Source organism: Haloarcula sp. H-hyl2 (assembly GCF_056934385.1).
Map to the genome: position 1 here is coordinate 339683 of NZ_JBRIIJ010000003.1, position 89853 is coordinate 429535.

The 89853-nt window shown below is 62.7% G+C and carries 78 protein-coding genes and 4 pseudogenes (1 of these 82 running past the window's edge); 51 read left to right on the top strand and 31 right to left on the bottom strand.

From position 1 onward, the window contains the following. Nucleotides 1-358: the 5' end (the start) of a YeiH family protein gene (locus Hhyl2_RS18890; RefSeq protein ID WP_483552349.1), read on the bottom strand. 620 nt of this gene lie to the left of the window's left edge; 358 of the gene's 978 nt are visible here — the first part of the coding sequence; the start codon lies at nt 356-358; the stop codon falls past the left edge of the window. Continuing rightward, nucleotides 358-495: a hypothetical protein gene (locus Hhyl2_RS18895; RefSeq protein WP_483552350.1), complete on the bottom strand. Its 138-nt coding sequence runs from the start codon at nt 493-495 to the stop codon at nt 358-360. Before Hhyl2_RS18895 ends, Hhyl2_RS18890 begins: the two co-directional genes overlap by 1 nt. A gap of 110 nt (nt 496-605) precedes the next feature. Between Hhyl2_RS18895 and Hhyl2_RS18900 the strand changes: the two genes are divergently transcribed. Further along, a complete protein-coding gene (locus Hhyl2_RS18900; protein WP_483552351.1) occupies nt 606-1589 on the top strand; it encodes a carbohydrate ABC transporter permease in 984 nt (327 codons plus the stop codon). A 1-nt stretch (nt 1590) separates the two neighbouring features. After that, nucleotides 1591-2451: a carbohydrate ABC transporter permease gene (locus tag Hhyl2_RS18905; protein ID WP_483552352.1), complete on the top strand. Its 861-nt coding sequence runs from the start codon at nt 1591-1593 to the stop codon at nt 2449-2451. A gap of 312 nt (nt 2452-2763) precedes the next feature. Here the strand turns inward: Hhyl2_RS18905 and Hhyl2_RS18910 are convergent, their stop codons facing one another. From Hhyl2_RS18910 to Hhyl2_RS18920, 3 genes are read right to left on the bottom strand one after another with little or no spacing between them, the layout of a single operon-like run. Then, nucleotides 2764-3726 carry a C-terminal binding protein gene (locus tag Hhyl2_RS18910; protein ID WP_483552353.1) on the bottom strand — a complete coding sequence of 321 codons (963 nt, stop codon included), beginning with the start codon at nt 3724-3726 and terminating at the stop codon, nt 2764-2766. A gap of 22 nt (nt 3727-3748) precedes the next feature. Next, a complete protein-coding gene (locus Hhyl2_RS18915) occupies nt 3749-5014 on the bottom strand; it encodes a mandelate racemase/muconate lactonizing enzyme family protein (RefSeq protein ID WP_483552354.1) in 1266 nt (421 codons plus the stop codon). Between the two features lie 42 nt (nt 5015-5056). Beyond that, complete coding sequence (locus Hhyl2_RS18920) at nt 5057-7285, bottom strand: glycoside hydrolase family 3 N-terminal domain-containing protein (RefSeq protein ID WP_483552355.1); 2229 nt, start codon at nt 7283-7285, stop codon at nt 5057-5059. A gap of 87 nt (nt 7286-7372) precedes the next feature. Between Hhyl2_RS18920 and yicI the strand changes: the two genes are divergently transcribed. From yicI to Hhyl2_RS18940, 4 genes are all read left to right on the top strand, one after another. Next, entirely contained in the window at nt 7373-9715 is a 2343-nt protein-coding gene (yicI, locus tag Hhyl2_RS18925) for an alpha-xylosidase (protein WP_483552356.1), read from the top strand. Nucleotides 9716-9783: 68 nt separating this feature from the next. Then, on the top strand, nt 9784-10911 hold the full coding sequence (locus tag Hhyl2_RS18930) for an ABC transporter ATP-binding protein (protein WP_483552357.1): 1128 nt from the start codon (nt 9784-9786) through the stop codon (nt 10909-10911). A gap of 55 nt (nt 10912-10966) precedes the next feature. Continuing rightward, nucleotides 10967-11746 carry an IclR family transcriptional regulator gene (locus Hhyl2_RS18935; RefSeq protein WP_483552358.1) on the top strand — a complete coding sequence of 260 codons (780 nt, stop codon included), beginning with the start codon at nt 10967-10969 and terminating at the stop codon, nt 11744-11746. A 1067-nt stretch (nt 11747-12813) separates the two neighbouring features. Next, nucleotides 12814-13347, top strand: a complete 534-nt coding sequence (locus Hhyl2_RS18940; RefSeq protein ID WP_483552359.1) for a hypothetical protein — start codon at nt 12814-12816, stop codon at nt 13345-13347. A 102-nt stretch (nt 13348-13449) separates the two neighbouring features. Here Hhyl2_RS18940 and Hhyl2_RS18945 read toward each other — a convergent pair whose 3' ends face one another. Further along, nucleotides 13450-13677: a DUF1059 domain-containing protein gene (locus Hhyl2_RS18945; RefSeq protein WP_483552360.1), complete on the bottom strand. Its 228-nt coding sequence runs from the start codon at nt 13675-13677 to the stop codon at nt 13450-13452. Between the two features lie 436 nt (nt 13678-14113). Here Hhyl2_RS18945 and Hhyl2_RS18950 point away from each other — a divergent pair, with 436 nt between their 5' ends. From Hhyl2_RS18950 to Hhyl2_RS18960, 3 genes are all read left to right on the top strand, one after another. Continuing rightward, on the top strand, nt 14114-14536 hold the full coding sequence (locus Hhyl2_RS18950; RefSeq protein WP_483552361.1) for a TRAM domain-containing protein: 423 nt from the start codon (nt 14114-14116) through the stop codon (nt 14534-14536). Nucleotides 14537-14730: 194 nt separating this feature from the next. Then, nucleotides 14731-15663 carry a nucleoside hydrolase gene (locus Hhyl2_RS18955; RefSeq protein WP_483552362.1) on the top strand — a complete coding sequence of 311 codons (933 nt, stop codon included), beginning with the start codon at nt 14731-14733 and terminating at the stop codon, nt 15661-15663. A gap of 139 nt (nt 15664-15802) precedes the next feature. Beyond that, the gene (locus Hhyl2_RS18960) at nt 15803-16180 is read left to right on the top strand and encodes a winged helix-turn-helix transcriptional regulator (protein WP_483552363.1); all 378 of its coding nucleotides are present in this window, start codon (nt 15803-15805) and stop codon (nt 16178-16180) included. Nucleotide 16181: 1 nt separating this feature from the next. Here the strand turns inward: Hhyl2_RS18960 and Hhyl2_RS18965 are convergent, their stop codons facing one another. The 4 genes from Hhyl2_RS18965 to Hhyl2_RS18980 form a co-directional block, all read right to left on the bottom strand. Then, nucleotides 16182-16577, bottom strand: coding sequence for a hypothetical protein (locus Hhyl2_RS18965; protein WP_483552364.1), 396 nt, complete (start codon nt 16575-16577; stop codon nt 16182-16184). Then, entirely contained in the window at nt 16574-18244 is a 1671-nt protein-coding gene (locus Hhyl2_RS18970) for a serine hydrolase domain-containing protein (RefSeq protein WP_483552365.1), read from the bottom strand. Before Hhyl2_RS18970 ends, Hhyl2_RS18965 begins: the two co-directional genes overlap by 4 nt. Beyond that, the gene (locus Hhyl2_RS18975; protein WP_483552366.1) at nt 18237-18953 is read right to left on the bottom strand and encodes a class I SAM-dependent methyltransferase; all 717 of its coding nucleotides are present in this window, start codon (nt 18951-18953) and stop codon (nt 18237-18239) included. Before Hhyl2_RS18975 ends, Hhyl2_RS18970 begins: the two co-directional genes overlap by 8 nt. A 207-nt stretch (nt 18954-19160) precedes the next feature. Then, nucleotides 19161-20063 carry a DUF7351 domain-containing protein gene (locus tag Hhyl2_RS18980; protein WP_483552367.1) on the bottom strand — a complete coding sequence of 301 codons (903 nt, stop codon included), beginning with the start codon at nt 20061-20063 and terminating at the stop codon, nt 19161-19163. A gap of 161 nt (nt 20064-20224) precedes the next feature. Here Hhyl2_RS18980 and Hhyl2_RS18985 point away from each other — a divergent pair, with 161 nt between their 5' ends. Next, nucleotides 20225-21025 (top strand): alpha/beta fold hydrolase, encoded by an 801-nt coding sequence (locus Hhyl2_RS18985; protein ID WP_483552368.1) that lies wholly within the window; start codon nt 20225-20227, stop codon nt 21023-21025. Between the two features lie 610 nt (nt 21026-21635). Here the strand turns inward: Hhyl2_RS18985 and Hhyl2_RS18990 are convergent. After that, on the bottom strand, nt 21636-21959 hold the full coding sequence (locus Hhyl2_RS18990) for a DUF6788 family protein (RefSeq protein WP_483552369.1): 324 nt from the start codon (nt 21957-21959) through the stop codon (nt 21636-21638). A gap of 366 nt (nt 21960-22325) precedes the next feature. Between Hhyl2_RS18990 and Hhyl2_RS18995 the strand changes: the two genes are divergently transcribed. Next, complete coding sequence (locus Hhyl2_RS18995; RefSeq protein WP_483552370.1) at nt 22326-22784, top strand: DUF7552 domain-containing protein; 459 nt, start codon at nt 22326-22328, stop codon at nt 22782-22784. A gap of 213 nt (nt 22785-22997) precedes the next feature. Next, nucleotides 22998-23324, top strand: a complete 327-nt coding sequence (locus tag Hhyl2_RS19000) for a NifU family protein (protein ID WP_483552371.1) — start codon at nt 22998-23000, stop codon at nt 23322-23324. A gap of 749 nt (nt 23325-24073) precedes the next feature. Here the strand turns inward: Hhyl2_RS19000 and Hhyl2_RS19005 are convergent. Further along, nucleotides 24074-25750 (bottom strand): transposase, encoded by a 1677-nt coding sequence (locus Hhyl2_RS19005; RefSeq protein ID WP_483552372.1) that lies wholly within the window; start codon nt 25748-25750, stop codon nt 24074-24076. A 111-nt stretch (nt 25751-25861) separates the two neighbouring features. Then, complete coding sequence (locus tag Hhyl2_RS19010) at nt 25862-25945, bottom strand: hypothetical protein (RefSeq protein ID WP_483552431.1); 84 nt, start codon at nt 25943-25945, stop codon at nt 25862-25864. Nucleotides 25946-25995: 50 nt separating this feature from the next. Between Hhyl2_RS19010 and Hhyl2_RS19015 the strand changes: the two genes are divergently transcribed. After that, a complete protein-coding gene (locus Hhyl2_RS19015) occupies nt 25996-26232 on the top strand; it encodes a hypothetical protein (RefSeq protein ID WP_483552433.1) in 237 nt (78 codons plus the stop codon). On the opposite strand, the gene Hhyl2_RS19020 is transcribed toward Hhyl2_RS19015, so the two are convergent. After that, nucleotides 26163-26591 (bottom strand): universal stress protein, encoded by a 429-nt coding sequence (locus Hhyl2_RS19020; protein ID WP_483552432.1) that lies wholly within the window; start codon nt 26589-26591, stop codon nt 26163-26165. The genes Hhyl2_RS19015 and Hhyl2_RS19020 overlap by 70 nt on opposite strands. Here Hhyl2_RS19020 and Hhyl2_RS19025 point away from each other — a divergent pair. The 12 genes from Hhyl2_RS19025 (at nt 26495) to Hhyl2_RS19080 (ending at nt 35565) form a co-directional block, all read left to right on the top strand. Continuing rightward, nucleotides 26495-27052, top strand: a complete 558-nt coding sequence (locus tag Hhyl2_RS19025; RefSeq protein WP_483552373.1) for an ABC transporter permease — start codon at nt 26495-26497, stop codon at nt 27050-27052. The genes Hhyl2_RS19020 and Hhyl2_RS19025 overlap by 97 nt on opposite strands. A gap of 76 nt (nt 27053-27128) precedes the next feature. Continuing rightward, entirely contained in the window at nt 27129-27599 is a 471-nt protein-coding gene (locus Hhyl2_RS19030) for a nitroreductase/quinone reductase family protein (RefSeq protein WP_483552374.1), read from the top strand. 113 nt (nt 27600-27712) lie between these two features. Further along, a complete protein-coding gene (locus tag Hhyl2_RS19035) occupies nt 27713-28078 on the top strand; it encodes a lamin tail domain-containing protein (RefSeq protein WP_483552375.1) in 366 nt (121 codons plus the stop codon). Between the two features lie 98 nt (nt 28079-28176). Beyond that, the gene (locus Hhyl2_RS19040; RefSeq protein WP_483552376.1) at nt 28177-28434 is read left to right on the top strand and encodes a bacteriophage holin; all 258 of its coding nucleotides are present in this window, start codon (nt 28177-28179) and stop codon (nt 28432-28434) included. Between the two features lie 315 nt (nt 28435-28749). Beyond that, nucleotides 28750-30273: a F0F1 ATP synthase subunit beta gene (gene atpD / locus Hhyl2_RS19045; RefSeq protein ID WP_483552377.1), complete on the top strand. Its 1524-nt coding sequence runs from the start codon at nt 28750-28752 to the stop codon at nt 30271-30273. Further along, entirely contained in the window at nt 30263-30655 is a 393-nt protein-coding gene (gene atpC / locus Hhyl2_RS19050; RefSeq protein WP_483552378.1) for an ATP synthase F1 subunit epsilon, read from the top strand. Before atpD ends, atpC begins: the two co-directional genes overlap by 11 nt. After that, complete coding sequence (locus Hhyl2_RS19055; RefSeq protein WP_483552379.1) at nt 30652-30981, top strand: AtpZ/AtpI family protein; 330 nt, start codon at nt 30652-30654, stop codon at nt 30979-30981. Before atpC ends, Hhyl2_RS19055 begins: the two co-directional genes overlap by 4 nt. After that, nucleotides 30981-31649: a F0F1 ATP synthase subunit A gene (atpB, locus tag Hhyl2_RS19060; RefSeq protein ID WP_483552380.1), complete on the top strand. Its 669-nt coding sequence runs from the start codon at nt 30981-30983 to the stop codon at nt 31647-31649. Before Hhyl2_RS19055 ends, atpB begins: the two co-directional genes overlap by 1 nt. Further along, the gene (gene atpE, locus Hhyl2_RS19065) at nt 31649-32197 is read left to right on the top strand and encodes an ATP synthase F0 subunit C (protein ID WP_483552381.1); all 549 of its coding nucleotides are present in this window, start codon (nt 31649-31651) and stop codon (nt 32195-32197) included. Before atpB ends, atpE begins: the two co-directional genes overlap by 1 nt. A gap of 1 nt (nt 32198) precedes the next feature. After that, nucleotides 32199-33086, top strand: coding sequence for a F0F1 ATP synthase subunit B (atpF, locus tag Hhyl2_RS19070; RefSeq protein WP_483552382.1), 888 nt, complete (start codon nt 32199-32201; stop codon nt 33084-33086). Then, nucleotides 33086-34681 carry a F0F1 ATP synthase subunit alpha gene (locus Hhyl2_RS19075; protein ID WP_483552383.1) on the top strand — a complete coding sequence of 532 codons (1596 nt, stop codon included), beginning with the start codon at nt 33086-33088 and terminating at the stop codon, nt 34679-34681. Before atpF ends, Hhyl2_RS19075 begins: the two co-directional genes overlap by 1 nt. Next, on the top strand, nt 34678-35565 hold the full coding sequence (locus Hhyl2_RS19080) for a F0F1 ATP synthase subunit gamma (RefSeq protein ID WP_483552384.1): 888 nt from the start codon (nt 34678-34680) through the stop codon (nt 35563-35565). Before Hhyl2_RS19075 ends, Hhyl2_RS19080 begins: the two co-directional genes overlap by 4 nt. 346 nt (nt 35566-35911) lie before the next feature. On the opposite strand, the pseudogene phaC reads toward Hhyl2_RS19080, so the two are convergent. Then, a pseudogene (gene phaC / locus Hhyl2_RS19085) lies at nt 35912-37000 on the bottom strand (class III poly(R)-hydroxyalkanoic acid synthase subunit PhaC); the annotation flags it as partial. Further along, a complete protein-coding gene (locus Hhyl2_RS19090) occupies nt 36997-37578 on the bottom strand; it encodes a hypothetical protein (protein ID WP_483552385.1) in 582 nt (193 codons plus the stop codon). The gene Hhyl2_RS19090 and the pseudogene phaC, both read right to left, overlap by 4 nt. 179 nt (nt 37579-37757) lie before the next feature. Between Hhyl2_RS19090 and Hhyl2_RS19095 the strand changes: the two are divergent. Beyond that, nucleotides 37758-39826: pseudogene (locus tag Hhyl2_RS19095) on the top strand (acetate--CoA ligase family protein). Nucleotides 39827-39852: 26 nt separating this feature from the next. Here the strand turns inward: Hhyl2_RS19095 and Hhyl2_RS19100 are convergent. The 4 genes and pseudogenes from Hhyl2_RS19100 to Hhyl2_RS19115 all read right to left on the bottom strand — a co-directional run bounded on the left by Hhyl2_RS19100 (nt 39853) and on the right by Hhyl2_RS19115 (nt 42880). Next, nucleotides 39853-40722 carry a MaoC/PaaZ C-terminal domain-containing protein gene (locus tag Hhyl2_RS19100; RefSeq protein ID WP_483552386.1) on the bottom strand — a complete coding sequence of 290 codons (870 nt, stop codon included), beginning with the start codon at nt 40720-40722 and terminating at the stop codon, nt 39853-39855. Nucleotides 40723-41003: 281 nt separating this feature from the next. Beyond that, nucleotides 41004-41246 (bottom strand): annotated as a pseudogene (locus Hhyl2_RS19105) (transposase); the annotation flags it as partial. A gap of 762 nt (nt 41247-42008) precedes the next feature. Then, nucleotides 42009-42515, bottom strand: a pseudogene (locus Hhyl2_RS19110) (PIN domain-containing protein). Then, a complete protein-coding gene (locus tag Hhyl2_RS19115) occupies nt 42512-42880 on the bottom strand; it encodes a UPF0175 family protein (protein ID WP_483552387.1) in 369 nt (122 codons plus the stop codon). The pseudogene Hhyl2_RS19110 and the gene Hhyl2_RS19115 overlap by 4 nt, the downstream one beginning before the upstream one ends. A 203-nt stretch (nt 42881-43083) precedes the next feature. Here Hhyl2_RS19115 and Hhyl2_RS19120 point away from each other — a divergent pair, with 203 nt between their 5' ends. Next, nucleotides 43084-44382 (top strand): DUF6498-containing protein, encoded by a 1299-nt coding sequence (locus Hhyl2_RS19120; RefSeq protein ID WP_483552388.1) that lies wholly within the window; start codon nt 43084-43086, stop codon nt 44380-44382. Nucleotides 44383-44463: 81 nt separating this feature from the next. On the opposite strand, the gene Hhyl2_RS19125 is transcribed toward Hhyl2_RS19120, so the two are convergent. Further along, nucleotides 44464-44763, bottom strand: a complete 300-nt coding sequence (locus Hhyl2_RS19125) for a DUF7562 family protein (protein WP_483552389.1) — start codon at nt 44761-44763, stop codon at nt 44464-44466. Between the two features lie 443 nt (nt 44764-45206). Here Hhyl2_RS19125 and Hhyl2_RS19130 point away from each other — a divergent pair, with 443 nt between their 5' ends. The 3 genes from Hhyl2_RS19130 (at nt 45207) to Hhyl2_RS19140 (ending at nt 47671) form a co-directional block, all read left to right on the top strand. After that, nucleotides 45207-45605 carry an ArsR/SmtB family transcription factor gene (locus Hhyl2_RS19130; RefSeq protein ID WP_483552390.1) on the top strand — a complete coding sequence of 133 codons (399 nt, stop codon included), beginning with the start codon at nt 45207-45209 and terminating at the stop codon, nt 45603-45605. 147 nt (nt 45606-45752) lie between these two features. Then, the gene (arsM, locus tag Hhyl2_RS19135; protein ID WP_483552391.1) at nt 45753-46616 is read left to right on the top strand and encodes an arsenite methyltransferase; all 864 of its coding nucleotides are present in this window, start codon (nt 45753-45755) and stop codon (nt 46614-46616) included. A gap of 2 nt (nt 46617-46618) precedes the next feature. Further along, nucleotides 46619-47671: a DUF7973 family transport facilitator gene (locus Hhyl2_RS19140; protein WP_483552392.1), complete on the top strand. Its 1053-nt coding sequence runs from the start codon at nt 46619-46621 to the stop codon at nt 47669-47671. 1040 nt (nt 47672-48711) lie between these two features. Here Hhyl2_RS19140 and Hhyl2_RS19145 read toward each other — a convergent pair. The 3 genes from Hhyl2_RS19145 to Hhyl2_RS19155 all read right to left on the bottom strand — a co-directional run bounded on the left by Hhyl2_RS19145 (nt 48712) and on the right by Hhyl2_RS19155 (nt 50333). After that, on the bottom strand, nt 48712-49083 hold the full coding sequence (locus Hhyl2_RS19145; protein ID WP_483552393.1) for a DUF7970 domain-containing protein: 372 nt from the start codon (nt 49081-49083) through the stop codon (nt 48712-48714). Continuing rightward, nucleotides 49080-49922: a ParA family protein gene (locus tag Hhyl2_RS19150; RefSeq protein WP_483552394.1), complete on the bottom strand. Its 843-nt coding sequence runs from the start codon at nt 49920-49922 to the stop codon at nt 49080-49082. Before Hhyl2_RS19150 ends, Hhyl2_RS19145 begins: the two co-directional genes overlap by 4 nt. Nucleotides 49923-50063: 141 nt before the next feature. Then, nucleotides 50064-50333 (bottom strand): hypothetical protein, encoded by a 270-nt coding sequence (locus Hhyl2_RS19155; protein ID WP_483552395.1) that lies wholly within the window; start codon nt 50331-50333, stop codon nt 50064-50066. Nucleotides 50334-50552: 219 nt separating this feature from the next. Here Hhyl2_RS19155 and Hhyl2_RS19160 point away from each other — a divergent pair, with 219 nt between their 5' ends. Then, a complete protein-coding gene (locus Hhyl2_RS19160; RefSeq protein ID WP_483552396.1) occupies nt 50553-51419 on the top strand; it encodes a hypothetical protein in 867 nt (288 codons plus the stop codon). Nucleotides 51420-51526: 107 nt separating this feature from the next. Here Hhyl2_RS19160 and Hhyl2_RS19165 read toward each other — a convergent pair whose 3' ends face one another. Continuing rightward, a complete protein-coding gene (locus Hhyl2_RS19165) occupies nt 51527-52273 on the bottom strand; it encodes a CPBP family glutamic-type intramembrane protease (RefSeq protein WP_483552397.1) in 747 nt (248 codons plus the stop codon). A 553-nt stretch (nt 52274-52826) separates the two neighbouring features. Here Hhyl2_RS19165 and Hhyl2_RS19170 point away from each other — a divergent pair. After that, entirely contained in the window at nt 52827-54725 is a 1899-nt protein-coding gene (locus tag Hhyl2_RS19170) for a HAMP domain-containing protein (protein ID WP_483552398.1), read from the top strand. 39 nt (nt 54726-54764) lie between these two features. Here Hhyl2_RS19170 and Hhyl2_RS19175 read toward each other — a convergent pair whose 3' ends face one another. Beyond that, nucleotides 54765-57029: an NADP-dependent malic enzyme gene (locus Hhyl2_RS19175; RefSeq protein ID WP_483552399.1), complete on the bottom strand. Its 2265-nt coding sequence runs from the start codon at nt 57027-57029 to the stop codon at nt 54765-54767. An 88-nt stretch (nt 57030-57117) separates the two neighbouring features. Further along, entirely contained in the window at nt 57118-60996 is a 3879-nt protein-coding gene (locus Hhyl2_RS19180) for a cyanophycinase (RefSeq protein WP_483552400.1), read from the bottom strand. Nucleotides 60997-61387: 391 nt separating this feature from the next. On the opposite strand from Hhyl2_RS19180, the gene Hhyl2_RS19185 reads away from it, so the two are divergent. The 14 genes from Hhyl2_RS19185 to Hhyl2_RS19250 all read left to right on the top strand — a co-directional run bounded on the left by Hhyl2_RS19185 (nt 61388) and on the right by Hhyl2_RS19250 (nt 80488). After that, the gene (locus Hhyl2_RS19185; RefSeq protein ID WP_483552401.1) at nt 61388-62857 is read left to right on the top strand and encodes a methyl-accepting chemotaxis protein; all 1470 of its coding nucleotides are present in this window, start codon (nt 61388-61390) and stop codon (nt 62855-62857) included. A 2-nt stretch (nt 62858-62859) separates the two neighbouring features. Then, nucleotides 62860-63837, top strand: a complete 978-nt coding sequence (locus tag Hhyl2_RS19190) for a calcium/sodium antiporter (RefSeq protein ID WP_483552402.1) — start codon at nt 62860-62862, stop codon at nt 63835-63837. Between the two features lie 1175 nt (nt 63838-65012). Further along, a complete protein-coding gene (locus tag Hhyl2_RS19195) occupies nt 65013-65819 on the top strand; it encodes an IclR family transcriptional regulator (RefSeq protein ID WP_483552403.1) in 807 nt (268 codons plus the stop codon). 169 nt (nt 65820-65988) lie between these two features. Continuing rightward, nucleotides 65989-67281 carry a glutamate dehydrogenase GdhB gene (gene gdhB, locus Hhyl2_RS19200; protein WP_483552404.1) on the top strand — a complete coding sequence of 431 codons (1293 nt, stop codon included), beginning with the start codon at nt 65989-65991 and terminating at the stop codon, nt 67279-67281. Beyond that, nucleotides 67278-68243: an arginase gene (gene rocF / locus Hhyl2_RS19205; protein ID WP_483552405.1), complete on the top strand. Its 966-nt coding sequence runs from the start codon at nt 67278-67280 to the stop codon at nt 68241-68243. The genes gdhB and rocF overlap by 4 nt, the downstream gene beginning before the upstream one ends. Nucleotides 68244-68336: 93 nt before the next feature. Further along, complete coding sequence (locus tag Hhyl2_RS19210; RefSeq protein WP_483552406.1) at nt 68337-69665, top strand: class-III pyridoxal-phosphate-dependent aminotransferase; 1329 nt, start codon at nt 68337-68339, stop codon at nt 69663-69665. Nucleotides 69666-69935: 270 nt separating this feature from the next. Then, complete coding sequence (locus Hhyl2_RS19215; RefSeq protein WP_483552407.1) at nt 69936-71270, top strand: hypothetical protein; 1335 nt, start codon at nt 69936-69938, stop codon at nt 71268-71270. A gap of 373 nt (nt 71271-71643) precedes the next feature. Further along, nucleotides 71644-73425, top strand: a complete 1782-nt coding sequence (locus Hhyl2_RS19220) for an ABC transporter substrate-binding protein (RefSeq protein WP_483552408.1) — start codon at nt 71644-71646, stop codon at nt 73423-73425. A gap of 173 nt (nt 73426-73598) precedes the next feature. After that, entirely contained in the window at nt 73599-74573 is a 975-nt protein-coding gene (locus Hhyl2_RS19225) for an ABC transporter permease (protein ID WP_483552409.1), read from the top strand. Then, nucleotides 74573-75577, top strand: a complete 1005-nt coding sequence (locus tag Hhyl2_RS19230; RefSeq protein ID WP_483552410.1) for an ABC transporter permease — start codon at nt 74573-74575, stop codon at nt 75575-75577. The genes Hhyl2_RS19225 and Hhyl2_RS19230 overlap by 1 nt, the downstream gene beginning before the upstream one ends. Then, nucleotides 75574-76617: an ABC transporter ATP-binding protein gene (locus Hhyl2_RS19235; protein WP_483552411.1), complete on the top strand. Its 1044-nt coding sequence runs from the start codon at nt 75574-75576 to the stop codon at nt 76615-76617. The genes Hhyl2_RS19230 and Hhyl2_RS19235 overlap by 4 nt, the downstream gene beginning before the upstream one ends. After that, nucleotides 76614-78017, top strand: coding sequence for an ABC transporter ATP-binding protein (locus tag Hhyl2_RS19240; protein ID WP_483552412.1), 1404 nt, complete (start codon nt 76614-76616; stop codon nt 78015-78017). Before Hhyl2_RS19235 ends, Hhyl2_RS19240 begins: the two co-directional genes overlap by 4 nt. Beyond that, nucleotides 78014-79036: a hypothetical protein gene (locus Hhyl2_RS19245; RefSeq protein WP_483552413.1), complete on the top strand. Its 1023-nt coding sequence runs from the start codon at nt 78014-78016 to the stop codon at nt 79034-79036. The genes Hhyl2_RS19240 and Hhyl2_RS19245 overlap by 4 nt, the downstream gene beginning before the upstream one ends. A 117-nt stretch (nt 79037-79153) precedes the next feature. Next, the gene (locus tag Hhyl2_RS19250; protein ID WP_483552414.1) at nt 79154-80488 is read left to right on the top strand and encodes a M28 family peptidase; all 1335 of its coding nucleotides are present in this window, start codon (nt 79154-79156) and stop codon (nt 80486-80488) included. On the opposite strand, the gene Hhyl2_RS19255 is transcribed toward Hhyl2_RS19250, so the two are convergent. Beyond that, on the bottom strand, nt 80485-80940 hold the full coding sequence (locus tag Hhyl2_RS19255) for a universal stress protein (RefSeq protein WP_483552415.1): 456 nt from the start codon (nt 80938-80940) through the stop codon (nt 80485-80487). The genes Hhyl2_RS19250 and Hhyl2_RS19255 overlap by 4 nt on opposite strands. A gap of 207 nt (nt 80941-81147) precedes the next feature. Between Hhyl2_RS19255 and Hhyl2_RS19260 the strand changes: the two genes are divergently transcribed. After that, a complete protein-coding gene (locus Hhyl2_RS19260; RefSeq protein ID WP_483552416.1) occupies nt 81148-81984 on the top strand; it encodes a proline dehydrogenase family protein in 837 nt (278 codons plus the stop codon). Nucleotides 81985-82006: 22 nt separating this feature from the next. On the opposite strand, the gene Hhyl2_RS19265 is transcribed toward Hhyl2_RS19260, so the two are convergent. Beyond that, nucleotides 82007-82729 carry a helix-turn-helix domain-containing protein gene (locus Hhyl2_RS19265; RefSeq protein WP_483552417.1) on the bottom strand — a complete coding sequence of 241 codons (723 nt, stop codon included), beginning with the start codon at nt 82727-82729 and terminating at the stop codon, nt 82007-82009. Between the two features lie 139 nt (nt 82730-82868). On the opposite strand from Hhyl2_RS19265, the gene Hhyl2_RS19270 reads away from it, so the two are divergent. Both Hhyl2_RS19270 and Hhyl2_RS19275 read left to right on the top strand, forming a co-directional pair. Next, nucleotides 82869-84395 carry an aldehyde dehydrogenase family protein gene (locus Hhyl2_RS19270; RefSeq protein WP_483552418.1) on the top strand — a complete coding sequence of 509 codons (1527 nt, stop codon included), beginning with the start codon at nt 82869-82871 and terminating at the stop codon, nt 84393-84395. 403 nt (nt 84396-84798) lie between these two features. Beyond that, nucleotides 84799-85920: a bactofilin family protein gene (locus tag Hhyl2_RS19275; RefSeq protein WP_483552419.1), complete on the top strand. Its 1122-nt coding sequence runs from the start codon at nt 84799-84801 to the stop codon at nt 85918-85920. 4 nt (nt 85921-85924) lie between these two features. Here the strand turns inward: Hhyl2_RS19275 and Hhyl2_RS19280 are convergent, their stop codons facing one another. Beyond that, nucleotides 85925-86500 (bottom strand): flavodoxin domain-containing protein, encoded by a 576-nt coding sequence (locus Hhyl2_RS19280; RefSeq protein ID WP_483552420.1) that lies wholly within the window; start codon nt 86498-86500, stop codon nt 85925-85927. A 219-nt stretch (nt 86501-86719) separates the two neighbouring features. Between Hhyl2_RS19280 and Hhyl2_RS19285 the strand changes: the two genes are divergently transcribed. Further along, nucleotides 86720-87562 carry a DUF6920 family protein gene (locus tag Hhyl2_RS19285; protein WP_483552421.1) on the top strand — a complete coding sequence of 281 codons (843 nt, stop codon included), beginning with the start codon at nt 86720-86722 and terminating at the stop codon, nt 87560-87562. Nucleotides 87563-87862: 300 nt separating this feature from the next. Then, nucleotides 87863-89326, top strand: coding sequence for a DUF8147 domain-containing protein (locus Hhyl2_RS19290; protein WP_483552422.1), 1464 nt, complete (start codon nt 87863-87865; stop codon nt 89324-89326). Nucleotides 89327-89335: 9 nt separating this feature from the next. Here Hhyl2_RS19290 and Hhyl2_RS19295 read toward each other — a convergent pair. Next, the coding region (locus tag Hhyl2_RS19295) for a metal ABC transporter permease (protein WP_483552423.1) at nt 89336-89853 on the bottom strand (518 nt) is incomplete at its 5' end.

An 89853-nucleotide genomic window follows, 5' to 3' on the forward strand; every position in this document is an offset into this window, starting at 1 on the left:
CCAGCAGTGACCGTGTCCGGGATTCGATCCCGGCCTGTTTACCGACGAACTCGACGAACAGGACACCGAGGACGACGACCGAGAGCGCGAGGCCGACGACCAGTGGCCCGGTGCCCACTAACTGTCCGAGCGTCAACTGTGCGCCGAGCAGGACGATGCCGGTCTCCAGCAGGAGCTTGTGGCGGTCGAGACCGGGTTCGGCCCACGCCGGGACGCCAAGGACTGCTGCGACTGCTGCCCCGCTGGCGATAGCGATCACCAGCGGACTCAACGGCGTAACGCCACCGAGCACTCTGGCCAGCGCGGCGAGCAACACCAGGACTAGCAACCCCGGCGCGAGACGACGGACCGCGTTCATCAGGGGACCAGCGTCGTTGCGAGGACGATCGTGATACCGAGCGCGGTGGCCTTCCACCCTCGGTCGGCAGCCGCGACCCTCCGACGACAGCGAGTCACGAGACTCTCGGTCCGAGTACTCGAACGCTTCACGTCCATATACCTCAATCCCTGTAGTGCTACTATAAAAAAGTACACTGTTGCGGTCGACGGCCTCGCGGGCGCGCCCCCGTAGTTTTATAACGAAAGACGACTGTGGTTGCAGACGAATGGCAGACACAGTCGAGAGTTCGTCCGGGTCGTACGATTCCGGGCGGCAGAACAGACTTCAACGGTATCGTGACCTCCGGTTCTCGGAGGAGGAACTGGCGGTAATACTGCTGACACCAGTCGTCTCGTTCCTCCTGGCGGTGTCGTTCTACCCGATTTTCGACACTGTCGTGGGGAGCCTCTATCAGGGCTACGTGCTGGAGATGAACCCCAGAGAGTTCGTCGGTCTTGAGAACTACGCGAGTCTCTACGGTGAGGGACCTCTCCTCGATCAGTTCCTCAGCGGTGACGGCTTCTGGAACGCGCTTCGTGTGTCGCTCATCTACACGTTCGTCAGCGTCCCCATCGAGCTGGTCCTCGGTCTGGGGCTGGCGCTCCTGCTCAACCGCGACTTCCGCGGGAAGTACTTCGCGCAGGCGGCGATCCTGTTCCCCTGGGCCATCCCGACGGTCATCAACGCCCGCATCTGGGCGTGGATGTTCAACGGCCAGTACGGGGTCATCAACGACCTGCTCATCCGGATCGGGATCCTCGAGACGCCGTTCCCGTTCCTGGCGAAACCGGATACGGCACTGTACTCGATGCTCTTTATCACCATCTGGAAGACGAGTTCGTTCATGGCGCTGATCCTGCTGGCCGGACTCCAGTCCATCCCGGACCACCTCTACGAGGCCGCGCGGATGGACGGCGCCAGCCGTATCCGGCAGTTCTGGGACATCACGCTCCCGCTGCTGAAACCGACGCTGCTCGTCGCACTCATCTTCCGGACGCTCCCCGCGTTCCAGGCGTTCGGGCTCCCGTACGGACTGACCGGCGGGGGACCGGCTTCGGCGACGACGACGCTCGTGCTGTTCGACCACCAGTTGACGTTCAATCGTCTCAACTTCGGCGAAGGGGCGGCCACCGCAACAATCATCACGCTGATCGCAACCGGCATCGCAATGCTATACGTCACTACCCTCTACGAACCGGAGGTGCGCTGAGATGAGCTACGACCCTGAGACCCTCGAGATTCGGAACTTCCAGTGGGTCGGCAAGAAGGTCGGCTTCTACGGGAGCATCTTCATCATCGCGCTGGTCTCGGTGTTCCCGATCCTCTGGATGCTCATCACCTCTCTCAAACAGCCCGGGAACGTCGTCACGTTCCCTGTCGAGTACATCCCACGCGATCCGACGCTGGCGAACTACCGGGCGGCCATCGAGGGCGCACCGTTCTTCCGGTACCTGCTCAACAGCGCCATCGTCGCGACGGGTACGGCCGTGCTGGACGTGCTGCTGGGCGCACTCGCCGGCTACGCACTCTCGCGGCTCCGCTTCCGGTTCAAACTTCCCGTCCTGTTGCTCATCCTCGGGACGGCGATGTTGCCGTTCATCGCCCGGCTGATCCCGCTCTTTAGCCTGGCGCGTTCGTGGGGGCTGCTCAACGACTACCTCGGCCTCATCATCCCGTACGCTGCCTTCCAGTTGCCCTTCGCCGTCTGGATCTTCCAGGCGTACTTCAAGGAACTGCCCGACTCCCTGGAGGAGGCGGGGCTGATGGACGGACTCTCGCGTATCGGGGTCCTCTTCCGGATCATCCTGCCCGTCTCCGCGCCGGCGATGGCGACCGCGGCGATCATCGTCTTCATCTACGCGTGGAACGAGTTCCTGTTCGCGCTGACGTTCATGACCGAAGACCAGATGCGGACTATCACGGTCGGGATCGCGCTCTACCAGGGTGAGTTCCAGTACCCCTGGGGGACCATCTCCGCGGCCGTGTTCATGTCCGTGATGCCGCTGATCCTGTTCATGCTGTTCTTCCAGCGGAAGGTCGTCGAGGGCCTGACTGCGACCGGCAAGGCCTGACCTAGCAGTACTCGGTTATTCTCACGGTTTCGGTTTTCGGACGCTCGACAGTCGGAGAGTGACTGCCGTTAGTATTGAGAGCCGGAAAGCCCCGACGTGCTGAACTCGGGGGACTCGCTGCGCGCTTCCTTCGCTCAGTCCAGTGCTTGCCTCGTCCGCCTTCGCTCAGCACGTCGCCCCTTTCGGTCCGCCCCATAGCCGGCCGCATATCCGGAATCGGCGGGACTGAAAGGGATGGCTGGGCCTTCTGGCTGTGGGAGATCTACCTGCTGTCAGGCAGGAAACCGAGGAAAAAAACACCTGAAACGGCGGTTAGTTGACGACGTTCCGGGCCTCGCCGCCTTCCAGCACCGTCCGGACGATGTCGGTCACCGTCCGCCGGCGCTGGTCGTTGGCCTCCTCGCTGTACCACGCGACGTGTGGCGTGGTGATGACCTTCGGGTGATCACGCAGCGGGTCGTCCTCGGCAGGGGGTTCCTCGGGGAAGACGTCGAGTCCGGCGCCGGCGATCTCACCGGCGTCCAGGGCGTCGACGAGGGCGTCGCCGTCGACGATCGGCCCGCGGGCGACGTTGACGAAGTAGGCGTCCTCGTCCATCCGCGCGAACGCGTCGGCGTCGAACATCTCGCGGGTCTCGGGGACGAGCGGCGAATGGACGGTGACGAAGTCCGATCGGTCGAGGACTTCCTCGAACTCGACCAGCGATGCGGGATCGTCCGCGACGTCCTCCTCGGTGAGGAACGGGTCGCTGGCGACGACATCGGCACCGAGCGCGTCCGCTCGTTCGCCGACTGCTCGGCCGATGGCGCCGTAGCCGACGACGCCGACTGTCTGGGTCGAGAGCCGGTGGATCGGCGTGGCGACGTCCCGGTCCCACCCGCCGTCGGCGACATCTGCGTCGTATCGTTTCAGGCCGCGCGCGAGCGCGAGGTACATCGTCAGCGCGTGGACGGAGACCTCCTCCAGACAGTAGTCGGGGACGTTCGTGACGGGAATCCCCCGATCAGCAGCGGCCTCGACGTCGATGTTGTCGACGCCGATACCGTATCGCGAGATGACACGGCAGTCGGTCAGTGCGTCGATCGCGTCGGCGTCGAGGTCGTAGCGGAGGTTGATGACCGCGTCCGCACGTGCGAGCGTCTCGGTGGCGTCGGCGACCTCCTCGCCGACGTCGCTGGTCAGTTCGATCACCTCGGCGATGTCTTCGAGGCCATCGCGCTCTATCGAGAGGTCCGCAAAGTCGTGGTCGGTAACGACGACAGTGTAGTCGGACATAGTGTGACAGTAGCGTACCGGCTCAGATGATCAGGTCGTAGCCGTCGAGGAGGTACTCCTCGCAGATGTCCCGGTCGAGTTCCACACCGAGGCCCGGCCCCTCGGGCACGTCGATGTAGCCGTCTTCGAGGATCGGCCCGGAGCCGTCGACGCGGTTGCACATGTCGTTCCACCACGGGACGTCCCGGGAGTGCCACTCCATGCAGAGGAAGTTCGGGATGGCCGCCGAGACGTGGGCCCCGGCGACGGTCCCCAGCGGACTGGAGATGTTGTGCGAGGCGATGGGGATGCCGTAGAGGTCACAGACGGTAGCGATATCGACGTACTCGCCGAGACCACCACACTTGTTGACGTCGGGCGCAGCGATGTCCATCATCCCCTCGCTGGCGGCATCGTTGAACTGCGAGACGGTCACGAGGTTCTCGCCGGTCAGGACCGGCATATCGAGCGCTTCGGTGACGCGCTTCTGGGATTCGGTCTTCTCCGGCGGCACCGGGTCCTCCAGCCACGCCAGGTCGAACTGTTCGAGTTTCTTCCCCAGTCGGATGGCCGTCTCCGTCGTGAAGTTCCAGTGGAGGTCCATCCCGAGGTCGATGTCGTAGCCGATCTCGTCACGGACCGCCTCGACGAGACTGACCTTGTGTTCGAGCGCCTCGTTGTCCATCCGCCGGTTGGCCTCGTCGTACTCGGCGTGGGTCGGGACGTCCAGATCGAACTTCAGCGCCTCGAACCCCTCGTCGACGACCTCACGGGCCGCCCGGGCGTACCCTTCGGGCGTGTAGACGTCCTTCGGGTCGTGGTCACGGGCTTCGCCCAGCGACTCGCCGCCGTGGGTGTCACAGTAGATTTTAATCTCGTCGCGGTACTTCCCGCCCAGCAGTTCGTAGACTGGGACGTCGAACAGTTTGCCCTTGATGTCGTAACAGGCAGTCTCGATAGCCGTGAACGCGGCCTGGCCGATCCGGCCGGTGCCTGTGTAGCGCTGTTCGAGCAGTTCGCGGATGCGGTGGGTGTCCAGCGGGTTCTCCCCTTCGAGGTCGACGTCCATGCGGCCGGCCATGTCGAGTGCGGCCTCCGCGCGGAAGGTCTCACCCAGGCCGTAGACGCCCGAATCGGTCTCGACCTTGACGATGCCCCAGGTGAAGTTGCCCGCGATGGCCATCGTCTTGATGTCGGTGATCTCGACGTCCCGCTCGGGCGGGCGGTGTGTCTCCTCCATTCCCATATCGCGCCAGGGCACGCCGCCGCCCTGTGGAATCCGGTAGTCCGGTTGGTCGTCTTGCGTCATCACCTTGGCAGTCGTGGATTGCCGGGTTAAAGATTGTGGTGGCTACGCCGACTCGACGGTGACGTCGGCCAGTGGCGGCCTGCGGTCGGGGACGGTCGCCTCGCCGGTGAGGGCGACGGTCTCGCGGCCTCGCGTGTCCGCCGCGTTCCGGCCGACGGCGAGCGTCACATCGCCTGGCTCGACGAGTAATCTGCCGTCGTCGTGGACAGCCAGTGTCGCCATCGAGAGGTCGAAGGTGACCAGCGCACGCTCGCCGGCGTCGAGGGCGAGCCGGGCGAACCCGATCAGTTCGCGTTCGGGCCTGACGACCCGGCCACCGCTGTGGCTGGCGTACAGTTGCACCACCTCGGTCCCGGCACGGTCGGCCGTGTTCGTCACCGTAACCGAGGCAGTGACCGCGCCGTCGGTCGGCACTGCATCCGGCACGACGGCGAACCCCCCGTACTCGAAGGTCGCGTAGCTCTCGCCGTGGCCGAAGGGGAACAGCGGCGAGCCGTCGGTGAACACGTACTCACCCTGCGAGACCGCGTCCTGTCGGTACTGGACCGGCAATTGCCCGACCGAGCGCGGGAGCGAGACCGGAAGACGGCCGCCAGGGTCGGTTCCCAGGAGGACGTCGGCGATGGCGGACCCGCCTTCCTGTCCGGGCAGCCAGGCTGCCACCGTCGCGTTCGCCTGGTCCACGACATTGGGGACCGCCAGCGGGCGACCGCTCACGAGGACGACGACCAGTGGCGTGCCGGTCGCCCCGACGCGGCGGACGAGTTCCTCCTGCCGACCTGGGAGGTCGAGGGTCGCACGGTCCAGCGCCTCGCCGGCGGTCCCCGGTGAGTCCCGCTCGACGTCGATCCCCGACTGCCCGCCGACGCAGGCCACCGTGACGTCGGCATCCTCGGCGACGGCGACTGCCGCTTCGATGTCGTCGTCGGCACTCTCACGAACCCCGCACCCGCGAGCGTACGAGAGGTCGCCGACGCGACCGTCGAGTGCATCGCGTGGGGTAACCACCTCGATACCGCCGTCGGCGTTCTCCGCGCCCGCGTAGGAGTAGTTCCCCAGGAGGTTCCGTCCGGCGTCGGCGTTCGGGCCGACCAGCGCCACGGATTCGCCACCGCTCAGGGGGAGAAGCCCGTCGTTCGAGAGGAGTATCTGCGAGCGACGGGCGGCACGGCGTGCGACCGTACGGATCCCGGCGGTCCCGAACGGGACCGACGCTGGCTCCGGAGGGTCGAAAGCCCAGTCCTCGTCGAGCAGACCCGCGCGCTCTTTCTGTCGGAGGTGTCGTCGGACCGCCCGGTCGACGGTCGCTTCTGGCAGGTGGCCCGCACGGACCGCGGCGACGAGGCGGTCGCCGAAACACTCGGTCTCGGGGAGTTCGACGTCGACACCGGCCTCGATGGCCGCCACACCGGCAGCCTGTCGGTCCGGGACGACGCCGTAGTCCTCGGCCAGCATCTCGATGCCCCGGCCGTCCGAGACGACCGTCCCGTCGAAGTCCCACTCCTCGCGGAGCAGGTCGGTCAGCAACGCACGGTTGGCGTGGCAGGGGACGCCGTCGACGCTGTTGTACGCGGCCATCACCGAGGGTGCGCCGGCGTCGATACCCGCACGGAACGGCACGAGGTCGGCGTCGCGCATCTCGTCCAGGCACGCGGTCGGCCGCGCGCGGTTCCGCCCGCCCGCAGGACGGCCGTGTCCGACGAAGTGTTTCAGCGTCGCGTCGACACCGCTGTCAGCCAGACCACCGACGACGCCCTCTGTCATCGCCGCTGCCAGACGGGGGTCCTCGCCGAAGGTCTCCTCGGTCCGCCCCCAGCGGGGTTCGACACCGAGATCCGCCACTGGCGAGAGTGTGAGGTTGCACCCCACCGCGCGCAACTCCGCTCCGACGAGTCCGGCCACCTCGCGCGCGAGGTCCGGGTCCCAACTGCTCGCGATGCCGATGGCATGCGGGACCGTCGTCCCCTGCCGGCCCGCGTAGCCACAGAGACTCTCCTCGCGGACGAAAGCCGGAATCCCGTGCGGGGTCTCGGAACGCAAGAAGGACTGTACGTCGGCGATCACACCGGCAAGATCTGGTGGCTCCAGCCCGCTCTCCCGGCCGACGCGTGTCACGCGGCCGATACCGTGCGGAATCTCCACACGTGCGCGCTCCGGGGAGAACGAGCCGTCCTCCAGCAACGCCCCGATGCGGACGGTACCGAGCTGTGCGACCTTCGATTCGAGGGACATCGTGTCGACGAGTTCGCCGATGGCTGGGCCAGCAGACATGGGGATACCTGCCCATTGCGCGAGACGGGTCAAAAAGCCCGCCCCGACGGGTAGTTTTATTAGCCAGAGACACCCCCTCCCGATAGGATGACGAGCGAACGCATTACCGTCGCCGCCGTGGCCGAGTACACGGTCGAAGGGACCAGCGTCCACTTCGACTGTGAGATAGCAGCTCCGGAGAGAGTGACAGAGCGGACCGTTCCCGTGACACTGACCGTCTACGACCCGCGGACCTTCCGGTTCGAACTCCAGGCCAACCCCGAGGTCCCGTCCGAGAGCGAGTACCCGCCGCTCGACACGGACGCCGTCGCGACCGACCTCGATCTCGACGTGTCAGAGGCGGACGGCACGCTGACCATCGAAACCGGCGCGCTGACTATCGCCGTGGGTCTCGACGAGTGGTCCTTCGCAGTCACCGACGCCGAGACCGGCGAGATCGTCTTCGAGGAGCAGCGGTCCGACCCCGACGTCTTCGCCCGCCAGCGCGTCGACGCACTGGGGTACAGCCAGGAGGAGATCAATCACAACCCCCGCCGGATCGCCGAGACCGGGACGGCGTTCCGCCTCTCGCCCGACGAGAAGATCTACGGCGCGGGCGAGCAGTTCGTCGAGTTCGACCGCCGCGGACGCGAACTGGATCTCTGGCACGAGGAACCGCTCGGGACCGAGACCGAACGGGCCTACAAGAACATCCCGTTCCACCTCTCGACGAACGGCTACGGCCTCCTGCTCGATACCACAGGGCGCGTCCACTACGACTTCGGGAAGACCTCGACGGCGTCGGGGACCATGTCCGTCGAGGACGACGAGTTCGCCTTCGTGTTCTTCTACGGGCCGGACTTCCGGGACATCATCCAGCGGTACACCGCCGTCACCGGACGGCCCTCGCGCCCGCCCAAGTGGTCGTTCGGGACGTGGATGTCGCGGCTCGGCTACGAGTCCCGCGAAGAACTGGAGGCCGTCGCCGAACGCCTCCGCGAGGAGGAGGTCCCCAGCGACGTCCTCCACCTCGATCCGTTCTGGATGCGCGAGAACAAGTCGACTGACCTGGAGTGGGACACCGACCAGTTCCCCGAGCCCGAGGAGATGATCGCCGAACTCCGCGACGACGACTTCCGGCTCTCGCTGTGGGAACATCCCCACGTCCCCGTCGGGACCGAAGCCTTCGAAACGGGCGTCGAGAACGGCTACTTCGTCACCGACGGGACGGGCGCGCCGTACGTCATGGACCGCACCTGCCAGGGCGACTACCGCGGCGCACTCGTGGACTTCACCGACCCCGACGCTGTCGAGTGGTGGAAGGACAAACACCGCCGACTGCTCGAACAGGGCGTCGCCGTCTTCAAGACCGACTACGGCGAGTACGTCCCGGAGGACGCCGTCTTCGCCAACGGCAAGAGCGGGAAGGCGATGCACAATCTCTACCCCTATCTCTACAACGAGGCCGTCTACGAGACGGTCGGCGAGGTCAACGGCCAAGAGGAGGCGGTCGTCTGGGGGCGGTCGGCCTGGACCGGCAGCCAGGCGTTCCCGATGCACTGGGGCGGCGACCCCCAGACCAGCTGGAACGGCATGAGCGCCGCGCTACGTGGCGGCCTCTCGGCCTCGCTGTCGGGTATCGCCTTCTGGAGCCACGACATCGGCGGGTTCCAGGGCACGCCCGACGACGACGTCTACACTCGCTGGGCACAGTTCGGTCTGCTCTCCTCGAACAGCCGCTGTCACGGCACCACACCGCGAGAACCCTGGGAGTTCGGCACCGAGGCACTGGATATCTTCCGCGAGTACGCGCGCCTCCGGTACCGCCTGCTCCCGTACATCTACACTTACGCCGAGGTAGCCGCTCGGACGGGCCTGCCGGTGGTCCGCCCGCTCGTGCTGGAGTATCAGGACGACCCGTCGGTCCACCAGCTCGACACCCAGTACCTGCTGGGCGAGGACGTGCTCGTCGCGCCGGTGTTCACCGATAGCGGGACACGCTCGGTGTATCTCCCCGAGGGCGAGTGGCGCGCGTACGGGACCGACGAACGGTTCGAGGGAGGGCGCACCGTCGACGTCGACGTCGACCTCGACGAGATGCCGATCTTCGTCCGCGCGGGCAGTGTCGTCCCCGAGCGTGAACCGACCCAGTCGGTCCAACCGGGCACGCCCGCCCAGCTCGAACTGAACGCGACCCTCACCGACGAGGGCGCCGCAGGACGGTTCTACGACGACGACAGTGACGAACTGCGGACGATCACGCTCGACGCCCAGGACGGAACGCTCTCGGTCTCGCTGGACGATGTCGCTTCGGACACGGTCCGCCTGCTGGTCCACGGCAGCGATCCCGAAGCCGTGGTCGTCGACGGTGAGACGCTGACGGCCGTCGACGGGACGCCCGAGGCCGGCGAGTGGACCCCGACCGATAGTGGCCTGAAGATCGTCGTCTGAACGCGGCACGGAGGGGTGGATTTATTAATCGAGATGTTGAAGGGTGCATAACGACCCTCGGTGACACAATGGGACGCCTACAACTGAACGATCTGACGAAGGTTTTCGAATCGGGCGGCAACGACATCGTCGCAGTAAACGAACTCAACATCGACATCCGGGACGGCGAGTTCCTGGTGCTGGTCGGTCCCTCGGGCTGTGGGAAGTCCACGACGCTCCGGTGTATCGCCGGCCTCGAACGGACCTCGTCCGGCCAGATCCTGCTCGACGACCGGGACATCACACACCGCAAACCCAAGGAGCGAGACATGGCGATGGTGTTCCAGAACTACGCGCTGTACCCCCACATGTCCGTCCGGAAGAACATCGGCTACGGGCTCAAGATCACCACCGACCTCTCGAAAGACGAGATCAACGAGCGCGTCGAACAGACCGCAGAGTTGCTGGAGATCGAGGAACTGCTGGAGAAAGAGCCCGGTGACCTCTCCGGTGGGCAACAACAGCGTGTCGCGCTGGGTCGTGCCATCATCCGGGAACCCGAGGTGTTCCTGATGGACGAACCGCTCTCGAACCTGGACGCGAAGCTGCGGACGACGATGCGCACGGAGATCCAGCAGCTCCAGCAGGACATGGACATCACGACCATCTACGTCACCCACGACCAGACGGAGGCGATGACGATGGGTGACCGGATCGCCATCCTCGACGACGGGGAACTCCAGCAGATCGGGGAACCCCTGGAGTGTTACCACCGGCCGAAGAACCAGTTCGTGGCCGGCTTCATCGGCTCGCCGTCGATGAACTTCCTCTCGGTCCGCCACGACGGGACCGTGCTGGAACACGATCAGTTCAGCTACAGTATCTCGGCGGAGACCGAGGAGGCACTGGAAGCGGCCAGCCAGAACCTGACGATGGGTATCCGCCCGGAGCACATCACGCTGGGCGACGAGTCCGAAGAGAACGCTATCGAGACCACCGTCGAGGTCGTCGAACCGATGGGAGAGGTCACGTACGCGTACTTCCAGATCGGCGGCGAGACTTACACCGCTAGCATCGACGGCGAGTATCGTATCGATGCCGGCCAGCAGGTCCACGTCGTCTTCCCCGAGGAGAAGATCCACATCTTCGACGGCCAGACCGGCAAGGCGGTCAAGAACAGCGAACTCGACGAGACCGCGGACGCCGTCCAGGCCTGAAACGGCCGTTTGTTTCTCGCGAACAGTTAAGTGGTTGCTCGCTCTACGGCGAGGTATGAGCGAACCACCGACCGATTCGGGCTCGGGCCGCCGCGTACAGGCCGTCCAGATATCCTGTGATATTCTCGAGGCACTCCGGGAGAAAGACGGGGCCGGTGTCTCCGAACTGGCAGACCACCTGGGGCGGTCGAAAGCGACCGTCCACAGCCACCTCGCGACGCTCGCGGACAACGAGTTCGTCGTCAAACACGACGGCATCTACGAGATCAGTCTCAGATTCGTCGATATCGGCGAGTACGCGAAGAACCAGGTCGATATCTACGAGGTCGCGAAAGAGGAGGTCGAACGGCTCGCGGAGGAGACTGGCGAAGTCGCCCAGTTCATGGTCGAGGAACACGGCCGCGGCGTCTATCTCCACAAGGCACGCGGAGAGAACGCCATCCAGACTGCGTCCTACACCGGCAATCGGAAAGATCTCCACTGTACCGCACTCGGCAAGGCGATCCTCTCCCAACTGTCGACCGAGGAGATCGATGCGATAATCGACAGACACGGGCTCCCACAGCGAACGGAGAATACGGTCTCGTCCCGCGCTGAACTGTTCGACGCGCTCGAGTCGATCCGGGAGGAAGGCGTCGCGTTCGACGACGAGGAGATCCTCCAGGGACTCCGGTGTATCGCGGCTCCGATAGAACACCCCAACGGAGATGTCTGTGGCGCGATCAGTATCTCCGGGCCGACGAGTCGGTTCAAAGGTGACCGGTTTCACGAGGAACTCCCGGAAGTCGTGCAGGGAGCGGCCAACGTGATCGAGGTGAACGCGACCCAGGTCTGAGCGTTCGCGATGTCCAAACGGGGCTGTGTGGACACGACAGCGAAGATTCCTCTCGAGATTCGATATGGGCGATGAACTTCCCGGAGACCGGAACGTGCTATCACGACACCGTGTTTGCGAGAAGCGAACTCCGGCAGAACATCCACGAAACGCTCCATCTATACCTTTCTACGCGGGGAGGTTCCGGATCGACTGTAGTTTTCTCCGGAACTCGCACCTGGAACCGAGTACCGACCACCGACCAGTATACCGAATTCGTCGGTCTTCGGAGTGCGTTCGTAAGGGCCAAACGGGACGCTATTCCGATCAATCCGACCCGACAGAGATGTCCTCACCGGTGGCGAACTGGCCGATTCTGGGAGCGAGAGTTCCACAGGATAGCCGTCTAGAACGGTGCATACAGGTGGCCACTACAGTACCGATTGAAACGATGGACACACCGATCGCACTGCCTCGTGCGATCGGGTGTGGAGTGCTTTTCAATGGCTACGGTAACAGACCGTTGTCCAGTGTCGGTAGCATCCGCATCCCATCCCTACAATCACAGGCGTACGTATGTTACGTATATTCTGCCGCCCCATTGCTGGTGCCGTTTGTTCTCACAGTCGTACACACGTTATCTACGACGATAAACGGTTGTGTCCAATTACAGTGTGTTGCCTGGGTACGAGTATTCTTGTAGCGTGTTTCAGCCGGCGTTCGCATCTAGCAAACGAGTCTGAGCGGGGCAGTTGTTCCCCTTTCTGCCATCATATTTGGACTGTTGTATTCACACTGAATGTCCCCGCCACAGATATTTTTGTATCCAGATATATAGCTCCATATTTCGTCGTATTTTCAGTATTTGTCCCCATATATCAGATATTCTGAGATATATCAAGCGATAGGCATAGATAAAGATAGATAATTCCGAGATATTGTTCTAGAATGGGCTGATTGATAGCCATAGTTAGATTATCTTTTGATGGAGCGACCTATCGACGACCTCTCGTGGAAAAGACTGGGACGTGACGCCGTACAATTATGGTCGGTCCGGGACTATGGAACGGTATGAAAGATGGAGACAGGTGTTCTCGAACGAATCCAGTTCCCGAATCAGCCCCGAGGACCCGACGCTATCGATACGGGGGCACGTCGGCGGAGACGTGACCGACGATTGGTCCCGGCGACGCGTCATCCAACTGGTGGGTGCAGTGCTAGCGCTGAGTGGCTGTACGCAGCGAGAGAGAGAGGCGCCGACAGTGACACCCGCTCCGATACCGACCACAGAGACCCCTGGAAGGGACTCGCCAGCCGATCTGGTCGTCCGCAACGAATCACCCTACAGGCGCTCGGTCGTCCTGACGACGCGTCGAGGTCAGACGGTCCTCTTCGAGAGGTCCGTTACTGTCCTTGGCGGCCGGGGAGAACGATTCACGGATGTGATAACCCGGGGTACGGATACGTCTGATACAGCCGACGACCTGCGTATCACGGTGTCGCGGACGACGGGTGAAAAGTTGGGGGCCACAGACGTCCAGACTACAGGGCTGGACACCGTGATTCTGACACTCCTCCCCGACGCCGTAGAATGGGCGATTGTCGGGACTGCTCACCAGTGAGAGGTGTCTCTCGTAGCCATCGAAAAGCACTGCACACCCGACCGAACGATGGCAGTGCGATCGATGTGTCCATCGTTTCAATTGGTACTATACCGAGACTGATCAGACAGTTTTCATGCCGTCTCTGACGTCACCCTCGGACGGGGACATGTCGTGATACTCTTGAGCATGATGTTGTACGAGTTCGATGAGCTCGTCGTCGTTCTCGGACCGTACCTGAAATTCACACGCACTGCAGGAGTATTGGTGTGCCATGTTGGCACCCTGCACCTTCGGGGGCGCGGGTATAGTTATCATCCTGCTACCCCCCGGTAGGGCAAAGTTCATCATACGCCGATCCTGTTTGGTGTCGGACTACTGTACCAGTCGTTTCCCTGATCAGACAGGCCCGGTCCTCGACCCACGTAGCTTCTCGCATCTCGGAAAAGTCCGTACTGGGTTCGAACGGGGCGATACTCGGCAGGGCCTACAACTCATGATGGCTCCGGAGACCGGGTGACTGTAGTGCCAATTGAAACGATGGACACACCGATCGGACTGCCATCGTGTGGTCGGGTGTGCAGTGCTTTTCGAAGGCTACGATAGATCAGTTGCTCTTCGACATCACATAGTCGATAGATACGTCGTCGGCCTGCGCCAGTTCGAAACAGGGAGATACAACAACTCCAGTCGGAATCCGGGAAGTACGCCGATGCCCACGGCGATAACGTATCACTGAACTGGTTCGACTGGCAGCCGTTATTTACCAGGAGTCATACAGTGTTGTATGGTCGAGATTCCCGAACAACTCGCGTCGCTGTTCAGTGGGACGGTCGAGAAACACGACGGTCGTTATATGATCGAAGTTCCGGCGGAGGAGATCGAATTGAACGCTGTCGATTCCGAAACCACCTACCGGATCGGTGTCCTTCCGCATCCGGACGCCGCGACTCCCGAGTCAGAGACAGACCCCGAATCGACCGAACTCGAAGCCGCAGATCGGGAGCCAGGACCTCCGACACCACCTGTCGACGAGGGCGAAGTCCGGACAGTTACGATCGAATCGATCGGTGACCAGGGTGACGGCATCGCCAAGGTCGAACGCGGATACGTGGTCATCGTCCCCGAGACGGAACCGGGGCAGGAACCCACGGTCGAGGTAGAACGGGTGAAACAGAACGTCGCCTTCGCCACCGTCGTCGAGTCGTGAGTGGGGGCGCTCACCGACCGGACGAGTGATCGAATCGAGACTCTAAAGGGCGGAGATATGTCCAGTAACCAATACCTACGCTCGCGTTCATGTCGGTACTGTTTCGCTGCTCCCGAACAGTTCGACTGGATTGCAGTCGGCAGGCGACCTGTATCACACCCTGTAGTTTAGTATCCGGCTCGTGAGTCACAACTGTGTCCAGGCCATTGCTCGTCGACGCCGACCCGGGGTGCGATGATGCCGTCGCGATCCTGCTGGCGATAACACATTCGGACCTCGAACTGACGGGGATCACGACCACGCACGGGAACAGTTCGGTCGAGAACACGACCAGGAACGCGCAGGCCATCCTGGAACTGTTCGACGTGACAGCGGTCCCTGTCGCGAGCGGCGCATCGAATCCACTCCTCGCAGACGTGAATACCGCAGAGCATATCCACGGCCCGGACGGCCTCTACGGCGATCTCCCGGACCCACCGTTCGATGGCACGGTCACCGATACCCATGCGGCGTCGTTCATCGTCGAGCAGGCCAGAGCACACGACGGTGACCTCACGCTCGCTGCCGTCGGGCCGCTGACGAACGTCGCCCTTGCCCTGGCACTCGAACCGGACCTCCCAGCACTTCTGGACGAACTGCTCGTGATGGGGGGGACCGTCGCAGCGCATGGTAACGTGACACCGCTCGCCGAAGCGAACTTCCACTCCGATCCGGAGGCAGCACACAAAGTCGTCGCCGAAGCCTCACCGACCGTCGTCGGGCTCGACGCAACGCTCGATGCCACACTCCCAGCGGAGTGGATCGATGCACTAGGCGAGGAGACGGCCAGGGAGCGCTCCGTCGCAGCCTGGGTATCCTACTACGACGACGAGTCGTTGGCCCGGTACGATCTCCAGACGACTCCGATCCACGACGCGTTGCCGATCGTGTACCTCCTGGACGACGACGTACTGGAGACGACGACGTGTCACATGACCGTCGGCACACAATCGACGGTCGATCGGGGAGCGCTCGCTGCCGACCTGCACAGGGTATCCGACGAGCCACCGAACGGCACAGTCGCACTGGGCGCGGACCGGGACCGGTTCCGCGATATCGTCACAGAGACGTTAGAGCAAGTAGTGTGACGGAGTCCGAGTGTGGTAAAATGGAGTCTGCTTGGGGACGTATGTTTCGCCGAACTGCGTGTGCCGGCCTTCCTTCCCACTCCGAACTATTACCACTTCGGAGAGCGAAGTATCGACCGTCACGTGGTGAGCTCAGCCGATGAATGAGGACACCGATACGGAAGCGAGGGCGCAAGAGCCCTCCGAACACGACTGTCTCTGCCCACTGGGTGGGCTGATGGACATCCTGAGCCGGCGGTACGCCATGCAACTCGTCTGTGTGGTGGGTGCGATCGGACCTGCCAGGTACGGTGACATCGAGGACGCCTTCGGTGAGGTGAGCAGTTCGACGCTCTCGACCCGACTAGACGAACTCGTCGAGGCCGGCCTTCTCGACAGGGAACAGAACGCCGAGATCCCCCCACGCGTCGAGTACGAACTCACCGAAACCAGAGAAGAACTGCAGGAGCACCTCCAGCCGCTCGTGGAATTCGCCGAGAGTGTCGGCGGGGATCGGCCTGCCAGGGAATCCGTATAATTCAGAGCAGGCCGAGGACGCGCAGTTGCCACAGGAACCCCAGGCCGAGCACGGCGACGAGGGTCTGTGTGAGCCGTCCGACGACGGACCAGTACCCTCGCCACCACGCGATCACTGCGCTCGCCGCGGTCGACAGTGCCAGGAGGGCGACGATCGGTGCCGACGCCAGGACGACCTGCAGCGCCGGCGGTCGCGTGATGAGAGCGAGTTCGCCGTGCCGAGCGACGGCGAGAGCGATTCCGGCGACGAAGGCGAGAGCGACGAGACAGAAGACGTGGCGAATCCCTCTGGCGACCCGTGGGCCGTCTCGGAGACGTTTCAGCAGGGGGTCGTCGGAACGGGCCGCCGTATCGGGACGGCGGTCGTACTCGGACGCTGCCCGATCGGCGTCGCTCACGACTGTTCACCACCAGTATCCTGTTTCGAGCGGCCGAGCCGCCGTCGGACGGTTCGGCCACCCTGGCCAGCGAGTGCGAGTGCGAACCCACCGAGCGAGCCACCGAGTACGGCTCCCGAGACGGCTTGCCGTTCGGACGCGGCGACCGGTTCGTAGACGCCCTGCTGTGTCCGACTCACGTTCAAGGTGTCCACCTCGTCACCGTCCATCTCGAACGCGAGGACGTCACGACCACCGACCGCCCGGAAGACGTAGGGTGCTGTCTCGACCCACTCTCGGGACTCACCGCCCGTAACCCGCGTTCTGAGACGGCCTTCGTCCGTCAGTTCGACGGTGAGGCGGCCGAGCACCTCCGCGATGGCCATCGGCCCACTATCAGGGAGCATCGTGGAACTGTACTCACCCGTGACGGCCTCGGCGCGTGCTCGACTACCCTGTGTCGCTGTCGGATCGGCTGGTTCGGGCTCCGGTCGGGCGCCGAGTTCGTCGAGGATAGCCTCGGCTGTCTCCCGCAGACGACGCGGCGGCACGCTCCGGTTGACGGACAGGAAGATCCCGGTGTCGTGTGCCGGCGCGAGGACGAGCAGACTCTCGAAGTTGATGGTGGCTCCACTGTGGGCCAGCAGCCCCGACCCCGGTGCGCCGTACTCGTAGAACCCGTACCGCCAGTTGTTGACGGCGGGGTGTCTGACGTGATGGACGCTGTGCATCCGTTCGACGGTCGATGTGTCGAGTATCCGTTCGTCGTCGACAGCCCCGCCACGCAGGTGTGCACACATGAATCGCGCCATGTCCGACGCCGTCGCGGAGAGCGAGCCAGCGGGGCGCATGTTGAGATAGACCGTTTCAGCCGGCGAGAAGGAGCCACCGTCGCGGACGTGGCCAACAGCTGCGGCCCCCGGATGACTCACTGGCCGAGGCTGTGCGAACGTGCTGTGGCGCATATCGAGCGGCTCGAACAGTTCTGACTGAACGTACTTCTCGAAGGTCGTATCCGCAGTTTCGGCGACGATATGGCCTGCGAGCGCTGCGCCGTAATTGGAGTAGCCGACGGCAGCGCCTGGCTGGCGAACCACGGGCGGCCGATGCTCGACCAGTACCGTCTCCAGCGGGTCGACCCCCTCGCTGTCCCTGACGATACCTGGATCGAGCGCCGACTCGAAGCCCGCGGTGTGGGTTCCGAGGTGCCGGAGGGTGATCGAGTCGGACCCTGTCTCCGGGAGATTGACCGCCGAAGAGCCGAGATAGCGGCCGGCATCCGTATCGAGGTCGAGTCGACCGGCTTCGACACCCTGCATGACCGCCGTCCACGTGAGCAGTTTCCCGACGGAGCCGACCCGGAAGGCTGTCTCGGTCCCGCTGACCGGCGTCGACGCCGCTGCATCGGCGTAGCCGTACCCCCTGGTGAGGACCGGCCGACCGTCGGCGACGACGGCCACTGTCGCACCGGGGGTGAGATCCCCGACCAGGTCCCCGAGTTGTTCGTCGACGACGGTCTCCAGGGAGCCGATTCCCCCGGGCTGTTCCGCTGGGGGCAGGTCCGTGGAAAGTTCCGCTCCGCGACTGGCCGGGGCACCGACGATCCCGGCGAGAGCGGCCCCGAGGCCGCCCAGGAACGAACGGCGGGAGAGTGCGCGTGACACGCCGCTATCGCCAGTCTCAGACATCCTTCCCTGTCGTCGACTCGTCCTCGGGTGACGCTTCGATACGCGTGACGATCCCTGCCATCGCGGTGTGGGTCGAGCGTATCGAGAGTCCCGCGCTTCTGACGTGTGAGACTGGGTCCTGATCCCAGCGGCACCCGCGTTTCTCGTACTGAGATTCGGCGCGCCAGTCCTGGAACCGACCGATCTGTTCGACGTCGCTGCGGCCGTGTTCGAGCAGCAGGATACGGCCCTCGGGTTTGCAGACGCGACTCATCTCCCGGAGCGCGGCGACCGGGTCCGGGAAGGTACAGGTCGAGAGCGCGGAGATCACCGTATCGAAGCTGTCGTCCTCGAAGGTCAACGCCTGTGCGTCCATCTGCGTGAGCGTCCCCGACCGCCCCAGAGTGTCGAGTTCCGACCTGGCCTGGGTGAGCATCGCATCGCTGATGTCGACCCCGACGAGGTCGACCGACTCCGGGAGGTACCTGAAATTCGTGCCGGTCCCGCAGGCGACGTCCAGTACCCGGCCCTCCGCGTCGCCGAACTGCCGGCGGCGGTAGCGGCCGGTGAGGAGTCTGTCGGCCCAACTCCACCGATGGAGCCTCCCAGCGACATCGGCGTAGATGTCAGCGATGTCTGCTGCAGTCTTGTCTCTCGTCGGTGGTGATCGCTGGCCGTCGGTCGACGTGTTCGCAGGAGCCTTCTTCCCAGAGGAATCGTGCTCTATCATATCTATCACAACTGACCGTCGTCGGTTCTTTCGGATATAATTATCGGACATTTGATAATTTGTCGTGTTCCTTTCAAAATCCTCGTTGACCCGAAACCGTGGTCTGACGAACGCAGTCCGGGCTACACCGTCGGTACCACGGGCTACCGGTAACAGCAGGTCAACGGAACTTTTGTTAGAATACTGTCCGTTATCGGCATTGACCTCTCACCGACGTCGCACGCGCTCGGTCCGGACCACGGAAACTTCGTCGTCGAGCCAGACCCGCAGGGATATATCGTCGTGGCGGAATCCGAGCCGATACTCGCCTGCTCCGCTCGGATCGCGTTCTGCGCTCCAGCGCCCCTCGACGAGGTACTCGTTGAACGCCCAGGGCGGTTCCCCCAGCACGTCGAACCCGCGCTCCCAGTGGAAGGCAATAGCGGCCGGGTGGTAGGCGACGCTGTAGGTCATCGGCGCGTTGTACTCCCTGAGACAGGCCTCGCACTGGCTGGTGACGATGAACGGGTCGGCGTCGGGGAGCGGGCTGTCGGGCATGTTCTGTACCGACACAGCCAGGTGTCCGCTGCACTCGGGACAGACTCGTCGGCGGATCTGCCGGTAGTCACGGCCGGCGGTCGTCCCCACGCTCTCGACGAGCGCTTCGACGTCCCGTGTCTCGGTCTGGGCGGGGGTGACCGGCTGGCCGGTCACCTGGCGGTCACACGCCGTGCAATCGATACGAAAGAACTGGTGGACGAGACTGGCCGCCAGTGACTCGGCACCACAGAACGGACAGACGCCGTCGACTGGATGGGCGTCGAAGTTTGTGGGTTGCTCGTAGTTACCCGCCAGAATGAACCGCGCCATCCGCTCGCCCGCGTGCGTGAGTTCGTACCCGTCGTCGCCTTTCCGGACGTAGGTTCCGTCGAGTTCGCCGAGATGGTACGAGAGCTTCGACGTGTTGTCGACCGCGACGCGGTCGTAGATATCCGAGAACGAGAGCGAGATCGGGCCGGCGCCGGGCGGGTCGAGTTCGGCCTCGGCGAGGGCGATCGAGCGGATGATATCGACGCGTGTCTCGTCGGACAGCAATCCGAACAGCTCGTCGACACGGTGGTCCGACGGCATACTGTCAGTCTCTCGACCCCGGATAATCAAGGTACTGTCTACCAGTGGGTGGAGAGAGTCCGCTCCCGATCGTCGTCCGCCGTGGCTCCTGGGGTGTACTTAAACAACCTGAGTGGTGAGAGTGAGAGCTTCCCGTCCGGCCCGACGATGATGGGGTGCTCATGCAGTCAGTAACGTCTGCCGACGGGACACGTATCGCCTACGAACGCCACGGGAGCGGCCCACCAGTCGTACTCGTTCACGGGGGCTCTGCTCCTCAGTACTGGAAGCCTGTCGTCCCTCAATTGGCCGACGACTACACCGTACTCGTCCCGCACCGCCGCGGTGTCGGCGCCAGTGACGACAGTGAGGACTATTCCCTGGAGCGTGGTGTCGAAGACATCCGTGCGGTCGTCGACGCCGTCGATGGTGACCCGATCCTGTTCGGTCACTCTTTTGGCGGCCTCCTGGCCCTCGAAGCAGCGAGGGACGCCGCCGTCGACAGCCTCGTCGTCTACGAACCGGCGGTCCTCGTCGGCGAGTACAGAGAGCAGGCCTCACTCGCGTCACAGATGGCGTCTGTCCTCGACGAAGGCGACGAGCGCCAGGCGATGAAGTACTACGTCCGCGAGGTGATGCACGGCGGGGAGATCGACGACCTCGACGGATGGCTCGACGCCTGGCCAGCCTGGCCCGACATCGTCTCGCTGGCCGAGAACATCGTCCGTATCAACTACGCGATCGAACAGTATCGGCTTCCGGCATCGCTCGACATCGAATCGCCGGCACTCCTGCTGGAGGGAGCCCACGGTCCGCAACACCTGAAAGAGGGTCTCGATGCCGTCGAGACGGCACTCTCGAAGAGTCGCCGCGTGGAATTCGACGGGATCGGTCACGGCGGGCCAGGAGAGGCCCCCGACCGCGTGACCACGGTCGTCCGCAGATTTATGGAGGAAGACCCAGTCGACGCGTCGCGACCGTAACACGGCCCTGTTGTACACAGGGGAGACACGCTGTGCCACCGTCATCCTCACCAGGTACTGCAGTCAGTAACCTGCGTCGGGGTAGCTGGGCGATAGGCGCCGGGTGGATGGCCGCTGGGGCCAAAGACGAGAGGCCGCCGGCGCCCACGTCGGGATGCGGACAGTGACTGTATCGGCGCTGCTATGAGTGGCCTGTACTGCTCCCAAGAACTCCCGAGACGGTCGAAACCCAGATTTCAGTACCGATGACAAGGGGTACTGCTGAATCAAAGCGGGTGTCCGACCGACGCGATTGTCAGAGGCGGGTGTCGATTGTCGTAACGGTCGGTCGGAACCCTACCGGAAATACAGCTGCCGTGTAGAAATACGTTTTCGCGGCAGACAGTCAAGTTACGTGTTCAATACGGTCGACCCCCCGGGGGGAGAGGGGGTCGGTATAGTGTGCCTCTGACAGTTGGCCGGAGCACAGTCACGGGGCTGGTCCGGCGATTCGACGTATGGCGCCGGTTACTATCCCTATTCCCCTTTCATATGAAGAACGTACTCGCGCCGGTGTTTACAACCCAGATACGGCAGGTCACAGAACCCGCTCAAGCTACCCGCTCTCGGCCTATTCCTTCGACGAGACTGGGCCCTTGTACTGGGACTTGATCTGGTCGCCCTCGCGCCACTGCCAGTAGTAGTATCGGTTGTCGTTGATCTCCTTGACGGTGATCGTGGCCTTCGATGGGACGTCGGCGGGCCGATCCGCTGGTTGGGCCCCACTGTCGTCGGACTCGTTGTCCAGATCGCGGCGCTGCTCCCGGTCCCTGTGCTCGGCGAGTGCGTCGGCGTACTGCGCGACCGTTCTGAGTTGTGACGGTGAACACGCCGCGAGCGCGTCCACCAAATCCGACGGAACATCTCGGGGTGGAGTCGGTGGGTCCTCTGGCATCGTGTGGCGCCCTCTGTTAACCTACAGATGGCGGGAACAATAGAACTGTTGGTTAAGCCAGGTAGGTCAGCTATTCCACCGATTGTACCCACTATCCCGGCATCTCTCAAGGGCGAAAGATTCGGCCAGCGTGAGCGACCAACACAGTCCGGTCCCGATCAACACGTTCGATGGTTTCGGCCCGCCTAAATTTCGAAGACGTTTTATTGTTTTAGGCTGGCCTAACCCATATGGATCTGTACGTACAGGCGACAGTCGGACACGCGAGGTCGAAACAGATCGGGGTGCAATCCACGGGAGGGTGTGACAGTGCCCTGTGATGGCGGTCCCGCTTCGAGCGCAGCAACCGCGTCGGATACGACTGCCATGACCGAGATCGTCGACCGCGTTCGCGACGAGATCTCGGCTCTGGAAGCGTCGGACGGTTCGTTCGTAGTCGCCTGTCGCGAGTCGGGATTCCGGCCGGAACCGGTCCGGGACGTCAGATTCGAGCGATACGACGATGCCGAGACGGCCTGCCGGCTCGCACGACGATACCGGGCAGCGATGCGACGAGTCGACCCGGCCCTCGAAGCGTACGATCTGGTGGTCTCGGAGGCGACCGACACGACCGTCGAGGTCGCCAGGGTACGTGAACAGACCGACCGCCTGCGCGAGAACGGCCTCCCACAGGCACGTCAGACGGTGACGCTTGCGGGGTCGGGAAGCGACGAGTGGCTCCGGGTCGAGAACGGCGCGGTCGTCCAGTTCACCGGTCCGGAGTCGCTGCTCGACGACGAGTTCGTGACCCGCCAACTGGACTCGAAGCTCACGGAAAACTCATGACCACACTGGACACTGGATCGACGGATAGGGACTACGAGGTCGCGGTGACGTCATCCCCCTCGACGAAGGTTTAGGCGGTGCGAAAAATAACAGGTTCGAAATATATTTCCAGAAATATTCTTCAGATAGTGGTTTCGGGATCTCTAAATCCGGTTATTTAGGGTTACAAAAACACCAGATTTAGGATACAAGGGAGGGGAGAAGGGTGAGTGTATGAGCGCAGAAGGACTCGAACGGCAGGCGCGTAACTATCTGAGCAACAACGTTCCGCAGATCCAGCAGCACGGCGGTAACTTCGAGATCCGTGACATCGACGAGGAAGCAGGGACGGCGACCGTCGCTATCGGTGGTGCCTGTTCGGGCTGTGGCATCGCTCCGATGACCATGAAGGCTATCGAACGCCGGCTTCCCGAGAGCATCGACGGACTCGACGACGTGGAGGTGGTCCGGTCCGGCGGTCCGCGAGCGGCAGTGATGCCCTCGAAGACCGACGAAATGGAAGATATGGACGAGTACGAGAACAACAGTCCCCCGTTCTGATAGCCTTGCAGGGCAGCCGCCCTCGACGACCTGCCCGACGGGCCCTCGCACTGAATTTTCGACCCCGACTGGATAGCGCCTCCCCTCGTGTCGACCCGAGCTGGGATATCGCTACGATGTTCGGCGTCACTCGGTCCAGGCAGACGGGGCTGCGATGCCGTCGTCGGCATCGGCCCCACCGGCCCGAGCCCGTCGGTGAGGTGGTCAGCGTAGCGTGCCATCGTCTGGACCTCGACGTTGTCGAGCGTGTGGAGGGACGCACAGCACATCAGTCGATCCATCTTCCGACGACGCGTTCGAAGTTGGCGGCGTAGTTCTGACTCTTCCCGTCGCCGAACACTTTGCGAACCTCCGACAGCCGTCGTGACCCAGGTTGCTATCTGACATCTGGTCTGCCGACCCGAGGGCGACCGTGGAGCCAAATCCACCGCACATTATTGGAGTAATACGTTGTGTTATGCAGGAGTGACCACCCCCCTTAGTATTCACCGATAGAGGGGTTCTCAGTCGGTTTCCCGGATGTGTATATCGAATATCGCTATATCAAATCGAGTGGTTTGGAAGTTGAGACTACAGTGAGTTTAGCGGGACTGTGATGCGTGAATTTGACCGATTCGAACTGTGGGAACTACCTCAGATCACTTTCCAAGCGGCCGTTCTTGTCACACTTCCAATCGTAAGGGCAAATTTTCGAGACGTCCAATAGTGTAGCCACTCAGACGGCGCACTAACCCAGACAGAGTGTCTCTCTATCCGATTCCTGTTTCCTTCCTTAGCAGCGTCAGCGTGTTGTCCGCAGTAATCACCGGTGAGTGCTCATACTCGCCGGTCAACTCGACCTGCACGAGGAGGTCGACTGCTCGCCAGATCGAGTACAGCAGACAGGCGAACGCGAAGTAGAAGAAGCGAAGCCCGAAATCCTTCGACGTCGTCGCAGCCATGAACCGCTTGATGGACCGGTACCCGCTCTCGATCTCCCACCTGTAGCCATACTCAGTGAGGTGTCCGCTCCCGCGATTCGACATGAAAACTGAGTACTGCCGGTGGTCGTCGTGCTCCGAGTCCTCTTTGCGCCGGTAAATCAGCGAAGTCTCATGCCACTCGTTCTTTCCGAGGTGGAGTTTTCGGTCGGTCTCGTAGCGGTCCTGACTCCGTTGGAGCAACCGTTTGGCTTGCGCTTTCTCGCTGGTCTGCATCCGTTTCGGGACAACGTAGGAGATCCCACGCTGGCTGATCATCTCCAGTACATGCTGACTGTCGAACTCCCGGTCCATCAGGACGTTATCGACGTGAACGAGATCCTCAGCAGAGTTGAGCAAGTCTTCGACGATTTCCAATCGAGTCTCTCCCTTTCGCACCGGACGTGCGTCCAGCACGATTGGGACGGCGTTGCCGACCAACTGGACCGTCGCCCACTGGTAGGCGTACTCGTCGGTCTGCTCCTTTGTCCCGATGATTTCGGCTTCGTGGCCGGTGCGATCACCTGTGAAGGGATCCGCTTCGGTGATGTCGATCGCGACGATTCCTGCGCGGAAGAACTCTTCCGTCTCTGCGACCTCGTCGATGAGTTGTCGAATTGCCTGTCGATACATCTCTCGAACTTCAGGTATCGAGAGGTCGCAAATGTGATCTCGATGAGCGTGCCCGAGTGGTGTCCGCTCCCGCGTTGACTCGTAGATGAAGCTCCGAGCACCCTCGTTGGCAGCCAAGTTCCCACGGAGCCCAAGATAGGTCTGCAACCCCCAGTAGGCGTTTTCGTGGATTTCACAGCCTTCTCCACGATCAAGCGAGAACGTCGGGAACACGATCCGGCTGACGTGGTCCGTAATCGCCTCTGCCTGCTTCAATACGGCCTGATCGTCTGGATCTCCCTCGCTAGCACCTTGGTCTTGGTATCGAAGTTTCCGTTCTGGCTCACGCGGGACTTCTACACCCGCGTTCTGGGCTTTGATGAGAATCGTTCTGGCGGCCGTCTCCGTGGTTTCACGAAGGTCCGCGGTAAAGCGTTCGTGCCAGCTACGCCACAGCGTTGACTGGTCTGGAATCGTCTCTAACCCCAGTTGATCGCAGAGCTCAGAGCGGGTGCTGAGGTATTCGACGAGTGCTGTTTCGTGCTCCCATCCGTGGAGTTCCTTCAGGACGAACACCCGAAAGAGTGTGTCCATCTGGTATCGTGTCGAGGTTTCGTAGCAGTCGTGCGCATTAAACCGAAAGTAGGCAAGCGGGAGTGAACAGACAAACTGTTCGACTGAATCGTGGCTCTGGTGGTTGAACCACGTCTCTGAGACCGTCCGAATATCCGATTCCAGTCCGGCAAACGACATCCGGTCGTATAGCGGTGTCGAGTTATACACCGGCCACTCTACGTGTGATCGTCGGGCAACCTGTCGAAACACCATTCGCCGAGATTCGCGGGTGGGAGGCACTAGTTCAGTCGGAACGCGTTCTGCTCAAAACACGTCTGAATATCTGTGAATGAACGACTGAAAGCTGCCACCGAGGAGAGGCTCCGGGTCACTCATCATAGCACGGTGAGTCTACTCCTCGAACACCCCTCGAACTGTCAACACCGGTTGGTCGGCTCGACGCACGACACTTGTCGCAACACTGCCCATCACCAACCGGCCGAGTCCCGTCTCCCCGTGCGTTCCGAGAACAATGAGGTCTATCCGTGACTGTTCACCTACTCGATGATCTCACGCTCGGGTTTCCCGTCCCGAGTAACTGGAACGAGATCGACATCCGTCTGCGCAGCCTGTACCCGGGCCCCCCGGAGCACCGGCTCACTCTCCCGCTCGAGGAGGTCACAAAGGGCCCCAGAACTCCCGATGCGACTCTCTACGACGTAGAGTGCGTGTACTTTGCATCGAAGGTGGTGGCGAGCGAGAACGAATACGCCCTCGCGTAACGGGCGCTTTCACTCCCATCTATCGCTACGAGAATATCTCGAATCTCGGGTGCAGAGTCCAGATCCCGTGCCCGGACCGTAGGGACGGGAACCGGCGCGGCTTGGGCCACTTGCTCGACAATCGACTCCCACAAGAATCGGGAGAGTCGCCCACGAGAATGCGCACCCAAGACAACGAGATCAATGTCATTCGCATCTGTAATTCGAGAATCGCGTCGGTCGGGTGGCCGGACCTCGTCGATATCCGCACGGCAATTTGACGATGCTCTTCGCCGCGTCGTTCGGCGGTATCTCGGTGCTGTTCGATCGGCAGTTCGGCTTTCTGAAAGAGATTCTCGTGACGCTCGTCGACCGGGTATCGATTGCGCTCGGCCGTGTCGCCGGGAGTACGACAACCGCAGTAATTCAGGGTGTCCTCTTGCTGGTTATCTCCGTCGTCATTGGGTTCCGACCGGCCTCCTGGCTCGGTCTCGTCCTCGCGCTCGGATTCATGATTCTGATCGGTGCGACCTTCATCGGCGTCGGTTTGATCTTCGCCTCCCGAATCAACGACTTCCACGCGTTCAAACTCATCTTCAACTTTGTCCTGTTCCCGTTGCTGTTCCTCTCGGGCGGGTTGTATCCTGGGACGAACTTCCCGCCAGTGATTCGGTACGTGACATACCTCAACCCGCTCACGTACGGCATCGACGGACTGCGCGGCGTACTGGTGGGGACATCGAGATCCCCGCCGCTCCTCGATTTCGTCGTGATACTCGGATTTGCTGTCCTCTTCGTGGTTCTAGGGGCCTACTCTTTCGAGAGAAGTGATGCGGTTTAGTCGGTCAGGGGAGAATGAATAGATCCCTATCGCCCACGATGTTATGATGATCCGAGTCGAATTTTGAATGATTCAGATGAAAGCCGCTAGCGAGGGTCGTCAGCCCTCAGTTCGAATCACTCCGTTACAACGGCTCCTCGAACAGCGGATTTCTAACCCGTTTCTCGGCTGGCTTCTCCGGTCTCGACTGCACTGGTTGGTCAGTCGGTGGGTGCTGCTCGTCACATACACGGGGCGGCAGTCCGGTCGGCGATATACATTTCCCGTCGTATACAAGCAGTGCAACGATCATCTCATCGTTGTGACTCCCAGACACGAGAGTTCGTGGTGGAAAAATTTCACGACGCCACTAGATTGCACTGTCTGGGTTCGCGGGGTCGAATGTCCCGCCACTGGAGCACTGGTCAGGGACAACGAGCGAGACGCGATGCTCTCGGCATATTTCGAGACGTACCGGGTTGTCGGTCAGATCCTTCGTCTCGACCCCGAATCTGGGTCAGCGACCGAGCAGTACAACGAACTCGCCGTCGTTAAATTCCAGCTATAACGGTCACTCGAACGAATTCGTTTGGTTTGGAAACCTCGTCTGAGTCGTGAAGACTGATTCCCACACACACACGCTTTACTCCCTCACCACGTAGGACAAATGAGGGTTTGACGATGTCCGACGACTCAAACAAGGTTCATCACAGCGACCTCGTAATCGACGAAATCAGAGAGAATCCCTCCGGGCGAGACGAACATCATCTCGAGCAGGAATACGTCACGTTCAAAAACAACGGAACGAGCACGCTGGATATCTCGGGGTGGTCAGTCGAAGATGAGGATGAAAACACGTTCCAGTTTCCTGAGGATACGATCCTAGACGAAGAAGATCGAGTAACTCTCCACAGCGGAGATGGGACGAATACTGACTCGGACTTCTATTGGGGGTCAGATAGGGCGATGTGGCGAAACGCTGGCGATACGATCTTCGTTCGGGATGCCGATGGTGTACTCCGAATTCGCGAATCATACAACGAATAAGGGACAGTGGAGACCCTCCTGGTACGAAGGCATTCAATGAGTAAGGTCGCCAGATCGAGGGAATCAAGATTATACTTCTGGCGATCGTATCGACCCATATGGCGACCGACACCACGGAACTCGACGTCCGAGCTTTCGGACTAGCGTGTGGACTTCTTTGGTCGGGCGCAGTCGTGATACTCGGAATCACTGCTCGCTTCGGGTGGGGAAAACGGTGGCAGCGGTTGCTCGCTGATATCTATCGGGGGTACGACGAAAGCACGTCGGGATTGATCGTTGGCGCCGTGTGGGCCTTCGTCGACGGACTATCCGGTGGGTACGCGTTCTCGTGGCTCTACAACCGACTTCGACAGTGATTGGCGATGGGTGTGGCTGATAGTCAGCGGGCACACCAGGAATGAACGGTTCTTGACCCACAGCTCTCCTGTGACTACTGGTCATCAATATTCACTGTCTCTGTGCTCACAGAGAGATTTCTCGACGATGTCGACAATGTGAATTCCCGGGAGAAGTCCCACAGTAAGCTAAATCACACCTGCACCGACGAGGACGGACCCCCTTGGAGTTAGTTCTCTGCCGGCTGATCCGGACGGCGCATTTTTGACTATCCATGACGAACGTTAACGTAGACATCCCAGCTCGGCCAGCGCAGGATCCCCGAGGTCGATTCTATGCAAACGAACGATAGCACGGGCGACGGACGGTCCGACTCAAGTCACGATCCGAGAGGTGAACTCGTGGCGATCCACGATGTTGTCCTCGAGATCGCGTTCCCGGAGGGGTCGCTGCCTTCGATCGGTGACGCCCTCACCATTCCTCATCCAGATGGCGAGACTGTCACAGCCGAGGTCCGAAGCCACAGCGAACCCGGTCGAGTACGCGCGCTTGCGCTCGACAACCCAGCCGGCTTGCACCGAGGCCTCGACGTAATCGCGACGGGTCAGCCGTTACCCATCCCCGTCGGCGACCCGATACTCGGCCGCGCCCTTGACGTGAAAGGCCATGCGGTGGACCACGGCAACCCGATCGACGCGGACCGCCACGTCGGAATTGAACAGGACCCGCCCGCCATGGTCGACCAGCGACCCTCGACCGAGCCGTACGAGACCGGGATCAAGGCCCTGGATCTCCTCGTCCCGATGCCCGAGGGCGGCAAGCTCGGGCTCTTCGGCGGGGCGGGCGTCGGCAAGACCGTGCTCGTGATGGAGTTGATGCAACGGACCATCACGCACGAGGGCGGCGTCCCGGTGTTCGCTGGCGTCGGCGAACGGACCCGGGAGGCGAACGAGGTCTACCTGCAGATGCAGGAGCAGGGCTTGCTTGAGGATTCGGTGCTCGTCTTCGGGCAGATGCACGAGACACCGGGTGCCCGGTTCCGGGTCGCCCACACGGCGCTGACGGTCGCCGAGCACTTCCGGGATCACGATCGTCGGGACGTGCTCCTCTTCGTCGACAACATCTACCGATTCGCCCAGGCGGGGATGGAGGTCTCCGCGCTCCTGGGCCGGATCCCCTCCGAGATAGGCTACCAGCCCACGCTGGACCTGGAGATGGGCAAGCTCCAGGAGCGCATCGCGAGCACCACGCAGGGATCGATCACGAGCGTGCAAGCGATCTACGTGCCTGCAGACGACCTCACCGACCCCGGCGTCGTGGCAGCCTTCGCGCACCTCGATGCCTCGGGGGTGCTTACGCGGGATCTGGCCAGTCGGAGCTTCTACCCCGCTCTTGACCCACTTCGGTCTAGCTCCTCGCTTCTGAATCCTCGCTTCGTGGGCGAGGAGCACGCCCGGGTCGCCCAGCGGGTCAAGACGACACTCGCCGAGTACGAGGACCTCAAGGATATTATCGAGATCCTCGGGATGGAGGAGCTCTCCGGCGAACAGCGCACGACCGCGCTCCGAGCCAGACGCCTGCAACGGTTTCTCACCCAGCCGCTGTTTACGACCGAGCGCTACACTGGACAGGAGGGAGTCTCTGTGCCCTTAGAGGAGACCCTCCGGGGAGTGCGCGAGATCCTGGACGGTCACCACGACGACATTCCCGAGCAAGCGTTCTACATGGTTGGAACGATCGACGACGTGCTCGAGAAAGCACAGGCCCTCGAAGACGAGGACGACGATCCAGAGGCGCCCTCGAACGAGCGCGGGAACCTCGCGGACGACCATGAGGGGGGTGGAGCCCATGCATCTTGAGGTTCGCACTCCAGAGCGGGTCGTCACCGACGTCGAGGTGGAGGCCGTGAACGCGCCCTTGCCCGATGGGTGGATCGGGATCCTCTCCGGCCACGCCCCCTTCCAGGCACGCGTCCGGCCCGGCGTGATTTCTTTTCGGACACCGGAGGGTGAGCCTCAGCAGGTCGCGGTTCACGGTGGCTTCCTGTCGGTTCAGGACGACCAAGTCACCGTACTGACCGGTGTTGCGCGGGAAGGGGTCGACCTAGAGACGCTGGACCAGGCGATCAGTCACGAAGAGCAGCAGTTGGAAGCCATGGAGGAAGAGGCACGGCGACGGTTCAACCAGATCTACCAGAAGATGACCCGTTCCTTCTCGCGGGAACGGCGACAAGGACTATGACGGAACGGAGTTGGGAACCATGGCAGGAGCGCCAAGGCGACGATTCGAATGAACCCGCTGGACGTTGGCCCGTTCCCTCCGGCGGCAACGGCGACGAGGAAGATAGCGAGGCAAGCTTCTGGCAGGCCATGGCCTATCTGACCTCCCTCGGTTGGATCCTGGCACTCCCGGTGGCAGGCGGGATCCTCCTGGGGGCGTGGCTAGACCGACAGCTTGGGACCACGCCGACGTTCACGCTCGGCTTGCTCGGAGCAGGGATCGTTATCGCGGCCGTGCAAGCCTACCTCATGGTCGTCGAGGCACAGCAGGAGGGGAAACGATCGTGATGGGGATTCTCGCCGGCCTTCCTATCCCCGGTGGCGGGGAATTCCAGATCGCGCCGACCGTCCTGGAGACGACGGGAATGGTCGGCGTTGTCGGCCTGCTAGGCATCCTGGCCGGACGGCGAGTCCACGAGCGACCGAGCGAGTGGCAGGCCGCGCTCGAGTGGGGCTACCGGTACCTTGAGACCCTGCTCTCGGAGGTCACGGAGAAGGAGACCGGTTACCGATACGTCCCGCTTGTGGCCACCCTAGCGGTGTTTATCCTCGCGGCGGCACTGATGGGGACGCTCCCCCTGCTTGAGGCACCCACCGCGAACCTGAACACGACCGTAGCGCTGGCGTTGATCGTTTTCTTCGCCGCTCACTATTACGGCATCCAGGAGCACGGTTGGGGCGGGTACCTCCAGCAGTTCGCCGAACCGACCTGGCTACTCGTCCCCATCAATGTCCTCGGCCACATCACCCGGACTATCTCGCTGGCGATCCGCCTGTTCGCGAACATGCTCAGCCACCAGGTCATCATCGCGGTCCTCCTCCTGATCGCCCCCCTGGTGATTCCCGTCCTCTTCGAGCTGTTCGGGCTCTTCATCGGGGCGCTGCAGGCCTACATCTTCACCCTGCTCACGATCGTATACATCGGCGGCGCCGTGCGCGCCCAGGGGGCGATGTGATGGTATCCGAAACCTGGTTCTACATCGTGATCAACGTGACTGCGGCCATCTCGATCGGACTGGGTGTCCTCTTTCCGGCCATCGGACAGGCTCGGGCTGCTGCCGCCGCTTCCGAGGCCACCGCCCGCCAGCCCGACGAGTCGGATGTGATCTCCCGGACTCTGTACATCGGGTTGGCCATGATCGAATCACAGGCGCTCTACGTCCTGATCGTCGCCTTGATCTTGCTATTCGCCAACCCGCTTGAGGGCCGCGTGAGCGAGGCTGCAGCCCAGGGCGGCGATGCGATGTGGTTCTTGATCCTCGCTTCCGTCGGCGCGGCTGTCGCGATCAACCTGGGTACGATGTTGGCCAGTATCGGACAGGGGAGGGTCGTCGAATCGGCGGTCGAATCCATCGCCGAGCAACCCGAGGCGCGAGACGAGATTTCGAGGTCACTGTACATCAGCCTCGCATTGCTGGAGTCCCTGGCCCTGTACGCGCTGATCGTCTCGCTGATCCTCCTGTACGCAAACCCACTGCTCGAGACGGCCTTGGGGGCGGGATAGCGTGGCGCAGATCGGGATCGGCATCGACTGGACGACAATCCTCTTCCAGGCGCTGAACTTCCTGCTCCTTCTCGTGATCCTCCAGCGGTTCCTCTATCGACCGCTCAGGAAGAAGATGAAGGAACGGGAAGCGGAGATCGAATCCGAGATCTCGGAGGCAAAGCAGCGTGCTGAAGAGGCTGAACGGGAACGGAAGGAGCTCGAGGAGAAACTCGAAGAGGCTCAGGAGGAAGCAGAGAAGATCCGCAGGAACGCTCGTGAAGAGGCCGCCAAAAGACGGGATGAAATCCTCGAGCAGGCGCGGGCGGACGCCGCCGATATCCGTCAAGAGGCGAACGAACGCATCCAACGCGAGGAACAAGCCGCGCGTGAGCGAATCCAGAAGCGCGCTCGCCAGACCGCCGTCGAGCTAGCCGAGGATCTTCTCCGGGAAACGGGTGGGGAAGCATTACACGACCAGCTTGTCGACCGATTCCTGAACGAGGAGGACGACCTCGGGGACGCCGCCCTAGATCGGCTCGCGGATGCCATCCACAAAGCGGACGGTGCCGTCCGGGTCCGAACGGCGTACCCCCTCGAAGAACGGACCCAGGAGCGCCTTCGGGAAACCCTGCGGGACCGTCTTCCCTGGGACGACGAGTCCTCGGCTCCCGAGCTCGAGTTCTCCGTCGAGGAAGCCCCGGAGCTAGTGGCCGGGGTCACCCTGATCTCCGGAGGTGTCGCCCTGGATCTGAACGTCAAGCACGCTCTCGAAGCGTTGGCCGGGCCGACGACCGACCAGGAGCAAGCTGACGGAGACGAGCGCCGAGGAACTTCCAGAGGGGATCGAGAAGACGAGAACAAAGAGCGGGCACGAAGACCACAAGAGAACGGAAGGGAGAGCAGCTGATGGACTTCGATCAAGCACTCCAGGAGGCTCTCGAAGCTCTCGAGAAGGGGCCGCCGCATCGCGTTCAGGCGTCGGTTCAGGACGTCGGACGCGTCCTGAACGTCGGCGACGGGATCGCTCGCGTCGAAGGCCTGCCCACCGTGATGCTCCACGAGCTGGTCGCCTTCGAAGACGGGACGAGAGGTGAGGTTCTCGATCTCGACGAGGAGAGCGTCGGCGTGGCCATCTACGGGGCCACCGAAGGGATCCAGGCGGGATCCGCGGTTCGCCGCACTGGGGAGACGATCCGGATCCCCGTAGGGTTCGGACTCCTCGGACGCGTGGTAGACCCGCTCGGGCGGCCTGTGGACGGAGACCGAGCGCTCGGGATGGCGGAACGCCGGGAGATCCGCCAGCTTGCCCCGGGTCCGCTCGACCGGCAACCGATCCGTGAGCCCCTGCTCACCGGCATCAAGACGATCGATGCCGCGACCCCGATCGGGCGAGGGCAGCGTATGCTTCTGCTCGGTGACCGGAACACGGGGAAGGCCAGCACCGCGATGGACGCGATCATCTCGCAGGGGACCGAGGACGTCGTCTGCGTCTACGTCAGCATCGGGAAGAAGCGTTCGACCGTCTTGAACATCGTCGACCAGCTTGACCGTCACGACGCCCTGGACCACACCGCGATCGTGTTCGCCCCTGCCGACGCCCCTGCCTCCGTGCGCTACCTCTCCGCCTTGGCCGGATGCACGATGGCCGAGTGGTTCGCCTGGCAAGGAGACCACAGCCTCGTCGTGTACGACGACCTGTCCCGCCACGCCCACGCGTACCGCGAGCTGTCCCTCCTCCTGCGACGGTCTCCCGGTCGCGAGGCCTATCCTGGTGACATCTTCTCGGTCCACGCGAACCTGATGGAGCGCTCCTTCAAGCTCGACGATCGGCACGGTGGCGGGTCGTCCACCGCGTTGCCGATAATCGAGACCCAGCGGGGGAACATCACCGCCTTCATCCCGACGAACCTGATCTCGATGACCGACGGGCAACTCTACTTCGACGCCCACCTGTACGCGGAGGGTCGACGCCCCGCCATCGACGTCGGCCAGTCGGTCTCCCGGGTTGGCGAGGACGCCCAGCCGGGACCGCTTCGGGAGGTCGCCGCGCCGGTCCGACCCGAACTCTCCCAGTACGAGGAGGTCAAGGGGTTCACGCGGTTCGGCGCGATTATCGAGGAGTCGACGAAGCGACAGATCGAGCGAGGAGAACAGCTCGTCGAGATCATCCAGCAGGAACCGCGCGAAATCTCGGACCTCCCCATCCAGGTAGCACTCCTGTGGACGCACCAGGAAGACCTGCTCGAGGGCTGGCCAGCCGAGGCGGTACCAGAGTTCGAGGACGCGTTGGAAGACCATCGAGACGAGGTTCCGGGAATCGCTGAGGAGCTTCGGAGTGCCGACGAGATCGCGCCTGAACTTGAGGAGCGACTACGGGACTGGGTCGAGGCTTCCCTCGGGGCGGCCAAGCCGAACGAACTCCCAGATGGCGAACGAACAGATCAGGGCGACGAAGGGGGAGAGGAAGAACTCACCATGGATAACACGGAGGACCGAACATGAGCCCCGAGCCAATCCAGATCGAGGAGCACCTCGATGCCGTCTCCGGGCTGGAGCCGCTCATGCGGGCGATCCGTTCCGTCGCGGAGGTCGCCTACCGGCGCGCCGACGAACGCTTGGAGACGTTGGACACCTACGAAGCGCATATCTCGCGCATGCTTCAAGGCGCGACGAGAGGACTCTCCACAATCGAGCGCGCGCAACTGCTCGGCGAAGGAGTGGGGCAACGAATCGGTGTGGTCCTCGTGGGGTCCGAACGGGGCCTGTGCGGTCCGTTCAACGAGCAGGCGCTCGACACCTTCCAGCGAACCCTCGATCGGATTGAGGAGGAAGGGCGACAAGCTGTGCCCCTCGTCCTCGGATCGAAGGCGTCCCGTGTTCTCTCCCAGCGAGAGTTCGAGCCGACGTTCAGCCGGTCGCTGCCCTCGTTCAACGTCCCTCCGTACGTCCGCGTGGAGGAACTCGCGCTCGATCTTTTGGACCTCCTCGCGGGGGATGGCCTCGACGGGATACGTGTCGTCCACCACCGACCCGCGCAAGGGTTCGAGTATGAGACCGTCGAAACGGCCCTCTGGCCGATCGACCCCGACCCCGCCGAAGAGAACGTTTCTGGCGTCCCCATTCACGCGTCTGAGGATCTGGAAGCGTTTGTCCAACACCTCGTCACCGAGCGCTTCCTCGTCGATCTCTACGATGCCGTCTTGCACTCGTCGGCGAGCGAGCAGCTCGCCCGGATCCGCACGATGCGCTTGGCCGTCGATAACGTCCAGGACCGCGAGGACGAACTGCGCCGAGAGCTGCAACGGGCCCGAAGACACGCCGAGACGCAAGCACTCCTGCAGGTGATCAGCGGGTTCGAAACGACAGAAGAGACATCCAATCGTTGACCCTCCGATGGGGCTTTCTCGTTCGGAGCTACGACGAAGGGCACAAGCGGCCACAGCGACGAGAGACCGATGCGTCGCTGACTGAAGGTTTTTCTCGCTACTCGTCGTCTATTCGGGTATGGTCGGTTCGAAGCAATGTTACATCTGCGGCGAACCGTTCGAGCGGGACGACGATATCGTGGAGTGTGAACACTGCCACATCCGATGTCACCGAGCGTGCCTAGCGGAACGCGAAGAAGATCATTGTCCGCGCTGTGTCGACGAGGGGTGGATCAGCGTCGTCGAGTTCTAACTCGACGGTTCAGTTGATCCAGGGGCGACCACTAGGAACAACGAACCACGTTCACGACCGCTGTCCGAGCCAGTCGCACACTTGGGGCCAGAGGTCAGCATGGGATTTATCCGAGACTGCGAGTCCGACGTGTCCCGACGGGAACTCCATGATCTCCGTGTCGTCACTCGGTATCACGTCGTTGAACGGCTTGCTCGCTGTGGGCGGGATGAGGTTGTCGAATTCCCCGACGACTTGGAGCACGGGCATGTCGATATTCTGGATGTCGACGTGGGTTCCATCGAGCGTGAATTCGTTCTCGTAGAGTGCGTTGTCCTGGTAGATATCTTCGATGAACTGGACGTATGTATCTCCCGCAACGTCCACACCTTCGCGGAGCCAGCGTTCCATCCGACCGAAGTTCTCGACGAACGCCTCGTCGTCGAGTTTCCGGTACAGTTGCACATACTTCGTAACGTAGTTGTTGACCGGATTCATATCCGCGAAGCCCGCAGCGAGGAATTCCGCCGGCACGTTCCCGAACGTCTCGCTGACGGCTTCCGGATCGTAGCCATCGGCCCACTGCTCCAAGACGCCCGCGTGACCGTCGAACTGGAGGCCCGTCGCGAGCAACACGAGATTCCGTACCTTCTCTCTGTGCAGGGCGGTGTACATCGCACTCATCGTACCGCCCATGCAGTATCCGAAGAGGTTGATGGTCTCCCGACCGGAGCGCTCGCGAACGACGTTCACGCAGTTGTCGATGTAGATGTTGACGTAGTGGTCGAGTAATAGTCGGCGGTCGAGTGTCGACGGCTCGTTCCAGTCGACGAGATAAACGTCGAAGCCGTGTTCGAGAAACCGGCGGATGACGCTCTTATCCGGTTGTAAGTCGAGGATGTATGGCCGGTTGATGAGCGCATACACAAAGAGCACCGGGATGTCATGTCGTTCGTCCTCCTCGACTAGTGGCTCGTAGTGGAGCAGTTCGAGCTTGTTCTCCTCGTAGACAACCTCGTGAGGTGTTTTCCCGACGTCAGCGTGGTCGATCTTCTGGAGTCGGTCGGGCCACTCCACCGCCTTCGTGTCGAAATCCAGCGTCTCCCCGACAATCTGTCGTTGAAGATCGATGGTCGTTGTGAAGGGGTCGGGGAAGGAACTCATTCGACCACCCCAGAGTGTGCCGCTTCTTCAATGTCGGCCTCGTCGAGTACTGTATCAAGTTTCTCTTCGATCCGCTTCTGGTGAGCTTCCAGATCCAGCAGCCGTTCACCCACCTCTTCGAGATCGCGATCCGTCGGCAGGTTCGATGCGTTCAGGAAGTCCCGTCGGAGTTGGTTTAGCTGTTGTTGCTCTGTGAGTACATCCTCCAGGGTGTCGTTCGTCGTCGCGGCGAACGTGGGGCGGCTCGTCACTTCACTGAATGCGTCGTCCATCGCGTGGAGCCAGATCATCTGGAGTTGTCGCAAGTCGACGCCGTCCTCCGTGATCGCGTCGTCCAGATGAACGAGCGTGTTCAACAGGGTCTCTTCCCAGATGTCGTACCCCCACTCGAGACGCCGAAGCTGTCCTCGTTGCGGCGTCTCAGGTGGGGCAGTCGATTCGGCAGCCGTTATCCAGTTGTCGACGACCGTCCGTTGCATCTCAAGTGACCTTTCCAGGGTGGTTCGCGCGGTCTCGTATTGCCATTCCACGACTCGTCCCCACCAGGGAAACAGCGAGTGTTCGGGTGCAGTGTCCATACGTACACACAACGCGATTTTCGCAGATAGATGTTTGTGGGCGGTCGCGGCGAGACGTATTGAGACGAGTCCCGTGCGATTATAGACGCTCGGGGCGATAGTACACATGGTGTGTCGTATGCACACAAACAACAAGATGCAGAGGCAGTCCAACGGCGCTCGAGCGCGGGGTATCTTCCGTGCGTGACCTTACAGGATTGTTCGACCCGTCACAGGTGGCTGTGTTCGGCGCGACAGAACGGCCGGGGTCCGTCGGTCGCTCGATCATGGAGAATCTCCTCTCGGCGTTCGGCGGAGAGGTCATACCAGTCAATCCCAATCGGGAGACTGTTCTCGGGCGAGAGTGCTATCCGGACGCTGCAGCACTCCCCGACGGCGACTCCGTACTCGCGGTCGTGGTGGTACCAGCACCGATTGTCATCGAGGTCGTGAGCCAGATCGGCGAAGCCGGAATCGACGACATCGTTGTCATCACAGCCGGGTTCGCGGAGATCGGAGAAGACGGAACGACGCGACAGCGAGAACTCGCCGCTGTCGCAAAGACATACGACCTCAACCTCGTCGGCCCGAACTGTGTCGGTATTCTCAGCACCCCGAGTGGCCTGAACGCATCGTTTGCCCCGGAGAACGCACTCCCGGGGAACATCTCGCTCATGAGCCAGTCGGGAGCGTTCGTGACCGCAACCCTCGACTGGGCAGCCGACAACGATGTCGGGTTCAGGGACGTGGTCTCGATGGGTAACGAGGCCGTCCTCGACGCTCAGGATTTCATCCGTCACTGGAACGGCGAACCCGACACCAAGGTAATCCTGGGATATCTCGAACAGATACAGAACGGGCGAGAGTTCATCGACACGGCACGTGAGGTCGCGAAGTCAACCCCTCTCGTCCTGAACAAAGCCGGTCAGACCGAGGCCGGTGCTCGTGCTGCCTCGTCGCATACCGGCGCACTGGCCGGAAGTGCGACGGCCTACCGTGCCGCGTTGAACCAGGCTGGCGCGATACAGGTCAACGATATCGAGGAGTTCTTTGACTTCGGGCAGATCCTCGCAGACCAACCGCTCCCAGATTCAGACACAGTCGCTATCGTGACGAACGCAGGCGGAGAAGGTGTGCTCACGACAGACGTTGTAGGGGAGAGTCGCCTGTCGCTGGCGACGTTCAGCGACGAGACTAAGGCTGAAATCACGAAACATCTCCCGGCAGAGGGTCGCGTAAACAACCCACTCGACATCATCGGTGACTCCAACGTCGAGCGGTATCGTGCCGTGCTTGACGCCGTTCTCTCGGACGACGGCGTTGGTACCGTCATCGCGCTCGCAGCCCCCGCCGCGGTTCTCGACTTCGAGGAGTTAGCGAGCAGTATCGTTGACCTCCACGAGACCCACGACAAACCGATCGTCACCTGCATCATGGGCGGGAAACTCATTCATGCGGCAGTCCATCAGCTCGAGCAGCGAGCGATTCCAAACTACTTCTCGCCACGGCGCGCGGTCCGTAGCGTCGAAGCACTCGCCCGATACCGGGAGATAACCGAACGCGAATACGAAGCGCCGACCGAATTCGACGTCGATTTCGACCGGGCTCGTGAGATGAGATTCTGATCGAGGCCAAGAATCGAGGGACGACCGCCCTCGGCGTCGAGTCGATGGAGTTACTCGATGCCTATGGTATTCCGACGCCCGACGACGTCCTCGTCGACAAGGCGGATGAAGCCACTGTGGCCGCTCGCGACCTCGGTGGACCGGTCGTGATGAAGATCGTCAGTCCCGACATCCTGCACAAGTCCGATATCGGTGGCGTCGAAGTCGGCGTCACTCCCGAGGATGCTGCAGCCGTATTCGATGACCTGTATCAGCGGGCGAGAGACCACGATCCGGATGCGACTATTCTCGGGGTCCAGATCCAGGAGATGGTCGATACCGGCTTCGGTCAGGAAACGATTGTGGGGATGAATCGCGACGCCCAATTCGGGCCACTTCTGATGTTCGGGCTCGGGGGTATTTTCGTTCAGGTATTCAAGGACACCACCTTTCGAGTGGCCCCAGTGAGCGAAGCGGAAGCCCGAACGATGACCGGTGAGATCACTGCAGCACCGCTCCTTCGTGGTGTCCGGGGACAAGATCCGCTCGATGTGGATGGGATCGTCGAGGTGATTCAGCGTCTCTCACAACTCGTGATGGATTTTCCAGCGAGCGTTATCGCGGTCGACCTGCGGCTGACGATCGATCCTGACGAGATCGAGTGAGAGGGAACATCGACGGAGACCAGACGTCAGGAGGTTGTCTCTGCTTCGGGTAACGGATCGATGAGAACGGCTGCTTCTCCACTGATGACTTCGGTATCATTTTCGTCGAATTCCTCGATTCCGAGACGATACCGATTGTGGCCAAGGTCTGCGATCACCTCACAACGTGCAGTGACCCGTTCACCGATCTCGACCGGGGCGCTGTACGTCACGTTCTGACTGAGGTAGATGACGAGCCCGGGTAGTTTCGACAGGGCAGCACTGATCACACTCGAGGCGAGTGCGCCGTGGACAATGCGCCGTTTGAACCGGGTTCGTTCTGCAAAGGTTTCGTCAAGGTGGAGTCGATTCTTGTCACCGCTGATCTCGGCAAATAGTTCGAGGTCGCGCTCGGTAATCGGCTTGCTGAACCGGACCACGTCGCCGACGGAGACGCCGGTTGTCGCTTCGTCGTCGTACTCGGACTCCCAGTCGCGCTCCTCGGCTTCGAGCGGTTCCTCAGGGCGACTCATTGCACGATCGGGAAGATAGGGTGTTAGATCGCTCGTCCGAAGCAACCCGACGACGGTGTCACCTTCCATCACGAGTGCCTGTTCAACATCGTGTTCGTACAACGTCGCGGCACCCATCTGAATCGGTGCCGACTCAGAAACCGTAATCGGAGGATGTGACATGACTCTCTCGGCTGTTTGCCCCTCAATATTCTTCCCTGCAGCAAGGACATCGACGAGATCTGTTCGGGTGATGATACCGACCGGTTCGGCGTCCCGGACAACCACAACCGCGTCTCCGTCAAGCGCTTTGAACCGCTCCGCAACGTCCGTAATCGGCATGCTGGTTGCGATGGTTTCGGCAGGTGCGTGCATGACCTCCCGAACCAGTATTGGAACGACCATCGTACTTTGTGGCTTCGACGAGGAGGACCTTAAGGGCAGACCCCCCTCCAGCCAGTAGTGGCCTAGAACAGTTTCTCGCCCGATCTCTCTGCCAGGCTGATGATACCTGTCTCGAAGATGTACGTCGTCTCAGGATACTTCCCTACGTTAAGCCAACTACTGGTCTGTAGGATTCAAAGGACGAGAGCTTCGTCGAAGTACTCGAAGAGGTCTACGAGAAGTAAGCAGCGAACGGGCGTGAGTTATCCATGGCACTCATGCATTGAGAGCGCCAGTCTCAACTACTGGAGTGGTTGGAAGTTCACAATTGGCGAGTGTTCGTATTCACCAGTCAATTCGACCTGCACAAGCAGGTCCACCGCTCGCCAGATTGAGTACAGCAGACACGCGAACGCGAAGTAAAAGAACCGGAGACCGAAGTCTTTCGACGTCGTTGCGGCCATGAACCGCTTGATCGATTTGTAGCCACTTTCGATCTCCCAGCGATAGCCGTACTCGGTAAGGAACTCATTACTGCGATTCGTCTTGACATCCTCCTCCGCGTAAACGCGGAAGAATCCCGAGCGGTGGGAGTTTCAGGTTCGCAGTCCAATTACCGGACTACCAGCCCTTTCGGGCACGGGTAGTCCCACAGTATCGGACTGGTGGACTGCTGGCGATGCCAAGTCGCCGTTACCCCTATCCTCGACCGTGTTTGGCGTCCCGGTGTTGTTTTGGCCACGGGGACGCCAGCAGGCGTCAGCAGAGTCGGGGGTATCGTCTCGCGTGCTTTGAGCAGTCGGCACGTCGGCACAGCCTTCAAGGTTGTGGCGTTCACCGACTGTTCTTTCGGATACTGTCGTCCGAGAGACTTTGTCTCTCGTGATCACGGAAATCTTCGATTTCCGAACGACCTCGTTAGACGGGCGGACAGGCCGCCTCCGAAGGACGGTTCGGAATCCGCTCTGTTCCGACCGATTCCCACCCCCATTCTATGGTGGCCTGTCAGTTAAACACCAGTATTCTGACACTCAGAGTGCTGTCGAACGTGGATTCTCTCCCAAGTGACGGCGCGTATCCACGGCGCGAACGCCGTGGTATTGCGCCTGTTCACCGTATAATCTGGTATGCATGAGCAGAGGACAACCAGTTTATCGACTTGACCCGCTCGTGGTTGAGTACTAGTCAGTGCGCATCCACACTGAGCGCGAAATCCCTTCCAAGGAAGTCGAAACAACTGCTGGAGATAGTTCGACCACACTCGAATTCCAATGTGCTCGGATGACAGAGTCACCGAAACCGAAACGTTACCGGAAGTCCGTAATGTTTCGATATGGAACGTAGTATCCGATTTCATCAATCCACGTTGAGAGCCATTCATCCGCAGTTTCCTCGCTAATCCGCCCAGCATCAATGGCAGCCAGGAGGACGCCGACCGAACCGACAACGGTCACGCCCTGTTCTTTCGCGAATGCTCTTGCGTCGCCGTCGTCCGTCAGTAACCGACCGTCGTGTGCGTCGGCAAGCGCAAATGCCTGTGCTTCTCAGGGATCGAGATGGTCGCTGACTACTGCTTCACGGTTTGCAACAGTGTCCGAAACTGTCGCGACTGGAATCTCCGCATCGAGTACGTCCAGCGCTGACTGGAGGGAGGGATGGTCCTCGACACCAGTGTGGAGTTCTTCGCGAACGACCGGCACCGTACAGATTCCCGAGAGTCCGGCGACCACTCACACCTGGTCAATGTATGCAAAGTTCGAGAGAACGGTCGTGTTGAGAACGCTTGGGTCCACTGGAATATCGGTAGTCGTCATTGCGAGTCCGATGGCTCGTTATCAGCAGGCTCATCGTCGAATTCGAGTTCACGTGCTGCCTCTACCTCGTAGACTGCGTCGTCTTCGTCAACGAGCCCGAGCCGGAGTTCGACGCCGTGCTCACGGAGGATATCACGCATCGTCCAGCGATCGACATCGGCGAGTCTCGCAGCATCACCGAGCGTGATCCGTTCGCGTTCGTAGAGGGCGACCGCAGCTGCAATACGTTCGTTCTCGTGGTCCTCGAAGTATTCACGCACGAACTCGCGCAACGCATCGCTCTTGCCCCCAAACACACCGGCCTCGACAGCACCCTCGATGAGGAGGTCGAGATCGTCTGGATAGGAACCGGTGATTCGTGCCATCGTTCTATCCCAAACTACGCCTTCATACTATTTATGAACTGCGCCAGACTGCCATATACATTGAGAAAGCTGGCCTCAACTACTGGAGTGGTGGGGAAAACGCGACGAACACTTCATCCGGCGACCAGCCGTGGCACCGACCACATCGACAGACACCGCTCGAATCCGGAGGTTCAAACACCACGCTTCACTACCGCTACCTGATGTCGCCCATTCGACGAGGTCTCCCCGGAGAGTCGAGCAGGCGGACGGAACTCCTGGGTGTCGTCGCCGCCAACGTCCTCCCCATCGTCGGTGTCGTCGCGCTCGGCTGGAACGCGACGGCACTGTTGCTCCTCTACTGGCTCGAACTCGGTGTGGATTCGGTCTGGGCACTCGTTCGAGCGGTGTTCGCCGGTCGCCCGCCCACCGTCGAGACCGATGGCGTGCTGATCGGTCCACTCGCGGCCCGCCAGCCCACGCTCGGGGTACCCGGCACGTCTCTGGAGGTGTATCTCGTGACGCTGGTCGGCCTGCCGTTGACAGTCGGGGTCGTCCTCGTCGGGTGGCTCCTCGTCGGCGCAGTCCTGGTCGGACCAGTACCGGAGCCAGACACCGGGACACTCACGAGCGTGGTGGTAGCTGCGATCGGGATCTTCCTGATGACTATGGTGACGACCCTCCGGACCTACTTCCACGACGGGGAGTACCGATCCCACAACGCACAGACGGCGTTCGGCGGTCTCCTGACCAAGATGGGGATCGTCTTCGTCGGCGGCGTCGTGACACTCACCATCGTGACCGCAGCGACGGCGGGGCCGTCCGCAGAGCTCTCGCGTCTCGATCCGAGTGCGGCGGGACTACCGCTGTTGCTCGTAATCGCCCTCTGCAAGTTCACGGCCGATCTCGGTAGCGTCTACCGGGACCGACTGGCCGTCTACTTCAACTCCTACGATCGGGAGTACGGGTGGCTCGCACGGCCACCGGAGGTGAGTTCGGTCGACGCCACACTGGACGGAGAGACCGAACAGACCAGACCCGCGTTCTGGGGCCGGCTGCTGGGTGGGCCGCTCCGACTCCCGTACCACACCGGGTGCAGCGGTATCGCGCTGTTCGGACTCGTCGGTGCAGGACTGTTCGCGACCGGGCAGGCGTGGGACCTGGTCGCGGGTCTCGTCGTCGCCGCCCTGATGGTTCCAGTCGGTCTACTGTGTGCCGATCAACTGCTGCGGTACGGTGCCGTCGAGTACCGTGTCGCCCCGGAGGACGGCGAGGTACTCGTGTACGACCGGCTCTTCGACACCGTGGTGTGGCATCTCGACTCGCTGTCGGACTGTGAGGTCCGTCTCGAACGGACTCCCGTCGACCGACTGCTCGGGACGGAGACAGTCAGTATCGGCCATCCCGAAGGTGAGTACCTGCTCCCGCACCTTCCCGACAGTGCGCCAGTACTGGCAGCGATCGACCGGGAGGTGCCACACGCCAGACCACTTTCCCCCGGCCGTCAGTCGTTGCTCAGCTGACCGACCCGGTGGCCATCGCTTCGCGTTGGAGGTTCCCAGAGGTGGGCCGAAGCCGCTTCTCGGGGCCGACAGCGCTCCCGGTCACTCACGGTCTGTGGTCTGATCGGTCGCGAGTTCGTGGTAGCGCCGGAGGAATGGCCCACGATCGGTTCGCCCAGCACCGGCCGCCACGAGCGTCTCCTCGAGTCCGTCGCGGGGGGCGTGACTGTACTCGCCGTAGCAGTCGGTACAGAGGTATTCGATCTCCTTGCCATCGCGTGTCCAGCGATCACCGTGTTTGTCGTATTCACGAGCGTCCTCCCGGTCGACCGTCTCGCCACAGGCGATACAGGTCACCGTCGTCTCGGAATCGAGCCACAGCGCCGACGCACTGATCGTCATCGGTCTCCCCCCGTACACGGTTTCAAACACGTCGGCACGCCGCTGGTCCCGTGGGCGACGGTCGCTGTACTGTCCGTGTGCAGTTCGTCATGGGAGACCCGTTCGTCCGGACGGAATGTGAGCGCTTGGCCACGGCGTCGGTCAGGGACCCTGTGTCGTTGCCCTTGCATCTGTCATCAGGAGATAATTCGTGGGACAGTCAGGTAGTCGCGCTGCCTCACCTGTGAAGCGGTATAAATACTCGGTCGCACGGGCAGGATACGGAAAACCGATCGAGCTGTGTTCACTGGGTGGTGCCGCATCGGTACCATCGAAACGAACTGTACGAATCTATCGTCGTCCCTTCGACACGTACCGTACCAGTGGACACACCGAGATTCGACGTGATCGGCGGGTTTGGACGGTCGAAGCCTATATATGAATGGTTGTTCAATCATTCATTCATGAGCCAGCAAACGGATCGTCTTGAACGACTCATCACCGAGGAGGTCGGCGACTGTTGCGAGACAGACGTGACAGACCGGCTCGAATCGCTCAGATCCTATGTTTCCGAGACACCTGGAAACGCGGGAACACATATCAGCGCACTCGACACGCTCGGGAACGAGACACGCTACACCATCGTCCGTCTGCTGACGGGTGCCGGACGCGAGATGTGTGTCTGTGAGATCAACCCGATCGTCGACGTGAGTGATAGCGCGATCAGCCACGCCCTCTCGGACCTCCGTGAAGCCGGGCTGGTCACGCGCCGGAAAGACGGCACCTGGCGGTACTACGAAGCGACCGAACGGGCCAAAGCCCTGCTCGCAGCACTCGACGAGACGCAGGGGGCAGACCGATGAGTGAGTCGGCGGACGCCCCCGCGAGGGTGCGTATCGCGCGGCCTGTCGAGCGTTCGATAGGTAGAGCGACTCTCGCTGGGAGCCCCCACCAGTCCAGTCACGCCGCGGGGACAACTGCTCCCGCTCTCCGCTCGGGGGTGCCGACCCGTGTCTGATCAGGAGTCAGCCCACGATGCAGAGAGCGGGTTCGACGCCACGACACAACGTCAGGTGGTTCGGGAACGCTACGCGTCGATTGCCGCTGACGCCGAGGGGTCCGACGATGGGTGTTGTGCAGACGACTCCTCGTGTGGTGACAGCGTCGGTTCAGCGGCCACGGCTGGGGAAGTCGCCAAGCAGCTCGGATACTCGGCGTCCGACCGCGAGAGTGTCGCCGGCGATGCGAACTTGGGTCTCGGGTGCGGGAACCCGAACGCACTGGCCGCACTGGCGGCCGGCGAGACCGTCGTAGACCTGGGGTCCGGCGCTGGCTTCGATTGTTTCCTCGCCGCCCAGGAGGTGGACGAGACCGGCGAGGTGATCGGCGTGGACATGACACCCGAGATGATCGACAAGGCCAGAACGAACGCCGGGAAGAACGACGTTGGCAACGTCGAGTTCCGGTTGGGCGAGATAGAACACCTGCCGATCGCCGACGCGACCGTCGACGTAGTCATCTCGAACTGTGTCGTGAATCTCTCACCGAACAAGCCACAGGTCTTTCAGGAGGCGTATCGCGTGCTCCGTCCCGGCGGTCGTCTCGCAATCTCGGACGTGGTTCTGACCGCAGCGGTCCCGGACGACATGCGGGCGGACCCCGAGTCGGTTGCCGCCTGCGTCGCTGGGGCATCGCGTATCGAGCGTCTCGAGACGATTCTCCGGGACGCGGGATTCGAGGACGCGACGATCGAACCCAAGGAGGATAGTGATCAGTTCATCCGGGAGTGGGACGACGACCGAGACCTCAGCGAGTTCCTCGTCTCGGCGAACATCACTGCCAGGAAACCGGAAACCGTCGGCCAGGAGGCGTAGGTGTGGCGGTGTCCGAACTCTGGGCACCGGGGATGGTCCTGGCAGCCTTCGCTGGCGGTGCGTTCGGTGCATCGATCGGTGCACTCCCGTCCTTCTCGCTGGCCGGCTTGATGGTGGTCCTGGGCGAACTCTCCAAGTTGACGGCACGGACCACCGGCGTCGATGTTCTCCCGGTGGATATCACATCGTCGATCGGCTTCGGGGTCGTCCTCGGTCCGCACGTGGCGTTCGGCGGTGGCGCTGCCGCACTCGCGTACGCGAGCAAGCGTGGGTATCTCGACACCGACTTCGAGTATCACCAGGCCAAAGAAGTAACGCGAGGACTCGGGAACAGACCCGATGTCCTCGCTGTCGGCGGCGTCTTCGGTGTTCTGGGCTACTGGATCGCGACGCTCTCGACGACGGTACGGTTCCCCGTCGATCCCGTCGCACTGGGCGTCGTCGGGTCCGCGTTGCTACACCGGGCTGTCTTCGGGTACCACATTGTCGGCGCCACTCCGAGTCGCTTGCTGGACATGCAGCCACACAGCCAGTCCACTACAGGCGGGGGCGATCGGTTGACAGACGGTGGGACACACACTGTCGAGCCGTGGCTCCCGTATCAGTATCGCTGGACAGACGTCGGTGTGCTGGGACTCGTCGTCGGGATACTCGGGGCGTACGTCGCGTATCTCACTGCGAGTCCGTTCCTGGCGTTCGGAATCAGTGTCGTCGCGCTCGTCTTCGTCAACGCCGGTGTCGCAGAGATTCCGGTGACTCATCACATCTCGTTGCCTGCGAGTACTGCGGTCCTGGCGCTGGTCGGGCCATCGACTGCAGTGATGACTCCGTCGGCGGTTTCGGGGGCGCTTCTCCTCTGGGAAGCGCTTCTGGTCGGTGCGTTCTTCGGGGTGATCGGTGCGCTAGCCGGGGAACTGTTCCAGCGCATCTTCTACGCTCACGCGGAGACGCATCTCGATCCACCTGCGGCCAGTATCGTCTTCACGTCCCTCCTGATCGGACTCCTGGCCATGGCTGATGTAGTCCCCTCAGCAGTCTGGGTGCCGACTCCGTAGAGACTTCTCCGCCTCCGCAAACACGGCAGAAATTGCCCGACATACTCGCGAATAGTATAGCAATATTTGGTTTATCAGTGTCCCGTCGCGTCCCGGTCGAATCCTGGAACAGGACAGCTATCGTAGTTTTTCGTTGTTCTGGAGAGACACCGGGGATCGGTCATCGTTCGACGGGCCGAACTCTGGTAGCCAGCAGATGTGGAGACCATTCCGTACGCGTCGACTTCCGTATCCCGAACCTCTGACGCGCAGAATTCGGCCACCCTTGCAACGACCTACTTACTGGGATTTCAGTCGTGTCATCTGTCCCAGAGTTATATTTCAGCCATAGGCACAGCGCCTCTAAAGTTCGCGTATCAAGAGTGGACCCGATACGGTCTGGAGGAACACTACCAGATCGGTCGCGAGTCGGTACCGGCCTTCTACGAGACAACGGACGGCGCCGACCGGAATACGAACCGGGACCTCCTGTTGGACCCGATCCATGGAGCATCGATCGTCTTCAGTATGGCGTGTCCCGGGTCGGTCAGTATGCTCGTAGAGCACCGCACTGGTGGACTGAGTTTGGTATGTCACCGCTACTCCGAATCGTCGGCGATGACCGTGCCTCTGCGACCCATACAGTAGTATAGCCATATAAAATAGCCAGATAATATATCTCGCAAACGCAGCTATACAAAATATCCCGCCTGCACAACCAACTGTTATCGTCGGTAGTGTTAGCTGATAGTCCCACCCAGTCGACCCAGCTATACTTGCTATCTATACCCTCTAGCTATACTATATATTTATACCAACTATCCAGTCTTGTTATTTAACTGGCCCAGTTGTCCCAAGCAAACAGTAACATCAGCCGGCATAACGAGAATCACTATTTGATCTGTGCAGCCAGCTGTCCTAACGCAGTCAACGATACAGTTCAGCCAGTAGTTCCATCGATCGAGTACAACCAGGAGTGGTACCGGAGGGGAAACGATAGAAAGAGGAGCCGAGACAGAAGTGCGATACCGACAGAGTAGATAGTCACCCTGAACTGCTTCTCACTCCCAGTCGTACCCCCAGTCGCGTAGTTCGTCGGCAACGAGGTCGGGGTTGTTCATCGCCACGATCACCGCAGCCTCCAGGGCGTCGGTCTTGTAAACATCCTCGCCGAGTTCGTCTTCCAGGGTCCGGATGAACTCCATCTCGCGGTTTTCGACTTCGGGACGGAGGAAGATCGGTCGCTGGTTACGGTCAGCTTTCACGGAATCACGACGGAATTTGTACGGGATAGTCTGTCCGGAAGTTGCCGATTCGGAGCGAGTGGGAGTGTCAGACGAACTGATCGGGTCGGGCTCGGCCGAGACAGACTCGGACGGAGTATCGTTCTCGGACGATTCGGCGAACGGATCGTCTCCGGAACCGGATTTCATGCTTTGACCTCCTGTTCAGGGGCTCGGAGGGCACGGGCGAGGGTTTCGAACTGTTCCAGGGTTTCGAGTTCGTACTCGCGCTCACGGGACCGGTGATCTTCGATGTACGTGAACGCCGAGCACTGCTGTCGCCAGCAGCCTTCGAGGAGCGACGTTCGTTCCCTGAACACGACCGGGACGTCGTACGACTGGCTCCGGAGCGATTCCAGCATCTCCTCCTGATCGTTCGTCCCCTTGAACCGGTTCGGGACAGCGGCGAGAACGCCGACGTTGATATCCAGGGTCTCTTCCAGTCCATCGACCAGATCGGCGAGGCCAGTCACGGACTGTTGGCCCTTGCCGCTGGGTTCGAAGGGGATGACGAGGTTCCGTGTCGCGTGGATAGCGTTGTACAGTTTGACGTCTGCGGTAGCCGGTGGATCGATGATCACGGTATCGTACTCGGCAGGAACGTCGGCCTCCTTGAGCACCCGGAGCAACTGAACGTTCGGGTTCCAGTTCTCACCGAAATCCGCTGCTTCCTCTTCCCGACGGCGGAGGTGCTTCGAGAGGACCTCTAGCGAGTTGTGCGCGGGCACGATATCGACGCCTTCGGACTCCTCGATCAATCCGCCGAACGGGCCACGAGGTCGCTCGACGAGATGTCGGACGAGGCTATCGGCTTCGGAATCGGTCCGGTGATCCGCGACGTCGAACAGATAGGAGAGGCTACCCTCCTGTGGGTCCATGTCGATCGCGAGGACGTCGTTCCCTGCGCGGGCGTCGGCCACAGCCAGATTGGCCGCCATCGTCGTTTTCCCGACACCGCCGGCCTCGCTGTACACCGTGTAAGTCAGCATGGAACAGTAATGATCTGTGGAGAACTTAAAGATAAGTCAGACGGTATAGCCATACAGTATAGCTATTTCAAATTCGAAGGAGTAGTATACCGTATTCTGATATACAGACGTCCACTCACAGGGAAACTGTCGTGACGACCGCTACGGTTCCTCGACGGCGCTCGCGATGGCTTCTAGTTCGGCCTTCCGGAAGGGCCCGTCAGCGGTGTCGTCGTCGGCCAGGCCGACCGCCGAACGGATGACACCGCGCATCCGAGCCTTCGAGGGCCTGGCGTCGGTGTCCACTTCCGTGTCGAGCGTGTCGCAGATGGCTGCCAGGGCTTCCTTGGTGAACGCTGTCGATTCGAGCCGCTCGTATCGCCCCACCGCGACGCGGATCTGATCCCGGAGTTCTGAGACTGTCGGTGTCACGTCTCGTCGGTCACCCGGTATCGACGTGAGGGTTGTGGTCCGAACCGATACCACTGCTTCGGTGGCGGACCCCAGCGATACGTCACCGTCTCTGACGTGGCCCTCGATCGTGCGTGGTTCTCGCCCGTAGCCGAACGGACCTTCTGACTGGGCAGCGTCGCTCAAAGTGCCGTCGAACCGAAAGCCGCCGTTTTACACCCGATGGTCGTATCGGGAGGCGTGTCCCCGTCACGCAGACAGTTCCTCACGGCCCTCGGCGTCGGCGTCACCTCGCTCTGCGGGTGTGTCGCCGACCGACAGAACGCCGACACGGTCACCCCGGTGACAGATGTCGACGAAACTGGCCACACGACGACAAGTCCGTCGGGCGAAGATATGGTCGTCGAAGATATCGTCGTCAAGAAAGCCGTCAGGTATCGGTCGACGATGGGATCCGGCGGCGTCCTGGCCGATGGAACGCGACAGTACGTCGTAGCGACGGTGCGCAACTCGGCCGATCTCGACAGCGACGCGTTCACGTTCGAGACCGACAGCAGAAGCTGGAGCCCGGGACTCCCGGAGACGGCCGGCGCGCGGAACTACAGCGTCGCAGGACACGAGGGCGGCCAACTGGGGGCAGCCCTCGGGTCCGCCGACGGATCGTTCCTCGCGTTCACGGTTCCCAGTCCGATTGAAGCCGTGAAACCTCGAATTTCGCACGAGGGTACCGGTCGGACCTGGCAACTCTCGCGAGCCGCGACTGCGAGGCTGCGAGCGAAAGCTGCGACGTTCTCGCTCGCTGAACTCTCTGTCCCGGCATCTATCGAACAGGGGACACCGCTCGAGGTGTCGCTCACGGTGACGAATACGGCCGACGTCGACGGTCGGTTCCTGGCCGCGCTCTACTGGCCGACGAAACTGATCGCGGACGACGACGAGTCCCACGTGGTCGAGATGCAGGTGCAAGCGGGTGAATCGGCGTCCGAGACGGCCGAGATACAGACCCAGTACACGACGGACCATCCCGAAGAAATCGCGCTCCGTGTCACGGGCCACGTGTCGGCAGAGCGGTCAGTATCGGTGACCGACACGACGACGCCGACCTGAGCAGCGTCGGAATCCCATCACAACCACGTCCCGCAGGTCGCCTGGAGTGTCGATCAGAAACATCGGGCAGACGGTCGCCGATAGCGCACCACGGTCAGGTCGCGCGCTCAGAATTGCAGATAGGTCAGCGTCAGCAGGACTGCGTTGTACCCGCCATGCGCACCGATCGGGACCAGGAGGTTCCCAGTCCGTTCGTATATCGTGCCGAAAATCACGCCACCGACCGTGACGATGGCGACACCGCTGAGCGCACCGACGATCGATCCGGTGTAGTTCAGGAGGTGGATCGCACCGAAGATGACGCTGGCGCCGCCGATGGCCCCGACCGGTCCGAAGGACTCCCGAAGTCTGCCCTGGATCGCGCCGCGAAAGAGCAGTTCCTCGGCGGGCGCGACGAGCACGATAGAGAGGGCCGCAAGGCCCAGCGCCAACCGTGGATCGGCCATGATCGGATCCTCGAAGACGCTCCCTGACGGAGCGATATCGAGGAGTGTGACGACGATGCTGAGCACTGTCGCGGCGACGAGCGCGGCGAGGAGTCCCCCAATCGTGTATCCCGTATCGCGCCTGGTCGGAGGCCGGATACTGACGCCTCCACGACGACGGACGTAGAGGTAGCCGACCACGAGAAAGGCCAGTTGGCCGGTCGCTGCGAGTAAGAGGAACGACGTGGGACTTTCCAGGTCAGCACCGAAGATCAGCAGCGGTACCGTGAAGACGATGCCGACGGCGATACTCGCGACCAGTCCAAGCGCCAGCAACCCGAACGCGACCCCGAGCGCCCTGAGGCGGCCCCCAGATCGAGACCGTGAATCATCGGTGAGATTCGACCCGCTTTGCGTCTGTTCTGCCATGTGCACTAGTACTCGTCGGTGACTGATAGTGTTACTCGCAGGGTAGGTCGGAACTGCGTTCGCAACCGCTCGATCGGACTGTCTCCGACAGTGCCGAGGGATTACACTGGTACGATATTTCAGGAATAGATATAGTAGTTCTGGGTACGTATATCCGTGTTTGAATCTAGAAACAGGTTATCTAGTTCGATATGGTTCGTTATTACCGACACGATCGGACGCATTCGGCACTATCGAGCTATATCACCCCTATTCAGCGGTTGGATCGTGTTACGATAGAGAGATCGGCTGAATCACTGTGCTGTTGACGACTCCGAGAAAGTGGTATTTCAAACCTTTGGTGGTTTCAGTACACGTCATAGACGGTTGATTTTTATGTGATTCGTGATACCCATCGCTATGCAGCGTTCCGAGGAGCGTGGGGTCCAGAGGGGCCTCTATACGGTGTCCGAGTCGGTCGTGCCGACGACCACACTCGACGACACGAACGGGTGGCACAGTATTGCGGCCGAACACGGGGGAATCGGTCTACGTCTCGACGGGAGGTGCCCCGATGAGCGGTGCCGGTGACGGCCCGTCCGACGGGGCTGGAGTCGGGGAAGGGCTGTTCGCCGCTGTCGTGCCCGACACGATACGGCAGCGGTTCGCGCTCAAATTCGCACTGGTCCTGCTGGTGATGGCTGTCTCGGTCGGTGGCATCGGGCTCGCTGCGACGATGGAGGTCCAGCAGTACACAGAGAGACAGGTCACAGACGAGTATCGTGGCATCGCGGCGACGGACAGCGAGAGCATCGCCGAATGGTTGGACAGGAAACGCGTCTCCGCACGGTTCGTCGCGTCGAGTCGGTCCTGGTCCGGCGAGAACACGGACGGCCTGCTGGCCGCCCTCCAGAACCAGAAAGGTGAGTTGTCCGGTGATGCCGCGAACCTCCATCTGGTGTCCAGAGGTGCCACAGGGACCGAAGTTGTCGCCAGCACGTCGCTCAGTAGCGGGACCTCGATCTCGGACGGCGCTCGCTCCTGGGCGGGCGCCGAAGAGTTCACGCACGTCAGCGAGGTCGCTACCTCCAGCGTCTACCGAACAGAGTCCGGTCCAGTCGTCGGGTTCCTCATCAAGGCCGAGGGGTCGCTGAACCGGTATCTTCTGATCGAGTACAACGTCAGCGACGTTGCCGACTCGTTGCAGGGACGTGACCGAGCAGCGGGTGGGTTCACACAGGTCGTCAACAGTTCGAACGTCGTCGTCCTCGACGAACCGAGCGAGGACGGTGGCCCGGTGGGTGAGGAGACACTCGCCCCCTATAGCCAGAGCGAGGGCGCGTCCACGCCCATCGACCGCGCGAACGGCCTCCGGAACACCTCCGCCGCGGCCGGAGTGCTGACGAAGATGTCAGGGACGGGTGACGTCATCGACGGCGAGTACACTGTCGGCTACGCACCGGTCGCCGGCAGCGACTGGGTCGTCCTCGTCCACGCACCTCACGACAGCGTCTTCGGAACGATCCAGCAGGTCCGGATGCTCGGGCTCATCGGGACGGCTGTCATGGTGCTGTTCATCGGCGGCGCCGGTGCGGCACTCGGCTACAATACCGCGTCGTCCATCGATCGGCTGACCGACAAGACCGCGAAGATGGAGAAAGGGAACCTCGATGTCACCGTCGAGACGCCCCGGGTCGACAGTATCGGCCGTCTGTACGACGGGTTCGCGGCGATGCGTGATGCGTTGCAGGAACAGATCGACGAGGCCGAACGCGCACGCAAGGAGGCCGAAGTCTCCCGTGCCGAGGCCATAGAGATGAACAACTACCTGCAGGAGAAAGCCGAGGAGTTCTCGGACGTGATGGAGGCAACCGCGGCGGGCGACCTCACCGACAGGATGGAGACCGACGGCGAGAACGAGTCCATGGACCGTATCGCGACCGAGTTCAACGAGATGATCGCCGAACTGGAAAAGACCGTCGGCCAACTCGACAGTTTCGCCGACGAGGTCGCGGAGTCCGGAACCGTCGTCCTGACGAGTGCCGAGTCCGTCGGAGAGGCGTCCGAGCAGGTCGCCGAATCCATCCAACGGATCTCGGACGACGCCTACGAGCAGAAAGAGCAACTCAGAACGATCTCGAAGGATCTGGACGTGCTGGTCGAACAGCTGGAGGGGCTGGCAGCCTCGACCGACGACCCCGAACTCGCCGACGCACTCACCGAGTTCCGCGCTGTCGCGACGGCGCTCCAAACCGCCGCGGACACGAGCGAGGAGATGATGGCGGAGGCCGAAACGGTGGCCGGCGCCGCGGAGGAGCAGGCCGCCGAACTCTCGGAGGTGACGACGCGCGCTCAGAAACTGAAACGGTATGCCCGCCCGCTGGGCGATATCCTCGACAGGTTCGACACCGAAGCCGAACACGAGTTCGTCTTCTCCGGCGGCCCCTCCCAGGAGACACCGGACGACGACTGAGACTGCACACGCCGCCACGACCCTGCCGAACTCGCGTGCTTAGGTTTCGTCTCGCTGCTGTGCGTCCACGACCGCGACACCCGCGAGATTCACGATGTCCTTGACTTCGTCACCGCGCTGGAGGACGTGGACCGGCTTGTCCATGCCGACGAGCATCGGCCCGATGGCCTCGGCACCGCCGAGTCGCTGGAGGAGTTTGTAGCCGATGTTGCCCGACTCTAGGTCCGGGAACACGAGGACGTTCGCGGGGGCGTCCAGATCGGCGAACTCGTAGGTCCCCTGGAGGATATCCTCGACGACGGCGGTATCGGCCTGCATCTCGCCGTCGACCGGGAACGAGACCGACGGCTCCTCGCGGAGCATCGCTGCGGCCTCCCGTGGCTGGGCTGTCGTCTCGTTCTCGACGCTGCCGAAGTTCGAGTACGAGAGCATCGCGGCGCGTGGCTCGACGTTGAACCGGCGGGCGAGGGTCGCCGTATGGCGGGTGATCTCCGCCAGCATCTCGGCGTCGGGGTCCATGTTCACCGTGGTGTCGGCACAGAACACGACCCGGTTCTTGAACGTCAGCATGTAGACGCCGGCCGCGTAGTCGGTGTCCTCGGCGGTGCCGACCACCTTCAGCGGCGGGCGCAACGCAGAGGGGTAGTGGTGGGTCAGCCCCGTCAGCATCGCGTCGGCGTCACCCTCCTCGACCATCACGCTCGCGAAGTAGTTCGTGTCCTGTTCGAGGATCTCCGCGATCTCACTGCGAGTGTAGCCGTTGCGCTGCCGGAGTTCGTAGAGGCGGTCGACGTAGTGACTGTAGTCACCCTCTCGGGGATCGACGACCTCGGGCTCGAAGTCCAGTCCGAGCTGCTGTACTGTCTGCTGGATCGGTTCCTGTCGACCGACCAGCACCGGTTCGGCGATGCCTTGCTCGACGAGCTGGGAGGCCGCCCGGATCATCTTCTCGTCGTGGCCCTCCGCCAGCACCAGCCGTTTGGGGTCGTTCTTGGCCTTGTTGAGCACGACGCGCATCATCTCTCGGGACTTCCCGAGGCGTGCCTCCAATGTCTCCGCGTAGTCGTCGAGATCGACGGGTTCCCTGGCCACGCCGGTCTCGAGTGCCGCCTCGGCGACGGCCGGCGCGACCTCGAACAGGACCCGCGAGTCGAGCGGTTTCGGGATGATGTAGCCGGGCCCGAACTGCAACGGCTGGTCCCCGTATGCCTTGACGACGGCGTCCGGGACGTCCTGGCGGGCCAGATAGGCGAGCGCTTCCGCAGCGGCGACTTTCATCGCTTCGTTGATCTCCGTGGCACGGACGTCCAGCGCTCCGCGGAAGATGAACGGAAAGCCCAGCACGTTGTTGACCTGGTTCGGGAAGTCCGAACGCCCGGTCGCCATGATGACCGTGTCGTCACGTGCCTGTTTCGCCGTCTCGTAGTCGATCTCGGGGTCGGGGTTGGCCATGGCGAAGACAATGGGGTCGCTGGCCATCGACTGGACCATCCCCTCGTCGACGATGCCCCCCACCGAGAGACCGACGAAGACGTCCGCGCCGGCCATCGCGTCCGCCAGGTCTCCCTCTGGGATGTCCCGAGCGAACTCCGACTTGTACTCGTTCAACTGCTCGTGGCGGGCGCGGTCCTCGGTGATGATACCCGAGGAGTCGCACATGACGATGTTCTCCGGGCGAGCGCCCAGCGACACGTAGAACCGTGCGGTCGCGATGGCGGAGGCACCGGCGCCGGAGAAGACGATCTCCAGGTCTTCGATCTCCTTGTCGGCGATATCCGCAGCGTTCAGCAGTGCCGCCCCGGAGATGATTGCCGTGCCGTGCTGGTCGTCGTGGAACACGGGGATGTCGAGGCGGTCGCTCAACTCGGCTTCCACCTCGAAACACTCCGGCGCTCTGATGTCTTCGAGGTTGATCCCCCCGAAGGTCGGTTCCATCGCGGCGACGGAGTCGACGATCCGATCGGGATCCTCGGCGTCGAGTTCGACGTCGAACACGTCGATGTCGGCAAAGCGTTTGAACAGGACGCCCTTGCCCTCCATGACGGGTTTCGAGGCGCTCGCGCCGATGTCGCCCAGGCCGAGCACTGCCGATCCGTCGGAGACGACACCAACGAGGTTGCCTCGGGCAGTGTAATCGAACGCCGCCGCGGGATCGTCGTCGATCGCACGGCACGGTGCGGCAACACCGGGCGAATATGCCAGCGAGAGGTCCCGCTGTGTGTTCGTGGACTTCGTGGTCGCGATCTCTATCTTGCCGGGCGGGTCTGTACGGTGGTACTCCAGTGACTCCTCTTCGAGCCCCATGACGGGTGCTCACAGTCCCCAGTGATAAAACTATCTACAACTCGTCGACCAGGGGCCGACGCCACCGAAAAATGAGGACGAGTGGTGGTCAGTTCTCGCTATTCAGTGCGACGATGACCTCCATCACGTCGCCGGCAGAGAGCGGGCCGTGGCCGGACAACGGTTCGTCGGTGTTGTACTTCACGATGGCGTCGAGCGCCTCGCTGGGCGTGACGTGGCCGTCGTCGCTCCGGTAGATGTCAGCCGGCGGCTGTCCCGGCGGTGACCGGATCGTGACCGTCTTCGACAGGTTCCCGACCGAGACCGTCCGTGTACCGGCGGTCTCGACGGTCCACTGGAAGACGACCAGTTTCGTGTGGCCTGCTTCGACACGGACCTGTCTGGTCCTGGCGACCTCGCCGTCGATCCGCAGTCTGGCCGTGTAGGTACCAGTCGCATCTCCCCTGTTGACGACGACGGCCCTGACGATGCCGCCGTTACCGGGCGTGTTCTGCTTCGGAATACCAAGCTCTACCACCTCGAACGACGGCTGTTCCGGCGTCGGTGTCGCGGTCGGCGTTGGGGTGGGCGTTGCGGTTGGCGTTGGCGTCGGTGTCGCAGTCGGGGTGGGCGTTGGCGTCGGCGTCGGAGTGCTCGGTTTCACGACCTCGACAGTGGTCGATTCGGGGCCGAGCGAGACCGTCCGGTCGCCGAGCGACTGGAAGGTCACGTTCAACGAAACCGTCTTGTTGGTTTCGCCGGGGACATAGACCTTCCCCGCAGGGACAGTCCGACTGCCGACGTCCAGCAAGACGCTGTAGGCACCTCCTGCGGACCCGGTGTTCTCGAAGGTCGCCTCGACCTCGACGGTGCTCCCTCGTTCCGCCGTCGCAGGGCCATTGAGATCTGTCACCGAGATCGAGGACGACCTGATCGTGACAGTTGTCGACTCCTGTCCGACCGAGACTGTCTCCGTGCCGGACCCACCGAACTGTCGCTGGAAGGAGGCAGTCTGGGTCCCTTTGGCAGGGACGGTCACCGTCTTGCTGTCCACGACCGTCCCACCGATGGCGAGGGCGGCCGTGTACTCGCGGTCGATGTCGTCGGAGTTCTGGACGAACGCGGTCACCTCGCGGGTCGTCCCCGACACGACCGAGGACGGGACAGAGAGTCTCGTCACCGTCGGTGCCGGACCGGTGTCGAGTGCCAGCGTGTCCTTCTGCAAGTACAGCGTGTTACCGGTGGCTGTGACGTTCGCCTCTGTCACGCCAGCCGCCGTCGTAAGCACGACCTGGCCCGAGGAGTCTGTGGTGCTGGCGGTCCCGTCGTCCAAGGTGACGACGGCTCCGGACACTTGATCGCCCGTGTCGTTCCGGGTGACCGTGAACTCGACCGCAGCGCCGTTGGCTGGCGTCGTCGTGTTCGCAGTCAGGAACAGGTCCGCGTGGTCCCTGACCGAGGTGTTCACGTCGAGTGCCGTGTGGGCGGCAGTGTACTGACTGCCGTAGTAGCCGGCGGATTTCGAGACCTCGTAGTAGGTCAGTCTGACACCGTTCACACCGGAACCGGGTGTGGTTCCGTCACCGAACTGTTCACCTACTGCCCGCGTGCGCGTGTTGTCGACGACCCCGCGAGCCATCAGGTCGCTCTGGGTGTATTGCGTCTGGAACACCGCGCCGGTGTAGTCGTAGCCGGCGTCGCCGCCAGTGCCGCCAGGGCCGTAGTAGCTCCCGACCTTCGATTTGCCGCTGGCCGGCGTGACCGTCGCAGTGTCGTACTCGTAGGTGTCACCGGCTGTGAGGTAGTGACTGCGGACGTCAGTGAGGTTCAGCGCGTCGGCATCGCCTGGAGTCGGGTGTTCTGTCGCCCCGGAGAGGTTCATGATCGTGACGCCGTATTCGCCGACGACCGTCGCGTTCGTGGTGTCGTTCTTGAAGACGAGAGCCGTCCCTTCGCTGATACCGTACGCGTGGGTCTGCTGTGCGAGTCCCTGAGACGCGTTGTCCTCCCAGGCAGCACGGAGGAGACGGCCGGTCCGACTCTGGACCTCGAAGGCGGCGTCGAACATCGCACCGTCCTGGTAGTCCAGCCCGTCCGTCACCTGGACACCGTCACTGACACCGTTCCGCATCGCATCGTAGCTCTCGCCGCCGGTGACGGCGTCCGTTCCGAGCGCACTGCTCGCCTGCCCTTCTGCGACGACGACGGCCCCGTCGGCGTGTGCCGACCTGACGGCCGCGCCGACGGTCGTGGGCTGGTCGTCGGTGCCCAGGACAGTGTGCAGGCGTTCTGGTTCGCCGCCGGTGAAGTAGACGACAGTCCCGTCACGGACAGTACTGGCCACGATACTGCTGTCTGCATTGTTTGACCACGAGGACTCGTCGACTCCGCTGGTCGTCGGGTCGTCCGTTGTCGCCAAGTCGACGACGGTCACGTTCGAGTCAGGGATCCCGGCATTCTCCAGGATCGTCTCGACCTCACCGCCGCGTTTGCTGGCTTCGTCACTGGCGGCCGGCACGATGACGACGTTCGCGGCCTGTTTCCCGCCACCGAGGGCGATGATCTCGTTGATGATGGCGGTATCGCCCGAGGCGAGTCGCGCACCGGTCGCCATCGTCGAGCCGTTCGCCGTATTCGGCGGCATCTGGTAGGGCTCGGTGAACGGTCGGACGTTCAGCGTGACGCTCTCGGCGGCGTAGTTGTTCGGGACGCTGTCGTAGTAGCCGTTGGTATCGGCGGTCTCGCTGTAGTTGAGGAAGACCCCGTATCGCCCCGACCCGGCAGCGACGTCGTTGCCCACCTGGACACCCGTCGCGTCGGTACCACCGTTGTCTGCCACACCACGGGCCATCAGGTCTTTCGTCTTGTTGCCACCCGTGAAGACGTCCTCGATGTAATCGTACTCGTAATCGTAGTAGTAGCCGTTCGACGGGCTCTTGTAGCCGTCAGGGATGACGTCACGGTTCCTGTAGTCGTACTTGTCGCCGTGGCTGAGGAGGTGTGTCTCCAGGCCGGTGACGTTCAGCGAGTCCCCGTTCGAAGACACCTCGCTCGCACTGGATGCGTCGATGACGGTGACACTACGGTTACCGACAACCTTCGCCACGTGGGTCCCCTCCTCGAAGACCAGCGAAGTGTTCTCGCCGATCCCGTAGGCCAGTTCCTGGCGTTCGAGGTTCTCGTTGCTGTTGCGGTGCCACATCGCCCGAATGAGCCGGCCGGTCCGGCTCCGCTCGTGGAAGTGCTGGTCGACGATACCGTGGTCGAGATACCCCATGCCGCGAGTGAGGAAGACGCGGTTGTCCGAACTGTCGAAGTACGTGTCGGTGTAGGAGACGCCGTTCCGAAGCGCACCGTAACTCGTCCCGGCACCGATCATATCGTCGCTCATGATGGCCGCGCCGGCGGAGCTACCCGCGATGACGCCGCCGTTCTTGTAGGTCCTGTCGATGGCCTTCGCGGCGGGTGTCTTCGACCCGTCGGGCTCGTACAGCAGATCCGTGATCCGGAGCTGGCTGCCACCAGTGTAGAAGATCACGTCGGCGTTTTCGAGCGTCGAGACCACAGAGGAATTGTCCACGTTGTCGGCCCACTGTGACTCGTCGACGGTGGCCGTGCCTGGGTCGTCTTCGACGGCCAGTGGTACGATCGAGACATCGTCGTCGTCCACGCCGTACTTCTCGAAGTCTCGCTTGTACGCCTGTGCGGAGCTGGACGGCGTCCCGCTCGCTGCGGGGACGATAGCGACCTTCGCGTTCCCATCTCCCCCGCCGAGTCTGATGATCTCGTCGAAGACGCGTTCGTTCTCCGGTGCCAGTCCCCCACCGACGATGACGAGCGACCCGTCGTACTGTTTGTCTGTCGGTTGGTTACCTGCCATCGTCGTTCCGGCTTCTGTGCCGAGCGCTACCCCTGAGAACGTGGTGGCCACCAGCAGTGTCGTGAGGAAGAGTGCCAGTAGGCGCACTGATGCGTTCGTGCTTGTCATCGGATTCCACCCCTCCGGTGGGCTGCCCACCGAGGTTCTGTCACACTCCTCGAAAGGGGGGTTGTTAAATCTTCCCATGTAGGCCGTCACCAAGAGCGGAGTTGTGACACCCCATCCCTCGTGGCTGGGACCGTCCAGCGCAGCGCTATCGCTCTGCAGGCAGCGTGTCGTCGTGATCCGGGTCGAGGGCCACTTGCTTCCGATCTACTGACACCCTGTGGCGATGCCGTGCCACACGTGACCGGTTGGTTTTAATATCGACCATCATAGAGGTGATGGCATGCAGATTTCCCAGTGCCACCAGTGGGTGCGCCACGGTTGCCGTGCCATCCACAGTACTGTTGGCAAAGGCGGCGATCCAGCGAACCGAGGGGATGATAGACGACGGCCGATGACCGACGGCGGCACGGACGTCCAGAAATCACAGGCAAAAGATGCTGCTGCGGTCGATTTCGACGACGAGAAACTCCTCAACGGCATCGGTCTGCCGCTGTTCATGCTCGATACAGACAGACGCGTCATCGCCTGGAACGAACGGGTCGAACAACTGTCGGGTGTCTCTGGTGAGTCCGTCGACGATGCCCAGTCGGTCCGGGAGGCGCTGTATCCCGATGGGGAGCGGACACTAGCCGAGCACGTGCTCGACAACCCTGACGGTGCACATCAGACCGAGACAGTCACGCTGTCCGACGACTATCTCCAGATCTACGAACGCGAACGGGTCGTGGGGACCGATGCTGGTGAGCGGCGTCACTACGAGAGTTCAGCCCGGCCACTCTACAAGGACGGCGACCTCGCAGCCGTCCTCCAGACCGTCCAGGATCGGACAGAAGCGGTCCGGCGTCACGAAGCCATCTCGGGGCTGGTCGAGGAACTACGTGACACGTTCACCGCGATGGCCAACGGAGACCTCGGTGCCAGAGCGGCGTTCGACGACCCGGACGACCACGTCGACGAATCGCTCCGCTCGGTGGTCGACGACGTGAACGTGATGGCCGAGCAACTCGAATCGCTCGCCGATCGGGTCGATGCACAGGCGAGCGTGCTCGCCGAACTGGGCGAAGAATCCAAAGACACCGTCGAAACGATCAACAGACAGGTCGGCGAGCAACACGCCGTCCTCGACGACGTTGGTGAAGAGATGGAACAGTTCTCCGCAAACATGGAGGAGCTCGCCTCCAGGGCGGATCAGATCGCAGCCTCGGCCGACGACGCACAGCAGGCTGCCGCCGACGGGCGGACGGCCGGCCAGCAAGCGCGGACGGCTACCGACAACGTCCTGACTGCGAGCACCGAACTGGTCGAGACGGTCCAGGCCCTCGAGACCAGTGTCGAGGACATCGAAACTGTCCTCGAAGTTATCGACGACGTCGCGGAGCAGACGAACATGCTCGCACTGAACGCCTCGATCGAGTCGGCTCGTGCCGGAGAGGCCGGTGATGGCTTCGGTATCGTCGCTGACGAGATCAAGAAACTGGCGTCCGAGACCCGTGAACACACACAGGCCATCGACGAAAGTGTCGCCGACGTCCAGACGCAGGCCGAGCGTGCAACCGAGGCTGTCGAGGATTCCCACGAGCAGATCCAACAGGCCGGTTCGGAGATCGACGAGGCCCTCACTGCACTCGACGAAATCGCCGAGGCCGTCGACGAGACTGCATCGGGCGTCCAGGAGGTCGCAGATGCCAACGACCAGCAGGCGACAACCGTACAGGAGGTCCTGGCACTGACCGAAACGGCCCGAGACCACGCCGATAGCGTCGCGGCCTCGACCGAGCAGATCGGCGAGCTCGTCGACGCCCAGCAGAGCGAGGTAGCTGAACTACAGGCGCGTGTCGACTCGCTCAGCCAATCGGAGTGAAGATGCCAGGAGTACTCTCACTCGTCGTGTCTGTGGATACGGTGTTGCTTCTGGTCGGAGTCGTCTGCCTGTATCTCGGTGCTGAGCTACTCGTCAGTAGCGCCGCGTCTGTCGCGCTGGGCTACGGGATGCGAGCCACGACTGTCGGGGTCACGATCGTTGCCTTCGCGACGACTGCGCCGGAGTTGATCGTCAGCACGGTCGGTGTCGTGACCGCGTCCGATCAGATCGCACTCGGAAATATCGTCGGATCCAACATCGCCAACATCGGACTGGTGCTGGGGGCATCGGCACTGTTATCGCCGACAACGGTCGACTCGGCGCTCGTCAGAAAACACGGTCCGTTCATGTTGGCCGCCGTCGTTGCGCTCGTGGTGCTGGGGCTCGATCAGCGACTCGGCGCGGTCGATGGTGGCGCACTGCTCTCGTTGCTCGTGGTCTACACGGTATATCTGTTGTTCCGCGCGCGCAAGGACGATACAGACGTCGTTCCGGAAGAACTGTCGCCGGACAGTGACGGGGCAGCGACATGGCGAAACGGGCTGGAACTCGTCGGTGCTGGTGTGTTCCTGTTCGCCGGTTCCAGAGGGCTCATTCTGGGAGGGCGTGGCATACTCTCGTCGCTCGGCTTCGGAGATCTGTTCATCGGGCTGACTATCATCGCGGTCGGGACGTCGCTGCCGGAACTGGCCACGTCACTGGTGAGTGCCTACCGGGATGGGGCAGCGTTCTCGATCGGAAACGTGATCGGGAGCAATATCTACAACGTCCTGGCTGTGGTCGGCATCGTTGCGATCATCGTGCCGATCGAGGTTTCGGCGACGACACAGTCGATCGAGTTCCCCCTCTTGCTCGGCTTTACTGTCGGTTCACTCGGGCTGCTGGAAGTCCGACCCAGAATCTCCCGGTTGGCGGGGATCGCACTGCTGGTCAGCTACGGTGGGTTCGTCTACGTCTTGCTCGGTTCCTACGGCGGTTGAAAGCATTGAGAACGGCCCCATTGATCAATCTCTACCGATTTCAGTGCACCCGATACTCTCAACTGGATGACGAGATCCAGTTCTCTTTCGGAGTTTCGTCAAGAGCGGCACAGTAGTCATAGATACACGTGACCGTGCCTGTTGATCGGTCCATGTCGGACTACGTACAGCACCAATCTATTTGATATATACAAACTCCCAGTATCGGCAGTTTCGAGTTCTCAGAGGGCCTGTGCACGGAAACAACAACGAATGGGTTCGGCCGCCAGCACCGACGCTGGAACAGAACCGAATCGCGAGTATACAGAAAAAGTCAGCTATGACAGGTATTGAAGTAACCCGCTATCCAGATCACACAATCAGGAGTGACGTTGGATTCGCCAGCTCCGACACCAGTTGGCGAATGCTCCGACTCACCACAGTACCACTTGGATTTGTATATTTCAAATCGCCCGCCCCCTCCGTAATACAGCCGTCTGTCAGACGGCCAACCGTCTGTCCATCCCTGTACAGCGGTATGTGTGCTCGCCCTCCAATGAGTGGTTCGAGACATCGGTCTCCAATATTGTCGCCTCAACACCGCTTCCGGGGAATTAGCGCCAAGAAACAGGCGTACAGGTGTTATACGAACTAGAGGAGTCTCAGCGGGCATGCGCTGGGGAACAGTGGCGTGACTCGAATCGGGGAGCCAAATAACATCCGTACGTATATTATTTTCTGTCGTCGCAATCATTGAACGGACTCATAATCGATGACTGACGAACCCTGTGTTTGATAAATACAAATTCGGGTGTTTGAAACGTATAGCGGCTCCGCACGCAAAGATCGTCACGTCCGTCGGCCCCAGAGTTACACGACAAGATTGCTCCACCGGTACTGTCAGGCGATGCAAACAACCTGTATCTACAAGATGTAGCCTGCTGGAGGGACACGCAGGCACGAAGCCGACCTACGAAAGACCGGCTCCCGAACCGAGGTCGTACTGCAGAGACAGCATCGATCCCGGGCGGATTGGGTTTGATTCTCTCAAACGTTTCCCAGGGGCGCCACCGCTGCGCTCGAACGCCAGTTGCAGCCGTCGAAACGTTCCATTACGGTCGATTTCTACTATCGAACGCAGAAGGTCGTTTGATTTTCGCAAACTTTTATATTAAATCAGTGTCCGCTAGTGGAGTATGGCTGGCAACCCGTCGTCTGAAGGGAGGTCGCGGATGATCAAGTCTGTCCTCAGAGCGAGCGAGATCATGGAGACGATCCAGGAAAAAAACGTCGCGACGCTGGACGAGATTGCCACACAGAGCGAACTCACGAAAGGGACCGTCCACACGTACCTGCGGACACTGGAGGAATGTGGCTTCGTGACCGAGGACGAATCCGGTTTCCGGCTCGGTCTCAGGTTCATCACGATGGGCGAACACGTCAGAAACGAGATGGACCTCTACGTCGCCGGGCAGGAGGAGGTCGACAGCCTCGCGAAGGAGACCGGCGAGTACGCCCACCTCGTCGTCGAGAGCGGCGGGCGGGAGGTCGCTATCTACGAGAGTCGTGGCGAGTACGCGATCGCCATGGACTACCATCTCCGGATGCGAGAGACACCACAGTATCTTCACGACAGTGCGGCCGGCAAGGCGATCCTCGCCCACTCGGGCGCGGATCGACTCGACGAGATACTCCGCGGGCAGGAACTCGAAGCCCAGACCTCGAACACCATCACCGACGAGGAGACACTCCGTGAGGAACTCGAAACCGTCCGGAGCCGTGGGTTCGCGGTAAACGACGAAGAGGAGGTCCGTGGGATGCGGGCGGTCGGCGCACCGATCCTGGACAGCGACGGATCGATCCTCGGCGCGGTGAGTCTGACCGCCCCTGCGGGCCGTCTCAAGGACGAGCGATTCACCGAAGAGACGCCGGAGCTGGTGATGGAGACAGCGAACTTGATCGAGTTGAATCTCGAAACTGCACAGTTCGAACGCAATCCCTGACGCCGGTCCTGTGACAGCGTGGCAGACTGACAGCGGTGAATATTTATAGGTGGTTGGTAAACTGTGGAACTGCGAATCGAGTCGGCCAGCCCCGACACCGTACCGAACGATCAGGCGGGTGCGTGCAGTGCCCCGTCCCGAGCGGCAGACGATACACCATGGAGAGACGATGACACCACAGAGCGAGACAGTTTCAGCCGAGGAACAGGACACGGACGCGTCGGACGCGGAGTCCGCAGTAGCGACCACACTCGCGCAGCTCGACGCCGCCGCTGAACACGTCGATATCGACCCGGGGATGCTCGAACAGCTCCGCCACCCGACCAAAGTGCTGCAGGTAGCGGTCCCCTATCGAACCGACGAGGGAGACGTCGAGGTGCTCACAGGCTATCGTGCACAGCACTTCGATATCCGGGGCCCGTACAAGGGCGGGCTCCGCTACCACCCGGAAGTCAACGCCGACGAATGTACCTCTCTGGCGATGCTGATGACCTGGAAGTGCGCCGTCATGGACCTCCCGTTCGGGGGGGCGAAAGGCGGTGTCGTCGTGGACCCGAGCGAACTCTCCGCCGACGAGAAAGAGCGTATCACGCGCCGGTTCGGCAAGGAGATCCGTGACTTCATCGGGCCGACGAAGGACATCCCCGCGCCCGATATGGGGACCGACGCACAGACGATGGCGTGGTTCATGGACGCGTACTCGATGCAGGAGGGTGAGACGATTCCGGGTGTCGTCACGGGGAAGCCCACGGTCATCGGCGGGAGCGAGGGTCGCGAGGAAGCGCCGGGCCGGAGCGTCGCCATCGTCACGCGCGAGGCGCTGGACTACTACGACGTCCGCGAACCGACGGTCGCCGTGCAGGGATACGGCGCGGTCGGCTCCAACGCCGCGAAACTCCTCGACGACTGGGGTGCCACGGTGGTCGCCGTCAGCGACATCGGCGGCGGTATCTACGACCCGGACGGCCTCGATACGGATGCCGTGCCCACCCGTGCCGAGACCGACGAAGGCGTGCGCGCGCTGGACGACGTCGAACACATCACGAACGAGGAGCTCCTCACTCTCGACGTCGATGTCGTCATCCCGGCAGCCATCGGGAACGTCTACACGGAGGCCAACGCCGACGACGTCCAGGCAGACATGATCGTCGAAGGCGCCAACAGCCCGACCACGAGCACGGCCGACGACATCTTCGAGGAGCGCGACATTCCGGTGCTGCCGGACATCCTGGCCAACGCTGGCGGCGTGACCGTCTCGTACTTCGAGTGGCTCCAGCACATCAACCGCCGGAGCTGGCCCCTGGAGAAGGTTCGGCAGGAACTTGACGAGGAGATGGTGACCGCCTGGGAGACGGTCCGAGAAGAGGTCGAGGCAAACGACGTCTCGTGGCGAACCGGGGCCTACATCGTGGCCCTCTCACGGATCGCCCGCGCACAGAACGCACGTGGGCTGTGGCCATGACACGGGCGAACACCGGCCTGGCCGAACAGGAGCGACGCGGGGGCCACCTCGACCGGACGGTGAACATCCTCGGCGTGCCAGCAGATCTCGGTGCCGATAGACGCGGTGTCGACATGGGCGCATCGGCGGTCAGATACGCCGGCCTCGTCGAGACCTTAGAGTCCGTCGGCCTGGACTGTACGGACCTGGGCAACGTCGACGTTCCACGACTTGCGACCCACGCCGATTCGGACTGTGCCGACAGTGACGCGAAGTACATCAACGGCATCGGAGAGATGACCCGCACGGTCTCGACCCGGGTCGCGTCGGTCCTCGACGCGGGGAAGTTCCCGCTCGTCCTGGGTGGGGACCACTCGGTGGCCATCGGTGCGATGCGTGGCTCGGCAGCCGACGAGGAGATCGGCGTCCTCTGGTTCGACGCTCACGGAGACTACAACACACCCGCCACCTCGCCGAGCGGGAACGTCCACGGGATGCCCCTGGCCGCGATCCACGGCCACGGCTGGTTCGACGATTCCGACTGGGCACAGTCGCCCAACGTCCGCGAGGAGAACACCGTCGTCGTCGGTGCCCGCAGCCTCGACGAGGGCGAACAGCGCGCGCTCCGTGACAGTGACGTCACCGTCTTCACGATGTCGGATATCGACGAACACGGCATCTCTGCGGTCACCGAGGAAGCACTCGACGTCGCCAGTGACGGTGTCGAGCACTGTCACGTCAGCCTGGACCTGGACTGGCTGGAGCCGACGGAGGCTCCCGGCGTGGGAACGCCCGTCAGGGGTGGTGTCACCTATCGGGAAGCTCATTCGGCGCTCGAACAGGTCGCCGAACGCGACCGCACGGAGAACCTCCTGCGGAGCATGGACGTCGTCGAGGTCAACCCCATCCTCGACCACGACAACGCGACCGCCGAACTGGCTGTCGAACTGACCGCCAGTGCGCTCGGCAAGCGGATTCTGTAACGCCCCGACGTCGTTCGTTCACACTGGGGCTGGGATGGTACAACCGCCGTGGAAGGCACATATTTTATTATGGCCCACCCCATGGAGTGATGCATGGATCGAGAGACCGCAGAGCCAAGTGTGCACCAGCTCCCCGGCCCACGAGCACAGGAGTGGGTGGATTTCCACCAGGACACCGCCGCACCGAGCACCTACGTCTACGAGTTCGTCTGGGACATCACCGAAGACGCCATCGGGCCGTTCTGTACGGATCCGGACGGAAACGTCCTGCTGGACTTCACGAGCCACGTCGCGGCCTCACCCCTGGGGTACAACAACCCCAAACTGATGGAGAAGCTCCGGGAGTTCGACATGGTCGACCCGCTGAAGATCGCCGGCCAGGACTTCTACGTCAGCACCGGCGGGACACCCGACGAGACGGAGCTCCCGGGGCCGGCACACCTGATGGACACGCTCACCGAGATCAGCGAGCAGTACGGCATGGACACGGTCTTCCTCTCGAACTCCGGGGCCGAGGCCGTCGAGAACGCCATGAAGATCTGTTACGACCACTGTGATGTCCCCAAGTACGGGCTGACCTTCGAGGGGGCGTTCCACGGCCGCACCCTCGGAACCCTCTCGCTGAACCGTTCGAAGTCGGTCCACCGCAGGAAGTTCCCCGAACTCAGCGGCATCCACGACGTCCCCTACTCCGAAGAGGGCGTCGACCACCTCAGGGAGAAACTGGACCCCGACACCGGGCACATCCCCGCCGACCAGGTCGCGTTCCTCATCCTCGAACCGGTCCAGGGTGAGGGGGGCTACCGGGTCCCCACGCCGGAGTTCATGGCGTCGGTCGGCGACCTCTGTGCCGAGTACGATATCCCGATCATCGCCGACGAGATCCAGTCCGGCGTCGGCCGGACCGGCGAGATGTGGGCCTGTGACCACTACGATCTGGATCCGGACGTCATCACGAGCGCGAAGGCGTTGCGCGTGGGCGCGACCATCTCCAGTTCGGACATCTTCCCGGACGAGACCAGTCGCCTCTCCTCGACGTGGGGCGCCGGCGACATCCTGGCGTCGATCCAGGGGACGCTCTCGCTGGCTGCCATCCAGGAACACGACCTGCTGGAGACGGCGACGAGACAGGGCGAGTACCTGCTCGCGGAACTCCAGGCGCTCCAGTCCGCCTACCCCGAGGTCGTCGTCGACGCGCGTGGCCTGGGCCTGATGACCGCCATCGAGCTGGACACCGCGGACCGCCGCGAGGACGTGATGGACGCGGCCATGCAGCGTGGCCTCCTCACCCTTGGCTGTGGCGAGAAGACGCTCCGACTGCTTCCGCCGATGGACGTGACCACCCGCGAACTGGACATCGCCCTCGACCTCCTCCGCGACGCCGTCGCCGACGTGGCCCCCCGAGCCGCGTCGCCGAACTGAACGCTCCTGCCGGTCTGTTCCTGCAGTCACTGACGTTTCCGCAGACAGTCGCAACGTCGCATCCCCGCCGAGTGGCGACACGAGCGCCCGATGCGTTGGGGGTGGAATATAACTGTTCCCCCTACCCGCAAATGCGTCGGCTTGGTCTATCTTTACGTGTCTATCGTTCCCACGATAATTCGTGTCACGGTGACCGCTACCGCGGAACTCGGGCACACAGTACATATGCTACGTTCACACAGAGTTCAGCGTGCGTGCAGGTCCCTGGGAATGATCGCGATACTGCTCGTCGCAGCCATCGCCATCGGGACACCGGCATCGGCAGCGGAGACATCGGAGACCACGTGTACAGAGGGTGATCTCTACTTCGCGGGCGGTTCACTCGCGAAGTACGACAGCGGCAACACGGAACCGTACGACCAGATGGTATCGGCCGCAGGGGGCGCGGACAACATCGAGGTAGCGATCATCCCCGCCGCGAGCGGGACCCCCCACCAGAGCTATCTCGGCTGGCGAGCCGATTTCAACGCCGCAGGGGTGCCAAACAGCTCGATCCACGAGATCGAACTGGCGGTAAAAGACGACCCGGCGACGAGTACCGTCGACGAGTCGACCTGGGCCGACAACGGGAACAACGCGTCGGTCGCCCAGCGCATCGAAGACGCCGACATCGTCTGGATGAACGGCGGGGCACAGAGCCGGCACGTCCAGGTGCTGATGGACGGTGCCAACAACCGCCAGGACACTGATGCGATGGCGGCGGTCCGGCAGACGGTCAACTGCCAGGGCGGCGTCGTCGGCGGTTCCTCGGCCGGTGCGGCGGTCGCTGGTGCGGACATGGTGGGATCGGGTGACAGCTACGGCGCGATGCGAGACGGCATCTCGACGACGGACACCTACGGCGACAGCGGCGACTTCCGTGCCTGGGCAACGCAGGGCCTCGGCCTCCTGCCGGACAACGTGATGACCGGTACCCACTTCCAGCAGCGCGCCCGGACCGCCCGACTGGTCCGGACGATGTGGCACGAGGATAGCAGTCGCGACCTGACGAGACAGGACCTCGGGTTCGGCATCGGTGAGAACACCGTTCTGGTCTTCGAAGGCGGGACCACGCGGGCGCGAGTCATCGGGAAGAACGGTGTCACAGTCTTCGACGTCCGGAACGCGGAGGCGACCCAGTCCGCGACGGACGACGACGCGCTGAACATCAAGTACGTCGAGGTCCACTACCTCTCCCGGTACGACGAGATCGACTACGGCGGGAGTTCGGTGACCCTCTATCCCGACACCACCAACAAGACCTACGACACAGTCGCGAACCCCTACTACAGCAGGAACAGCAACGGCGGGCAGTGGATAGAGAACACCAACACGGAGAAGCTGATGACCGAGGAACTCATCGACAACTCCGCCGAGACGGTCAGCGCCACCGAGTGGGGTGACGGGACCGACTACACCGCCCGCGGAAGCCAGGGTGTCCGGATCACCTACTACCAGATGTCCGATTCGACGGGCCACTGGGGCGACGGCTACGCTGACGGCCAGGGCCGGTACTTCGTCGGTAGTATCGAACTCGATATCGAGTCAGTCGAGGACGGCTACTGACACTGCTGGTCGTGACTGAGAGGGGGATTCGCCTCCCAGTGGCGGCGGAACGGATTGCGAGACGTACAGTGGCGGGATGATTTCCGGGCCCCAAAGGGGAGCTATCCCGGAATTCACTCGATCGACGCGTGTCGCGGGAGCCGTACAGTCGACGCCCGCCACGACGCGCCCGAGGACGACTGCCGACGCCGGTCGACGTCCTGAGACGATGACGAACGTCCACTGATAGTCGGAACGTCCTCAAGAGTGAGTTTTTTCGAATATTCGAAATACAAATACAACATTCGTTCGAGGGAGGGAGTGACGAGAGTCGGTCTCGACGACCGACGAGGGAAATCTATTTATACTATTGTGGTATGGTTGTTCATAGGCCATGAGCCAAGAGAATGACTCACACGTGGAACGACGCAAGTTCCTCGCCTCCGTCGGGGTGGCGGGCGGTGCGTCGGTCCTCGCCGGGTGTACGGGTGACAACAATACGTCGACAGACTCCTCGGGAGGCAGTGGTGGAAGTGATGGGGCCTCCGGGAGTACGCAGACCGAAGCGCCAACCGAACAGCAGACGACCGCGGACCCGAACGCGATCAGCAAGGGCGGGGATCTCACCGTCACGGTCGGATCACAGGCGAAGACCCTGAACCCCCATCTGGGTGACCAGACGACAGACAGCGCACTGGCCGAGGCGTACTCGAACAGTCTGCTCGCGTTCAATCGCGACGGCTCGATCACCGGCGACCTCGCGGCGGACTGGTCGGTCAGCGACGACGGGACCGTCTACACGATCGAACTGCACGAGGGCATCCAGTTCCACGGTGACTACGGCGAGGTGACCGCGGAGAACGTCCGCCAGAACTTCCTGAAGATCATCCAGGACAAGGAGTACGGTGCGGTCAACCGGGGCGAGTTCGAGGGGATCCTCTTCGGCGAGGGGCCGGACGGCAACACGCTCGATCCTGCCTCGCGGATCACGGCGGTCGACGACTACACCGTCGAGTTCGATCTGGTCCAGCGTGACGTCACCTTCCCCTCGAAGCTGACGAGCTACCGGACGGCGATCATCTCCCTGGACGCGCTCGAAGAGATGGGTGAGGACTTCGGCTCGTTCAAGGGCGGCGTCATCGCCACCGGGCCGTTCAAGTACAAGAACGCCCAGGCCGCCGGCCCATACGAGTTCGAGGCCCACGACGGCTACTTCAAGGAGACCGACGCCGGGCAGCTCCCATACGTCGACAGCGTCACCTACACCGTCGTGACCGACGGGACCGTCCGGAACACGAAACTCAAGACCGGCGAGGCCGACATCAACCCCACCGTCCCGGCCAACAAGGTCGAGGACGTCGAGTCCGCGGGCAACGTCAAGGTCATCTCGATGCCGGCTGTCGAACGCGTCAACATGTACATCAACTGGCGTAACGTCGAGCCGCTGGGCAAAAAGAAGGTCCGGCACGCGCTCGGCCACGCCTCGAACCGCCAGGCCATCAAGAGTGTCAAGTTCAACGGCCGCGCGGATCCCGCGTGGTCGGTCTTCCCGCCGTGGCACTGGGCGTACGACGACGAAGCCACGAACAAGTACCCCTTCGACACCGAGAAGGCCAAGTCGCTGCTCGAGGAGGCCGGCGAGAGCGACGGGTTCTCACTGACGGTCGACGTGACGAACCAGCCGAAGTTCGTCGACATCGCACAGATCCTCCAGCAGAGCTACAAGAAGATCGGCGTCGATATGTCGATCAACCCCAAGGAGAAGGGGTCGGTCTGGGGGCCGTGGTACCCGAGCGAGTGGGAGGACGCCGACCAGCCCGAGTCCAAACAGGAGATCGGGCCGCCGCCGGAGGTCGAGGCACTCATCGAGAGCATCGGCTACGGGTTCAGCGCCGACGGCTACGCCTACCTGGGCTTCCACTCGAAAGCGTTCTTCAACTCCTCGTTCTACGGAAACGAGGACGTCGACAAGTGGACCGAGGAAGCGCGCCGGACTCCCGACCGCCAGAAGCGCAAAGAACTCTACAGCAAGGTGCAGGCCCAGGTCACCGAGGACTACCCGCTGATCATGCAGGTCTGGCCCCACACCAACCAGGCCCACCGCAGTGCAGTCGGGAACTACATCGCCTACCCGACCCGGACCCCACACGTCGAGAAGGTCTTCCTCGACGAGTAAGGCCAGGTCGCCAATCGCGCATTACACGAAACCTTTATATTTTCGAGCCAGGGTTGTGATATCATGACGGTCCAGAACATACATAATAATCATGGCGTCGCGCGTGGCGGGCGCGCCGGGAGCCCCCGGTCCACACCGTTCGCGGGCGTCGCTCGACAGGAGGTGTATCACCCGTGAGTACCACGAACTACGCGATCAAACGGATTCTGTTGCTCGTGCCGGTGTTGCTGGGGGTGTCGCTGGCGGTGTTCATGTTCATCAGGCTGAGTCCGGCAGACCCCGTAGCTGCGATGTTGCCACCGGAGGCAGCCGCACAGCAGAACATCGTCAACAAACTCGAACGGGAGATGCACCTCAACGAGCCGTTGCCCATGCAGTACGGCCACTGGCTGTGGGACGTTCTCCACGGAGATCTGGGATACTCCTACTCCCGTGACGCGGAGGTCGCGACGCTGCTGGCGAACTCGGTGTGGGCGACCGCACAGCTGTCGGCGTTCGCGTTCGTCATCGGGCTACTCGTCGCGATCCCGATGGGCGTCGTCAGTGCCGTCTGGAAGGACTCGTGGATCGACCAGGCGACTCGGATCGCCTCCTTCGGCGGCATCAGCATGCCGGGCTTCTGGCTCGCCGTGATGCTCATCCTGGTGTTCGCCCTGTTCTGGCAGAACTGGTTCGGCTATCCGCTGATCGCCTCCGGTGGATACGCCACGCCGAGTGACGGTCTCGTCACCTATCTGCAACACATCGTCCCGCCGGCGGGGGTGCTGGGCATCGGTTTCGCCGCGCTCGTGATGCGGATGACGCGCTCCTCGATGGTCGAGGTGCTCGAAGAGGAGTACATCCGGACCGCACGGGCGAAAGGCGTCAGAGAGCGGACCGTCGTGATGGTCCACGGGCTCCGGAACGCTCTGATCCCCGTCGTGACGGTGATGGGGATGCAGGTCGGGTTCCTCCTCAACGGTGCTGTCGTCATCGAGCAAGTGTTCCAGTGGCCGGGCGTCGGTCGCCTGCTGTACCAATCGATCCTCCAGCAGGACCTCGTCACGGTCCAGGGTATCGTCCTGTTCATCGCCTCGGTGTTCGTGCTCGCGAACCTGACGGTGGACCTGCTGTACGCCTACCTCGACCCACGGATCAGTTACGAATAATGGCTTCAGAAACACAAACCTACGACGAACGCTCCTTCGGTGAACAGCTGTCGGCACGCCTGGCGTGGATGGCCGACGTGTACGGACGGCTGGACCTCAGCGCCCGGATCTCCTTCTGGATCATCACGATCATCTCGACGATGGCGATCGCGGCGCCGCTGGTTACGCCGTACACGCCGACAGAACAGCTCGCAGTGACCGTCGACCCGGCACTGAAACTGCACGCTCCGACGGCTGCCAACCCGATGGGGACCGACCTCTACGGCCGGGATATCTACACGCGGCTGGTGTACGGTGCCCGCGCCTCGCTGGCGGTCGGCATCCTGGCCGTCGGCCTGGCGGTGCTGCTGGGTGTCACCTCCGGGGCCATCGCTGGCTTCGTTGGCGGCTGGGTCGACGAGACGATCATGCGCATCCTCGACATCCTGATCTCGTTCCCGGCACTCGTGCTGGCGATCACCCTCGTCGGCGCGCTCGGGTCGGAGACTGTGTTGACGATACTGCCCGGTATCGGAGGGGTGTTGACGGCGATCCCGGTCGTCGGGGGCTGGTTCTCACAGAACATCATCAACGTCATCTTCGTCATCGGGCTTGTCTACTCGCCACAGATCGCCCGCGTCACCCGCGGGCAGGTACTGACAGCGAAGGAAGAGGAGTTCGTCGAGGCCGCGAAGAACACGGGGCTGCCACGGTGGGAGATCCTGTTCAAGCACGTCCTGCCGAACGCGATGGCGCCCGTGCTCGTCCAGTCGACGTTCATGGTCGCGACCGCCATCCTCTTCGAGGCCGCGCTGTCGTACCTCGGACTGGGTGTCCAGCCACCGACGCCAACCTGGGGTGTGATGATCTCCAGCGGGCAGGGGTACCTCCCCGACTCCTGGTGGTGGTCGGTGTTCCCCGGCCTGGCCATCATGGTGACCGTGCTGTCGCTGAACCTGCTCGGTGACAGCCTGCGCGACGAGTTCGACCCACGTTCGGCGACCGAAGGAGGACCCGGCAAATGAGTCAGCAAGAACCAGAACACGGGCGACGAACCTCGCCCGCCGACACCGAGGAGCACGAACTCATCGACCGTCCGGACACGCTGCTGTCGGTCGAGAACCTGAAAACGCAGTTCAACACTGCGGACGGGACGGTCCGTGCCGTCGACGGCGTCTCCTTCGAGATCCAGGAGGGCGAGATCCTGGGTATCGTCGGCGAGTCGGGCTGTGGGAAGTCCGTCACCAGCCTCTCGCTGATGGATCTGGTGCCCGACCCCGGCTACATCGCCGACGGGAAGGTCAATTTCAAGGGCGAGAACCTCTTGGCCAAGAGCGCCGAGGAGAAACGACAGCTCCGGGGCAACGAGGTCTCGATGATCTTCCAGGAGCCGATGAAGGCGCTGAACCCGGTCTACGACATCGGCTGGCAGGTCGGCGAACCGCTCCGTGTCCACGAGGACATGAAGAAGAAGGCAGCCCGCGAGCGCGCCGTCGAGTTGATGCAGCGTGTCGGCATCCCGAGCGCGGAAGAGCGGGTCGACGACCACCCACACGAGTTCTCCGGCGGGATGCGCCAGCGGGCCATGATCGCCATGGCACTGGCCTGTACGCCGGACCTGCTCATCGCCGACGAGCCCACGACTGCGCTGGACGTCACCATCGAGGCCCAGATCCTCGATCTCATCCAGGAGCTCAACCGACAGACCGGGATGAGCGTCGTGATCGTCACCCACGACCTCGGCGTCGTCGCGGAGGTCTGTGACCGCGTGGCCGTGATGTACGCGGGTCGCGTCGTCGAGTACGGCGACGTCGAGGACATCTTCGCGGATCCGCGACACCCCTACACCAAGGGGCTGATCGACTGCGTGCCGGACCCGAGTGCGGACAACCAGGACCTCGAACCGATTCCCGGCGAGGTGCCGGACCTGGCGAACCCGCCGTCTGGGTGTAACTTCGCCCCGCGGTGTCCGTACGCGAGCGACGACTGCCAGCAGACCGACCCGCGTCTGCGCGAGGTCGACGACGACCACTACAGCGCCTGTATCTGGGAGGACCCACAATGACCGAGACGATACTCGACATCCACGGCCTGAAGAAGTACTTCTCCGAGAGCGACTCGCTCATCCGACGACTGCGCCCGGACCAGACGGTCAATACCGTCCGTGCAGTCGACGGTGTGGACCTCTCGGTCCGCGACGGCGAGACGCTGGGCCTGGTCGGGGAGTCCGGCTGTGGGAAGTCCACGCTGGCTCGCGCCGCGATCCGACTGCTCGAACCGACCGAGGGCGAGGTCTACTACCGCGACGAGGAGGTCACGGGCTACTCCCGGGAGGAACTTCGACAGTTCCGTAGCGAGGTCCAGATGATCTTCCAGGACCCCTTCGCCTCGCTGAACCCGCGCTACTCCGTCGAGAAGACGCTCACGGAGCCGATGCGGGTCCACGATATCGGGTCGAACAAGCGCGAACGGCGCCAGCGAGCGATGGACCTGCTGGAACGCTGTGGCCTGGGTGCCGAACACGTCGACCGACATCCACACGAGTTCTCCGGCGGGCAACGACAGCGCATCGCGATCGCACGGGCGCTGGCGGTCGAGCCACAGTTGATCGTCGCCGACGAGCCAGTCTCGGCGCTGGACGTCAGTGTCCAGGCGCAGATCCTGAACCTGCTCTCGGAGCTCAAAGCCGATATGGGGCTGTCGATGCTGTTCATCAGCCACGACATGTCCGTCGTGCGCCGCGTCTGTGACCGCGTGGCCGTGATGTACCTGGGCGAGATCGCCGAGGTAGCCGACACCGCGACGCTGTTCGCGGAGCCACGCCATCCATACACGCAGGCGCTCCTGTCGTCGATCCCGGTCCCCGACCCGACCGTCGAACGGGACCGCATCAGCCTGGAGGGTGACGTGCCGACGCCCATCGACCCACCGTCGGGCTGTCGGTTCCACCCGCGCTGTCCGAAGGTCATCCCGCCCGAGGAGTGGGACGGCTCCCAGGAAGCCTGGCGACGGACGCTGGGACTGGCGACCCGGATCCGGGACGACGAGATCGATCCGGCGGCCACGCGTGACCACCTCGAAGCCGAGGGCGAAGACAGTTCCACGAGCGCGGTCATCGACGCTATCTACGAGGAGCACGTCACCCGGAGCACCGTCGCCGACGCAGAATCGGTCTCACTGCCCAGCGACGGGGAGGCGACCGTCCGCGACGCGCTCGGGTCGCTCGTCGAGGGCGACCAGGCGGCTGCCATCGACACGCTGGAGAACTCCTTCAGTACGGTCTGTGCGAAGGTCGAACCCGACCTGAACGAACACGGGGCGGCCGACGGGAAGGTGTCGTGTCACCTCCACGATCCGGAGATCGAGGTCGAGAACCCGACGCTCGGAGCCGACCAGGAGGGCAGAACCGACGGACAGGCCCCACAGACAGATACCGGCGCCGACACGGGGGCGAACGTCCGATGACCGACCCGACGAGCGACCAGTCCGCCGGTGTCGGCCCGACCGGCGGAGAACCCCCCGAGCCGGCGACGGCCGACCAGACAGTGACCGACGTCGACCACAACGAGACGCTCAGGAACATCGTGGGCCGAGCCGTCGCCGACCTCGATATCGACGACGAGGAGAGCGTCTTCGCCGACCAGGCCACCCGCGAGATCGTCCGGGACGCCTATCGGACGGTCACCCGCGACCGGACCGTCGAGAGCGATGCGGACGCGGCAGCGATCATCGAAGACGCCACCAGTGAACTTTCCGGGACCGCGATGACGCTGGACCATACCGGCCCAGTAACGGTCGATCCGGTCGATGCCGCCGTCTATACATTCTCGCGGACCAGAGGCGGGGACGCCTTCGAGAGTGTGACACTCCCCGAACCGTTGGTCGATCCCGTCGCACAGGGTGCCGCTCACTGTGCCGGCGAGGAGTACGCGGACGCCGCGGCGGCGTTCAGCCTGCCCACCGACCACGAAGACGACGATATCGCTATCACGGCACACGTCCTGGCGGGACTGGCCCGCCACTGGAACGGCGACGACGACACCGCTATCGACCACGTCAAAGCCGCACTGCAGCGCGACATGGACGCCTGGACGCCCCTGCTGGTCGGCGTCGCCGCCGGCTCGGACCTGCCACAGCGGTTCCGCGACGGCGACCACGACGTCGTGGCCTACGTGCGCTGGACGACCCGCCAGCCGAGTGAGGAATGTGAAGTCACGGCTCGATGGCGCCCGGACACGGCATCGGAGTGGCGGCCACTGGCCGGCCGGAAGTGCGCTCCCCTGTCGCGACTCACCGCCGAGAGCCAGCTCAGGTTCACACTCGACGGGACCATCCCCGACTTTCCGGAACTGCTGGGCTACTACGTCACCCTCGGCGTCGTCGACAATCGAGCGGAGAATCCGGAGGCCCGCAGCGCCGACCGCATCCTCACGACGGGCCCGGTCAACGACCACGTGAGCGAGCGACTCTCGCTGGACCGGTAGCGGGACTCGACAGGTTTTTCTCGCCGGGCTGGGACCACCCCGCATGGACAGTAGCGCCCTGTGTCCAGGGAGCCACGGCAGTACAGACGAGATCTCAGCCAGCGACGGGTGGTCGCTGTGACCGAGCCGCGACTGCCGACCGAGACGGTCGGGACCGCCTACACCAGCGAGCGGGGCTGGGAACTGCTCGAATCCCTCTCGGATATCGAATCTCGCATGGCCGGGTCACCGGGCGAGGAACGTGCTGCAGAACTCATCGCAGACGCCTTCCGGGACGTAGGTGTCCGGGACGTCGAGGTTCCCGAGTTCCCGGTGCACGGCTGGACCCGTAGCGACAGTACAGTCGCACTGAGCGACGGACCGACGTTCACGCAGCAACACGAGGTCATCGGCCTGCCGGGCTCGCCCCCCGGCGAGGTGACCGCCCCGCTCGTCGACGCGGGCTGTGGCACCGTCGAGGAACTGGCCGATCTGGAGACGGAGGGCGCGGTCGTGCTGGTCTCCGACGAAACGCCGCCGGACTACCCGCGCCGCGTCCACCGCGTCGAGAAGTACCTCGCGGCCGCCGACGCCGGTGCGGTCGGGTTCGTCTTCCGGACGACCACGAAGGGCTGTCTACCGCCGACCGGCGACGTCAGCACGGAGCAGAGCCCCGGGCCGGTTCCGGCGGTCGGCGTCTCCCGCGAACTGGGCGATCGGTTGAGCCGGACGGACGACGACACCGAACTGACACTGACCGTCGAGTGCGAGACGGGTGACGCCACGAGCTACAACGTCGAGGGTGTCGTCGGCCCGGCCGAGGGACCCGAAGTCCTGCTCACCGCACACCTCGACGCCCACGACATCGGCAGTGGGTCCAACGACAACGGCTTCGGCTGTGCGACGCTGACCGCTGCCGGGGAACTGCTGGCGACCGTCGCGGACGACCTCGATACACGCGTCCGCCTGGTCACCTTCGGGGCCGAGGAGGTCGGCTATCGGGGAGCGTACCACTGGGTCGAGTCGAACGACCTCTCGGACGTGAAATGCGTCGTCAACGTCGACGGCGCCGGCTACTCCCGGACGCTGGATCTCTTCGCGAACACGTTCGAGGAACTGTGTGACGTCTACGACGAGGCCGGTGACGCACTCGGCGTCCCGGTCCAGACACGCACTGCACTCAGTACTCACAGCGACCACTGGCCGTTCGTCCAGCAGGGTGTCCCCGGCGCACAGGCCCGTACCGTCTCCCCGGAGGGACGGGGCTGGGGCCACACACACGCCGATACGCTGGACAAACTAGATCCGCGTGACTTGCGGGACCTCGCGGTCGTTGTTACCGAGGGGGCTGTGCGTCTGGCCGCAGACGAGACCGGGGTCGACCACAAACCGTCGGCGGACGTCCGCGACGCTGTCTCCGACGCCGGTCTCGAAGAACCGCTTCGGGCCTCCGGCGAGTGGCCCTGGGACTAAGCCTGGGCTTCGTCCATCACGGTGACGACGGGCCTGTCGGATTCCAGCAGGATGGACTGGGTCGTACTCCCGAAGATTGCCTTGCCGGCCGGCGACCGCTGTCGGCCGCCGATAACGACGTAGTTCGCATCCAGGTCGTCGGCGACTTCGTGGATCGTCTCGACGGGGTCGCCGACCCGGCCGATGGTGTTGACCGTCGTCGCGTCGACGGATTCGAGCGTGTCACGGACGACGTTGTTCGCGACGGTGGCCGCCGACTCCTGGCACTGCGAGAGGCTGTACCCCTCGACAGCACCGGAGCCCTCCATGGAGTCCTTACGGGATTTGAACTCCTCTTCGGAGACAGTATGGAGGACGTGCAACTGTGTATCGTAGGCCCTTGCGAGGTCGTGGGCTGTCTCCACGACCGGCTCGTTCTCTCGCTCCGCAGTAATTGCTGCTAACACGACCATATTATCCGTTCGATCGAACCCACAAAATAACTAGGGGTGCCAGTGGTCGGGAGACGGCAGTTCATACGGCCCTAGTGTAGGATCGTTCCAGAGAATCTCCTCGATCTTTAGCACCCATACACTTCCGCTAGGGCTTGTTCCAGGGATTGTTTCTTGTATTTTGTGGTAGGGGGACCGCTTAGGTCAATCGGTGACGTATTCTTCCCAATGATTCCACCGATAGCCGACAACTTCGTCGCCGGTGAGACCGCGCCAGAGGCGCTGGACCACGTGGCCGGCCTCAATAAGGACGGGATCGAGGGCATCGTCAACCTCCTCGGCGAGCACTACGGCGAGCGCGACCCAGCCGACGAGGACGCGGATGCCTACGTCTCACTGGTCCGGGACCTCGGCCGGAGTAATCTCGACGCGTGTATCTCGGTCAAGCCGTCACAGATCGGCCTCGATGTCGGCGATCACGTCTTCGAAGAGAACCTCACACGCATCGTCGACGCAGCGGCCGCGGAGGAGGTCTTCGTCTGGGTCGACATGGAGGACCACGAGACCACCGATGTGACCCTGGACGCCTACGAACGGCTCGTGACAGAACACGAGGGCGGTGTCGGCGTCTGCACGCAGGCGAACCTCAAGCGCACGCCGGACGACCTCGAACGACTGGCGCCGCTCCCCGGCAAAGTCCGGATCGTCAAGGGCGCCTACGCCGAACCCGACTCGATCGCCTACACGGAGAAGTCCCGCGTCGACGAAGCATATCGGGACTGCATCGAACAGATGTTCGAGACCTTCGAGGGAGGAATCGCCGTCGGCAGCCACGATCCGGAGATGATCGAGTTCGCGAGAGATCTCCACGACGAGTACGGGACCGAGTTCGAGGTCCAGATGCTCATGGGTGTCCGCGACGACGCACAGCGCGACCTCGCCGCAAAGGGGTACCCGGTCTATCAGTACATCCCCTACGGCGACAAGTGGGTCTCGTACTTCTATCGGCGCGTGCGAGAACGCAAGGAGAACCTGCTGTTCGCGGCGCGTGCGGTCCTGACCTGAGCGGCCGGACTTCGCCGGCTAGTCACCGGAGCGTCTCGGGGTCGAGCAGTTTCGCTTCGGCCTTCCGGAGGTGTTCGAGGAGGGTGGTCTTGGAGACGCCGAGTTTCGACGCCAGTTCGCGCGTCGAGATCCCACGTGGCCAGTCGTAGTAGTCGTGTTCGCGGGCGAGTTCGAACGCTTCCCGCTGGCTATCCGAGAGTCGGTCGATCCGGCGGAGTTCCTGGGAGGAACCGTGACCGGCTGTCGTGATCCGTTTCACCTCGATCTCGGCGTCCTCGCGCTCGCGGATCTCCGCCAGCAGCGACTCCGCCTCGTTGCGGGACCCGGGGAAGAAGACCGGCCAATGCTCGCGGCCGTGCCGGACCCTGACCGGTTCGTCGTGGATGAACCCCCGCTTGGTGAAACTCTCCGTGATGGAGTTGTCGGGTTCGTACTCGACGAACAGGTCTCTCGTGGTGTTCTCCGGGAGACAGGCCCGCCCGCGCGAGCCGTGCCGACCCTCCAGTTCCATCACGGAGTCCGTCAGCGGTGACTCCCGGGCGAGTGACACCACCTCCTCGACCGCGTCGATACTATCGGCGTAGGCCGTAAAGAGCCCCTTCACCGAACTGTCCTGTGTGTTGTAGACGCCGTGTGCGAGCAACCCGGCCGACGTCTCGTCTGTGACCTCGGTCGTCCAGCAGTCCGGGTGCCAGACGCTCAGCGTCATCTGGACGCCGCTCTGTTCGTGCTGTGCTTCACTCATGCGTATACCCGCTACTCGCTCGGTAGCGTTATCGTGTATGTCTCTAGCCGCACATATAAAAGTACGGTCCAGACCGCCTCCCAACCCCCTGACCATGGACGGCCCCGGTTTTTCGGGGGTGGCGAATAGATTCTCTCACATGAGTGCTAGAAGCTCACAGCGACACTACATCGACGGTGAATGGACCACCGGGTCGGGCGATGAGACCTTCGCCAGCGAGAACCCCGCAACAGGCGAGGAACTGGCGAGGTTCCACCGCGGGACACCCGAGGACGTAGCTCGTGCACTGGCCGCCGCCGAGGGCGCGAAAGAACAGTGGCAGTCGCTCTCGTACATCGACCGCGCCGAGTACCTCTGGGATATCTACCACGAACTGCGGGACCGCCACGAGGAACTGGGCCGCGTGGTGACCAAGGAGTGCGGGAAGGAGATCAGCGAAGGAAAGGCCGACGTCACCGAGGCATGGCACATGGTCGAACTGGCCGCCGGGAACGCACGCCATCCCCACGGCGACGTCATCCCCTCGGAGATCGCGAGCAAGGACGCGTACATGCGCCGCCAGCCAAAGGGCGTCGTCGGCTGTATCACCCCGTGGAACTTCCCGGTCGCGATCCCGTTCTGGCACCTGGCGATCACGCTGGTCGAGGGCAACACCGTCGTCTGGAAGCCCGCCGAACAGACCCCCTGGTGTGCCCACATCGTCGCGGAGATGTTCGAGGACGCTGGTATCCCTGACGGCGTGTTCAACATGGTCCAGGGTTACGGCGACGCGGGTAACGCCATCGTCGAGGACGACAGGGTCGACACCGTGCTGTTCACCGGGAGCGCAGCGGTCGGCCACAAGATCGCCTCGAATGTCGGCTCCCAGCCCGGCAAGATGGCGGCCTGCGAGATGGGCGGGAAGAACGCCGTCGTCGTCACCGAGGAGGCCGATCTCGACGTGGCCGTCCACTCGGCCGTGATGTCGAGTTTCAAGACGACGGGCCAGCGCTGTGTCTCCAGTGAACGTCTCATCGTCCACGAGGACGTCTACAACGAGTTCAAAGAGCGGTACGTCGAGACCGCCCGACAGGTCGCCGTCGGCGATCCGCTCGACGAGGACACGTTCATGGGTCCGCTCGTCGAGGCGGACCAGGTCGAGAAGTTCCACCGCTACAACGAGATCGCCCGTGAGGAGGGCGCGAACGTCCTCGTCGACCGCGCCGAACTGGACGCAGACGAGATCCCCGACGGCCACGCTGAGGGCCACTGGGTCGGCCCGTTCGTCTACGAGATGGCGTACGACAGCGACGCACGCTGTCTCAACGAGGAGGTCTTTGGCCCCCACGTCGCGCTGCTGTCGTACAGTGGCGACGTCGACCGCGCCATCGAGATCCACAACGACGTCGACTACGGCCTCGCCGGCGCCATCATCTCCGAGGACTATCGCCAGATCAATCGGTACCGGGACCGTGCCGAGGTCGGCCTCGCCTACGGGAACCTCCCGTGTATCGGCGCCGAGGTCCACCTCCCGTTCGGCGGCGTCAAGAAGTCCGGCAACGGCTACCCGAGTGGCCGCGAGGTCATCGAGGCCGTCACCGAGCGAACCGCCTGGACGCTGAACAACTCGAAAGACATCCAACTGGCCCAGGGCCTCTCCTCGGACATCACGACAGAAGATGAGTAAGCCTGTACCGAACCCACGGATCGGCTCGGTATGTCCACGGTGCAGGAGCGAGTTGACGACCGAGAACGGGCTGGCGACGTGTACCCAGTGTTCCTGGTTCGGCCGGTTCGGTGCGGATTGAAGGCGACGAAGACAGACGGATTCGGGAATCCTACGTTCGATCCCGAGCTAAAGTCCCTATCCACGAGCAGAGTGGCGCGATAGTGCACCTATTCTACAAAATACAATTTGAAAATTCTATTTTTGTATCTATATTTGCGATTTGCGGCTTCATAATCCCGAATACACGTATTTAATCTCTGTTCTCAGATGAAAGTTCGGCCATATAGATTTGTTCCCCCACCGTCGTCCGGGATAGAAATGTCAGCGAATCTTTATATATTCCCGAAGAGAAGTGCGGGATATGAGTGTCTCCCCCGCTCTCACACGCCGTACCGTTCTCGTCGTGGTCGTCGGGCTCCTCCTGGTCCCAGTTGGGACCGGTGTCGCCGCCGCCCAGCAGTTCCAGGGCGCCGCCGGAACGATCGTCGTCGAGGAAGGTCAGACGTACGACAGCATCGAGGGTGTCGCCGGGACGATCATCGTCCGCGGCACCGTCACGGGTGATGTCTCCGGGGCCGCCGGGACCATCCAGATCACGGAGACCGGCCAGGTCGACGGGGACGTCAACGCCGCCGCCGGGACGATCAGGATCGACGGGACAGTCAATGGGAACGTCGACGCCAGCGGCGGTACCGTCATCCTGGGTGAGACCGGGCAGATCGGTGGCACGCTCCAGACGGGCGCGAGTTATCTCAGCATCGACGGGCAGATCGACGGCGACGTCCGAGCGGGCGCAGAGACGATCGACCTCGGTCCGAACGCACGGGTCGGTGGCGAGTTCCGCTACGACGCCGCGACGTTCAACCGCGACCCCGGCGCCACAGTCCAGGGTGAGGTCGTCCGTGACCGCTCTATCGGCGAGTCCGGCGGTCCGAACTTCGAGGGACTCACGATCCCGTCGTGGGTCGGGTTCGTCTACGGCCTCGTCGCGAACCTCTTGCTGGGAGTCCTCCTGCTCGCGATCTTCCCGGAGTTCTCAAGCGGTGTCGCGGACCGTGTCGCGTCGACTCCTGTCCGGACGGGCGGCGTCGGCTTGCTCGTCCTGATCGCTGTCCCGCTGGTATTGCTCATCCTGGCGATCACCATCATCGGCATCCCGCTCTCGCTCGTGGGCGCCATCGCGTTTGGCATCTCGGTCTGGGTCGGCGTCGTCTACGGACAGTACGCCGTCGGTGCCTGGGTACTCGGGCTGGCCGACCGGGAGAACCGCTGGCTCGCGCTCGTCGTCGGCCTGATCGGATTCGCCATCCTGGGTGCGATACCGTTCGTCGGCGGCCTCTTCGACTTCCTGGCGTTCCTGCTCGGGATGGGCGCGCTCGCGCTCGGTCTCCGGGCGGCCTACCGCTCCGGCGGTCGTGACGAATCCGCCGGCGGACGGCAGACGACACTCGACGAGTCCAGCGGTGATAGCTCGCCGGCCTGAGAGCCTATTCCGCCGTGTCCGGCGGGACGAGACCGAGCCTGCCTTCCACGAAGGCCGCGACATCGTTGCCGAACTGTTCGACCTCGTTCCAGTCGGTGTACTCGTAATCCCGGGAGGCGTCCGTGTCCCCGGTGGCGTCCTTCGCGATGCGTTTGATCAGCAACCGCTTGAGGAAGCCGTACTTCGAGTAGCGCAAGGCCCCGCCAAACAGGCCGATGCGGTCCGGGTGCCACCCGGTATCCTCGGTGAATCGGTCGACGTACGCGGCGGCCTCGGCCCGTCGCTCTTCGTCGTCGACCGCAGACGACAGAGACACCTGAAAGAACGCCGAAGGGACGGCTTCGAGTTCGGACAGATGTGACTCGACGAACTCCCGAATCTCGTCGGTATGTTTGCCCAGGTGGATCGACGAGCCGACCAACACTGCATCGGCGCCGTTTAGGTCCGCCATCGAATCGACTGCGGTGACGTCGCTGACCGTCACCTCGTGTCCGCGGTCACGGATCGACTCTGCGAGCCGGTCCGCTACCTTCGCAGTCTGCCCTTCTCCGGTGCCGTAGATCACGTAGAACCGTGCCATATCTGATCGTAAAAACATTGGCCTTCCAATAATATAACGTTCGGCTGAACACTTCGATAGAGGTGTGTGTCCAATTCGTGTCGTTACGTTGATATCCGGTGGCATCGAACATCGCTGCATGGACGGACATTACGATCCAACGAGCGTCTCCTGCCCTCGCGTCACGCCCTCGGCGCTGGTGCGGCTGGTCGACAGTTCGGCTCCCGGGAGTGAGTTGGCGTGACGAAGCGTCGGCGCCTGTCGACCCTGTTCGCGGTCGGTGCCGGTCTGGCCGTCGGTGCCGCCTTCCGCAGTCGGCGATTCGACCAGGAGATCGAGCAACGGCGACGCACTCTCGGTAGGGGCCGTCCGACCGACACCGAGACAGAGAGGCCCATTGAGGACCTGCCTGCCCCAGTCAGGCGCTACTTCGAACAGGTTCGCCCAGCGGATCAAGACGCGTCAGGGCCACTCAGGATCGACCAGCACGGCGAGATTCGACTCGGCGAGTCCGACGGGAGATGGTACGAGTTCGAGGCGACTCAACACGTCGGGACGAACCCTCCGGGATTCGTGTGGGACGCGACGGTCGAACTCCTGCCCGGAGTGGATATCCGTGTCGTGGATGCGTTCACAGACGGTGAAGGAATCCTGCGCGCACGTGCGTGGTCCGTGTTCCCTGTCGCGAGTGCGGGCCCCGACCTCGCCACGGGCGAAGGAGAACTGGCGAGATATCTGGCCGAAGCAGCCTGGTATCCGTGGGCGCTCCGACCGGAGAACGGCGTTCTCTGGGAGGGGATCGACGACTCCTCGGCACGAGCCACCATTTCACAGGGCGACGTGACTGCTTCGGTGGTCTTCCACTTCGACGACGGGGGGCTGATCGAACGGGTCACGACCGACCGGTATCGCCAGGACACCCGCTCGTATGCACCGTGGCGGGGCCTGTTCTCGGACTACGAGGATATCGACGGCCGCCTCGTCCCGACCCGTGCGTCGGCGGAGTGGGACCTGGAGAGCGGCCCGGCACCGTACTGGCGTGGGGTGATCGACGCCATCGAGCCAGCTACGACATCGCGATGAGGTGAGGGCATCACGACCCAGCCCCTGCGCACGGTAATCTTTATATCTATTTGGTGAGATATCTCTAGCACGATGAACCGAACGAAACTCATCGCAATCGTCGCTATCGTCGCTATCGTCGTCATCAGCCTCCGTCGCCGCGGTGGTGACGAAGAATAGTTCGACCGAGGGGAACCCACCAGGGATAGGTCCCCGAGGCCCCGTCTCGCTTCTCGGAGAGCCGTCGGCGACCGCCTCCAGAGCGACGCCGAACCACTATCTCGGCCTAGAGATAAATATTAGCGCTGTGTCACGTCCCGTATGGAGATTCCCGAACGTCGAACGCTACGCAACGGGGCGATCGGCGGCGTCGTCGGTTCCCTGATCGGGTTCGTCCCCATCGTCCTGCTGATCTCTCCGCTACTCGGTGGCGGTGTCGCCGGGTATCTAGAGGGTGACGGGGCCAGGAGGGGCGCGATCGCCGGCGCCATCGCAGGGGCGGTCATGGCGGCGATCGGGACCATAATCACCGGAACGATACTGTTTCTCCGCTTTGGCGAGTTGCCCTTCGACGGGCTGGGTGTGCCGCTGGGCGGGCTATTGATCGGTGCGGTGCTGTCGCTCGTCGCGACGGTCGGTCAGATTCTCGTCGCTGCGATCGGCGGCGGCCTCGGCGGCATCCTCGAAGCGGACAGGCGTGTAGCGCGGGAGGAGACAGCGGTCGACTCGATCACCGAGATGAGCGACTCGCCGCCGCGTTCGTGGGTGCCGCTGGTCGTGAGCCTCGTCGCCGGCTTCGTCACCTTCGTCGTCGTCGGCCTGAGCCTGACCATCGTGCTCGAACCGGTCATCTGGCTCTCCATCCTGGTCGGGCTCCCCGCCGGCATCATCGCCGGGACGGCTGTGGCAGTCCTGACCCACCACATGTTCACGCGGCCGGCGGGCGACCGGATAAGCTGGCGAACCGTCGGCGCGGGCGCCCTGGCTGTCGTACTCCTCTTTGGCCTCCTCCTGGCCGGCCTGTCGGTGCTGGGTGAACAACGGATCGACGAGAGCTCGTCCAGCACGTACGAGTACCGTGTCAGCATCTCCGCCGACGAGACCCTTGAGGACGCCACCTTCTACGTGCCAGTGCCAGTCGAAGGCGACAGCTCCCGTCTCGGCGAGGAGTTCGTTGAGAACGTTCAGTACTATCGGTATACGCCGCCAGTGAGAGGGTACGACGGGGATCCTGCCAGGGTCGAGTTCACGTACGAACTCGTCGAGACGGAGGAGGGGACGATGCTGGCGATATCCGCCGACCGAATTCCGGTCGAGACAGTGTACTACCGTAACGTGGAGAACGAGACCGGCGGCTACTACGAGCGCATCGACGAATCCGAGTACGACCCCGGCGACCCGTCGATGGGCGTCCAGAACGACGGGAGCTTCGAGTTCACCGTCTCGGTCGGGGCCAACGAGACCATCGACACGGCGACGCCCATCGGCGACGAACCGCTGTTCCCGACGCGCCATAACCAGACCGAGGTGTCCTGTTTCGGCCGCGACACGGAAACCAACCACTGCTACGAGTACGACGGCCGAGTCTACGCCGAGTACGACACCGACCCCGACACGAACGTCTACGTCTCGGCGGAGGTCAACGGCCGCAACGAGTGGTTCGCTGGTGGCTGGCGCGGCAACGAATACCGCGAGTGGTCACGGATCCAGATGAGCGGGCCCCAGTCCGGGTGGCACGTGACCGACGGCGACCTCGAAATCGGCAACGGTGTCTATCGGGAGTGAGAGCCTGCTTCAATCCGCCGTCGAATCTGACTCTTCGGCGTCGATACTCCCGAGTTCGGGCATCGAGTCGTCGCCGATCCGCTGCTGGACCTTCCCCCCAGCGACGGCGATGACGTAGATGGCGACCGCGATGAGCACGATGACACCACCGGCGGTGGCCTCGCCGTAGTAGGAAACACCGATGCCGAGCAGGACTGCCAGTTCCGCCAGGACGACCGAGACGAGCAGCGACTCGTTGAAGCTCCGGGCGACCTGGGTGGCGCCGGCGACCGGGACGACGAGCATCGCCGCGACGAGGATGACACCCATGATCTGCATCGCGCCGACGACGACAAGCGCCGTCAGCATCACCATGATCCGGTTGTACCAGTTCACCGAGAGCCCGGAGACGGCGGCGGCCGTCTCGTCGAAGGTGACATAGAGGAGCTGATTGCGAGTGAGTGCGACGGTGACGACGATGACCGAGAACAGGACGAGCAGTATCGCCGCGCTCTCGGCCGAGACCGTCGAGAGATTCCCGAAGAGGA

What these genes read in the sequence shown, in the direction of transcription:
- Hhyl2_RS18985 (WP_483552368.1), top strand. Translation starts at nt 20,225, where the DNA reads ATGCAGTCAGTAACGTCTGCCGACGGGACACGTATCGCCTACGAACGC.
- Hhyl2_RS19220 (WP_483552408.1), top strand. Translation starts at nt 71,644, where the DNA reads ATGAGCCAAGAGAATGACTCACACGTGGAACGACGCAAGTTCCTCGCC.
- Hhyl2_RS19175 (WP_483552399.1), bottom strand. Translation starts at nt 57,029, where the DNA reads ATGGGGCTCGAAGAGGAGTCACTGGAGTACCACCGTACAGACCCGCCC.
- Hhyl2_RS19130 (WP_483552390.1), top strand. Translation starts at nt 45,207, where the DNA reads ATGAGCCAGCAAACGGATCGTCTTGAACGACTCATCACCGAGGAGGTC.
- Hhyl2_RS19035 (WP_483552375.1), top strand. Translation starts at nt 27,713, where the DNA reads ATGTCCGACGACTCAAACAAGGTTCATCACAGCGACCTCGTAATCGAC.
- Hhyl2_RS18915 (WP_483552354.1), bottom strand. Translation starts at nt 5,014, where the DNA reads ATGACGCAAGACGACCAACCGGACTACCGGATTCCACAGGGCGGCGGC.
- Hhyl2_RS19180 (WP_483552400.1), bottom strand. Translation starts at nt 60,996, where the DNA reads ATGACAAGCACGAACGCATCAGTGCGCCTACTGGCACTCTTCCTCACG.
- Hhyl2_RS19055 (WP_483552379.1), top strand. Translation starts at nt 30,652, where the DNA reads ATGACGGAACGGAGTTGGGAACCATGGCAGGAGCGCCAAGGCGACGAT.
- Hhyl2_RS19075 (WP_483552383.1), top strand. Translation starts at nt 33,086, where the DNA reads ATGGACTTCGATCAAGCACTCCAGGAGGCTCTCGAAGCTCTCGAGAAG.
- Hhyl2_RS19120 (WP_483552388.1), top strand. Translation starts at nt 43,084, where the DNA reads ATGTCGCCCATTCGACGAGGTCTCCCCGGAGAGTCGAGCAGGCGGACG.
- Hhyl2_RS18960 (WP_483552363.1), top strand. Translation starts at nt 15,803, where the DNA reads ATGAATGAGGACACCGATACGGAAGCGAGGGCGCAAGAGCCCTCCGAA.
- Hhyl2_RS19215 (WP_483552407.1), top strand. Translation starts at nt 69,936, where the DNA reads ATGATCGCGATACTGCTCGTCGCAGCCATCGCCATCGGGACACCGGCA.
- Hhyl2_RS19260 (WP_483552416.1), top strand. Translation starts at nt 81,148, where the DNA reads ATGATTCCACCGATAGCCGACAACTTCGTCGCCGGTGAGACCGCGCCA.
- Hhyl2_RS19150 (WP_483552394.1), bottom strand. Translation starts at nt 49,922, where the DNA reads ATGCTGACTTACACGGTGTACAGCGAGGCCGGCGGTGTCGGGAAAACG.
- Hhyl2_RS19115 (WP_483552387.1), bottom strand. Translation starts at nt 42,880, where the DNA reads ATGGCACGAATCACCGGTTCCTATCCAGACGATCTCGACCTCCTCATC.
- Hhyl2_RS19275 (WP_483552419.1), top strand. Translation starts at nt 84,799, where the DNA reads ATGAGTGTCTCCCCCGCTCTCACACGCCGTACCGTTCTCGTCGTGGTC.
- Hhyl2_RS19240 (WP_483552412.1), top strand. Translation starts at nt 76,614, where the DNA reads ATGACCGAGACGATACTCGACATCCACGGCCTGAAGAAGTACTTCTCC.
- Hhyl2_RS18930 (WP_483552357.1), top strand. Translation starts at nt 9,784, where the DNA reads ATGGGACGCCTACAACTGAACGATCTGACGAAGGTTTTCGAATCGGGC.
- Hhyl2_RS19185 (WP_483552401.1), top strand. Translation starts at nt 61,388, where the DNA reads ATGACCGACGGCGGCACGGACGTCCAGAAATCACAGGCAAAAGATGCT.
- Hhyl2_RS19040 (WP_483552376.1), top strand. Translation starts at nt 28,177, where the DNA reads ATGGCGACCGACACCACGGAACTCGACGTCCGAGCTTTCGGACTAGCG.
- Hhyl2_RS18970 (WP_483552365.1), bottom strand. Translation starts at nt 18,244, where the DNA reads ATGTCTGAGACTGGCGATAGCGGCGTGTCACGCGCACTCTCCCGCCGT.
- Hhyl2_RS18975 (WP_483552366.1), bottom strand. Translation starts at nt 18,953, where the DNA reads ATGATAGAGCACGATTCCTCTGGGAAGAAGGCTCCTGCGAACACGTCG.
- atpB (WP_483552380.1), top strand. Translation starts at nt 30,981, where the DNA reads ATGGGGATTCTCGCCGGCCTTCCTATCCCCGGTGGCGGGGAATTCCAG.
- yicI (WP_483552356.1), top strand. Translation starts at nt 7,373, where the DNA reads ATGACGAGCGAACGCATTACCGTCGCCGCCGTGGCCGAGTACACGGTC.
- Hhyl2_RS19100 (WP_483552386.1), bottom strand. Translation starts at nt 40,722, where the DNA reads ATGGTCGTTCCAATACTGGTTCGGGAGGTCATGCACGCACCTGCCGAA.
- Hhyl2_RS18920 (WP_483552355.1), bottom strand. Translation starts at nt 7,285, where the DNA reads ATGTCTGCTGGCCCAGCCATCGGCGAACTCGTCGACACGATGTCCCTC.
- Hhyl2_RS18910 (WP_483552353.1), bottom strand. Translation starts at nt 3,726, where the DNA reads ATGTCCGACTACACTGTCGTCGTTACCGACCACGACTTTGCGGACCTC.
- Hhyl2_RS19210 (WP_483552406.1), top strand. Translation starts at nt 68,337, where the DNA reads ATGGATCGAGAGACCGCAGAGCCAAGTGTGCACCAGCTCCCCGGCCCA.
- Hhyl2_RS19080 (WP_483552384.1), top strand. Translation starts at nt 34,678, where the DNA reads ATGAGCCCCGAGCCAATCCAGATCGAGGAGCACCTCGATGCCGTCTCC.
- atpE (WP_483552381.1), top strand. Translation starts at nt 31,649, where the DNA reads ATGGTATCCGAAACCTGGTTCTACATCGTGATCAACGTGACTGCGGCC.
- Hhyl2_RS18945 (WP_483552360.1), bottom strand. Translation starts at nt 13,677, where the DNA reads ATGATGAACTTTGCCCTACCGGGGGGTAGCAGGATGATAACTATACCC.
- Hhyl2_RS18905 (WP_483552352.1), top strand. Translation starts at nt 1,591, where the DNA reads ATGAGCTACGACCCTGAGACCCTCGAGATTCGGAACTTCCAGTGGGTC.
- Hhyl2_RS19265 (WP_483552417.1), bottom strand. Translation starts at nt 82,729, where the DNA reads ATGAGTGAAGCACAGCACGAACAGAGCGGCGTCCAGATGACGCTGAGC.
- Hhyl2_RS19255 (WP_483552415.1), bottom strand. Translation starts at nt 80,940, where the DNA reads ATGGTCGTGTTAGCAGCAATTACTGCGGAGCGAGAGAACGAGCCGGTC.
- Hhyl2_RS19290 (WP_483552422.1), top strand. Translation starts at nt 87,863, where the DNA reads ATGGAGATTCCCGAACGTCGAACGCTACGCAACGGGGCGATCGGCGGC.
- atpC (WP_483552378.1), top strand. Translation starts at nt 30,263, where the DNA reads ATGCATCTTGAGGTTCGCACTCCAGAGCGGGTCGTCACCGACGTCGAG.
- Hhyl2_RS19195 (WP_483552403.1), top strand. Translation starts at nt 65,013, where the DNA reads ATGGCTGGCAACCCGTCGTCTGAAGGGAGGTCGCGGATGATCAAGTCT.
- Hhyl2_RS19280 (WP_483552420.1), bottom strand. Translation starts at nt 86,500, where the DNA reads ATGGCACGGTTCTACGTGATCTACGGCACCGGAGAAGGGCAGACTGCG.
- gdhB (WP_483552404.1), top strand. Translation starts at nt 65,989, where the DNA reads ATGACACCACAGAGCGAGACAGTTTCAGCCGAGGAACAGGACACGGAC.
- Hhyl2_RS19245 (WP_483552413.1), top strand. Translation starts at nt 78,014, where the DNA reads ATGACCGACCCGACGAGCGACCAGTCCGCCGGTGTCGGCCCGACCGGC.
- Hhyl2_RS18935 (WP_483552358.1), top strand. Translation starts at nt 10,967, where the DNA reads ATGAGCGAACCACCGACCGATTCGGGCTCGGGCCGCCGCGTACAGGCC.
- Hhyl2_RS18990 (WP_483552369.1), bottom strand. Translation starts at nt 21,959, where the DNA reads ATGCCAGAGGACCCACCGACTCCACCCCGAGATGTTCCGTCGGATTTG.
- rocF (WP_483552405.1), top strand. Translation starts at nt 67,278, where the DNA reads ATGACACGGGCGAACACCGGCCTGGCCGAACAGGAGCGACGCGGGGGC.
- Hhyl2_RS18980 (WP_483552367.1), bottom strand. Translation starts at nt 20,063, where the DNA reads ATGCCGTCGGACCACCGTGTCGACGAGCTGTTCGGATTGCTGTCCGAC.
- Hhyl2_RS19170 (WP_483552398.1), top strand. Translation starts at nt 52,827, where the DNA reads ATGAGCGGTGCCGGTGACGGCCCGTCCGACGGGGCTGGAGTCGGGGAA.
- Hhyl2_RS18995 (WP_483552370.1), top strand. Translation starts at nt 22,326, where the DNA reads ATGACCGAGATCGTCGACCGCGTTCGCGACGAGATCTCGGCTCTGGAA.
- Hhyl2_RS19030 (WP_483552374.1), top strand. Translation starts at nt 27,129, where the DNA reads ATGAAAGCCGCTAGCGAGGGTCGTCAGCCCTCAGTTCGAATCACTCCG.
- Hhyl2_RS19235 (WP_483552411.1), top strand. Translation starts at nt 75,574, where the DNA reads ATGAGTCAGCAAGAACCAGAACACGGGCGACGAACCTCGCCCGCCGAC.
- atpD (WP_483552377.1), top strand. Translation starts at nt 28,750, where the DNA reads ATGCAAACGAACGATAGCACGGGCGACGGACGGTCCGACTCAAGTCAC.
- Hhyl2_RS19025 (WP_483552373.1), top strand. Translation starts at nt 26,495, where the DNA reads ATGCTCTTCGCCGCGTCGTTCGGCGGTATCTCGGTGCTGTTCGATCGG.
- Hhyl2_RS19165 (WP_483552397.1), bottom strand. Translation starts at nt 52,273, where the DNA reads ATGGCAGAACAGACGCAAAGCGGGTCGAATCTCACCGATGATTCACGG.
- Hhyl2_RS19270 (WP_483552418.1), top strand. Translation starts at nt 82,869, where the DNA reads ATGAGTGCTAGAAGCTCACAGCGACACTACATCGACGGTGAATGGACC.
- Hhyl2_RS19125 (WP_483552389.1), bottom strand. Translation starts at nt 44,763, where the DNA reads ATGACGATCAGTGCGTCGGCGCTGTGGCTCGATTCCGAGACGACGGTG.
- Hhyl2_RS19090 (WP_483552385.1), bottom strand. Translation starts at nt 37,578, where the DNA reads ATGGACACTGCACCCGAACACTCGCTGTTTCCCTGGTGGGGACGAGTC.
- Hhyl2_RS19230 (WP_483552410.1), top strand. Translation starts at nt 74,573, where the DNA reads ATGGCTTCAGAAACACAAACCTACGACGAACGCTCCTTCGGTGAACAG.
- Hhyl2_RS18895 (WP_483552350.1), bottom strand. Translation starts at nt 495, where the DNA reads ATGGACGTGAAGCGTTCGAGTACTCGGACCGAGAGTCTCGTGACTCGC.
- Hhyl2_RS18900 (WP_483552351.1), top strand. Translation starts at nt 606, where the DNA reads ATGGCAGACACAGTCGAGAGTTCGTCCGGGTCGTACGATTCCGGGCGG.
- Hhyl2_RS19190 (WP_483552402.1), top strand. Translation starts at nt 62,860, where the DNA reads ATGCCAGGAGTACTCTCACTCGTCGTGTCTGTGGATACGGTGTTGCTT.
- Hhyl2_RS19145 (WP_483552393.1), bottom strand. Translation starts at nt 49,083, where the DNA reads ATGAAATCCGGTTCCGGAGACGATCCGTTCGCCGAATCGTCCGAGAAC.
- Hhyl2_RS19000 (WP_483552371.1), top strand. Translation starts at nt 22,998, where the DNA reads ATGAGCGCAGAAGGACTCGAACGGCAGGCGCGTAACTATCTGAGCAAC.
- Hhyl2_RS18950 (WP_483552361.1), top strand. Translation starts at nt 14,114, where the DNA reads ATGGTCGAGATTCCCGAACAACTCGCGTCGCTGTTCAGTGGGACGGTC.